The sequence below is a fragment of the Lysobacter sp. Soil_N_23 genome, from assembly GCF_057656135.1.
Window position 1 is genome coordinate 1 of the sequence record NZ_JBDGKY010000018.1, and the last position, 92,682, is coordinate 92,682.

The following is a 92,682-nucleotide window of genomic DNA, read 5'->3' on the forward strand; positions in this document are numbered from 1 at the left end:
TTCCGGAAGGAGGGGGTGGGGTGTATTTCGCGAACAGTTAACGGAGCGAAGCGGAGGTTCGCGGAATACACCCCACCCCCTCCCGCCACGCACCCACGTAAAAGAAGACGGGCCGCAATGCCGGCCCGTTTGCCCTCACGCCAACCCGTACCCCGGCCCGAGCGCATGGCGCTCGGGCGTTCGAGGACACGCGAACGACCAAAAAAAGGGGCGCGGCAAAGGACCGCGCCCATGCTTGCCCACCATGGGTGGGGGAGAGAGGGGGATTACTTGACTTCAAACTCCGTGGTCGAAGCCGGCGCGCCGTTGACCGTGACTTCGGCCTTGTACTTGCCTGCCGGCCACGGGTTGGCATTGGTGAACTCGAAGTTGGTCGTTTCCGCGCCCGTGGTGTTGAGGGCCTCCTTCTTCTCGCCGGCCGTCTGACCGTCCTGGTAAACCAGGCGGGTGGCGACTTCGGCATTGCTGGCGGTGCCGTCGGTGGCGACCGAGACGATGATCTTGTCCTTGGGGGTGAACGCCATCGTCGGCGCGGCGATCTTCTTGTCGGCGCCCGCGGCCGTGCCGAGGGTGACGCTGGAAACGGCCACGCCGGCCGGTACCGGAGCCGGCATCGGCTCGGCCGGCGCCGCTGGCGCGGTTTCGACCGGCGGCGGGGTTACCGCGACGGGCTCTTCCTTTTTCTTGCAGCCCACTACGGCGAGCGATGCCAGCAAGGCGACAGCGACGGCGTAGTGCAGGCGATTGCGGTTCATCATGAGTCGATCTCCTTGGAACTCTTGACGCAAAGGGAAGGGGAGTGAGGTCAGTCCTGCGGCGGAATCTTCAGCACCTGCCCGGGCTGGATCCTGTCGGGATCGTCCAGCTGGTCGCGGTTGGCCTCGAAGATCGCGTTCCACTTGTTCGCACTGCCATAGAACTGCTTGGCGATATGCGAAAGCGTGTCGCCCTTGGCGACGGTATAGGTCTGCTCGCCGACTTTCTCGGCGGTGGTGTCGACCGATGCGGTCACGCCCGAGAAATCGGCCTTCTCGACCTTCTCGGCGGTGGTGTCGACGTTGGCGCTGACGCCGGAGAAATCGGCTTTCTTGTCCGGTGTGGTCATGGGTGGGCGGCTCCTGCCGGAATGGCGGGAGCACCATGACATGCGCCTTGTTAAGGAAATATGGCGACCGGGTGAGCCTGGTCTCAATTCACCGGTGCTTGCATGAGCCCGGTCTCATTTCGCTTGCGAGGAGATGAACGAATGCGGTTACTGCCGCTCGTCGCGCCCGGCGGTGGGCTGTTCGCTGCCCGGCGTTGCGCGCCAGGGATTGATGTCCAGGCCGCCGCGTCGGGTGTAGCGCGCCTCCACCGACAGCCGCTGCGGTGAGGCATGCGCAACCAGATCGGAAAAAATCCGTTCGACGCACTGCTCGTGGAATTCGGCGTGGTCGCGGAAGGAAACCAGGTACCGCAGCAGGCCAGCGCGATCGAGCCGGGGGCCGTGGTAGGTGATCACCACCCGTGCCCAGTCGGGCTGTCCGGTGACCGGGCAGTTCGACTTCAGCAGCGAGCTGGTCAGCGTCTCGGTGACGACATGCGCGGGGTCGACGGCAAGGTGCGCGGCATTGGGCGGGCCGTAGTCGTCGATGGCGACATCGAGGCCGTCGATGCAATCGACGATGGCGTCGTCGGCGCTCTCGTCGATCGGCGGCAGGCCGAAGGCAACCTCCACCGGCGCGCCCGCGGCGCGCGACAGATCGGCGGCGATGCGCTCGCGCACGGCCTGGTCGCTGTCGAAACGCGACGAGTTGAACGAGTTGAGGTACAGCTTCAACGACTTCGACTCGATCAGGTTCGGCGCCGTCGCCGGGACCGTGATCGTCGCCGTGCCGGCATGCGGCTTGCCGTGGGCGTCGAGCCAGCTCAGTTCGTAGGCATGCCAGCGGTCGAGGCCGATGAAAGGCAATGCATCGTCGTCGATGCCGATATGGCCGCGGCCGAGCGCACGGGGGATCGGGAACAGCAGGGACGCGTCGTATTCGCGCGGGTAGTCGACGTGGCGGCCGAGCGGCAGGTCTTGGTGGGTCATGGCGGCGATTTTACCTGCGGGGGCGGCGGCGAACCTGACCGGTGGGCGGCGGCCGGCGCTGCAAGGACCGGATAGCGGCGGCCGTGGCAGCGGCCGAAACTGCGGCCATCGACCACGCCGGGCCCCTGCCATGCTCACCCTCTACGACTACCTGCCCTCCCGCAACGCCTGGAAGGTGCGCCAGCTGCTGCAGCACCTCGGGCGGCCCTGGCAGACCCGCATCGTCAGCATCTTCGAGGGCGAGGGGCGCCGGCCCGACTACCTGACGATCAGCCCTACCGGCACCGTGCCGGCGATCGAACTGGACGACGGACGCACGATCGCCGAGTCGAACGCGATCCTGATGTACCTGGCGCAGGGTACCGGCTATCTGCCGGAAGACGGCTACGGGCAGGCCAGGGTCTGGCAGTGGCTGTCGTTCGAACAGGAGCGCATCGAAAGCCAGATCGGCGCCCTGCGCCATTGGACGCTGACCGGGAAGCTGGCGCGTCGGCCGGAGGCGCTGGTGGCGATGAAGCGGGCGGGCGGTGCGAATGCGTTGACCATCCTCGAACGCGAGTTGTCGGGTCGTGACTTCATTGCCGGTGACCGCTATGGCATCGCCGACATCGCGGTGTTCGCGTATGCGAGTGTGGCAGGTGATGCGGGATTCGACCTTGCCGCGTATCCGAAGCTGTGCACGTGGATCGAGCGCGTGGCGCAACAGCCGGGACACCTGGCGCAGGTGCACCCGTACGCGATGGATCCGCATTCGGTGAAGGAGCTGGGCTGATCGTCATCCCGGCGAACGCCGGGATCCATTTTGCTGTTGCCGTTGCTTCACCGCGCCGCTTCGCGGCGCAAGGTCAAGGTGGATCCCGGCGTTCGCCGGGATGACGAGGCTGATGCGATGAGGGCCTGGATCCCGGCGTTCGCCGGGATGACGGTGAGTGAGAGATGACGGTGAGTGAGAGATGACGGTGAGTGAGAGATGACGGTGAGGTGGTGCGGTCAGGTCATTCGTTGCCGCTTTGCACCACCGCAACCGCCTGCGGCTGATGCAGGTAATCCAGCGTCACCTGCAGCAGCGCCCGCAGCCCCAGGTCCAGCGCCGACTCGTCCAGTGCGAACTGCGGCGAGTGGTTGCTCGGCGCCGTCACCGGGTCGATGCCCTTGGCGGTGGCGCCGACGAAGAAGAACATCGACGGCACTTCCTTGGCGAAGTACGAGAAGTCCTCGGCGCCCATCTGCAACGACGGTTCGACCACGTTGCCGGCGCCGGCCACGGCCTGCAGGCTGGGCAGCATGCGAGCGGTCAGGGCCGGATTGTTGACCGTTACCGGATTGCCCTCGCTGTCAGGGACGTTGGCGATCGCGGTGGCGCCGTTGGCGATGCTGACATGCTCGGCGAGGTTCTTCAGGTCGCCGAAGATCTTCTGCCGCATGCCTTCATCGAAGGTGCGGATGGTACCGACCATCTCGACTTCGTCGGGAATGATGTTGTAACGGATGCCGCCGTTGATCGCGCCGAAGGTGACCACGGCCGGAAGTTTGGCTATATCGGTGCGGCGGCTGACGATGGTCTGCGCCGAACCGATCACTTCGGCCGCGGTAACGATCGGATCGATGCCGCCCCACGGACGCGAGCCGTGCGTCTGCCGGCCCTTGATCTTGATGGTGAACTTGTCCGAGGCCGCCATCAGCGGTCCCTGGCGAACGCCTATCTGGCCGGCCTGCAGGGTCGAGAACACGTGCAGGCCGAACATCGCGTCGGGCTTGAACGACTTGAACACGCCCTCTTCCAGCATCAACGAGGCGCCGCCTTCCTCGCCATCGGGCGCGCCTTCCTCGGACGGCTGGAACACCAGCATCACCGCGCCGGGCAGGTCGGCTTTCATCTTCACCAGCGCATCGGCGATGCCGAGCAGGATGCCGGTGTGGGCATCGTGGCCGCAGGCATGCATGACGCCCACGGGTTGGCCACGGAAGGTCGCGGTGGCTTTCGATGCAAACGGCAGGTCGACCTGCTCGGTCACCGGCAGCGCGTCCATGTCGGCGCGCAAGGCGACGCGCGGACCGGGCTTGCCGCCCTGGATGATCGCCACCACGCCGTTATGGGCGATGCCGGTCACCGGCTTCAGGCCGAGCGCGCGCAGATGCTCGGCGACCTTGGCCGCGGTGCGGGTCTCGCGGTTGGACAGCTCGGGGTGCTGGTGGAAGTCGCGGCGCCAGGCTACGACCTTCTGCTGCACCGCCTTGGCCGCGGCAGTCACCTCGGGTCGTTCGCTTGCGGACTGGGCATGGACCGGAGAAGCGAGCAGGGCAGCAATGAGGACGGGCAGGACGTGCAGGGCGGGACGACGCATCGAGTACTCCGGTGTGGTCGGTGCCGCGACCGACGATCGCGGCAGTGATTCGAATGGGAAACGTTGCCGGGCTGGTCAGCCGCCGCCGTGCAGGTAGTCCAGCGCCACCTGCAACATCGCGCGCGTGCCGACATCGAGCGACTGCTCGTCGAGCAGGAACTGCGGCGAATGGTTGATCGGCGCATGCGCCGGATCGATGCCCGCAGAGGTGGAGCCGACGAAGAAATACAGGCCCGGCACGGTATTGGCAAACTGGGCGAAATCCTCGGCCACCGTCACCATCGGCATCTCGACGACGTTGTCTGCACCGACCGCGCGCTGCAACGACGGCCGCACGCGCGTGGTCAGCGCAGGGTCGTTGATCGTCGCCGGTGCGTTGCTGGCAACGTCGAGTTTCGCGGTCGCACCGCTGGCGTGGGCGAAATCCTCGGCGGTGCGGCGGAAGCGCGCGATCACGTCCTCGCGCACCTTGGCGTCGAACGTGCGCAGCGTGCCGACCACACGTGCCTCGTCGGGGATGATGTTGAAGCGCACGCCGGCGTTGAACTGGCCGGCGGTCAGCACCACCGGTGTCGCGGCGATGTTGACCTGGCGCGCGATCAGGCTCTGCGTGCCGAGCAGGATCTGCGCGGCGACGGTGATCGGGTCGACGCCGTCCCAGGGACGCGAGCCGTGGGTCTGCTTGCCATTGACCGTCAGGCTCCATTCGTCGGCGGCGGCGAGCATCGGACCGCTGCGCACTCCGATCTGCCCGACCGGCAAACCGGCCCAGACATGAAGGCCGAATACCGCATCGGGCTTGAAGTCACGAAACACGCCTTCGTCGAGCATGAGTTTGGCGCCGAAGGTCTCGCCCGGATTCGGCGGACCTTCCTCGGCCGGCTGGAACACGAACATCACTTCGCCCGGCAGGTCCTGCTTCTGCGCCGCCAGTGCGGTCGCCACGCCCAGCAGGATCGCGACGTGGGCATCGTGGCCGCAGGCATGCATCACGCCGACGGGCTGGCCGCGGTACTGCGACGTCACTTTCGATGCGAACGGCAGGCTGGTCTGCTCGGTCACCGGCAGCGCGTCCATGTCGGCGCGGATGGCAATGCGCGGACCGGGCCGGCCGCCCTTGAGCACGGCGACGACGCCGGTATGGGCAATGCCGGTGCGCGGTTGCAGGCCGAGCTTGCGCAGCTGGTCGGCGATCACCTTCGCGGTGCGCACTTCCTGGTTGCCCAGCTCGGGGTGCTGGTGGAAGTCGCGGCGCCAGGCCACGACCTGCGGTTGCACCGCCCTGGCGGCGGTGGTTGCATCGGGCGTCTGCGCATTGGCAGACGGAGCCAGCAATGCCGCGAGCAGGGCAGGCAGGATCAATGGGCGCATCAAGCAGGCACTCCGGGAACAGACCCCGATGCTAGCCGGCACAACCGGCCCCGTGTAGTCCGGATCAGGCGTCGTTGCCCAGGACCTGGGCGCGGCGTTTGCGGCTCAGGCCCTCCAGCGCGCGCCGGTACGACCACTCCACCAGCTCGACCAGGTAGTCCTCCGGCACGCGCCGCACGTCGACGATGGTGATCCAGCGGAAACGGCCCATGAAGCGCGCTGGCTTCATGCCGTCGACATCGGTCAGTTCGACGAAGCGCTCGGGCGAGACCTTGATGCTGAAGCGCCAGCGCTCCGGTTCGCTGGTCTTGAAGTAGGCGAAGGTCTTGTCGCCGACGCTGTAGACCAGGATGTTGCGGGCGTCGTCGTGAAGGGCGACGGTGGCGCCGGGGAGGTTGGCGCAGAACGCCTTGAGTTGTTCGGTGTCCATGGCCGGATTGTGCCCTGCGAAACCCCGAAACCCCACCACTACCCGTCATCCCCGCGAAGGCGGGGACCCAGCGACTTGGGGACGGCCGGAAGCAACGACGCTGGGTTCCCGCCTTCGCGGGAATGACGGGTGATGCCTTCGCGGGAGCGGCGGGTAATGCGCGCGCGGGAGCGGCGGGTCGTGGTGGACGGAAGCGTCCCGAAAACGACAAAGCCCCGCCGGAGCGGGGCTTGTCGTCGATCAGACCACGGCAGCGCTTACGCGACCTTGACGATCCGCAGTGGGTTGTCCCACTCCTTCAGCAGCTCGGCCTCGCGCGCCTTGGCCTTGTGCAGGTGGTCTTCCTTGACGTGGCCGTAGCCGCGGATGTGCTCGGGGATGCTGGCGATCTCGGCCGCCAGGCCGACATTGCTGCGGTCGAGCTTGCCGAGCAGGCCTTCGATCGTGGCGAAGTAGTCGACGATCAGCTGGCGCTCCATCTTGCGCTCTTCGGTCTTGCCGAAGATGTCGAAGGCGCCGCCGCGCAGGAAGCGCAGCTTGGCCATCCACTTGAACGCAGTGAACACCCACGGACCGAACTCCTGCTTGATCAGGCGGCCCTGCGCGTCCTTCTTCGCCAGCAGCGGCGGAGCGAGGTGGAACTTCAACTTGTAGTCACCGTCGAACTGCTGCTCCAGCTTCTTCTGGAAGTCGCCGCTGGTGTACAGGCGCGCGACTTCGTACTCGTCCTTGTAGGCCATCAGCTTGAAGGCGTAGCGGGCGACGGCCTCGGTCAGGTCGGTGGTGCCGGCGACGTTGCGCTCGGCGGCGTGCACGCGGGCGACGAAATCGCTGTAGCGGCGGGCGTAGGAGGCGTCCTGGTACTCGGTCAGGAACGCCACGCGGCGCGAGATGACCTCGTCGAGCGAACGCGACAGACGCGCATCGTCGAGCGGCAGGAACGCGACGTTGTCGCCGCCATGCGCAGGAACGTGGCGCAGCTCGTCTTCCTTGCGGGTCGTGCGCGGCGCGCTGGTCGCGCCCCACTCGTTGCCTTCCCACGCACCCGGCGACAGCATCGGCAGCTCGTGCGGGGTCGATTCGGCAGCGGTCTGGGCGTTGCGCACCAGGCCAGCCGACTCGGCCACGGCCTGCGGATCGATCACGGCCAGGCGGCCCCAGGCGAACGCGGTCTTGTTCATCTCGATCGCGGCGCCGTTGAGCTCGACCGCACGCATGATCGAATCCAGCGACAGCGGCACCAGGCCCTGCTGCCAGGCGTAGCCGAGGATGAAGAGGTTCGACGCGATCGCATCGCCCATCAGCGCGGTGGCCAGTTGGGTGGCGTCGACAACATGCGGGTCCTTGCCACCGAGCGCGACCTTGATCGCGGCGATGATGTCGGTCGCCGGGAACTGCATGTCCGGACGCGTGGTGAAGGTACCCGGCATCGCCTCGTAGCTGTTGAGCACGACCGAGCTGCGGCCCGAACGCACCTTCGACAGCGCCCAGTAGTCGTTGACCACGACCATGTCGCAGCCCAGCACCAGGTCGGCCTCGCCGGCGGCGATGCGCACGGCATGGATGTCGGCCGGGGTGCGGGCGATGCGGATGTGGGTGGTGACCGCGCCGCCCTTCTGCGCCAGGCCGGTCTGGTCGAGCACGCTGGCGCCCTTGCCCTCGAGGTGGCCGGCCATGCCGAGCAGCGCGCCGATCGTCACCACGCCGGTGCCGCCGACGCCGGTGATCAGGATGTTCCAGGGCTGGTCGAGCGACGGCAGCTGCGGCAGCGGCAGGTCGCTCAAGCGATCCTTGGCACCCGAGCTCTTCTTCTTGCGCAGGCCACCGCCTTCCACCGTCACGAAGCTCGGGCAGAAGCCGTTGACGCAGGAGTAGTCCTTGTTGCAGTTGGACTGGTCGATCTCGCGCTTGCGGCCGAACTCGGTTTCCTTCGGCAGCACCGACACGCAGAACGACTTCTTGCCGCAGTCGCCACAGCCTTCGCAGACCAGCGAGTTGACCATCACGCGCTTCTGAGGATCGACCATCTTGCCGCGCTTGCGACGGCGGCGCTTCTCGGTGGCGCAGGTCTGGTCGTAGATCAGGACACTGGTGCCCTTCACTTCGCGCAGGCGCTTCTGCACGTTGTCCAGTTCCTTGCGATCGAAGAACTCGACGTCCGACGGGAAGATCTCGCGCTTGTTCCACTTGCCGATGTCGTCCGACACCAGCACGATCGTCTGCACGCCTTCCGAGCGCACCTGGTGGGCGATCTGCGGCACCGACAGGGTGCCGTCGACCGGCTGGCCGCCGGTCATCGCGACCGCATCGTTGTAGAGGATCTTGTAGGTGATGTTGACGCCGGTCGCGACCGACTGGCGGATCGCCAGCGAGCCGGAGTGGAAGTAGGTGCCGTCGCCGAGGTTCTGGAAGACATGCTGCGTTTGCGTGAACGCCGCCTGCCCCGACCACGTCACACCTTCGCCGCCCATGTGGGTGAAGGTGTCGGTGCTGCGGTCCATCCAGGTGACCATGTAATGGCAACCGATGCCGCCGAGCGCACGCGAGCCTTCCGGCACGACGGTGGAGGTGTTGTGCGGGCAGCCGGAGCAGTAGTGCGGCACGCGCGGGAACTGCGCGCGCGGCAGGGCCAGCTCGGATTCCTTCTCGGCCATCCAGCGCAGCACGTTCTCGATGTGCTCGCTGTTATGGAACTTCTGGATGCGGCGGCCGATCACGCCGGCGATCGTCGCCGGGGTCAGCTCGCCCGTGGACGGCAGGATCCACTCGCCCTGTTCGTCGTACTTGCCGACGATCGACGGACGCTGGCCGCTCCAGTTGTACATGTACTCCTTCATCTGGCGCTCGATGAAGGCGCGCTTTTCCTCGACGACGACGATGTCCTCAAGTCCCTGCGCGAAGCGGGTGATGCCGACCGGCTCCAGCGGCCAGGTCATGCCGACCTTGTAGACGCGGATGCCCAGCTCGCCGCAGGCGTTCTCGTCCAGGCCCAGGTATTCCAGCGCCTGCAGCACGTCGAGGTAGGACTTGCCGGTGGTGACGATGCCCAGGCGCGCGCGCGGCGAATCGATCACGGTGCGGTCGATGCCGTTGGCGCGGGCGAAAGCCTGCGCGGCCTTGACCGCATAGCGGTGCAGGCGCATTTCCTGGTCCATCGGCGGGTCGGGCCAGCGGATGTTGAGGCCGCCGACCGGCATCTCGAAGTCGTCCGGCATGACGATCTGCATCGCCAGCGGGTTGACGTCGATGGACGCCGACGACTCGACCGTCTCGGCGATCGTCTTGAAGCCGACCCAGCGGCCGGTGTAGCGCGACATCGCCCAACCCAGCACGCCCATGTCGAGGATGTCCTGGACGCCGGCCGGGTTGAGGATCGGCATCATCGCGCTGACGAACTCGTCTTCCGAGCCGTGCGGCAGCGTCGAGGAGCGACAGGCGTGGTCGTCGGCGGCGAGCGCGAGCACGCCACCGAACTTCGAGGTGCCGGCGGCATTGGCGTGCTTGAACACGTCGCCGGTGCGGTCCACGCCCGGGCCCTTGCCGTACCACATGCCGTAGACGCCTTCGACCTTGGCGCCCGGGAACAGGTTGGTCTGCTGCGTGCCCCAGACCATGGTCGCGCCGAGGTCCTCGTTGAGGCCCGGAGTGAACTTCACGCCGGCCGCTTCCAGGTGCTTGCGCGCGCGCCACAGCTCCAGGTCGAAGCCGCCCAGCGGGCTGCCGCGGTAGCCGGAGATGAAGCCCGCGGTGTCGAGTCCGGCAGCCTGGTCGCGCAGGCGCTGCATCAGCGGCAGTCGGACCAGCGCCTGGACGCCGCTGAGATAGATGCGGCCCTGTTCGCGGCTGTACTTGTGCTCGAGCGAGTAGTCGGTATCGAGCACCGAATTGGTAAGCGCGGTATTCGCCGAGGACGGCGAGCTGAGTTCGGCGGTGCTGGTCATGCGTGGCTCCGGCGCGCCGGGGGGCGCGGGGGTGGCTGCGGACGCCCGTAACCATGCCTCGCGACGGGTGGTCGCGACGCAAAAGTCCGAGCAAAGACTCGGAATTGTAGCAGTCAGACCAGTCTGAGCCGGGTGTGGGGCATGGCGGCGACCCGCGGCCCATGAGCGAGCCCCGTTCAGTTACCGCGCGGTTGTAGGAGCGAGCTTGCTCGCGACAGGCGCATCGGCGCCGGCGAGGCCGGTCGCGAGCAAGCTCGCTCCTACGGGGCCTGGCCGTTGATCCAGGTGCCCTGCACCTGCAGGTCGTGGTCCAGCAGGACGAGGTCGGCGCGGAAACCCGGGGCGATCCGGCCCAGTTCGCCACCCAGGCCGAGGAACTCCGCCGGGTAGGTCGAGGCCATGCGGCAGGCTTCGGCCAGCGGCAGGCCGAGCCGTTGCACGGTGTTGCGGACCGCGCCGGCCATGTCCAGCGCCGAGCCGGCGAGGGTGCCGTCGGCGGTGGTGCACTGGCCGTCGCGGCAGGTCATGGTCACGCCGTACAGCTCGAAGTCCTCGCGCTCGCCGCCCACCGGCGGCATCGCGTCGGTGACCAGCATCATCTTGCCGGGCGGACGCGCCGCGATCGCCACGCGCAGGCTCGCGTCGTGGACGTGGTAGCCGTCGACGATCAGGCCGCACCAGGCGTCGGGATTCTCCAGCGCGGCGCCGACACCGCCGGGCTCGCGACTGTTCATCGGCGTCATCGCGTTGAACAGGTGGGTGACCCCGCGGATGCCGGCGGCAAAACCGTCGCGCAGTTGCTCGTAGTTGGCCGCGGTGTGCCCAGCGCAGACGATCACGCCGCGCGCGGCGAGCTCGCGCAGCGTCTCGGCGGAGAAGCGCTCTGGCGCCAGCGTCAGCATCGTGCGGCCGTTGCCGAGCGAGGCGACCAGGTCGAGTTCGTCCTGGCCCGGGGTGTGGAACTTGGCAGGGTCGTGCACGCCCTTGCGGGCGGCGTTGAGGTAGGGGCCCTCCAGGTGGATGCCGAGGATGCCCGGCACGCCCTGCGCGATCGCCTCGCGGCTGGCCGCGATGGCGCGTGCCATCACCTCGGTGTCGTCGCTGATCAGCGTCGGCATCATGCCGGTGGTGCCGAACTTGCGGTGCGCCGCAGCGATCGTGCGCAAACCGGCCACCGTCGGCTCGTCGTTGAACAGCACGTCGCCGCCCCCGTTGACCTGGGTGTCGATGAAACCGGGCACCAGGTAACCGCCGGCGAGATCCACGACGCTTGCATCCTTTGGCGCCTGGCCCGGCAGCACGGCAACGATGTGGCCGTCTTCCGCGAGCACGCAGACATTGGACTCGAAGCCGTGGTCGGTGAGGATGTGGCCGTTGTGGAAGGCGATGGTGGTCATGGGCTTTTCCCCCTCTCCCGCTGGTGGGAGAGGGCCGGGGTGAGGGCAGCCGAAGCGAGCACGTCGCAGGCGAAGAACATCAGACAGTCTCGGTAACCTTGTTCAGATGCGGCGGCACGTCGGGGTTGTGCCCGCGCGCTACCGCCAATGCATTGACCGCCTTGTAGAAGCTCTGCACCGCCAGCAACGGCGTGCAGGCCGGATGCGGCGAGGCCGGCATCGGCAGCGCGTCGTCACGGTGGGCGCCCGGGCGCGCCAGCCAGACCGGCGCACCGCGCTTGTGGAACTCTTCCACCACCGCCACGGTGCCGGCGCCGGTGTCGTCGTCCTGGGCAAAGGCCAGCACCGGGAAGCCGGGGCCGACGATCGCCATCGGGCCGTGCTTGACCTCGGCCGAGGAGAATGCCTCGGCGTGCAGGCCGCAGGTTTCCTTGAACTTCAGCGCCGCTTCCTGGGCCGCGCCGAGGCCGAGGCCGCGACCGACCACGAACAGGTTGTGCGCATCCTTCAGGCCTTCGACCAGCGGCGACCAGTCCTGCGCCCAGGCGGCGCGAAGAGCGGCCGGCAGTTCGTCGGTGGCCTTGAGCAGGGCGGCATCGCCGCTCCAGCGCGCGGCCAGCTGCAACAGCGCGGCCAGCGAGCACAGGTAGCTCTTGGTCGCGGCGACGCTGTTCTCCGGGCCGGCGCGCAGCGGGATCACGGTGTCGGCGATCTTCGCCAGCGGCGAGTCCTCGACATTGACCAGGGCCACGACGAGGGCGCCGGCGGCCTTGGCGATCTCGGCATTGCGGACCAGGTCCGGGCTCTTGCCCGACTGCGAGATCGCCACGAACAGCGCGCCCTGCATGTGCGGCTGCACTGCGTAGACCGAACCGACCGACGGCGAGGCGGAAGCGGTGATCAGGCCGAGGGTGGTCTCGAACAGGTACTTGCCATAGGTCGCCGCGTGGTCGGAGCTGCCGCGCGCGCAGGTGACGATGAAGGCCGGCGGGTCCTTGCGGAGGCGAGCGACAAGTGCGTCGATGATGCCGGCATTGGCGGCGAACTGGCCGGCAACGACGTCGGCGGTCTGCTGCGCTTCGGCGTACATCTTGGTCGCGGTAGGGGCGATCATGGGGAGTCCTGACATGGAGATTGCCCGTCATTCCCGCGCAGGCGGGAATCCAAGGACGTCGCCTGGCGGGCAATGTCGACGGTCAGTTGAAAGCCACGTCCATGGATTCCCGCCTTCGCGGGAATGACGGAGCGGGGCGCGGAGAGTGATGAAGGGTCGCCAGCGCTCATTCGCTCTGCAGCTCGGCAACGAAATCGTAAGCATCGCCGCGGTAGAACGAACGCGTGTATTCGACGACGCGGCCGTCGTCGAGGAAGGTGCGGCGCTCGATGAAAAGACCGGGGCTGCCCTCGGCCAGGTTCATCAGGCGCGCCTGCTCGGCGTCGAACGCGATCGCGCGCAGACGCTGGAGCGCGCGGGTCGGGCGCAGGCCGAGCTTGGTGAAGGCCTCGTACAGCGAGTTCTCGACCAGGCCCGGGTCGGCCAGCACCGATTGCGGAACGACGGTGCGCTCGAGTGCCAGCACGATGTCGTCGGCGATGCGCAGGCGGTAGTAGCGCACGACCTGGGCACCGGGCGACAGGTTCAGCGCCATCGCCTCGTCCGGCGTGACTTCGCCGACGCTGCGCTCGAGGAAGCGCGAGGTCGGATCCAGGCCGCGCGCGCGCAGGTCGTCGGTGAAGCTGGTGAGCTTGGAGAAGGATTTGACGATGCGCTCGGCCACGAAAGTGCCGGCGCCCTGGCGCTGCATCAGCAGGCCATCGCCGACCAGGCCGGCGATGGCCTTGCGCACGGTGACCCGCGACAGGTCGAGCAGCTTGCTCAGCTCCCGCTCGCTGGGCAGGGCCTGGCCGGCGGTCAGTTCGCCATTCTCGATGGCGTGCTGGAGGGTCCGGCGCAGGTGCTGGTAGGCCGGCGCGCGTCGCGCATCGGCCTGGCGGCTGAACTCGTTGACGAGATAGTCCTGCATCGGCAAACGATACCAGTGAGATACCAATGACGGCAACCTGCCCCGAATACGTATTCAGGACTCGACTAAAGTCGGGGGTTTGCGGACCTGGTATTTGACTGGTATCGTCACTGGTATGGTTCTGGTCTGGTTCTCATCCGTAACCCCCACCCCCTCCGCGCGGAGCGTCCCGTGAGCCCCTCCATCGCGCCGATGGCGCCCTTCGATCTGATCATCTTCGGTGGCACGGGCGACCTGGCCCTGCGCAAGCTGCTGCCGGCCCTGTTCCATCGCTACGTCGACGGCCAGATCGTCGCCGGGACCCGGATCTTCGGCCTGGCCCGCGACACCCTCGGCGACGAGGCCTACCGCGATCGCGTCCGCGAGGCCTTGCAGAAGACCCTCGCCGACGACCCGCGTTCGCCGGCGGCACTGGAACCGTTCCTGGAGATGCTCGGCTACCGCCGCATCGACCTCAGCGCCGACACCGGCTGGGCGGAGCTGGCGGGCGAGTTGTCCGACGAGTCGCGGGTCCGCGTGTTCTACCTCGCCGTCGGCCCGGACCTGTTCGGCAGCGTCGGCGCCCGCCTGCAGGCGCATGGCCTGACCGGCGCCAACACCCGCGTGGTGGTGGAAAAGCCGATCGGCCACGACCGCGAAAGCGCGGTGGCAATCAATGACGCGCTGGGCAAGGTCTTCGACGAATCGCAGATCTATCGAATCGACCACTACCTCGGCAAGGAGACGGTGCAGAACCTGATCGCGCTGCGATTCGGCAATGCCCTGTTCGAGCCGTTGTGGAAGGCCGAGCACATCGACCACGTGCAGATCACCGTGGCCGAGACTGTCGGCCTGGAGCGCCGCGCCAGCTACTACGACAAGTCGGGCGCGCTGCGCGACATGGTCCAGAACCACATCCTGCAGCTGCTGTGCCTGGTGGCGATGGAACCGCCGTCGTCGCTCTCCGCCGATGCGATCCGCGACGAGAAGCTCAAGGTGCTGCGCGCGCTGCGCCCCATCGAGAATGGTGCGACCGCGCAGCAGACCGTGCGCGGCCAGTACCGCGCCGGCGCCGTCGAAGGCCGCCCGGTACCGGGTTACCTCGAAGAGCTGGGCCGCAACGATTCGCGCACCGAAACCTTCGTCGCGCTCAAGGCCGAAGTGCGCAACTGGCGCTGGGCCGGCGTGCCGTTCTACCTGCGCACCGGCAAGCGCCTGGCCGACCGCATGTCGGAAATCGTGGTCACCTTCCGCCAGGTGCCGCACTCGATCTTCGGCGAGCTGGCCGAACCGATCTACCCGAACCAGCTGGTCATCCGCCTGCAGCCCGACGAGGGCGTGAAGCTGTGGCTGATGAACAAGGTGCCCGGCCCGGGCGGCCTGCGCCTGCGTCGCGTGCCGATGGACCTGAGCTTCGCCGAGACCTTCGGCGGCCGCCAGCCGGAAGCCTACGAACGCCTGCTGATGGACGTGGTGCGCGGCAACCCGATGCTGTTCATGCGTCGCGACGAGGTCGAAGCGGCGTGGGCCTGGATCGATCCGATCCGCGCCGCCTGGGAAGCCAGCGCCGACGCGCCCAAGACCTATACCGCCGGCAGCTGGGGCCCGAGCGCCGCGGTTGCGCTGATCGAGCGCGACGGAAGGACATGGCATGAAGACGCTGTCTGACTCTGTTCAAGCCGCTCCGCCCGCTGGCGCGCAGGCTCAACGAATCCATGCGGAGCGACTCACCGTGCTGACCCCGGATCCCTTGCCGCTGCGCGAACATCGCTTCGATGACCGTGCCGACCTCGCCGTGGCACTGGCCAGGGCGGTCGCCGCCGACCTGCGCGGGGCCATTGCCCGACGCGGCTATGCCCGCCTGGCGGTATCGGGCGGAACCACGCCGCGCGCCTTCCTGACCGAGCTGTCGAAGCAGACGCTGGACTGGGCGCACGTCACCGTGGTGCCCGTCGACGACCGCTGGGTCGCGCCCGACCACCCGCGCTCCAACGAGCGCCTGCTGCGCGAGACGCTGCTCCAGGGCGCCGCCGCGCAGGCGCAACTGCTGCCATTGCGACGCCCGACCGCGACGCCGGAAGCGGCGCTGTTGCCGGTGCTGACGCAGGTCGCCAACGAAGCGCTGCCGCTCGACGTGGTTGTGCTCGGCATGGGCGAGGACGGCCATGTCGCATCGCTGTTTCCGGATCTGGAGCGACGCGACATCGGCCTGCAGCCCAGCGGCCGAGCGCCGGTGCTGGCGGTTCGCAGCGCCTCGGCGCCGGAGCCGCGGATCACGTTGACGCTGAGCGCGATCTTCACTGCGCCGTCGTTGTACCTGCATATCGAAGGCGCGAAGAAGCGTGGCGTGCTCGATGACGCTGCGCGCGATCCGCGTTCGAAGCTGCCGATCCGCTCGGTGCTGTCCGGTGCGCCGGTGGTGCCGATGTTGTTCTGGAGCCCTTGAGCACTGCTCCTTCCCCCCGCTTGCGGGGGAAGGCCGGGATGGGGGCGGCGGCAACGATCACGCGGATCGAAGCACGGAGGCAACCGCTTCGTTCGCCCCCACCCTAACCCTCCCCCGCAGGCGGGGGAGGGGACCGATCACCAGGAACCGAAGTTCATGTCTGCCCTCCATCCCGTAGTAGCCGAAGTCACCCAACGCATCGTCGAGCGCAGCCGCGATCGTCGCGCCGCCTACCTGGCGCGCATCGACGCCGCCGCCGGACGCGGGCCGCATCGCGCGACGTTGTCGTGCGGCAACCTCGCCCACGGTTTCGCCGCCTGCTCGCCCAGCGACAAGGCCGCGCTGCGCAGCGGCCAGGCGCCGAACCTTGGCATCGTCAACGCCTACAACGACATGCTCTCGGCGCACCAGCCGCTGGAGCGTTTTCCGTTCCTGCTCAAGCAGGCCGCGCGCAGCGTCGGCGCCACGGCGCAGGTTGCCGGTGGCGTGCCGGCGATGTGCGACGGCGTCACCCAGGGCCGCGCCGGCATGGAGCTGTCGCTGTTCTCGCGCGAAGTCATCGCGCTGTCGACCGCGGTGTCGCTCTCGCACGACATGTTCGACGCCGCGCTGTACCTGGGCGTGTGCGACAAGATCGTGCCGGGCCTGCTGATCGGCGCATTGAGCTTCGGCCACCTGCCGGCGATCTTCGTCCCGGCCGGTCCGATGACCTCGGGCCTGCCCAACGACGAGAAGTCGCGCGTGCGCCAGCGCTATGCCGTCGGCGAAGCCACGCGCGAGGAACTGCTCGAAGCCGAAGCGCAGAGCTACCACGGCGCCGGCACATGCACCTTCTATGGCACCGCCAACTCCAACCAGATGCTGATGGAGCTGATGGGTCTGCACCTGCCCGGCGCGAGCTTCATCAACCCGGACAACCCGCTGCGCGATGCGCTGACCGCGCAGGCCGCGCGCCGCGCCGCGGAGATCACCGCGCTCGGCGACGACTACCGCCCGGTCGGCCGCATCATCGACGAGCGCGCCATCGTCAACGGCGTCGTCGGCCTGCACGCGACCGGCGGCTCGACCAACCACCTGCTGCACCTCATCGCCATTGCCGCCGCGGCCGGCATCGAGCTGCGCCTGGAAGACTTCGATGCACTGTCGTCGGTGGTGCCGCTGCTGGCGCGCGTGTATCCCAACGGCAGCGCCGACGTGAACCATTTCCACGCTGCAGGCGGGCTCGCCTTCCTGATCGGCGAACTGCTCGATGCCGGACTCGCGCACGGCGACGTCGAGACCGTCGCCGGCCCCGGCCTGGCGCGGTATCGCGTCGAGGCCAGGCTGGCAGCGGAGCAGCAGGTCGAGTACGTGCCGGCGACCGGACACAGCGGCGATCCCACGGTCCTGCGTCCGGTCGCCGACCCGTTCCGTGCCGACGGCGGACTGCGCGTGCTGCACGGCCCGCTCGGTACCGCCGCGATCAAGGTTTCGGCGGTGCCGGAGGATCGCTGGGTGATCGAGGCCCCGTGCCGTGTGTTCTCCGAACAGGGGCAGGTCAAGCACGCATTCGAGCGCGGTGAACTCGACCGCGACGTGGTCGTGGTCGTGCGCTTCCAGGGACCGCGCGCCAACGGCATGCCGGAGCTGCACCAGCTCACGCCGACGCTGGCCGTGCTGCAGAAGCGCGGCCATCGCGTCGCGCTGGTGACGGACGGGCGCATGTCCGGTGCTTCCGGCCAGGTGCCGGCGGCCATCCATGTCAGCCCGGAGGCTGCTTGCGGTGGCGACATCGGGCGCCTGCGCGATGGCGACGTGGTCCGCGTCGATGCGCGCAGCGGCAAGCTTGAAGTCCTCGTGGCGGCGGACGAATGGAAGCTGCGCGAGCATGCGAGCGCCGATCTGTCGGCCAGCCATGTCGGCATGGGGCGCGAGCTGTTTGCGGTGTTCCGCAATGCGGCGGCGACGGCCGACCTGGGTGGCGGGATCTTCGGCGTTGCGTGAGTGCTTGGATAGCCGTCATCCCCGCGAAGGCGGGGACCCAGCGGCGTTCCCGGCAGCGGCAAAGACACTGGGTTCCCGCCTTCGCGGGAATGACGATGACTTGATATCTGGAGAACTCATTGATGAGCCTGCTTGAATCCGTACTGCACGTAGCCCCGGTGATGCCGGTGGTGGTGATCGAGGACGCCCGCCACGCCGTGTCGATGGCGCGCGCGCTGGTCGCCGGCGGAATCCCCGCGATCGAGATCACGCTGCGCACGCGCGCGGCACTCGATGCAGTACGCGCGATTGCCAACGAAGTCGAGGGCGCGATCGTCGGTGTCGGCACGGTGCGCAAGCCGCAGGACCTGCTCGATGCGCAACAGGCGGGTGCTCGCTTCGCGGTTTCGCCCGGCTCGACGCCCGACCTGATCGCCGCGGCCAAGGATTCGCCGTTGCCGTGGCTGCCCGGCGCGGCCACCGCCAGCGAGGCGATGACGCTGTCCGAGCACGGCTTCATCTTCCAGAAGTTCTTCCCGGCCGAGGCCGCAGGCGGCGCTTCGGCTCTGCGCTCGCTGCACGGCCCGCTGCCGGAGATCCGCTTCTGCGCAACCGGCGGCATCGGCGCGCACAACGCCCGCGACTACCTGGCCACGCCGAATGTCGCCTGCGTCGGTGGTTCGTGGATCACGCCCTCGCGCCTGGTGGCCGCAGAGGAATGGGGCGCGATCGAAGCACTGGCGCGCGCCGCGACCCTGCTGCGCGCCTGAGGTCCTGTAGGAGCGAGCTTGCTCGCGATCGCCTTTCCGCGGCGGCAACGCATGATCGCGAGCAAGCTCGCTCCTACAAGACAGGTGTGAAGGGGGCGCACACAGCGCCCGTCCTAGCATCGCCCCACATCCATGCGTGGGGCCGTGCCATGAAACATTCCTTGTCGGGCATCCATCTGCCCGCACTGCTCGCCGCAGTCGCCCTGTCGCTGGCACTCCCCGCCTGCAAACCCGAAACACCACCCGCAGCAACCACCACGGACCAGCCGCCAGCCGCGGGCCAGGACAACCAGGTGGCCGAAGCCCGCGCCCTCGCCAAGGATGCCTACACCTGGGGCTTCCCGATCGTGGAAAGCTACAAGTCGATGTACGCGCAGGCGATCGACAGCAACGGTCCCGACTTCCACGCGCCGTTCAACCAGATCGGAAGCGCCGCCAGCGTCGCAACCCCCAAGGACACGGCGATCATCACGCCGAACTCGGACACGCCGTACTCGTTCCTGTGGCTGGACCTGCGCGCCGAACCGGTGGTGATCACGATCCCGGCGCTGGGCGAGAAACGCTATTTCTCGGTCCAGCTGATCGACATGTACACCTACAACTTCGCCTACATCAACAAGGCGCTGACGCACGGCAAGGCCGGCAAGTACCTGGTCGCCGGTCCCGACTGGAAGGGTGAGATACCCAAGGGCATCGACAAGGTCTTCCAGGCCGAGACGCAGTTCGCCTACGGCCTTTTCCGCACGCAGCTGTTCGCGCCCGACGACCTGGCCAACGTCAAGAAGTTGCAGGCCCAGTACAAGGCCCAGCCGCTCAGCCAGTTCCTCGGCACGCCGGCACCGGCGCCGGCGGCGAAGATCGACTTCCCGGCGTATGACGCCACGAAGGCCAACAACCTGGGCTTCTTCGGCTACCTCAGTTTCCTGCTGCAGTTCATGCCGGCCAACCCGGCTGACGCCGAACTGCGCAAGCGGTTCGAAACAATCGGCATCGGCCCGGACAAACCGTTCGACGAAGCGTCATTGTCGCCGCAGACGCGACAGGCCCTCCTCGACGGCATCGCCGATGCCGACAAGGACCTGCAGGAATTCACCGCCACGAAGATCAATACCGCGCAGGTGTTCAGCGCCGACCTGTTCGGCACCCGCGACTTCCTCAAGGGCAATAGCCTCTACCGCTTCGCCGGCGCCAAGCTCGGCATCTATGGCAACTCCGGCTCGGAAGCCGATTACCTGAGCTACTTCGTCGATGCCAAGGGTACGCCGCTCGATGCCTCCAGGCACGACTACACGCTGCATTTCGGCAAGGATGGCCTGCCGCCGACCAATGCGTTCTGGTCGATCACCATGTACGACGGCAAGAGCAAGCTGCTGGTGGACAACCCGATCAACCGCTACCTGATCAACTCGCCGATGCTGCCCAGGCTCAAGCGTGATGCCGATGGCGGCCTGACGCTGTACCTGCAGCACGCCTCGCCCGGCAAGGACAAGGAGGCCAACTGGCTGCCGGCGCCGAACGGCCCCTTCTACGCGATCCTGCGCAACTACAGCCCGGCACCGTCGGTGATCGACCACAGCTGGCAGAAACCGCCGTTGGAATCGACGCGCTGAGTGCTACCGGCGGATCAAAAGCACGGAAGGGAGCCATGGGCTCCCTTCCTGCTTTCCGAAGCCGTTGCAGCAAACGCTATTTGAGCTCGATCACCACCGTCTTGACCGCGGTCTTGCCGGAGTTGGTGGTGTCGTGCGTGACCGGGCCGCTCCAGGCCGCTTCGCCGGGCTTGCGGGTCATGGTCTTGGTTTCGCCATTGCTGACCTGCGTCGCCGTGCCGCCGGTGACGAAATAGACGACGTGGTCGCCGTGCGAATGCACACCGGTGCTGGCGCCGGGTGGCATGTTCAGTTCCAGCACGCGCACCTTCTCGTTGTCGAGCAGGACCTTGACGTTCTTGCTTGCTGTCGTGGCAAGGTCCTGCGCGAAGGCGGCCGAAAACACCGACGCGCACGCGAAGGCGACCAGATACAGGGCCGGTACGAAGTTGGATTTCATGTTGGAGTCTCCGTGGCTCGCCGCGAGCGCGAAGGTCCGATGTCAGGGCATGCCTGCACGCATGGACGTAACCGGAGTGGTCACCCGCAGTTTGGAAATCCCGACCTGAAGCGCCCTTCCGCCTCGGGGCCGGGTAGCCGGGCGGACCTCTATGTGGCCGGCACCCTCCATCGGTGCCGTTTCCGTTGGCGTACCTCCGCATCGGGGGAGTTGCAGAGCCAGCCGGCCCAGACGTAAACGCCGGGCAGGTCGCGCTCAGGCCAACGTGGCCAGGCCAATGTCCCCGGCCGCAGGCTAATCGCCGATGCCGGACGACTCGACGGTTTCGGCTTCGGCGTCGACGAAGCGCTGCAGCGTCAGGTTCTCCAGGCGCAGGCGCTGCACCACCGTCGAGAAGGCCATTACCGACAGCACCCGCTGCGGGTCGCGTGCCCACGGTGGCACGTAGCGCGGCGGCACGATCAGGCCGTTATTGCGGTAAGGCTCCAGCACCACCGTGTCGGCGACCGTCACCCGTCCGCAGAACAGCAGCGGCAGCAGTTCACCGCGACCCTCGTGCAGGGCCTTGCAGATGAAGGCGTAGATCCGCAGCACGCCTTCCAGGTAGGCACCGTCCTTGGTGAAGCAGATCAGGCCGCGGACGTTGCCGCCGCGGAAGATGCGCGCCGCGCTGCGGTAACTCTCGACCTCGCTCTGCCCGGCATCCAGGAAGCCGCGGAAGACCTCGATGAAATCGGCGCCCTTGAGTGCCTGTTCGACCATGACCACGCGCAGCGCGACCCGGCGCAGGCGGGCGATGTCGATCGCGCCGGTGATGATCTCCGAGAACGTCGCCAGCCCTTCCTGGGCACGGGTGGTTCGCGGCGCGCCGCATCCCAGCGACGTCAGGTAGGGCTGGTGCTTGCCGTTGAGGGCGGTAAGCGTGTGGATGAACGCTTCGTGCTGGATCAACTGCTCCAGGTCGCGCTCGGAGAACATCGCCGTGGCCCGCAGCGTCACCCGCTTGCTGCCGGCGGTGGCCTTGGATGCCAGGTTCGGGTCCAGCACGACCTCGACCTTGTCGTGGCTGAAGAACGGATCGATGCGCTCGCGCAGGCGGCGGGCGAACTCGGGCGCCTCGATGTCCACAGGTATTTCCGGCAGCAGGCGGTCGTTGATCAGCTCGTCGGTGACGCGCAGCAACTCCCTGGCGACGTCGGCGTTGGTCGATTCCTGGCTTGGATAGAGATGGTCGGGCCGGCCGTAGAGCAGCGCCGAGCAGCGGGTGTATTCGGGCGTGCCGATGGCGCCGAGCATCTGCGCGGCGACGCGATAGCTCCACGCCGACTTGTACAGCCACATGCCGAGCGGGTGGCCACGGTCGATGCGGCCGAGCAGGTCGTCGAAGCCTTCGATCTCCGCTTCCATCGCGTGCGGCTGCGTGGGCGGTTCCGGCAATTCGGGGCGACCGGCGCGCCAGCCAGCGAGGAAGCGATCCTCCAGCTCCATCGGCCAGTCGATGGCCTTGAGCACGCGGATGCCGCGGCCGAGTTTGACCAGGGTGCGGTCTTGTTCGAACAGCGGAACCAGCGCCGGATCCTTCAAGGCATCGGGCGCCGGCGGGGCAGTGGGAAGGGCCGACATGCGAAGCTCCCCTCGGGCGAGGAATCGTGGCCGCAGCAGCCTGCGCGATGGCGCGATAAAGGCAGGTGATGGCCGACGCTGTTACTGCCCGTCATCCCCCGCAAGAAACCCGTCATCCCCGCGAAGGCGGGGACCCAGCGACGTTGCTCTTGCCTCTGGCATCGCGCGCGAGCAAGGGCAAATGGATCCCGGCGTTCGCCGGGATGACGGTGATGTGGCTGATGTGTTGCGGGCCTGGATCCCGGCGTCCGCCGGGATGACCGCGGCCGACGCCGATGACGGACCAACGGGATGACTTGGCCGTGCTGGGCCGCGTGTCCGCCGGGCTGTCTCAGCCCTTCGGTCGCGGCGGCGCGGTCGAACCGCGCACCACCAGCTCGGGGCTGAAGCCCTCGTTGGGCAGCGGCCGGCTCGGGGCGTGCTCGCGGATTTCCTGCAGCAGGCGGTGCGCGGCGTGGCGGGCGATCTCCTGCGTGGCCTGCTTGGCCGTGGTCAGCGCCGGCCAGCTCTGCTTGGAGAACGGGCTGTCCTCGAAACCGGCGATCGACAGGTCGTACGGCACGTTCATGCCGCTGGACTTGGCCGCGGCCAGCACGCCGGCGGCGATCTCGTCGTTGCTGCCGAAGATCGCCGTCGGCCGGTCGGCCAGCGCAAACAGGCGGCGGGCGCCGCGGAAGCCGTCGTCGAAAGAGTAATCGCCCTCGACCACCAGCTCCGGATCGAGGGTGAAGCCGTACTCGTGCAGCGCGTCTTCGTAGCCCTTGTAGCGTTCCCAGGACGAGCCGTGCGACTTGCCGCCCCAGAGGAAACCGATGCGGCTGTGTCCGAGCTGGATCAGGTGTTCGGTGATCTCGTAGGCCGCATCCTTGTCGTCGACGTAGATGCAGGCGCTGCCGTCCTGCGGGTCGGCGGCCGCCGAGACGATGCGGACCAGGCGCACGCCGTGGGCGACCAGCTCGGTCACCAGCTCGTTGCGCTCCGACATCGGCGGCGCCAGCACCAGCCCGGCCAGGCGCGAATGCCGGACCAGGTCGATCAGCTCGCTGGCGAGGTTGGGCGAGGACGAGTCGCAGGGATGGATCTGCAGGCCGTAGCCGGTTTCGCGGCAGACCGACAGCACGCCGTTCTGCACCGCGATGACGTAATAGGGATTGGGATTGTCGTAGACCAGTCCGAGCGCATAGTTCTGCGCGCTGCGCAGGCTCCGCGCCGACGGGTCGGGCTGGTAGCCCAGGTCGTCGATGGCCCGCTGCACACGGGCACGGGTGCTCGCCTGCACGCTGGGTTCGTCGTTGATGACGCGCGAGACGGTCTTGAGCGACACCTCGGCGCGCTCTGCAACGTCTTTTATCGTGGGTCTGCGCACCGAAGCCTCGCGTGGTTCCGGCGGAATTGTCGCCGGTGGAACCGCCGCGTCGTGTGACGCGGCGTAAAGACGACTAGCCTAACCACCAGCGCCAGTGATGGGAATCGCGCTGGCGCAGATTGCCTTGAAGGGGTTCGCGTTGCCGCGAACCCATGCGGTGGCGTCCGGGCTGGTCGCACGTGATCGCACGTACCTGCATCAGCCGTGCTGCGATGCTGCCGCGCCGTTGACCACTGCCGGGGCATGGCCAACGCTGTGACCGCGCAGCGCGAAGTACAGGATGTACAGGTAGCACGGCACCACCAGCAGCAGGAACACCAGCTGGAAGTCGTAGTGCTGCTTGAAGTGCACGAACAGCTGCGGGATCACCGCGCCGCCGGCGATGCCCATGATCAGCAGCGCCGAGCCCTTCTCGGTCAGTCGGCCCAGGCCCTGGATCGCCAGCGGGAAGATCGCCGGCCACATCATCGCGTTGGCGAAGCCCAGCGCGGCGACGAAACCCACCGACACATAGCCGCTGGTGAGGAACGCGCCCAGCGCCAGCAGCACGCCCAGCACCGCGGAGATGCTCAGGTAGCGCTCCTGCGAGATGAAGCGCGGGATCAGGATCAGGCCGACCACATAGCCCAGCAGCATCGCGCCCAGGGTGAAGCCGGTGAAGAACTTGGTTTCGTCCAGCGGCAGGCCGAAGGCCTGGCCGTAGGTGCCGATGGCGTCGCCGGCCATCACTTCCACGCCGACGTAGACGAAGATGCACAGCGCGCCCAGCCACACGTGCGGGAACTGGAACAGGCTCTTTTTCTCGCCGGCATCGCCCTCCGAGTTGACCTCTTCGGCTCGCACTTCCGGCAGCGGCGAGAACAGGATCGCCACCGCCAGCAGGGCGAGCAGGCCTGCCATCGCCATGTAAGGCGCGTGGATGCGCGCGGCGAATTCGTTGAGCACCGTTTCCTTGGTCGCCGCGTCAGCGCCGGCAACCGCACTGGCGACATCACCCATGCCGTGCATGACCAGCGTGCCGATCACGAACGGTGCGGCCCAGCCGGCGAGCTTGTTGCAGATGCCCATCACCGCGATGCGCTGCGCCGCGCCCTCGATCGGCCCGAGGATGCTGATGTACGGGTTGACCGCGGTCTGCAGGACCGCCAGGCCGGCACCGATGATGAAGATGCCACCGACCGCGCCGACGTAGACACGTGCCGTCGTGTACTGGCCGAACACCGCCGCGCCCACCGCCATCAGGAACAGGCCCAGCGCCATGCCCTTCTTCATGCCGGTCTTCTTGAGGATCAGCGACGACGGCAACGCCAGGCAGAAGTACGAGATGTAGAACGCGCTCGGGATCAGGAACGCCAATGTCTCGCTGACATCGAAGGCCAATCGGGCAAACGAGATCAGCGGGCCGTTGAGCCAGGTGACGAAGCCGAAGATGAAGAACAGCGCGCCGATGATCGCGATCGAGCCGTAATGGCTGCGCGAGCCGGTGGCAGTGGTGGTGGACATGCTCAAGGTTCCCCTCCCAAGGAATGCGGTCAATGTCGCACGATGACTCATGCGACATCCGTCGGCCAACGTTGTCACAACTCGTGGCGCCACGCTAGAGGGCCTTTCCCACAAGGCTTTCAGCCTCCGCCCGATGGCCGCAACATGCTGCGATGCAGCAAGAATCGACCTGGCCGGGGCCCCAATTCCGGTCTTTCTGACAATTTCGTAACTTTCTGTTGACAACGTTGTCAGCGACAAGCCAAATTCGGCCCGTGCCGGTGGGGAACCGGCGCCAGCGGAGGGAACATGCAGTGGGATTCGAAGGAAACGCCAAGCCAGTCATGCCCTCTCGTGAGCGCGCAGCCCATGCGCGCCGTCCGCGGGTGAGCGCCGTGCCTACGCTCGTGCATCCCGATACCCGCTTCATCGCTGCCGACGTTGGCGGCACCCACACCCGCGTCGGCCTGGTCCGCGGCGGCGGCGCCGACGAATCGCACGTGGTGGTCCTGGCGCACCGCAAGTACGTCTGCGCCGATTACCCGAGCCTGGCCGCGATCCTGGCCGACTTCATCGCCGGCAACAGCGCCTGCGCCGGCATCGACCGGGTCGCCATCGCCAGCGCCGGTGTCGTCCTCGACGACGCGGTGATCAATTCCAACTTGCCCTGGCGCATTTCGCTGTCGCAGCTGCGCAGCGAGCTGCACCTGAGCGAGCTGCAGTACATCAACGACTTCCAGGCTGCCGCGCATGCCGCGCAGTGCATGGATCCGGGCGACTCACTGCTGCTCACACCGGGCGTCAGCGAGGCCGCAGCCGGTCCGGTGCTGGTGGTAGGCCCTGGCACCGGCCTGGGCGCGGCGATCCGCATCCCGCACCGCGGTGGCACCGTGGTGCTGCCGACCGAGGCCGGCCACACCGCTTTCGCTCCGGGCAACGCCCGCGAAGCGGCGATGCTCGACTGGGCGCGCCAGCGCGGCCAGACGCATGTGCCGACCGAGCGCTTCGTTTCCGGTCCCGGCCTGGTGCACCTGTACGAGGCGATCTGCGCCATCGACGGCATCGAGCCGAGCCTGCGCGCACCGGCCGCGATCACCGAGGCCGCGCGCCAGGGCGACGTCCCCGCACGCGAGGCCGTGATGACCTTCTGTGCCCTGCTGGGCAGCGTGATCGGCGACCTGATCACCGTCAGCAGCGCCAAGGCGGTGTTCATCGCCGGCGGCATCCTGCCGCGGCTGAAGGACTTCCTGCCGCAAAGCCAGTTCCATGCGCGCCTGCTCGACAAGGGCGTGATGCATGCCGCGCTCGAGCGCGTGCCGGTGCGGCTGATCGACAACGAGCGCCTGGGCGTCATCGGCGCGGCCAGCTGGTACCTCGAGCACTCGTCGCAGCAGGCAGACGAATGATGCAGGCACGAAACAGCAGTTTCAGAACAACGGATCCGTGTCGCGGCACACGCCGGGCGCGGACCAGAAAACTGGCTCCGTAACGCCGACGCAAGAATCGGCATCGCGGAGTCGCACACAGCCCGTGGGAGGGAGAGCAATGAAACTTCGCAAGTCAATGCTATCGGTGAGTATCGTCGCGGCGCTCGGCTTTGCCGGCACCGCAATGGCGCAGGACACGGCCGCACCGGCCGCCGCCTCGTCGCAGGAAGCCAAGGACCTCGACACGGTCGTCGTCAAGGGTATCCGCGGCGCGATCGAGCAGTCGCTCCAGACCAAGCGCGATGATGTCACCCGCGTCGAGGTCATCACGTCCGAAGACATCGGCAAGATGCCCGACAAGAACGTCGCCGACTCGCTGGCGCGCATTCCCGGCGTCAACATCAGCGCGGCCAGTGCCAACGAAGGCGCCTTCGACGAGAACGACCGCGTCTCCATGCGCGGCACCAGCCCGAGCCTGACCCAGACCCTGGTCGACGGCCACAACATTGCCTCCGGTGACTGGTTCGTGCTCAACCAGACCGGCACCGTCGGCCGCAGCGTCAGCTATTCGCTGCTGCCGGCCGAACTGGTCGACAAGGTCGTCGTGCGCAAGTCCTCCGAAGCCAAGCTGGTCGAGGGTGGCGCGGTCGGCAGCGTCGACATCCAGACCCGCAACCCGCTCAACTTCGAGGAAGGCTTCAGCATCTTCGGTTCGGTCGGCGCCGTGTACGCCGACCAGCCCAGCAAGACCGACCCGCAGATCTCGGTCCTGGGCAACTGGAAGAACAGCGACGGCACCTTCGGCCTGACCGTGCAGGCGTTCAGTGAAGAGCGCCACCTGCGCCGCGACGGCCAGGAGCTGCTGGGCTATGAGCAGATCGGCGCCGGTACCGCCGCGGGCATCGCCCATCCGGACCTGGTCGGCGTGTACTTCCCGGTGCTGATCGGCTCGGCCCTGTTCGAGCAGGAGCGCAAGCGCACCGGCGGCATGTTCTCGGCGCAGTGGAAGCCCAGCGACAGCGTCGAGCTGGAGGCCAACTACTTCCGCTCCGACATGGAGGCCGACAACTACAACCGCAACTACATGGTTTGGGGCCGCCGCATCATCAACGGCTCCGGCGGCGCCGACATCGGCCAGGTGCCGCTGCCGGGCTACATCGTGCGCAACAACACCCTGGTGGGCGCACAGTTCGCCGCGACCCCGGGCGAGGATCATGCCTTCGGCATCTACGACATGATCAATCGTCCGAACTCGGAGTCCTCTGCCGAGTTCTTCAGCGTCGATGGCAAGTGGGACGTCAGCGACAAGCTGACCTTCAAGGCCCAGGCCGGTACCTCCGAAGGCCACGGCAAGACCCCGACCCAGGACGTGATGGAGTTCGACACCGGCCTCAATACCGGCGCCGGCTGGAACATCCACGGCGTCGGCGCGGCCGACTGGAACCTGGGCACCGCCAACACCGCGGTCCCTGGCGTGGCCAATGTCGACTACCGCCTCGACTGGGTCTTCGGCGACAACGACATCGACGTGGAAGACAGCGAAGACTGGGGCCAGATCGACGGCACCTACTTCGTCGATGGCAGCGCCATCTCCTCGGTCGACTTCGGTATCCGCAGCGCCCGTCACGAGCGCGACCTGCCGCAGGTCACCGGCCAGGGCCCGGGCCCGGGTGCATTCGATCCGGCCAACTGGCCGCAGAGCTTCCGCGACTACCCCAGCGATTTCGCTGACGGTTTCGGCGGCACCTTCCCGCGCGACATCTGGTACTTCTCGGCGGACGATCTGCACCAGTTCGGCAGCAACTTCAGCAACCGCGACCCGATCAGCCGATTCCGTTACAACGCAGCATACGGCCTGAAGGAGCGCAGCGACGCCGCCTACGGTCAGCTGAACTTCCGCGGCGAGCGCTGGACCGGCAACTTCGGTGTCCGCTACGTGCGCACCGAGGAAGAGGTCAAGAACTATGTCCAGGCGACCGCGGAGGATCCGGAGGCCATCACCACCTCGGCGTTCGGTCCATACAAGCCGATCATCACCAAGAACGAGTACAACGACTGGCTGCCGAGCGCGAACTTCAAGTACGACGTCAATGACGACACCGTGCTGCGCCTGGCCCTGTCGCGGACGCTGACCCGCGCCGACTTCTCGGCACTGGCCGGCTCGGTGAGCCTGAGCCCGCCGGCGAACGTCGGCGGCGTGGGTACCGGCACGGGCGGCAACCCGAACCTCGAGCCGATCCTGTCGACCAACTTCGACGCGACCTGGGAGTGGTATTACGGCGAGCGCTCGCTGGTGTCGGCCGGCGTGTTCTACATGGACATCGACAACTACGTGTCGCTGGGCAACGTCCGCCAGACCTTCTTCACCATCGACAACCTGAACCCGCAGGGTGCCGACGTGCCGTATGACCTTGCGGTACCGGTCAACACCAGCGCGAAGGTGAAGGGCGTCGAGCTGGCGTGGGAGCAGCCGTTGAACGACAACTTCGGCATGTTTGCCAACTACACGTACGCCGATGGCGAAGCCGACAACCCTGACGACGGCAACCCGGCCACGGTCGAGACCGACGCGATGCTGGGCACCTCGGAGAACACCTTCAACATCGGTGCCTACTTCGAGAACGAAGTGTTCAACGCCCGCGTCAACTACACCTGGCGCGACGAGTTCTTCAGCGGCCTGGATCGTGCGTCGGCCTTCTGGCAGGACTCCATCGGCACCCTGTCGGCGTCGGTGGGCTGGAAGTTCAACGACAACCTGGCCTTGTCGCTCGATGCGATGAACCTCAACAACCCGAAGATCAAGTACTTCGCCGAGAACAAGGATCGTCCGCGTTCGATCTACGAGAACGGCCGCCAGTACTACCTGAACCTTCGCTTCAACTACTGATGCCTCAACTGCCGATCGGGGCGTAGCCCCGGGCAACACGGCAGTCATTGATGTAAAAACAGCGGGCCCGGTCATGCCGGGCCCGCTTGTTGTCGGCGGCGGCCCCGACATCGGCGCCGCCTCTTGGAGGAAAGAGAGGACCGATGAAACTGCAATCGATACTGACCGCAATGGCGGGCGCGACCGTGGCGATCGGACTGGCCGGCTGCCAGCGCGAGGACGCGGCGACCCGAACCGACACCATAACCAGCACTTCCGCGCCGTCCGTGGCTGCCGCTACCGCCGCGGCGATCACGCCTGTCATCCCGCGTCCGGCCAAGGTCGAGGTCACGCAGGGTCAGTTCAAGTTGGGGTCCGACGCGCGTATCGCCGTCATCGGCGACAACGCCGAAGCCCTGCGCATCGCCCAGGATTTCGCCGCGCGCGTGCACAAGTCGCGCGGCTTCGCCCCTACCGTCGGCAACGACGCCGGCGCCGCCATCACCTTCGCAATCGATGCCAAGTCGGCACTGCCAAGCGACGAGGCCTACACGCTCGACATCACCGCCCAGGGCGTCAAACTCACTGCCCGTGCGCCGGCCGGCCTGTTCTATGGCGCGGTCACGCTGTGGCAGCTGGCCACCGCCGATGGCGCGCAGGGCAGCGCCGCGATCAGCGCCCAGCGCATCGAGGACGCACCGCGCTTCCAATGGCGCGGCATGATGCTCGACGTCGCCCGTCATTTCCGCAGCACCGACGAGGTCAAGGCGCTGCTCGACCAGCTGGCGCTGCACAAGATCAACACCTTCCACTGGCATCTCACCGACGACCAGGGCTGGCGCCTCGAGATCAAGCAGTACCCGAAGCTGACGCAGGTCGGCGGCTGCCGCATCCCGGCCGGGGCTGCCGGACGCGATGCCAAGGGTGAGCCCAAGCCGTACTGCGGCTACTACACCCAGGACCAGATCCGCGACGTCGTGAAGTACGCCGCCGAGCGCTACATCACCATCGTTCCGGAGATCGACCTGCCAGGCCATGCGCAGGCCGCCATCGCCGCGTATCCCGAGCTCGGCGTGACCGGCAAGGCGCCGCCGGTGTCGCCCGACTGGGGCGTGCACACCTGGCTGTTCAACGTCGACGACGGCACCTTCACCTTCCTGGAGAACGTGCTCGGCGAAGTGATCACGTTGTTCCCCGGCAAATACATCCACCTGGGCGGCGACGAAGCAGCCAAGGACCAGTGGCAGCAGTCCGCGGCCGTGCAGGCCAAGCTGCGCGAACTCAAGCTCAAGGACGAGATGCAGCTGCAGAGCTGGTTCATGGGTCGCCTGGGCCGCTACATCGAGACCCAGGATCGCCGCCTGATCGGCTGGGACGAGATCCTCGAAGGCGGTCCGCCGGCCGATGCCACGGTGATGTCGTGGCGCGGCACCGACGGCGCGATCGAAGCGGCGCGCGCGGGCCACGACGTGGTGCTGGCACCGTCGCCGGACCTCTACCTCGACCATATCCAGAGCGACGCCGCAGACGAAAATCCCGGCCGCCTGGACGTGTTCACGCTGAAGGACTACTACGCCTACGACATCGTGCCGGCGCAGCTCAATCCGGAGCAGGCAAAGCACGTGCTCGGCGCGCAGGCCAACCTGTGGACCGAGCACCAGCGGACCAACGAGCGCATGCAGCGTGCGGCGTTCCCGCGCGTGGCGGCATTGGCCGAGAACGTGTGGACGCCGACCAGCCGCCACGACTGGCAGGACTTCCTGCAGCGCATGGTGCCGGACATGGCGCGCTATCGCGCCAGCGGCTTCCAGGCGTCCGACAGCGCCTTCGCCGTGCGTTTCGCCGCGGCCCCGGCGGCCCACGCCACCGAGGGCGAGGGCAAGGGCACGTTGACGCTGTCCAGCCAGAGCCAATTCGGTGAGATCCGCTACACCACCGACGGCAGCGAACCGACGGCGGCGTCGCCGGTGTACAGCCAGCCGCTGACCCTGGCCCTGCCGACGACCGTCACCGCCAACGCCTTTGTCGATGGCATCGCCCTGGCCGCTCCACGCAAGTTCGCCGTCGACCTGCGCAGCCTGCGCGCACGCGGGAGCCATGCCCTGCAATCGTGCAAGAAGGGCCTGACCCTGCGCATGGAAGACGACGCGCCGGCCGCCGGCGAGGGCAGCGAGCGCGCCCTCGTGCTGGCCGACGTGTTCGACCCGTGCTGGATCTACGACGACGCCAGCCTCGACGGCATCACCCATATGGAAGTGAGGGTTGGCCAGCTGCCGCACAACTTCCAGCTGTGGCGCGATGCCAGGCAGGTGGTCACGCGTCCGGCCAGGATCCCCGGCGGCGCGCTGGAAGTGCGGCTGGACGGTTGCGAAGGCGAGCCGGTGGCGACGTTGCCGCTGGCCACGGCGCGCAAGTCCGACGGCCTGACCACGTTGCAGGCGACCCTGCCGGCCACCACCGGCAAGCACGACCTGTGCTTCATCTTCGCCTCGGGCGAGTACAACCCGATGTGGGTCGTGGACGAGGTCGCGCTGCTGCCCTGAGTCCTGCAGCCCCTCCCACAGCTTTGCCAGTGCTGCCCGCCGGCTTGCCGGGGGGCGGCCAATCGTCGGAATGGCACACGCCGAGCGTGACGCACCGCGCCATTTGCGGGTTAGGATTGGCTCGTTACAGGGGACCCCACACATGCTTGCTCGAAGCCTACTCATGACGGCCTTGTTGGCCGCCACCGGCGCCGTGTCGGCGCAAACCTTGCCCAAGCCGGCCGAGTTCTACTTCGCCGCCGATGCCAATACCGTCAAACCGGTGGTGGCGGTACGCGACACCGGCGACGTGGCAATGGAAAAACTCGCCAAGACCGTCGAGCGCAATCCGCGCGCCAAGGCCGAGGTCGCACAGCTTGCGCATCTGGCGATGGATGCCGGGCGCGCCGATCTCGGACGTCAGCTCTATACGCGCGCGCTGCGTGTGATCGATCGCAACGACGGCATGTGGCGGTCGGTGGTCTGGAACTATGGCTGGGACCTGTATCGCGCCGGCGACAGCGAAGGCGCGTTCGCGCAGTGGCGCACGTTGCTGGAAGCGCGCAGCGTGACCGCCTCGTGGATTCCGCCGACGTTCGCCATCGCGCTGTGGTCGCTGGACCGCAAGGACGAAGCCGTGCAGTGGTATGCCGCCGCGGTGCGCACCGAACCGCAGCAGTGGAACTCGGCGAGCCAGTTCGTGCGCCTGTTGCCGGAGTGGCGCGACGACGAGCGCGCGACGCTGGCCGAAGTGCAGGCGGCCTGGGCCGCCAATCCGCCGACCTGGCCCTGATGGGGTGGCCCCGCGTGCTGCGGGGCCATAGTGGTTCGCAACACGCCATCCGGCCCCGTATCGCCGTCAAATGGCCAGGCCGGCACGGTCGCCAGCCCCGCGACGCGCGCTAGGATGCGTTTTTCCCATGCGGATCACCCGGCATGCGTCTGCTGTTCATCGCTGTCCTCCTGAGCCTCCCTTTCTCCGCCATGTGCGCCGACCGCATCACCGGCAAGCCCTTCGCCACGCGCAGCGAGGTCTACGCCCCGCATGCGATCGCGGCCACGTCGCACCCGCTGGCGACGCAGATCGCGCTGGACGTGATGAAGGCCGGCGGCAGCGCGGTCGACGCGGCCATCGCCGCCAATGCCGCACTCGGCCTGATGGAGCCGACCGGCAATGGCGTCGGTGGCGACCTGTTCGCGATCGTCTGGGATCCCAAGACCAAAAAGTTGTACGGCTACAACGGTTCCGGCCGTTCGCCCAGGTCGCTGACCCTGGCCGAGTTCCAGCGCCGCGGCCTGACCGACATCCCGCCGCATGGCCCGCTGCCGGTGACGGTGCCCGGCACGGTCGATGCCTGGTTCGCGCTGCACGGCCGCTTCGGTCGCAAGCCCATCGCCGACGACCTCGCGCCGGCGATCCGCTATGCCCGCGAAGGGCATCCGGTCCACGAAGTGATCGCCTATTACTGGGGGCGCAGCGTGCCGACGCTGTCGAAGTGGCCGGGCTTCAGCGAGCAGTTCACCGTCGACGGAAAGCGCGGTCCGAAGACCGGCGAGATGTGGCGCAACCCGAACCTGGCCAACACCATTGAGAAGATCGCCCAGGGCGGTCGTGACGCGTTCTACAAGGGCGACATCGCCCGCACCATCGACGCCTACTTCAAGGCCAACGGCGGCTTCCTGAGCTACGAGGACATGGCCGCCCACCAGGGCGAATGGGTCGAGCCGGTCAGCACCGACTACCGCGGTTATGACGTGTGGGAACTGCCGCCCAACGGCCAGGGCATCGCCGCACTGCAGATCCTCAACCTGCTTGAGCCCTATGACCTGAAGTCGTACGGCTTCGGCAGCCCCGAGCACGTGCACCTGTTCGCCGAGGCCAAGAAGCTGGCCTTCGCCGACCGCGCGCGCTGGTACGCCGATCCGGACTTCGCCGCCGCGCCGGTGAAGAAGCTGATCTCCAAGGACTACGCCGCCCAGCGCCGCAAGCTGATCTCGATGGACAAGGCGCTCAAGGAAGTGCAGCCGGCCACGCCGAAGGAACTCGACGAAGGCGACACCATCTACATGACCGTGGCCGATGCAGACGGCATGATGGTCTCGCTGATCCAGTCCAACTACCGCGGCATGGGCAGCGGCATGGCACCGCCGGGGCTGGGCTTCATCTTCCAGGACCGCGGCGAGCAGTTTGTGCTCAAGGAAGGCCACCCCAATTCGTTCCAGCCGGGCAAGCGCCCGTTCCACACCATCATTCCGGCGTTCGTGACCAGGGCCGGCAAGCCGTGGCTGAGCTTCGGCGTGATGGGCGGGGCGATGCAGCCGCAGGGCCACGTGCAGATCCTGCTCAACCTGATCGACTTCGGCATGAACCTGCAGGAAGCCGGCGATGCGCCGCGCATCCAGCACGACGGCAGCACCGAGCCGACCGGGCAGGCGACGGTGATGAGCGACGGCGGCGAGCTCGATCTGGAGACCGGCTACTCCTACGAGACCGTGCGCGCGCTGATGCGCAAGGGCCACTCGGTGCGCTTCGCCGACGGGCCGTACGGCGGCTACCAGGCGATCATGGTCAATCCCAACGGCGGCTACGTCGGCGCCAGCGAATCGCGCAAGGACGGCCAGGCGGCAGGCTACTGAGAGGCCGAGGCGGGTCGTTGCCTTGCCCGCCCGGCGAGCCGTCAGTCCGCCGGCACCGTCCGCCCGTTGGCCCATTCGCGCAGCGACTGCACCTGCTCGGCCATCAGCACCGAGAGCGGCCGGGTCTGCTTGAGCTCGGCGCGCAGGGTGAAGTCGTTCAGTGGCGCCTGGGCCGCGTGCGCCGCGTACAGGGCCGCGACAATCGCCTGCTCGATCTCGGCGCCGGAAAAGCCGTCGCTGGCCGTGACCAGCGACGCCATCTCGAAGCTCGACGGATCCAGCGCGCGCCGGCGCAGGTGCAGGCCGAACAGCTGCTCGCGCGCGGCCGCGTCAGGCAGGTCGACGAAGAAGATCTCGTCGAAGCGGCCCTTGCGCAGCAGCTCCGGCGGCAGCGCATCGATCTGGTTGGCCGTGGCGACCAGGAACACCCGCGACTTGCGTTCGGCCATCCAGGTCAGCAGGTAGCCCAGCACGCGGCGCGAGACGCCGCCATCGCTGTCGCCGCCGTCGCCGGCCAGTCCCTTCTCGATCTCGTCGATCCACAGCACGCACGGCTCGAGCTGCTCGGCCGAACTCAATGCCGCGCGCAGGTTCTTCTCGGTCTCGCCATGGAACTTGTCGTAGAGCGTGCCGAAATCCAGCCGCACCAGCGGCACGCCGAAGCCGGCCGCGACGGCCTTGGCCAGCATCGACTTGCCGCAGCCCTGTACGCCCAGCAACAGCACGCCCTTGGGCGGATCGAGCCCGGGCGGCGCCTCACCGCTGGTGAACACGCCGCGGCGCTGCTCGATCCAGCGCTTGAAGCGGCGCGCACCGGCGACCTCGTCCATGCGCGCGCTGTCGTACTCGTAGTGCAGGTGGCCGCTGCGGTTGAGCAGCTCGAACTTGAGCTTGGCCAGCTGCGGCAGATCGCCCGGGCCGAGCGCGCCGTCGTCGTGGATCAGATGGCGGGTGATGCGACGCGCGTCGATCGGGTCGAGCCCGCGCAGGTTGCGCACGATCTGCTGCACGGTTTGCGCATCGACCTCGACCCGGCGCCCACCGTGTTCGCGCGCGTAGGCCTCCGCCTCCTCGCGCACCAGTTTGAGCAGGGCATTGGCGTCGGGCAGGCGCGGCGTGAAGCGCACCGCCAATGCATCCAGTTCCGGCGGCAGTTCGACCTTGTGGCCGACCAGCACCAGCACGTGCGGTTGGCAGTCACGGCGCTGGATGATGTCGCGCAGCAGGCGCTGGGTGCTGGCGTAGCCCAGGTAGGGATGGATATCGAGCAACACGTAGATGCCGCGTTGGGTGGCATCGCGGATCGCATGCAGGGTCGTGGACGCATCGGGCGCGACCTCGGGCGGATCTTCCCTGTCCAGGTCGATCCGGCGCAGGCCCTCGGTGATCGACCAGCGGTGCAGCGCGCGCCACACCTGCATCAGCGCTTGCCGGAACAGTTCGACCACGCGCGCCTCATCGCGGGTCTCGATGACGATCAGGGGAGTGTTTGCGCGGATCAGCGCGGTCAGGTCCTGCAGTTCGCTCATCGCGTGTGGCTTTCCGGGGCGTCCGTGTCGGTGATTGATGATAGCGGCAGCACTGGCGGATTACCGGCCCTGAGCGTGGGCGCGAAGCACCGAAGTACCATGCCCACTCCCCCGCACGGACCCGAACATGGCCTTCGACGCCTTCGCCCTGATCCTGGCGATGCTGGTGCTGGGCTATGTCTTCCAGCGCCTGCGCGCGTTGCCGGCGGATGCGGGGCGGACCCTGAACCTGGTGGTGCTGTACGTCTGCCTGCCGGCGGCGGTGCTGCGCTATGCCCCACGCCTGCAGCTGGAACCGGCGTTGCTCGCGGTCGCCGCGGTGCCGTGGCTGCTGCTCGGGGCCACCGTGCTGCTGGTGGGTTTGCTGTCGCGCTGGCTGCGCTTGCGCCGCGACGAGCATGCCGTGCTGCTGCTCACCGTCGCCCTGGGCAACACCAGCTTCCTCGGCTATCCGCTCACGCGCGCGCTGATCGGCGAGCACGCGCTGCCATACGCGGTGGTCTACGACCAGTTCGGCGTGTTCCTGATGCTGTCGACCTTCGGCCTGTGGGTGCTGGCGCACTACGGCGGCGAGCACGCGCCCAGTGCGCGCGACATGGCGCTGCGGGTGCTGAAGTTCCCGCCGCTGTGGGCGCTGCTGGTCGGCTTCACGGTGATGCCCGAGCACCCGCCGGGCTGGATCGAAGGCGGCCTGCAGCGGCTGTCCGAAGCGCTGTTGCCGCTGGCGATGCTGACCATCGGCTTGTCGGTCCGCCTGACCCTGCCGCGCGACGAACTCAAGCCGCTGGCCGCCGGGCTGGCGCTGAAGCTGGCGCTGATGCCGGCACTGGCGGCGCTGCTGGTGCCGCTGCTCGGGCTGCAGGGCGAAATGGCGCGTGCCACCGTCCTGGAGTCGGCGATGCCGCCGATGGTCACCGCCGGTGCCCTCGCCATCGGCCACGGCCTGGCGCCGCGCCTGGCCGCGGCGATGGTCGGCTATGGCGTATTGCTGTCCCTGCTGACCCTGCCTTTGTGGGCGCAGTGGGGGAGCTGACCCTGCCCGGGCCGTCGACGCGATGGTCGCGCCCCGGGCCCCGGTGTACGCTGCGGCTTCCATCCAGAGGGAGTTCGCATGAAGACCGTGCTGGTGGCCAGTTCCAAGGGTGGCGTCGGCAAGACCACGATCGCCACCCATATCGCCGCGCAATCGGCCATCGACGGCCTGCGTACCGCGCTGGTCGATGCCGACCCACAGGAATCCTCGACCCGTTGGGCGCAACGCCGCGCATTGCTCGACAGTGCCGTGCTGCCGCTCGACGGCACCCGCCGCAAGGCCTGGCGCAAGCATCTGCCCGATGACACCCAGCGCCTGGTGATCGACGCACCTGCCGGCGCGATGGCAGACGATCTTGACAGCTTCCTCGACCAGGCCGATGCCGTGATCGTCCCGGTGCAGCCCTCGGCGCTGGATATCGAGGCAACCGTGCCGTTCCTGGACTCGCTGGCCCGGCACCCGCGGGTGCGCAAGGGTTCGCTGCGCGTGGGCCTGGTCGGCAACAAGATCAAGCCGTGGACCAATGCCTCGCAGCAGGCGCTCGAGCTGCTTGCCGCCTGGCCGTACCCGGTGGTGGCGCAGCTTCGCGACAGCCAGGCCTACGTGGTCCTGACCGGCCTGGGCAAGAGTCTGTTCGACTACCACTCCGCGCAAGTGCGCGAGCACCAGGACGACTGGCAGCCTTTGCTGAAGTGGTTGAAGAAGGCGTGAGGAGAAAGTTGATCAGTTCGACATCACGCCGGTCGAGGATAATGCACGCTCGATCTTCATCCGATTCCTCGGTCCAGACGCGAAAAGGTAGCGACGCGAATGCGTGAATTGATCCTGCTGCGCCATGCCCACGCCGAACCTGCCGGTAACGGCCAGGCCGACCTGGACCGCCCCCTGTCGGCCGAAGGGCTGGCCGAGGCCGAAGCGGCCGGCCGCTGGCTGGCGGCCAACAAGCTGGTGCCCGACTGCGTGCTGTGTTCGCCTTCGCGGCGTACCCGCGAAACCCTGGAAGCGGTGCTGGGCGCGATCGGTTATGTCGACCAGCGCATCGAACCGTCGATCTACGAGGCGACCCCGGGCACGCTGATCGCCCTGGCCGATGCCCACGGCGAGTCCGAGCGCTTGATGGTGGTCGGCCACAACCCCGGGCTGGAACGCCTGGCCGCGCTGCTGCACAGCGGCCAGTCCGGCGATTACCGCGGCATGCCGCCGGGCGGCATCGCGGTGCTGAGCGTGCCGACCGAGACCAGCCTGGAACCGGGAGTGGCCCAGCTCAGCGCTTTCTGGTGGCCGTGACGACGAGTTCGCGATGCGCCCGGGTGGCGCTGTTGTCCTGCGTGCTGATGTCGTGCCTGTTGTCGGGTTGGCCTGTGCTGGCCCGCCAGGCGGCGGCGCCTGCACCGTCTGCCGCGCCCGCGGCAGCGACGCTGCAAGCGTTCGATCCGCATTACACGCGCTTTGGTTTCGAGCTGCGCACCCGCTGGGGCCAGCGCGTGGTCGGCGTGTTCCCGCAGTATGAGGGCGAAGTGACGCAGTTGCCGGACGGGCGCCACCTGGTCCGCATCGTCCTGCGCACTGCCGGAGTCGTCGTCGGCGGGTCCGAACGCTACACCCAGATGGCGCGCGGTCCTGGCTTCTTCGATGCGGAACGCTATCCGTTGATCGAGTTCGAATCCGACCCGCATCCGGAGCTGCTGATCCATTCCGGTGGCCGCATGCGCGGACGGCTGACGATGCACGGCGTCAGCCGCATCGAGTCGTTCTACCTGGCGCCGGCGACGTGCGACCGGCCGGGCAAGGACTGCGAAGTCGTCGCCAGCGGCAGCATCAGCCGCGCTGACTACGGTCTCGATGGCTGGCAACTGGCCCTTACCGACCGGGTCCGCTTCACCATGCGCGTGCGCGTGATCGAGGCCAGGTGATGCCCAGGCACCTGCGGTGGACGGCGGTCGCATTGGCGCTGGCGGTGTCCGGCTGCGCCTCGCTGTCCAATGCCGAGCGCGACCGCGCCAGCGCGATGGTCGTGGCAGCGCGGCCGACCCGTCTCGATTGCGTCCGCGACGACGCCTGTGCGCAAGCCTCGCCGCTGCGCCAGCTGGCCTCGCGCGCCTTCGCCGGATCGACCGCGCAGGCGCCGCGCCATTACGCGCTGATCCTCGATGTCGGCCCGGATGCATTGCTGGCGCGCATCAACCTGATCCGCAGCGCCACCACCGCGATCGACCTGCAGACCTACATCTTCGACGAGGACGATGCCGGCCGGCTGGTGATGGACGAACTGCTGGCCGCCGCGCGCCGCGGCGTGCGCGTGCGCGTGCTGATCGACCAGTTGTCGGCGCTCAGGCATGTCGACACGCTGGCGGCGCTGGCCGCCGCCCACGCCAACTTCGAGTTGCGCCTGTACAGCCCGGTGCTCGGCCGCGCCCAGACCAGTTACCCGCAGTACGCCCTGGCGGCCGCATGCTGCTGGAACAAGCTCAACCAGCGCATGCACACCAAGTTGCTGCTGATCGACGGCGCCGTCGGCATCACCGGCGGTCGCAACTACCAGGACGACTATTACGACTGGGACGACGAGTACAACTTCCGCGACCGCGACCTGCTCGTCGCCGGCCCGGTTGCGCACGTGATGGGCGAGGACTTCTCGCTGTTCTGGAACGACCGCCGCAGTGTCCCGGTCGAGCGCCTCAACGATGTCGGCCATCGACTGCTCCATGGCGGCGTGCCGCCGTTGCCGGCGGCGGTGTACGAGCGGCCGCAACGTGCGCAGGCGATGCAGCGCGATGCCGCCGACACCGCCCTGGTCGAACAACGCCTCGCCCAGCAGGCACTACTGGTCGGCGACGTGCGTTACATCTCCGATACCCCGGAAAAACACCACAGCAATGGCGCCGACCAGCAGGCGGTGGCATCGGGATCGCTGCGCGAGCTGATCGAATCGGCGCACAAGGAAGTGCTGCTGCAGACACCCTACCTGGTGCTGTCGGACGCGGCGCAGGAGATGTTCCGCCAACTGCACCAGCGTCCGCGCGAGCAGCGGCCGCGCGTGATCGTCTCGACCAACAGCCTGGCCGCGACCGACGCCTTCATCGCCTACGCCTTGTCGTACAAGTACAAGCGGCGCTACCTGCGCGAATTCGGCTTCAACATCTTCGAGTACAAGCCCTTTCCGCGCGATGCGCCGATCGATGTCGCCACCACCGGCGCGACCTTGCCGGCATTCGACGACGCCGGCAGCGCCGACAGCGAAGCAATCCCCGACGGCCCGGGCCTTGACAGCGCTGGCCTCGACAGCCCGGACGCCGACCCGGCGTCGCTCGAGCCCGCGCTTGCCGGCGAAGGCATCGAACCCGGGCCGCCAGAGAGCGAAACGGCGACGCCGCAGCAGGTGCACCGCGAGCTGCGCGAGCGTTACGACCGTCGCAGCGCGATCGAACGCCAGCAGTACCGGCGCGCGCTGTCGCGCGAGTACACCGCGCTGCGCTATGGCTCGCGCAAGGCCAACCAGCCGGTGCCGCTGGAACGCGCCGGCGTGCGCATCGGCATGCATGCCAAGTCGATGGTGATCGACGAGAGGATCGGCGTGGTCGGAACGCACAATTTCGATCCGCGCGGCGACCACTACAACACCGAGAGTGCGGTGGTGATCGAGGATCCGGCGTTCGCCCAGGCGTTGGCGCGCAGCATCCGTCGCGACATGGAGCCGGCCAACTCGTGGGTGATCGCGCGCCGCGACAAGCCGCCGGTGTTCTCGGGCCTGGATTACTCGATCGGCAAGATGTTCGAGGCCATGCCGATCTTCGACCTGTGGCCGATGCGCTATGCCACCAGCTACGAGTTCGTGCCCGGACCGGAGTGCCCGCAGCCGTTGTTGCCGAGCGATCCGGGCTTTCGCGCCTGCTACACGCCGGTCGGGGACTTCCCGGAAGTGGCGCTGGGGCTGAAGGGCATCACGACGCGGATCTTCACCGCGTTCGGCGCGGGGCTGGCCCCGATTCTCTGAGGCCCTGTCGTCCCGAGCGCAGCGAGGGACCTGCTGTTGAAGCGCTCAGCGCCCCTCGGAAAGCAGGTCCCTCGCTGCGCTCGGGACGACAGCCGGCCCCATTTCGCGCACTGGCCACTTCGCCCCCCGCCCGCAGCGCCCCGTTCATCCTGCTGACCGTGACGCTCGTCACTGTCCCCGTTGGCCCGGATCGGGGGTCTTCGGGCCGTCAGCGTGACCGCGAGCGCTCACCCCTGCCATCAGTCATGGCAACGGTTCGCTCGAAATAGCTATCTATATCAGCAAGTTCCGGATGCGGTCCCGCTTCACCAGGTAGGTCTTCGGTGGGGTGACTTCTGGCCCATGGCGGAATAGATCTGGTGTTGTAGTCTACCAACACACTAAGTCACTCCCCCGCTGACAAAGGACACCGCCATGAACGCCATCCGCCTCTCCGCCCTGTTTGCCAAGCCGGTAGCTCCGGCCCGCCTGACCGCCAACCTGCTCAATGCCGCCCCGGCCCGCCCGCATCGCGAACGCGATTTCGGCATCGGCTACGGCAACAGCAGTGGCTACGCCAGCAATCGCCGCTACACCTCCGAGTGGGGCCCGACGCGCTTCCGTTGCGCCTGAACCGCTACTCGCCACACCGCAAGACCTCTTCGCCAGGAACACGCCATGAACGCCTTCACCCGCACCCCGACCGTTCCCGTCCCCGTCTCCGCTCCGCGCTCGAACGTTGTTCCGATGCCGCAGCGCCATGTTCACCGCGAGCGTGACTTCGGCGTCGGCTACGGCAACAGCAGCGGTTATGCCAGCAACCGCAGCTACGCCCAGGACTGGATGCAGCCGCGCTTCCGCTGCGCGTGATCCGAGCGAAGAACACAACGAATGAACGTATCGAATGACGCTGTCGCAGCAGCAGTAGCTCCACCCGAAACATCAGTAACACCACCGCTCCATACAAGTCATCTCTCGCTTCCCCCTGGCCCGGGGCCGGCACGTCGGACTCTCTCCGTGGCGACGCGCCGTCCTCCGGGCCAATTTTTTTCTCGGTAACTCTGCTGTCCGCTCCTCTCTCCTGAGCCGCCGCAATGGCTGGCAGCCAGCGCCCACGCTGGGCTAAGGTGGCGAAATGAGCGACGACACCACCCCCGCGCCGCAACGCTCGCCGTTCCGCGGAATCCCCGATCTGGCCGACCTCAACGCGCTGTCCAGGGGCACCGCGATGGAACCGCTGGGAATCGTCTTCACCGAAATAGGCCCCGACTTCGTCCGCGGCACCATGCCGGTCGACGAGCGCACCCGCCAGCCCTATGGGCTGCTGCACGGCGGTGCGTCGGTCCTGCTGGCCGAGACCCTGGGCAGCAGCGCCGGCAACCTGTGCGTCGGTAGCGACGAGGTCTGCGTCGGCATCGAGATCAACGCCAACCATCTGCGCGCCGCGCGCGATGGCGTGGTCACCGGCACCGCCCGCCCGATCCACGTCGGCGCACGCACCCAGGTCTGGGACATCCGCATCGAAGACGAGCGCGGCCGCCTGGTCTGCATCTCGCGCCTGACTCTGGCGGTCGTGCCGCGCACCTAGGACCACGCTGAGCGAGCCATCTGTCGTCCCGAACGCAGCGAGGGACCTGCTGGTGCTGTTGCTGTTGCTGTTGCTGTTGCGTGTGCGTGTCGGGCTTGCGTCTGCGTTGCGGCGTCGTCCGCCGGGCCGGGGATTGCTCCGCCCCTTCGTCGGACATCCTGTCCGAAGGCGGGGCGCGGGCCATCCATGGCCCGCTGCTCCGCAATCCCCGGCCCGGCGGACGACGCTTCGGCACGTCGATGCACTGTGCTTCGTTCGCCTCGCTAACCACAGCGGCCAACTGGCAGCCGCTCAGCTGGGAGAAGAACCTTCTGGCTGGCCTGCACGCGGGGCGGGGCGCGTTGTTCCGGACACAGGGAACCGGAGCGGAACCATGCGCACTCAGGGAATGTGTCTCGCCGTGGTCCTGGCAGCCGCGGCAACGCCGACCACGCCAATGACGGCGATCGCGCAGGACCTGCGACCGGAGTCGCTGAAGCTGTACGGCGGCACCTATTCGCCCGATTGTGGCAACGCCGCCGCGCCGCAGGTGCGCATCGCCGCCGACGGCCTGCAGATCAGCGCCAGCGGCAAGCGCGTGAGCACGCCGGCGCGCATGGACTCCTACACCAGCTTTGGCGGCGCGCCGACTTCGGCCGTTCCTGAGGGTTACAAGGTCGAATTCATCGGCGACGACTTCTCGCTGTATGTGTTCGAGGACGCCAAGGGCACGTATGTGCCATTGGAAGGCTACGTACCCAGCGCTGCCGCGGTGGTCGGCGGTCCGGCGATGAAATCGCGCTTCGGCCGTTGCGCCGGCACCTGACCTGGGTGACCGCGAGCCCGGTCGATCGGGTCCGTGATCACCAACCCGCACGCTACAAGCACGCTTCCCCTGCACGGCTGCCTGCGCGATGCTGTCGCGTCGCCAGCGCGACCCCACAGGCGAGGAGGCTGCATGGAACTTGGCATGATCGGTTTGGGCCGGATGGGCGCCAACATGGCCGAACGGCTGGTGCGCAACGGCCATCGCGTCGTGGGCTTCGACCCTGGCGCGTCAGCGCGCGAGCAGGCCGCCACGCGCGGCATCGAAGCGGTGGCGTCGCAGGCGGAACTGATCGCCGCGCTGCCGTCGCCACGCGCGCTGTGGCTGATGGTGCCGGCCGGCGACCCGGTCGATCGCAGCATCGATGAACTGCTGCCGCAGCTCAGCGCCGGCGACACGATCGTCGATGGCGGAAATTCCAACTACAAGGATTCGATGCGGCGTGCGCAGCGGCTGGCCGAACATGGCATCGCCTGGGTCGACTGCGGAACCAGCGGTGGCGTCTGGGGCCTGGCCGAGGGCTACAGCCTGATGATCGGCGGCGACGAGGCGGCGGTCGAGCGCCTGCGGCCGATATTCAGCGCGCTGGCGCCCACGCCCGACAGCGGCTGGGGGCGGGTCGGACCCAGCGGTGCCGGCCACTTCGCCAAGATGGTCCACAACGGCATCGAGTACGGAATGATGCAGGCCTACGCCGAAGGCTTCGCGATCATGCAGCGCAAGGCCGACTTCGGCCTCGACCTGGGGCAGGTGGCGCAGATCTGGCGCCACGGCAGCGTGGTCCGCTCGTGGCTGCTCGACCTCAGCGCGGGTGCGCTGGAGCGCAACCCGCAACTGGACGGCATCGCGCCCTTCGTCGCCGACTCGGGCGAGGGGCGCTGGACCGTGGCCGAGGCCATCGATCTGGATGTGTCGGCGCCGGTGATCACGCTGTCGCTGCTGGAGCGGTTGCGCTCGCGCGAGGACGACTCCTTCGCCGACAAGTTGCTGGCGGCAATGCGCAACGAGTTCGGCGGCCACGCCCTCCGCAAGAGCTGAGCGGGCTCCAGCTGAGCGGGCTCTAGCTGAGCAGGCTCTAGTGAGCATCTGGCTCTCGCCCGGGCTGCCGGGCGGGGCTCATGTCGCAGTGCGGCAACACGCAATCCCGCAGCCGGGTAGTCTTGCCGCCGGGCATCCGCCCTTGGGGAGGAGAGACAAACATGACCACCGTTGTCGCGTCGTCGCGTCCCACCAGTTTCTGGATCATCGCCACGCTGGCGCTGGTCTGGAACCTCATCGGCGTCTGCATGTTCTACCTGCAGATGGCCGCGACTCCCGAGCAGCTGGCGGCGATGCCCGCCGAGCAGCGCCAGATCCTCGAGGCAACGCCTTCATGGCTCAACGCCGCCTATGGCGTGGCCGTGTTCGCCGGCGCACTCGGCGCGATCGGCCTGCTGCTGAAGAAGCGCTGGGCGGTAACCCTGTTCCAGCTGTCGCTGGTCGCCCTGGTCGTGCAGATCGCCGGAGCCTTCATCGTGACCCCGGCATGGAAGCTGATGGGTCCGATGAGCCTGGCGATGCCGGCCCTGATCCTGGTCATCGCGCTGTTCCTGCTGTCGTATGCGCGCAAGGCTGCGGCGCGACGCTGGATCGGGTGAGCGTCTGTAGACGGCGCATCGCCGCTGCCCGCGGCGATGCGCCACCCGATGTCACCGTGCCGTCTCGACCTGCCGCGGTGAGCCCCGGCCATTGCGCGCGACATCGTGTTCCGCGCTGACGGCGTGGCCGGTGCATCCGGCCGACTCGTAGGCGGCCTGTGCGTCGGAGTAGGCGTGGCCAGGGTCCGCCGGACCCTGGGCGAAGCGGTGCCTGCGTCGCGACCCATGCATTACATGTGCCAGTTCGAAGCAACGAAGGTGGTAGCGGCTCCTGGTGTCCTCCTCCGCCACGATCGTTGCGATCTCGGCCACGCCGTGGCGCGCCAGCAGTGCGCCCACCAGGCGATGCCCGAAAAACAGGTTGGCCACCGCCAGCAGCGTCATCGCTGCCAACACTGGCAACCACACACCGCGCGGCTCGATCAGCACGACCAGTGACGTAACTGCCCCCACCATCAGCATCGTGACCAGCATCTTGTGTGCGGCCGCCTCATGCAGCGCGGCAATCAGCATCTCCATCCCGCTTCCGTGCGCCCCTGTGTCCCGAGCGCGGGAGGATAACGACCGGCATTCACGCTCGCGACACGACCAGGCCGGGGTCGGACACGCGTCCAGATGCCGTGAAAGGCACCTGTGAAACAATCCCTCGACCCGCCACCGCCACCGGCAATGGAACCGACCTGATGGCGATAAAACTGCTGAGTAACCGCGCACTCAATCGTGCCCTGCTGGCGAGGCAGGGATTGCTCAAACGCCAGCGCCTCGCCATTGCCGACCTGCTCCATCGCGTCGGCGGAGTGCAGTCGCAGGAGCCGCGGGATCCGTACGTGGCGCTGTGGTCGCGCCTGACCGGTTTCACCAGCGAGAAGCTGCACGCAGCCGCGCAGCGCCGCGAGATCGTGCGCGGAAGCTACCTGCGCTCGACCATCCACACCGTCGCCAGCGCCGACTTCCTTGCGTTTCGCCCGTTGCTGCAGCAGGTGATCGATCGCGAACTGGAGACCGCGCACTGGCGGTCGATCAGTGGCGGCTTCGATCCCGACCGGATCGAGCCGCTCGCGCGCGCGCTGATGGCCGAACGGGCGATGAGCGCGCAGGAACTCGGTGCCGCCTTGCTGGTGCACTTCCCCGATGCCGACAAGGCCGGTCTCGGTCACTGGGTGCGCACGCGCGTGCCACTGGCGATCGTGCCGAGCGACGACCGCTGGGGCTACTCGCGGCCGCCGCGCTTCGCGCCGGTCGAGCAATGGCTGCAGCAGCCACTGACGCCTGCCGGCATCGCCGAGCTGCTGTTGCATGGCATCGCCGCGATCGGCCCGGCCAGCTCCGCCGACCTGCGCAGTTGGTCGGCGCTGCGCGGCATCAGGCCGGTGCTCGCGTCGCTGCGTCCGCAGCTGCGCGTGTTCCGCGACGAGGCCGGTCGCGAGCTGTACGATCTGCCCGATGCCGCCGGGCCGCGCGCGGAAACGCCGGCGCCGGTGCGCTTCCTGCCCGAGTACGACAACGTCTTCCTGTCCCACGACGACCGCGCCCGCATCATCCTGCCGCAGCACAACCACCACTTCACCCAGTCGGCGAACGGTCGGCGCCTGCGCGCGGTGCTGGTCGACGGCTTCGTCCGCGCCGGCTGGTCACTTGCCCGCGACAAGGGCCGGGCCAGCCTCCAGGTGCGGATGTTCGACCGCTTCGATGCCGGCACGCGCAATGAGATCGCAGCCGAAGCGCAGGCGCTCTTGCGTTTCCTCGAGCCCGACGCGGATGATCACGCAGTCGAATTGACGCAGTCGAATTGAAGTGATCGCAACGGAGATCCGGATGAAGGCAAGCATCGCAGTACTGGCCATTGCCTTGATGGCCGTCGGTTGCGCGAGCGCGCCGCCGGCCGCGCGCAACCCGTTGGCCGAGTGGCGTCCATCGCTCAACTACAACGCCCGCAGCGCGCAGATGATCATCATCCACCAGACCGAGATGGAATCGGCGGAGGCGGCGCTGCTGACCCTGCAGACCCGCAACTCCACCGGCCGCGTGAGTGCCCATTACCTGATCGGAAAGGACGGTCGCCTGTACCAGCTGGTGGCCGAGTCCGATCGCGCCTGGCATGCCGGCGCCTCGCGCTGGGGCGGCGTGGCCGATCTCAACTCCGGCACGATCGGCATCGAACTGGACAACGACGGCGTCGCACCGTTCAGCACCGCCCAGATCGACACGCTGCTGCGGTTGCTGGGCGACATCACATCGCGCCTGGACATTCCGCGCCACCTCGTCATCGGTCACGGCGACATCGCGCCGACGCGAAAGCGCGATCCCAGCCCGCTGTTCCCGTGGCAGCGCCTGGCCGACGCCGGCTATGGCCTGTGGCCGCGAACACCACTGGCCCCGGCCCCGGCCGGCTTCGATCCGTGGGCGGCCTTGCGCCTGGTCGGCTACGACCTGCGCGATCCGGCAGCGGCGGTGCGCGCGTTCCACCGTCACTACCGTGGCAACGAAGACGAGCAGTGGCTGCCCGGAGACGCCGAGATCCTCCACGACCTGCAGCTGCAGCTGATGGAGATGCCGTCTGCGTAGAACGCTACGCGTTCTTGCCCGGTGAACCGCTTATGCGTTCTCCCGTGCGCGACGGAACCGGTAGACCACCGCGCCCACCAGCAGCGCGACCGCCGCGGCCAGCAGGTTGGCGATGCTGGCACTGGCGAGCAGGCCAAGACTGAGCGCGATCGCCGCGAGCGGAATCAGCGGGCCACCGGGCAACTGCAACGCGCCGTCGTGGTGGCCGTGGCGCTTGCGCAGCACCAGCACCGAACAGGCCGTGCCGATGTAGGTGCACAGTCGCGACACCACCGACAGCAGCGCCAGCTGCACGAACGAGCCCGACAGCGCCAGCGCGAGCGAGATCACGCCGATCACCACCACCGCGACCGCGGGCGTGTGCAGGCGCGGATGGATCGCGGCGAGCGAGCGCGGGCCATAGCCATCGCTGGCCAGCGCCAGCAGGTAGCGCGGCGCCATCATCACCGTATTGCTGGTGGTGCCGAGGATGGAGATGCTCGCGCCTACGGTCATCAGCAGCGCCAGCGTTTCACCGCTGAAGCCGGCCGCCGCCTGCGCCAGCGGCGTCGAGGAACCCGCAAGGCCGGGCAGCGTGCCCAGCGCGACCCATTGCACGCTGACATAGACCAGTGTGACGGTGGCGATCATGGTCAGCAGGGCGAACGGGACATCACGCCGCGGATTGCGGTACTCGCCGGCGGCGGCCGGCAGGTTCTCGAAACCGGCGTAGGCGAACAGCAACAGCAGTGCTGCTTCGGCCAGGGTCCTGGTCGAGATCGGTACGTTGGCCGGCGAGGCCAGCGCGGCATCGACATGGAAGGCGCCGATCGCCACGAACAACAGCAGCGGCAACAGCTTGCCGATCGCCAGGACCACGCCGGTGCGGGCCGCGGCGCGCACACCGATCACGTTGATCACGACCAGCAGGCCGAGCGATCCGGTGACGATCGCGATCCGCGGCAGACCCGATGCCGCCGCCGGCCAGTAATGGGTGACCGCTTCGGCCAGGCCGTTGCTGAGCGCGGCCGCGGTGGCCAGGCGCGTGAGCAGCAGCATCCAGCCGACCTCGAAGCCAACAAAAGACCCGAAGGCTTCGCGTGCATACAGGTAGCCACCGCCCGGGCCGTCGAAGTAGCTCGCGGCCTGGGCATAGCAGAGCACCAGCAGGCTGACCGCGAACCCGGCGAGCAACACCGCCCACAGACTCGCCGGTCCCAGCAGCGCCGCGGCGGCGGCCGGCAGCAGGTAGATCCCGCTGCCGATCACGTCGTTGATCGAAAGTCCGACGATCTGCCAGCGGCTGACCGCACGCAGCGTGGTGGTGGGGTGTGCCGCTGCCTGCTGGTCCAAGGGCGTTGCCTGTGCGAGGTCGATGCACCGAGAGTGCCTGATGCTGCGCTGCGGTTGCCACTGCGCCCCACCCCCTCCTTCCGGAAGCCGCGGTTGTTTCATTGACTTCGCGTGTCGCCGCGCCGGCATTGGCTGCGTGACACGACTGCAAGGGTCGGGCTCGGGCTGTGCCGATACCGGGCGGTGTCCGTGCCCTCGCCCGGTCGGGAGCTCGGTTCCGGACGCCCGCTGGAGGATCAGGTGGTTTCAAACCCGCTTGGGTGCGCAACTCCGCGTTCCTGACACGTGTAACGACACTGGGTCCCCGCCTTCGCGGGGATGACGGTCTTCCAGCAACGGTGAGAGCCCCTCTCCCGCTTGCGGGAGAGGGGTTGGGGTGAGGGCCGCCGAAGACCGTGCAACAAAGCCCCAGAGCGTCGTCCGCCGGGCCGGGGATTGCGCAGCAGTGGGCCATGGATGGCCCACGCCCCGCATTCGGACAGGATGTCCGACCAAGGGGCGGAGCAATCCCCGGCCCGGTGGACGACGCCCCTCCGCAGACGCAAGCCCAACATGCAACAGCAACAGCAACAGCAGGTCCCTCACTACGTTCGGGACGACAAGGCTTCACGCGAAAGAAGCAAAGAGCGGCCGGAGAAGCAAAAAAGCCGCCGGCTTTCACCGGCGGCCTTCGTCGTCACGCAGATCGCCGCGATCAGAAGTCGTAGCGGACCTGGATCTGCGCCAGGTCGAGGTCGGTGTCTTCGATCTCGAAGCGGCTGTACTCGCCACGCAGGGCGACGTGGTCGGTGAAGCGGTACTGCACGCCGACACCGTAGGTCGGGTCGGTGCCGCTGTCATCGGCGTTGCCGACCACGCTCGGAATCGCCGTGTCGATGTCCCAGCGCTGGAAACCGGCCTTGGCATAGGCGGAGAAGTTGTCGGTGATCGGCACCGTGCCAACCGCGGTCAGATAGACCGAACTGGCTTCGAGCTCCGGGCCATTGCCGCGCGGCTCGAGCTTGCCGAAGTCGGCATAACCGGCCTCGAGACCGAAATAGCGGTTGAACTGATAACCGCCGAACAGCGAGAACGCAGTGTCCTCGTCGTCGTAGTTGCCTTCGTCGACAAACGACTGGCCGACGCCGGCACCGGCGTAGAAACCCTTGTCCGCGGCCTGCGCACCGAATGCGGCGGCACCGGCGAGGACGGCGATGAGGGCGCGGGAAAGCATCTTGTTCTTGCTCATTGCTGTTCTAACTCCTGCAACGGTCACCGCGGCCAATCGGGGGAGGGAGCGGTGGCGTGTCTGCGATGGGCCCCGGCGGAATGCCTGGGCAGCCAGCGCTGCAGGGAATAAGTGGGTCTGCCAATGCGCGGCCCAAGGCCGGAGTCCGGGGATTCACTGTCCCGCGTCTGGAACACATGCGCGTGGCGACCTCGCGGCAATCTGGACTTTGCCGAATCTGGCGAAAAGGTCAGGGATGGCCGTAAAATCAAGCCGCTCGCAATACGATCGGCAGGTCCGCAGCCGGAACTGTGAACCTCGTCTGGTTGCCGCCGCGGGCGTGATGCTGTGTCGATCGCCGTGAGCGGAGCCCGACAGTGGCTGCGCCGGCGCGCCATTGCCCCGATCGATCCCCCAAATCTTCTGGACAAGTCAAAGCAAGGAGCCATGCAAATGTTTTCAAGGAATCTGGTGTTGGCGGTCGTCCTGGCGGGCACCTGCCTGGCCATGCCCACAGCAAACGCGGTGGACGACAAACCGTTCGACACGGTAGCGGTGATGGAAAAGCAGGAACGCATCCGCCGCGATGCCTTGGCAGGAGTCGCCGGATTCAGCTCGCTGTCCAGCGACAAGCGTCGCGAATTCCTGGAGCACCAGGATGCCCTGATCGGCATCATCGACGGTCGCCGCTACGAGGAACTGACCACCGAAGAGCGTGCCCGCGCCTCGGGTGAGATCGCCTGGATCGACTCGGTCACCCGCCAGGTCGCCGACGAGCGCATGGTCTGCGAACGCACCAGGAAGTCGGGCAGCAACCGCGTCGAACGGGTCTGCATGACCGCCCAGCAGAAGCGCGAGGCGCAGGATAACGCGCGCAGGGCGATGGAAGGCCGACGCACCCCTGCGCAGCTTGACTCGGGTACGCGCTGACGCGGTGACTGCGTTGTCGCGGAAGTTCATGCAGGCGCTGGCATAGTCGCCGGGCGGATGCCGTTCAGGCCTCCGCGGCACGCTCCGCAAGAGGGCGGCGCAAATCGTCGAGTGTGGTGCGAAAGGCGGCTTCGGCCGCCTTTCGCTTTGCTGGCGAACCGTGACGCATTCGCGGCGGTGAGCCGGGCCATGCGACAATGGCGGCCCATGAACGACGCTGTTGACCTCGACCTGGCCCGGCTGCGCCGCAGCTGTGCGCAATGCTCGCTGCAGGACCTGTGCCTCCCGGCCGGCATCGATGCCGACGAGCTGGTCCGCCTCGACGAGATCGTCCGCCGTCGTCGCACCCTTGCCCGCGGCGAGCGTCTGTTCCGCATTGGCGATCCCCTGGCCTCGGTCTTCGTTGCCCGCGATGGCGCCTTCAAGACCGTCAGCATCAGCGAGGACGGCGAAGAGCAGGTCATCGGTTTCCACCTGGCCGGCGAACTGATCGGTCTCGATGCCCTGGGCGAGGGCGCCCACCGCTGCGAGGCCGTGGCGCTGGAAACCGCCAACGTCTGCGACGTCCCGCTGGACCAGCTCAGTACCGTGGCCGCGCAGTTGCCCTCGTTGCAGCACCAGCTCCTGCGCGTGATCGGGCACAGCCTCAATCGCGACCACGACCACATGGAAATGCTGGTCCGGCGCCAGGCCAACGAGCGGATCGCCCTGTTCCTGCATGGCCTGGGCGAACGCTACCGCCAGATCGGGCAGTCACCGTCGGCTTTGCGCCTGCCGATGAGCCGCGAGGACGTTGCGCGCTACCTCGGCCTGGCGCTGGAAACGGTCAGCCGCGGCTTCACCCGGCTGCAGGAGGACGGCGTGATCGCGGTGCACGGACGACGCGTCGAGATACTCGACCTGGACGTGCTCGAACGCCTCGCGCACGGTGCCGACAGCAACGAACCCAAGCGCCACCGAACCGCCCTGTAGGAGCGAGCTCGCTCGCGAACCCCCGGGTCACCGCACCGTGCGTCGCCGGCTCATGCAGCCGACCCATCACGCAGGCAAACTGCCGCAGCCCAGCGCTGCCAGCAGCGAATGCAACGCCGGCACCCGCATCAGCCACGGCGCCGTCAGCGTCAGCACGCCCGCAGCCAGCACCAGCGCGGCGGCGGCATTGCGCCAGCGTGTCTGCAGCCAGCGACCCAGGCGCGCGCCGCTCATGGTCAGCGGCAGCATCACCGGCAACGTGCCCAGGCCGAATGCCGCCATCGTCAGTGCGCCGTTGATGGCGCTCACCTGCAGCCATGCCGCCACCAGCAGGGTCGTGCTCAGGCCGCACGGCAGCCAGCCCCACAACAACGCCAGGCCGAGCCGGCGCGCCCGCGTATCGGCAGGCAACAGGCGCTGCTGCAGTGGCCGCAACAGCTGCCACAGCCGGTTGCCCGGGCGCGACAGGAAGGCCAGTCGTCCCTGCCGATCGAACAGGCGCAGCGCCACGATCACCAGCACCACGCCGACCAGCATGCGCAAACCCAAGGCCAGCCCTTCGATGCGTGCCACCTCGACGATGCCGTGGCCCAGGCCGCCTGCGATCGCGCCGGCAATGACGTAGCCGCCCACGCGGCCAAGGTTGGCCTCAAGTGCGACCCGGCCGGGGTGGCCGGTCGCTGTCGCCGAGAATCCGGTGGCGATGCCGCCGCACATCGCCGCGCAGTGCACGCCGCCAAGCAGGCCGCTGAGCAGGGCCGCGCCGAGGGTCAGCCAGTCAATCGGCATCCGCGCCTTCCTGCGGTGGAGCCGTGGGCACGGGAGTGCCTGCGCTCGACGGCTTCCGCGCGGCAGGCGGCGCGTCCTCGCGCAGGATGTCGATGGCGGGCGTGTCGAGATCGTCGAACTGACCGCGCCGCACCGCCCACACGAATGCCCAGATCGCGACGCCGAGCAGGACCAGGCTGATCGGGACGAGCAGCAGCAGGATGGTCATGGCCGTGCCCCGCCCGCCGGGCGTCGGCCCAGGCGCAGCGCGTTGAGCGTGACCAGCAACGACGACAGCGCCATGCCGACCGCGGCGATCCACGGCGTGACATGGCCGGTCGCGGCCAGCGGCAGCGCCAGCAGGTTGTAGCCCAGCGCCCATACCAGGTTCTGGCGGACGATCGCCTGGGTGCGGCGGGCCAGTGCAATCGCCTCGGGAATGCGCGACAGCGACGGGCTGGTGACGACGAAGTCGGCCGCGCGCTGTGCCAGTGCCGCGCCTTCGGCCATCGCGATCGAGACGTCGGCACCGGCCAGGACCGGCGCATCGTTGAGGCCGTCGCCGACCATTGCCACGACATCGCCGCGCGATTGCAGGTCGCGAACGTGGGCCAGCTTCTGCTCCGGTGTCTGCCGCGAGCGCACCGTGTCGATGCCGATCGCGGCGGCGAAGCGCCGCACCGGCGCATGCGCATCGCCGCTGCACAGTTCGACCTGCAGGCCCTGCGCCTGCAAGGCCAACACTGCTGCATGCGCGTCTTCACGCCTGGCTTCGCTGACAGTGAAGCGGGCGACCGCGATGCCGTCGCGTCCAAGCCAGAGTGCACCGTCGTCCTCGCCGCCGGCGGCGAACTCGGCGCGACCCAGGCGCCAGCCCGCATCGCCGATGCGGGCCTCGATGCCATGGCCGGGAATGCTGTGCAACTGCTCGGCGCGATAGGTGCTGTCGATGTCGGAGAACGCGTGCGCCAGTGGATGGCCGCTGTCGCGTTCCAGCGCGGCGGCGATCGCCAGTGCATCGTCGGGATCGGCGCCGTTGAAGATGCTGACCGTATCAAGCTGGGGGCGACCGTTGCTGAGCGTGCCGGTCTTGTCGAACACGACACGATCGACGCGAGCCAGCGCCGACAGCGCATCTCCGCGCAACCCGAGCACGCCCATCCGCGCCAGCGCACCGTGTGCGGCGGTCAGTGCGGTCGGGATCGCCAGCGACAGCGCGCAAGGGCAGCTGACCACCAGCAAGGCCAGCGTCACCTCGAGCGCGCGCGACGGATCGTGCTGCTGCCACCAGGCGTATACGGCCAGCGCACACGGCACCAGCACCAGCACGAAACCACTGGCCACGCGTTCGGCCACGCGGGCCAGCGCCGGACGCTCGCCCTGCGCCTGTTCGACCAGGCGGGTCAGCTGCGACAACCGCGTGTCGTTTCCGACCCGGGTCACGCGGATGCGCGCGGCCTGTTCGCGGCAGATACTGCCGGCCAGCGCGGTCGCGCCGGGCGCGTGCTGCACGGGCGCCGATTCGCCGGTGATCAGTGCCTCGTCGAAGCCGCAGGCGTGGTCGAGCAGCACGCCGTCGGCCGGTACCGATTCGCCGGAGGCGACACGCACGATGTCGCCGACGGCAAGCTCAGCCAGCGCCACCTGTTCGCGCCTGCCGTCGTCGCGCTCGCGCGTGGCCAGCGCCGGTCGCGCCCGCGCCAGTGCATCCACCTGCGCACTGGCGACGCGCCGCGCGCGCTGCTCGAACATCCGCGCCACCAGCAACAGCAGCACGAACATCACCGCAGCGTCGTACCAGACATGCGGCCCGCCGCGCACGGTCTCGATCAGGCTGGCGAAGTACGCCAGCAGCGTCGACGACGCGATCAGCGTGTCCATGCCCAGGCGCCGGCCGCGCAGCTCGCGCCACATGCCTTCCAGGAACGGCCAGCCCGAGTAGAACACCACCGGTGTCGAGACGAGGAAGGTGATCCAGCGGAAGAAATCGCGCGTGGCCAGCGGCATCTGCCCGGCCGTGTCCAGGTACAGCGCTTCGGCGAACATCATCGCCTGGATCGCACCGAGCCCGGCCACGCCCATGCCGATCAGCCAGCGCCGGCGCTCCTGCTTCTGCGCCTGTTCTCGGGCATCGCCGGTGGCCAGCCATGGACGGTAGCCCAGCGCATTGAGGCGCGACATCAGCGTCGACAGCGCGACTTTCTGCGGGTCCCAGGCTACGACTATCCGGCCGGTGACCGCATTGGCGCCGGCATCGAGCACGCCCGGGATGCGATGCAACGCGCGATCGACCAGCCATGCGCAGGCGGCGCAGCGCATCGCGTCGGTGAGCACGGTGATCTCGCGTCCGCCGGGAACGTTGCGGCTGTGCTCGGCGAGGACGAGTTCGCGGTCCCAGCCGGCGAAGTCGCCGGCGTCGGCATCGACGCGACCGGCGGGCACGCTGCGCAGGCGGTAGTAATCCTCCAGCGCGGCCTGCCGGATCCAGTTCGCCGCCGCGGCACAGCCGCTGCAGCAGAACAGGTGGTCGCCGGAGGCAACCGTGCCCGCTGCCGTCAGTGCCTCGCCACAATGGTGGCAGACGGACGCAAGCGCACCGGCGTGGACTTCGCCACGGCGATCGTCTGGAGCCAGCGCGGTCTGCGAGACGCTCATGCCGACATCATCCCCCAATCATCGGGCTTTGATCGGACATTCATCTGGCCAAGGGGCGCCGAGCGATCAATCGTCCGCCAGCGCCGGAGCCAGGTGCGCGGCACGCTGCCCGGCCAGCAGCCGGCCACGCAGGCGCCAGCTGCGGTCTGCCGGCGACAGCTGCAGCAGCCAGTCGTGGTCGGTCGCGCCATTGAAGAGCACGGGTTCGACGTTGGCACGCCAGCCCAGTTCGCTCGGCATCAGGGTGACAGTGCGATCCTGCGCCGCTTCGCTGGGATGGGAAAGGATCAGCGTCAGCGGTTCGTCGCGATGCACGTCGCCATCGGCGAAGCCGCCGCCGACGGGCAGCAGCTCGATCATGTCCTTGCCCACGCGCACAACCGCCGACAGCTTCAGTGCCTGGGCGCGCGCATCCGGGCCCAGTTCGGTGACCTGGATCTGCGCGGTGCGCTGGACCGGATCGATCACCGCATCGGTGCTGCCACTGCGCACGGCCACCACCACCAGGCCGACGCCGGCGACGATCGACAGGATCGGCAAGCCGATCACCACCCACATGATCGGCATGCGCAACGGACCGGCGCGCTCCATCACATCGGCCCGAAGAAGGTGGAAGGCACTTCCGCCTGCGCGGCACCATCGATGCGCTGCACCTTGAAGACGATCTCCTGCTTGCCGCGCACGTCCTTCGGCGAGGACAGCGTCAGCGGCAGGTTGAGTACCTGCTCGGCGGGCGCGTCGATGACCTGGGCGCCATCGGTGGTACCGCTGCCGATCAGGGCGCTGCTCACCAGGGTAATTCCGGCCGGCGCCTGCAGGGTCAGGCGGAACTTCTGTGCCTTGACGTCCTTGTTGACCAGCTTGAGCGTGTAGCCGTTCTCGATCCGGCCGTCACCGGTCTCGCGGTACAGCGCATTGCGGTCGCGCAGCACTTCGGCGATCAACGGGCTGCGGTGGCCCACGCCCCAGGCCCAGCCCGCGCACAGCGCGAGCAGCAGCAGGCCGTAGACGAACACGCGCGGACGCAGCACGCGCGTGGGCTTGCCGTCGATCGCGTTCTGCGTGGAATAGCGGATGAGCCCCTTCGGGTAGCCCATCTTGTCCATGACATCGTCGCAGGCATCGATGCAGGCGCCGCAGGCGATGCACTCGTACTGCAGGCCGTTGCGGATGTCGATGCCGGTCGGGCAGACCTGCACGCAGATCGTGCAGTCGATGCAGTCGCCCAGTTCCTCCGGTGCGAACTTCGGCAGCGGCGCGACCTTGATACCCGAGTCGGTGACCGCGGTCGTTCCGGCGGCGACCACCGAGCCGATGATATGGTGCGCGGCCCGCATCGCGTAGTCATAGGCGGTGGCCGGATCGAGCAGGCCACGACGCTCGGCCGCGCCCTTCATGCCGCGCTTGCGCGGACCACGCGGTTCGCCGCGCATCGGGTCGTAGGCGATGATCAGCGTGTTGCGGTCGAACATCGCGCTCTGGAAGCGCGCGTACGGGCACATGTACTTGCACACCTGCTCGCGCAGGAAGCCGGCATTGCCCCAGGTGGCCAGGGCGTAGAACAACACCCAGAACAGTTCCCAGTTGCCCCAGCCCGGCGCACTGCCGATCAGCGGCGTGCGCGCGGCCAGGTCGGTGATCGGGGTGAAGAAGCCGACGAAGGTGAAACCGGTCCACAGCGCGAACACCAGCCACAGCGCGTGCTTGCTGCCCTTGCGCAGGACCTTGTTGCGGTTCCAGGGGCCGGCATCGAGTTTCATCCGCGCGCTGCGGTCGCCCTCGGTCCACTGCTCCATCCACAGGAAGACCTCGGTCCACACCGTCTGCGGGCAGGCATAGCCGCACCACAGGCGGCCGGCGAGGGCGGTGAAGAAGAACAGGGCGAGGCCGGCGATCACCAGCAGCATCGCCAGGAACACGAAGTCCTGCGGCCAGAAGTTCAGCCCGAACACGTAGAACTTGCGCGCCGGCAGGTCGAACAGCACCGCCTGGCGGCCATCCCAGCGCAGCCACGGGAAGACGTAGAACATCCCAAGCAGCACCACCACCGCGATCTTGCGCCAGGTCTGGAAGCGGCCATCGACGTCGCGCGGGTAGATCTTGCGCTCGCTCACGTACAGCGCGCTGCCGTCATCCAGCAGGTCGAGGGGGATCTTCTTTGTCATTGCAGGTTACTCGGCTCACTCCGGCGGCAAAGGCCGGTTGTAGCGACTGGCGGGGCGAAGCAGGATCCAGGTGAACGCGCTGGAGGCGGCGGTGGCCAGCCAGAACATGAAGAAAGCGATGCTGTAACCGAGCGTGCGGGTCAGGGGCAGATCAGGGAAGGTCATGTCGCGCAGCGCCAGCGGGTCGACGAAGGCGAAGAACACCATCGTCATCACCGCGGCCGAGAAGAAACTCGGCCACAGGATCGCCCCGAGCCGCTGGGCCAGCGGTCGGGGCGGATGATCGAAGCGCGGGGCGGTGTAGTCGGGCATCGCGTCACCGCGTCGCGGTCGTGGCGGGCTTGCCGGCGTGCGAGAGCGACCAGACGTAGGCGGCGACCAGGCGGGCACGGGTCTCGCCGATGATCGGCCGGTGCGCCGGCATGGTGCCGTGGCGACCGTTGGTGATGGTCTGGCGCAGGCTCTCGGTGCTGTTGCCGTACATCCAGTAGTCGTCGGTCAGGTTGGGCGCACCCAGTTCCTGGTTGCCCTTTCCGTCGACGCCGTGGCAGGCCACGCACACACCGTTGTAGAGGCTCTTGCCCTGTGCAGCCATGTAGTTGTTCTGCATGCTGTCCGGATCCGACAAGGTGCGCACGTAGGCGATGACGTAATCGACGGCGTTGTCGCCACCCATGCCGGTCAGGACCTTGCCCCATTCCGGCATCACGCCCTCGCGCCCGTCCAGGACGGTCTGCAGGATGCGATCGGGCGAGCCGCCCCAGTGCCAGATGTCGTCACTGAGGTTCGGATAGCCGATCGCGCCGCGTGCCGACGAGCCGTGACAGGTGGCGCAGGTGTTGCTGAAGATCGAGCGGCCCAGCGCCACCGCCTTGGGATCGCGCGCAATCACGTCGATCGACTTGCCCGCATACGGCGCGAAGGTCTGCTCGAGCTTGGCGTCGTCGCGGGCCTTGTCGGCGGCCTGTTCACCGGCCGAGGTCCACTTGCTGACGCCGGCGAACGCGCCCAGGCCCGGGTAGTAGATGAGATAGCCGATGGCGAAAGCGATGGTGATGTAGAACAGGTTGATCCACCACCGCGGCATCGGCTTGTTGTACTCGGTGATGTCGCCGTCCCAGTAGTGGCTGGTCTCGGTCGGCCCCGGGTCGCCGGGCTTGCGCTTGCCCGTCCACCACAGCAGCCACACGCAGCCCAGGATGTTGAGCACGACGATTGCAATCACGTACCAAGACCAACCCGCGCTCATTGCCGTGTCTCCTTGCCTTGCTCATCCAGCGGCAGGCGTGCTGCCGCATCGAATTCCTGCCTGCGCCGGGGACTCCAGGCCCAGATCCAGCCGGCCACGAACAGCACCAGCAGCACCGCGGTCACGATTCCGGACACCATGTCAGCCTCCCCTCGGTGCGTGCTTGCCCAGGCCCTGCAGGTAGGCGACCACGGCTTCCAGTTCGGTCTTGCCGTTGACCGCCGCCTGTGCGCCGGCAATGTCTTCGTTGGTGTAGGGGTCGCCGATGCGCTTGAGCGCGCGCATGCGTTGTTCGACCTGCGCGCCATCGACCCGGTTCTCGGCCAGCCACGGGAAGCTGGGCATGTTCGACTCCGGCACGACGTCACGCGGATTCATCAGGTGCACGTGGTGCCAGTCGTCGGAGTAGCGGCCGCCGACGCGGGCCAGGTCGGGACCGGTGCGCTTGCTGCCCCACTGGAACGGGTGGTCGTAGACCGACTCGCCGGCCAGCGAGTAGTGGCCGTAACGCTCGGTCTCGAAACGCAGCGTGCGCACCATCTGCGAATGGCAGTTGTAGCAACCCTCGCGGACGTAGATGTCACGGCCGGCCAGTTGCAGGGCGGGGTAGGGCTTGACGCCGGGCAGAGGCTGGATGGCCTCGGCCTGGAACATCAGCGGCACGATCTCGGCCAGGCCGCCGAACGACACGGCCACGGCGATCAGCACCGCCATCAGGCCGACATTGGTTTCGACTTTCTCGTGTGAATGACTCATGTCGACCTCAGGCGTGGGCGCGGGCAGTGTCCGGCGGCAACACCGGGGTCGGGACGAGATCTCCGGCCTGCTGCCAGGTACGGATCACGTTCCAGGCCATGAGGAACATGCCGGTCAGGACCACCAGGCCACCGGCCAGTCGGCCCAGGTAGTAGGGGTACGTCGCGTTGAGTGCCTCCACGAAGCTGTAGGTCAGCGTGCCGTCGGGGTTGGTGGCGCGCCACATCAGGCCCTGCATCACGCCGGCGATCCACATCGAGGCGATGTAGAGCAGCACGCCGACGGTGTGCAGCCAGAAGTGCAGGTCGATCGCCTTGACCGAGAACATCTGCTTCTGGCCCAGCAGGCGCGGCAGCAGCGAATACAGCGAGCCGATCGAGATCATCGCCACCCAGCCCAGCGCGCCGGCGTGGACATGGCCGACGGTCCAGTCGGTGTAGTGCGAGAGCGAGTTGACCGTCTTGATCGACATCATCGGCCCCTCGAAGGTGGCGATCATGTAGAACGAGATCGCGACGATCAGGAACTTCAGGATCGGGTCGGTCCTGAGTTTGTCCCATGCTCCGGACAGGGTCATGATGCCGTTGATCGCGCCGCCCCAGCTTGGAGCCAGCAGCACCAGCGAGAACACCATGCCCAGCGACTGCGCCCAGTCCGGCAGCGCGGTGTACTGCAGATGGTGCGGGCCGGCCCACATGTAGATGGCGATCAGCGCCCAGAAGTGCACGATCGACAGCCGGTAGGAGTACACCGGGCGCCCGGCCTGCTTGGGCACGAAGTAGTACATCATTCCCAGGAAGGCCGCGGTCAGGAAGAAGCCGACGGCGTTGTGCCCGTACCACCACTGCGCCATCGCATCGACCGCGCCGGAGTACAGCGAGTACGACTTGCCCAGCCCGACCGGGATCGCCAGGTTGTTGACGATGTGGAGCAGGGCGATGGTGATGATGTAGGCGCCGAAGAACCAGTTGGCCACATAGATGTGGCGGACCCGGCGCTTGACTATCGTGCCGAAGAACACGACCCCGTAGGCGACCCAGACCGCGGTGATCAGCAGGTCGATCGGCCATTCCAGCTCGGCGTATTCCTTGCCCTGGGTCAGACCCATGGGCAGGGTGATGGCGGCCGCCACGATCACCGCCTGCCAGCCCCAGAAGGTGAAGGCGGCCAGCTTGTCGGAGAACAGGCGAACGTGACAGGTGCGCTGCACGATGTAGTAGCTGGTGGCGAACAGTGCCGAGCCGCCGAAGGCGAAGATCACCGCGTTGGTGTGCAGCGGGCGCAGGCGGCCATAGCTCAGCCAGGCGGTGTCGAAGTTCAGCGCCGGCCAGTACAGCTGGGCGGCGATGAGCACGCCGACCGCCATGCCGACGATGCCCCAGAGCACCGTCACCGCGGCGAACTGGCGCACGATCTTGTCGTTATAGGTTTCTGCAGTTGCTTGCATGAGTGAATTCCCCTCCGCTCAGGCGGATCGGGCGCATTCTAGGAATGCGCGTTCCTGGCGCGTTTGACCTGGATCAAGTCGCGTCCAGGCAGTGCGGGTGGGCGAGTTTCCCCTTGCGCGCAGCGCTGTCGAGCCTAGAGCTCGGGGCGTGAAGACCGTTTCATTTCGTGACGGTCATGTGCCCGCGCCGTGGGGCTGGATGACGCCGGTTGCGATGCCGACCGCAACCATGCCGATGAGCGCGATCGACAAGCCGATCCGCCAGGTCAGGGCATTGACCGCGCGCTTGCTCTGTCCGCGATCGACCAGCATGTAGTAGAGGGCGGCGCCGAGGTTGTAGACGATCAGTCCGAGGAAGGCGACGACCAGCAGGGTTTTCATTGGGCGGGGGCCTTTATGAGGATGCCGGGAGTTGGCGGGCGCGCAGGCGCGAGAACCAGGCCCGGCGCAGGAGCAGGGCGGCGGTCATGACCCCCAGGTAGAGGCCGTAGGCGAGCGAGGTTGCCAGGACCTGCTTCCACATCGGACCGAATCCGGGGTCGGCGTTGCGCATGCCCCAGTACATGCCGGCGATGGCGGCGGCCGTGGCCAGGGCCAGCGCGGCCGAGTCGGCCAGGGCCCGTGCCGGCCCCCGCGGCTGGCGGGGGTACAGCCAGTACAGGACCGAGAGGATGGCGAACCAGGGGGCGAACAGGATCAGGGCCAGGTGCAGCTGCACGTCCGCGGACATGGCGGGTCGGGCTCATGGTGGGGAATGCGCGCAGTCTAGGCGGACGGTATCAGTCGGCATAGAATCAGAAATGGTGAAAAAAACCGTATCAGATGCCTCTCCCCCCGTAGGAGCGAGCTTGCTCGCGATCAGACCGTCCAGCGGCCGGATCGCCCCATCGCGAGCAAGCTCGCTCCTACGACGCGCGGGACGACGATGAAGCGCTACCAGGCCCTCGCCGACGACCTCGCCCACTCCATCCAGACCGGGGTCTTCCGCCCCGGCGAGCGCCTGCCGTCGGTGCGGCAGACCTGCGCTGCGCGCAAGCTCAGCCCGGCCACGGTGTTCCAGGCCTACTACCTGCTCGAGGCCCGGGGCCTGGTCGAGTCGCGCGCCCGCTCGGGCTACTACGTCGCGGCACGGCCGCGGCTGCTGCCGCCGGAACCGGAAGTCGCCTCCCGCCCGGACGGTGACTCGCGCAGCGTCGATGTCAGCGAACTGGTCTTCGAAGTCCTGCAGTCGGCGATGGACCGCGAAGTGGTGCCGTTCGGTTCGGCATTCCCGAGCCCGCTGCTGTTCCCGCTGCCGAAACTCGGTCGTGCCGTCGCTGCGACCGCGGTCGAGCTCGACCCGTGGAGCACGGTCGACGACCTCACCCCGGGCCTGGGCGAACTGCGCCGCCAGATCAGCCAGCGCTACCTGATCGACGGCATAGACGTCGCCGCCGACGAGATCGTCATCACCAATGGCGCGATGGAAGCGTTGACCTTGAGCATCGCCGCGGTGACGTCGCCCGGCGACGCAGTGCTGGTGGAATCGCCCTGCTTCTACGCCGTGCTGCAGACGCTGGAGCGCAACGGCCTGCGCGCCATAGAAGTGCCGACCCACCCGCGCGACGGCATCGGCCTGCCCGCGCTGGAAGCGGCGATCCGCCGCCATTCGCCGTGTGCGTGTTGGCTGATGCCGACCTTCCACAACCCGCTCGGCGCGACCATGCCCGAGGCCGGCAAGCGCGAACTGGTCGCATTGCTCGCCGAACACCGCATCCCGCTGATCGAAGACGACGTCTACGCCGAACTGCACTTCGGCCCGAAGCGGCTGCTGCCGGCCAAGGCCTTCGACCGCGAAGGACTGGTGATGCACTGCTCCTCGTTCTCCAAGTGCCTCGCGCCCGGCTATCGCATCGGCTGGGTCGCGGCGGGGCGCTTCCGCCAGGCGATCGCGCGCAACAAGCTCACCACCACGCTCAACACCAACGTGCCGGCGCAGCTGGCGATCGCGCGGTACCTGCAGCGCGGCAGCTACGACCGCCATCTGCGTCGCCTGCGTTCCACACTCGCAGCGCAACAGGAGCAGTACATCGCCGCCGTCGCCCGCCACTTCCCTGCGGGCACACGCGTCACGCGACCGCTCGGCGGCTACTTCGCCTGGATCGAACTTCCCGAAGGCAGCGATGCGCTGGCGTTGCAGCGGCAGGCCGTTCGCAACGGCATCAGCATCGCGCCGGGCCCGATCTTTTCCGCGCGTCGCGGCTTCGGCCATTGCCTGCGACTGAACTTTGGCCACCCGCTCGACGCGCGCGCTGACGCGGCGATGCAGCAACTGGGTGCGATGGCCGTTCAGACCCCGGTCGGATAGCCGTTGCGGCCGAGAACCCTCCGGGCTTCATCTTCCCTATAGGTGGCCTGCCTAGAATCCGGCGGATGAGCCGGTTCCAGCCCGTAGTGGTCGCCGTGCTGGCAGCGCTGGTGCTGTCGGTGGCCACGCCCGCGCAGGCGCGCAAGGTCTACCGCTGCGTGCGCGATGGCACGGTCAGCCTGTCGACCGCGCCGGAGCCCGGTTCACGTTGCAAGGCGCGGGAGATCGACGACAACGCCGTCAGTCTGCCCAACCTGTGGGGCAGCAGTGGCGCCGTCAGCGGCACGCTCTACCAGCGCGAGCAGGACGGCCAGATCGTCTACGGCACGCGCAAGCTGCCCGGCTCGGTGAAGGTGCTGGCGTTCACGGTGCCGGCGCCGCCGGGTGAGCCGGCCCATGCCGGCCTGGGCGAGGTGGGTCCGCCGCAGATCGATCGCTACCCGAAGCAGTTCCGCGCAGCCGCACGCGCCACCGGTGTCGACGAAGCCTGGCTGCGCGCGATCGCGCATGCCGAAAGCGGCTTCGATGCCAATGCCGTCTCGTCCAAGGGCGCGCAGGGTGTGATGCAGCTGATGCCGGCGACCAGTCGCGAGTACGGCGTGATCGATCCGTTCTCGTCTGTGCAGTCAATCGATGCCGGTGCACGCCACCTGCGCGTGCTCATGCGCCGCTACCACGACGACCTCACCCTGGTCGCAGCGGCCTACAACGCCGGAATAGGTGCGGTCACACGCTACGGCGGCGTGCCGCCCTACGCTGAAACCCAGGCGTACGTCGCCAAGGTGCAAGTGCTGCACGAGCGCTATCGCGCTGCACTGGGATCGAAGAAGCCGGTGTCGCCACGATCCTCCGCCGCAGTGCCGTGACGGTTCAGGCCAACGCCTTGGCCGACTCGTAGGGCAGAGGCGTGGCGCCAGCGGCAATCAATGTCGGTTCGAGCGGGTCGAGGAATTCCTTCTTGCCATCGAGCACGACCAGGATGCGCCCGGCCTGGATCTCGGCATCGAACTTGCGCCGTATCGGATCGGGTATCGACGAACCGACCAGCGCCGACGCCCAGCAGCCCACCGCCGCGCCAGCCACGGTCGCCGCCGCGGCGCCGGCCAGGGTGAGTCCGATCGGCGTCAGCACCACCGCTGCCAGACCCGCGAGCAGGCCAGCCGCACCGCCATAACCGGCGCCGCGCAGTGCCGCTGGAATCAGGTCGGTATCGGCTTCCTTGAATTCGTTGGGCACATCTTCCAGCTCGATGTCCGAGCGTGCCACGAGCAGGATGTCGTCATTGCCGACACCGGCGCTGCGCGCGGCGTTCATCACCGCCTGCGCAGTGTCCAGATCGGGAGTGCTGAATACATGGCGGATCTTCATCATTTCCCTCCCGGAATGTCACGGGAGCGCGCGCCAGGCTTGTGTGGCCGGACCGACGCCCATCGCTCGCAGCTGTGGTCGCCAGCTTTGCCGCGCCAAGGTTAGTGGCGCGTGATGAGCGTGCCGGAGATTGCCGCCGATGCCGACGGCCGTGCTGACGACGGTGCTAAGGTGCCACGCATCGGCAACCATGAGAGAAGGACAGATGGCTTCCACATGCAGGACCGCACTGCTTGTCGCGATCACGCTGGTTCTTGCTGCGTGCAAGGCGCAGGCGCCGACGCCTGAACCGACGCCGGCACCGCAGGTCACCGCCGACACCTCCGCGCAGCCGGCACGCTCGACCGATGCACCGCTGCCTTCGGAGGATGCGTCACTGTCACCGGCAGCGACGGCGGCATTGCCCTCGGCGTTCGTCGACAAGGTGTGGAAGGTCAAGCCGTCAGGCACGGTGGAAGCCGGCACGACCTACACGTTCCTCTCCGACGGCACGCTGGTCATCGATTCGCCCAATGGAACGCCGATGCACGGCCGCTGGACGTACGAGAAGGGCGCGCTGGTGATGGTCGAGGAAGGCATCAGTTATCCGACCGACATCCTCGCGATCGACGCTTCCCGGTTCCACCTCCGCAGCCACAACCCGGGCGCGCCGGTCGACATCGAGCTGGTGCCGGCGCCCGATCAGCCGCTGCCCAAACCCTGAAACGTGGAAGGGGCTGCCGCCCCGACCGCGCGGGAGCCAAGCCATGCTTCCCACCGTCGACGTGCAGTGCCCGTACTGCGGCGAAACCATCACCCTGGTGATCGACGACTCGGCCGGGTCGCAGAACTACATCGAAGACTGCCAGGTCTGCTGCCGCCCGATCACCGTGATCGTCGAATTCGACGAAGAGGGTGTGCCGTATGCCGACGTCCGCGGCGAGGACGAAGCTTGAAACGGCCAACTGCGGTCCCCGGTGAGCGCGCCTGTACCGTTTTCAGATTTTCGCGTCGGCGTTGCGCCGCTTGTCCTCGAACTTGATCAATCCCGCTGGTTGACGCCGTTGTTGGTGAAGGTTGTGTTGTGTTCAGCCAAGCGGGCTTGCCCGTGCGAGCGGAAACTTCAGGCTCCGTCACATTCATTCGCAAATCCGGTCACTCAATTGGGGCCGCGCTACCGGCATTCGCAGTCAGCGTGGTTAAGAAAACGCTGGTTTAACGACTGCCGCCGCAGAAGCGTTCATGCGGGCGCCGGCAAGGTGGGGTCGTGCGGCACGTCGGGGGCAACGTTGCCCCTCCCGCGCAGAGATCAGGTCTTCACGGCCGCCCACTTCAGGAGACACGCATGACCATCCATTCCCGCAAGCCGCTGCTCGCCGCTGCCGCTCTTGTCGCCGCTCTGTCCGCACCGCTCGCCTTCGCACAGTCGGCGTCCCCGGCGCCGACCCAGGACGCCGCCGCGGCCCAGGCCGAACCGGCTGGCCCGGCTGCCGCTGCTCCGACCGCAGCGCCGCAGAAGAAGAGCTGGGCCGATGTTGATTCGAACAAGGACGGCGCCCTGAGCAAGACCGAAGCGGCCACCGTGCCGGCACTGGGCCAGGTATTCGACAAGGCCGACGCCAACGCCGACGGCGCGCTGACCACCGACGAGTACAAGGCTTACGTCGCCAAGGTGCAGTCGGCCCCCAAGAGCGGCAGCGGCGGCTGACCAGCCAGCGTCACTCTCTCCCTGCAAGGGCGGCTTCGGCCGCCCTTGTTCTTTTGAAGGCGGCAGCGCAAGCGAGTCCGCCCAGTCAACGTCGTCCCGGCGAACGCCGGGACCCAGGCCCGCAACACATCCGCCTCCTCACCGTCGTCAGCCCCGACACCGTCATCCCGGCGAACGCCGGGATCCAGGCTGTCACTCCGGCCGGTCGCCGCCAACTTCTTGCTTGATGCCTCGAACTGGATCCCGGCGTTCGCCGGGATGACGACCTCCTTCATAATGCCCACATGAGTGCCATCCAGCTGATCGGCTTCGACGCCGACGACACCCTCTGGCGCAGCCAGGACTACTTCGACCAGGCCCAGCTCGATTTCGAACGCATCGTCGGCGCCTACGTCGACCTGCACGACGCCCGCGTGCACGAACGCCTCTACGAAGTCGAGAAGGGCAACATCGCCCTGTTCGGCTACGGCGTCAAAGGCATGGTGCTGTCGATGATCGAGGCCGCCGTCGACATCACCCAATCGCGCATCAGCGCCCAGGACCTGCATCGCATCGTCACCCTGGGCAAGGACCTGCTGCGCCATCCGGTGGAACTGCTGCCGGGCATCCGCGAAGCGGTCGAAGCCATCGCCGCCGAGTTCGACGTCGTGCTCATCACCAAGGGCGACCTGTTCCACCAGGAAGCGAAGGTGCGGCAATGCGGCTTCGCCGACCTGTTCCGCCGCATCGAGATCGTCAGCGAGAAGGATGCCGCCACCTACGCGCGCCTGCTCGAGGAATTCGACCTGCCGGCGGAGCGCTTCGTCATGGTCGGCAATTCCCTGCGCTCGGACATCGCGCCGGTGCTGGAACTGGGCGGCTGGGGCATCCACGTGCCGTATCACACGAACTGGGTCCACGAGAACGAAGCCGACGTCGCAGAGGATGCCCCGCGCCTGCGCCGCGTCGAGCATGCCGCGCAGCTGCCGGCGATGGTCAGGCAACTGGCGGCCGCAGCCGGCTGACCGCAAGGTACCCGCCAACCCCAACGCCAGTTAAGTGTTCCCTGGCCAGACCGGTTTCATTAAAAACCGGTTCACCCGCCTCGCCCCATCTTGATGCCGTGCCCGCCGGGGGGTGGGCAACCAAGGAGAATCAAGATGGCTACCGTCCTTTCCCGCTGGATGGCTACTGTGGTGTTGGCTGCCGGCCTGGGTACGGTCGCGATGGCGCCGACGCCGGCTCGTGCCGGCGATGGCGACGACTGGGTACGCGTGGTGGTGGATGTCGCCGACGTGATCTATCACGCCGGTTATCCCTATTCCCGCTATGACCGTGGTTACCGCGACCGCCTGATCGTGGTCCATGACTACGGGCGCCCGAGGTACTACCGCCGTGTCTATCGCGCCGGCCCGCCTTACGGCAACGCCTACGGTTACTACAACAATGGCAGGTGCAACAAGCACGGCAAGTGCACGACGCATTACTACGACGGTCGCTACGACCATCGCCGTGACCGCGTCTACTACTACTCCGACCGCGACCGTTACGACCGCCGCTACGACGGCAACCGTTACGTCCGCTACGACGACCGCTATCGCGACGACCGTCGCTACCGCCATCACGACGACGATTGATCGTCGTGAGGTATCCGACAACGGCACCGGATCGGTGCCGTTGTCGCTTGTGGCGTCGGGGCTCAACCCCTCCTGCCATGGCGCCACCGAGTGGGAGCGGCTTCAGCGGCGACAGCCGTCCCTCACACCGCCAGCCAAAAACTCGTATAAATGCCGGGCCAACAGCTTTCGGGCCGACGGCGCGGTTTCAGAACCGATTCACCGCCGCGCCTCCAGCATTGCCGCCATCCGCAGTTGAGAGCACACCGTCATGCGTTCCCCCTGGAAGTCGAGATTCGCCGGGCTGTTTGTCGCCGTGGTCGGCCTGTCCGGTGCCGGCGCCGCCTCGGCGCAGGACTACACCTTCGGCTGGAATCCGCGCAGCGGCGACGTCTGGGTCGACACCTGGGCGGGAGACATGAACCGTTACGGCAGCCGTTACCGCGACCCGTTCGTCGACGAGATGGTGCGTTACTACGGCGCCCCGCGTGACCTGGTGACCAGCCTACTGGTCGACAGGCGTTGGGCGCCGGGCGACGTCTACCTCGCCTGTTCGCTGGCATCGATCATCGGCCGACCGTGCCGTTATGTCGTCGACATCTGGGAACGCGACCATGGCCAGGGCTGGGGCAACGTGGCCCAGGGCATGGGCATCAAGCCCGGTTCGGCAGAGTTCCATCGCCTGAAGAAGGGTTTCGTGCCCAGCTACGATCGCTGGGGTCGCACGATCACCATCGATTCCGACCTGGAACGCGACTTCCCGGGCCGCGGCAAGGGCGCGCAGGACAAGTCGGGCAAGGGCAAGCCGGCGCAGGCGTCAGCGGGCAAGGGCAAGTCCAAGGGCGCCAGCCAGGGTCAAGGCAAGGGCAAGAGCCAGAGCGCCAAGGACAACGGCAAGAGCAAGGGCAACGGCAAGCACTGATTCATCGCCATGGGCCGCACTATCATGGCGGCATGAGCAACCCATCTCCCATCCGCATCGTCGACTACGCAGCGCGCTGGCGCGACGACTTCGCCCGGCTCAACATCGAATGGCTCGAACGCTGGTTCACCGTCGAACCGATCGACCGTGAAGTGCTGGGCGACCCCGAGACCCATATCCTCGATGGTGGCGGCCACGTCCTGTTTGCCGTGGACGCGGAAGATCGCGCCGTCGGCACTGTCGCGCTCAAGCGCGAATCCGAAGGTGTGTACGAACTGACGAAGATGGTCGTGACGCCGCAACTGCGCGGCGCCGGCGTCGGCCGCCTGTTGATGCAGGGCGCAATCGACGCCTTCCAGGCGCGCGGCGGCCACGAACTGTTCCTGGAGTCGAGCAGCAAGCTCGGTCCCGCATTGGCCCTGTACGAAAGCGTCGGCTTCCGCCACTACCCGGCACCGCGCCCGGGCTCGCACTACGCGCGCGCAGACGTATACATGGTGTGGGAGCCCGCGAGGTCAAAATAAAATCAATTAGTTATGTGGGTATGCGCGACACCTCCAATGACGCGGGAATTGCCGTTGAGTAATTCCCGGTATGTATGTACAGTGTGCACACAGGAGTGCTTGCATGTGAGTGCCCACATGGGAGCACCCAAGTGTCAGCACGCACAGGTAGGTAGAACAGGAGCACTCGCCATGAGCGCCGTCGCCAACAAAGTCATCAATTTCCGGGCGCCTGCCGCCAAGCAGGCGCTGATTGACCATGCCGTGGAAGTCAGTGGCATGAACCGTACGGAGTTCATCCTGGACGCGGTGTGCGAGAAGGCGCGTGAGGTGCTGGCCGACCAGGCCCAGTTTGCCCTGAATCGACAGGCCCTGAAGCGCTTCAATGCTCTACTCGATGCGCCGTTGGAGAACAATGCGGCGATCCGTCGCCTGTTGGCCGCGCCTGCACCCTGGGAGCGCTGAGCCTTGGTGCTTGGCGCCCCCGGCCCGCTCGGCGACGGGCATCGGCTGGACGGCTTCCAGTGCAGTGCGCCGGAACTGGCGAAGTGGTTGCTGGAGCGAGCGCGTCAGAATCAGGCGTCCGGTGCATCGAGGTGCTTCGTCGTCTGTGACGAGCAGCAGGGCGTTGTGGGCTACTACGCGTTGGCCGCCGGTGCGGTGTCTCATGAAGATGCACCTGGCCGCATCCGTCGCAACATGCCAGATCCGATCCCAGTCATCGTGCTGGGGCGCTTGGCCGTGCACGTGGACTGGGTCGGTCGAGGGATTGGACAGGGCTTGCTCAAGGACGCCGTGAAACGGACGTTGCAGACCTGCGAGCAGATTGGCGCCCGTGCGTTGCTGTGCCATGCCATCGGTGACGCAGCGAAGGCGTTCTATCTCAAGCACGGCTTCATCGCGTCACCCATCCACGACATGACGATGATGCTGCCGCTCAGGTAACGCTCAATCGCTCGCAAGAACGCTCGGCTGAAGAAGCTGTTGGCCGAGTCGATGCTGGAGAACGAGGTGACCCGCGAGGCGCTGCGAAAAAGTGGTGACCGCACCGGCCCGGCGGGCGCTGGCGCGGCATCTGGTGGACCAGGGGTTGAGCGAGCGACGGGCGCTGGCCGTGGTGCGCATGAGCGCCAGCTCCGTTCGCTACGAGCCGCGGCCGGACCGGAACGGGGAGCTGCGCGAGCGCATCCTGGCACTAGCCCAGCGGCACAGGCGCTACGGCGTCGGGATGATCCACCTCAAGCTCAGGCAATCGGGACTGTGCGTGAACTACAAGCGTGTCGAACGGCTGTATCAGGAGGCGAAGCTGCAGGTGCGGCGGCGCAAGCGGAAGAAGGTGTCGTTTGGCGAGCGGCAACCGCTGCTGCGACCGACCGTCGCCAATCAGGTGTGGTCGATGGATTTCGTGTTCGACCGGACCGCCGAAGGCCGGGTGATCAAATGCCTGACCATCGTGGACGATGCGACCCATGAAGCGGTTGCGATCGAAACCGAACGGGCGGTCTCCGGTCACATGCTGACGCGTGTGCTGGATCGTCTCGCGTTGAGCCGCGGCTTGCCCAAGGTGATCCGCACGGACAACGGTAAGGAGTTCTGCGGCAAGGCCATGGTCACTTGGGCGCATCACCGCGGCGTGGACCTTCGCCTGATCGAGCCGGGAAAACCGAATCAAAACGCCTACGTCGAGTCGTTCAACGGCCGGTTCCGCGACGAATGCCTCAACGAGCACTGGTTCACCAGCCTGCTTAATGCCCGGGCAGTCATCGAAACCTGGCGCCGGGAATACAACGAGGAGAGACCCAAAAAGGCACTGGGCGGTTTGACACCGTCCGCCTATGCGCAACGCCTGGCCGAGGTTCGGCTACAGTAATCCCGGACTCTAGATCGTCCCGCTACTGAAAGCGGTGGGACGTCGCCGGCACCAACATGGCTGCGCAGCAGCAGGCCGAGGCCTCGAGGGCTGCTTCCATTCGCGAGGCGACCAAGTATCAGGATCCGCGCGATGGGTGGCAGCCCAAACCAGTAAAGGTTGGCGACTGATTCCAGAGTCAGGCATCGACAAGACCGCGCCCGCATTGCCGGGCGCGCGCCCGCGGGACGCTAAGGCGCTGCACCAAAATCAATGATAGGGCCAGGCGACTGGCCATTGGCCAGGGCCCCTGACCGTTCAAGGGGCCAGGGACTACTCGACAGAAACTGGTTTGCAAGTTCGGAGGTACTGCATTGTCTGCCTGGGCATCTAGCTTGTCGGCAAATGTGGAGCTCGTCACGGCTTCTTGGGCGCGCATGCTTGACACGCCGGCAGGGTCGTACTGATCCTTCGCCTCGGGGCTCTACCAATGGAAGGGGTGAGGCACGTGGAAGTGCAGCTCGAGTCTCGTTGGGGCGATTCCCCATCAATCGCCACCTTGCCGGCCTTCGGGCCTGGCACTACTCGCCACCACCGGAATCCCCATCATAGGCCGCTAGCGCTGCGTCGGCGCTACATTCCCGGCTTCATCGAGCTCGCTCATGCAATAGGGAGATTGTTCATGTTGCGATTGGTTCTCGTCGTCGGGCTGTGGATGCTCACCATGTCTTCTGCTGCTGCGCAGTCTGCGCAGACGTGGGAGTTCTGTGCTAATCACGGTGTATCTGGAATCAAGGCTTGCTTCGGATCTTTGGAAGAAGCAGAGAGCTGGATGCGGCAGGACAGCGCTACATCGCCGCGTGGACGAAAGTTCCTTGAGCAGGTAGACGTCAGCCAGTCAAACTGGAACAACAATAGTCCCAAGTCATACATCTATCGGGTGCGTTCCAGGCCGGGAAAGCTGACGGGCCAGGAGTACGCGAAGCTGTACGAGTTCACCAGCTTCGGCGGGAACAGCGACTGGGTCTGCCACTGCGACAATGGAGTGCCAACCTGCCGCGGCGGATATGGCGACTGCGGACCTGGTCAGTGTCAAGGATGTCCCATCAGCAACGGAGACCTAAGCATCTTCAAAGAGGTTCTCTCGCGGGATAGCGGTGCGCCGGGTAGCGCCTGCAACGTCACTTTCACGAACGAGTCGGCCTGGCCGTCTCCGCCGCTGTACGCCGGTCGTCTGAGCACATATCCGGATGGTTCTGGCCCCACCGCAAGCAATGTCGGTGCCTATGAGTTCGGCAATGGGTATGGTGGATACGATGGCGTGTTCGCTGGATTCGATCCGAGGAGCGTTTACAACAAGACGTTCGAACGCAACTTCGGGGCCCGAAACTCGCAAGGCGTGTGTACTGGCAGCTCCCGAGAGAAGGCAGTGGCCTCGCGCGAACAGGTATACGAATGCGAGGCGGGGTTGGCGCCGTTGACCGTGAAGCTCAACGCGCAAGGTGGGTACATCCCGGCATCTCAGGTCGGAAGTATGGATGCCGTGTGCGCCAGTAACGAATCCGGTGTCATCGAAACGCGCCTGGTTCCGACGCGAGAGTGCTCGTACAACAACCCGTGCGTCCCGGCAACCGGTGCGAAGATTCAGCGGGAGGCGGATTTCAATCAGGGGTTGCTGGAGTTTACGCGCTACTACAACTCGATCCGGCTGAAGCTTTCCAATCGTATGATGGGGCCAAGTTGGAATCATCAGTATTCGGAGCGCATATACGAGCCCGCCAGCTCTCACGTTCTGCACGTTGCTGACGATGGCAATGTGGAGAGGTTTGATGCGGGTGCCGAGGTTGGCGGCTACTACTCCGTCAACGAGTACGGGGCTGTTCTACGCAAAGTAGGCGCAGGAGGTTGGGAGCTCAGGACGGGCGACGGACTTCTGAAGTCGTTCAATTCTCAAGGTCAACTCATCGCCATTGAACGCCTTGGTGATGCAAGCAGTCGCTTAACAATGTCCTATGCAGCGTTTCAGGAAATGGATGCCTCGTTGCAGGGCAATCCAGCCGGGGTTCTGGATCGAGTTACCGACTCGATGGGGCGCTCTCTGAAGTTCCATTATGGTGTAGTGAACGCCGTCGTCGGCTCGGGTGCCGTCGCAGTGGATCCTTGCGTAGATTCGTCTGACCAAGCGACCTGTCGTGGGCGGCGACTGCTTGCCGTAGAGTTGCCGGATGGGGGCGTTATTACCTACGGCTATGGTCTGAACGGTGAGCCGGTGGCTGTCGACTACCCCGATGGAACCTCCCGCAGCTATCACTACAACGAGCCAGCAAATATCTGTCCAGTTGGGGCAAATAGTTGTGCTTCTTCTCCCCCTGTCGGCGGGTTCCCGCATGCCTTGACGGGTATCAGCGATGAATCTGCCACTGGAGTGGTAAACCGCTTCGCAACCTACCAGTTTGACCATAAAGGTCGGGCGATATCTACCTTCCATGCAGGCGGGGCGGGTCTTTTGACGATCGGTTACGGATCAACTTTGTCAGGGGCCGAGACTGCCACGCTATCGTTCGCGGAAGGTAAGCAACTGGTCTTGGAGATTGCGTCGCGCAGCGGCATCTTCCGCAAACCATCTTCGAGGGTGGAGACCGCGGATGGCCAGTCCGTGCCAACGCTGATCTCATATGCCTCTGCGTCCTCGGCGTGGGTTGGGAGCACGACCGATGGGCGCGGTACCCGCACAGATACCAATTATCCGACGCTTCTGCGTACGGTGCGAAAGGATGCGCTCACGTCTTCTGGGGCCGTAACCGCTCAAACGAGAACGATCGACACTACTCGCGATGCCAGCACCGGACGGCCTTCCCTGGAGGTAATTTACGATTCCTCAGGCGCCGCAGTGGCCGAACGGGCATGGGTGCGGAACCCACGCGGTCAGCTTGTTTCACAGTCAAGTAAGGACTTGATCACGGCGCAGGTCAGGACTACGGCCTTTGCCTACTGCGAGCAGGTCGACGTGGATAGTGGGACGTGTCCAGTGGTTGGGCTTCTGGTATCCGTCGATGGGCCGCGAACGGACGCGCCTGACACCGTCACCTACCAGTACTACGCCACCGACCACGTTGACTGCGCCACCTCTCCAACCACTTGCGCCTGGCGCAAGGGCGACCTGTGGAAGGTGGCTAACGCGCTTGGTCAGATGACCGAGACGCTGCGATATGACGGTGCAGGCCGAGTGGTATCAGTGAAGAGCGCCGATGGCATCGTCACCGATTTCGAGTACCACCCGCGCGGCTGGCTGACAGCTCGCAAGGTGCGCGGTGCCGATGACGGCAGTGAGGCCGACGACCAGATCACCGGCATCGCCTACTATCCCACCGGCCTGGTCAGCAGCACCACGCTGCCCGACGGCAGCTTCACCTCCTACGTGTACGACGCGGCCCACCGGCTAACCGATATCGTCGACGCCGACGGCAACCGCATCCACTACACTCTGGACAATGCCGGAAGCCGCATCAAGGAAGAGTTCAAGGGCAGCGACGACAGCCTTAAGCGCACGCTGTCACGGGTCTACAACCAGCTGGGGCAGTTGCAGACCGCCATGGATGCCGGTAGCAATCCCACAGGCTTCACTTACGACGCCAACGGCAACACCGACACCGTGACCGACGCGCTGGGCCGAGTTATCGACAACGACTACGACCCGCTCAACCGCCTCAGTCGTACCTTGCAGGACGCGGCCGGCATCGCCGCGAACACGCAGTTCCAGTACGACACCCAGGGACGCTTGACTGAGGTCGTCGACCCCAAGGGGCTGAGCACCAAGTACCGATACAACGGGTTCGGTGACCTGAAGCGGCTGGAGAGCCCGGATACGGGCGTGTCCAACTACGACTACGACACCGCAGGCAACCGTATCAGCGCGCTCGATGCCAGGGGTGAGCAGGCCACATACAGCTACGATGCCCTCAACCGCTTGACTGCCATCGGCTACAGCGACACCGCTCTCAATGTTGGCTACACCTACGATGCCGTGCAACCCGACTGTGCCGCTGGCGAGACGTTTGCGGTGGGTCGTCTGACGCTGATGACCGACGGCAGCGGTGCTACCGTCTACTGCTACGACCGCTTCGGCAACCTGGTCCGCAAGGTGCAGACCACTAACGGCCAATCGTTCATCCTGCGCTACGCCCACACGAAGACTGGGCAGTTGAGTGGCGTTACCTATCCCGATGGCTCTAAGGCTGATTTTGTGCGCGATGGGTTAGGGCGCATCACCGAGGTTGGGGTTACGCCAGCAGGAAGCTCCAGGCAGGTTTTGCTGCGCGATGCTACGTACTATCCCTTCGGCCCGGTCCGTGGGTGGACATTCGGCAATGGTCGGTCGTTTATGCGAGTGTTGGACCATGACTATCGAGTGCAGGCGATTTCAAGCCAAAGCACATTCATGGGGAGCGGCGAGTTGAGCCTGGAGTACGACTGGGACGCGGTCGGGAATCTGAGCCGTCTCCAGTCCGGCAGTATGTGGAGCGGAGGGGCAGTTTCGTTTGGCTACGATGGGCTCAACCGACTGACTGACTTTCGAGATGGTTTGACCGAGATCGCGATTGAGAGCTATAGCTACGACGCTGCGGGCAATCGACTTAGCTTTGCGAACGCCAGCGGTACGGACGCATATGCCTACGAAGGAAGCAGTCATCACCTTATGGCTGTGGGTGGTGTTCAGCGGAGCTACGATGAGGCTGGAAACACAATTTCTATAGGTGGGGGCGCAAGAACGTTCTATTTTAATGCCACGGGACGTATTGCTCGGGTAGAACGCAATAACGTCTTGGCGATGCAGTACGCTTACAACGCCCGCGGCGAACAAGTGCGTCGGTTCCTGGGCAGTACTTCCACCACTGCGATCTTTGACGAGTCAGGACGCTGGTTGGGCGAGTACGACAGCTTGGGTGCGCCCAAGCAACAGATGGTCTGGTTGGACGATCTGCCTATAGGGTTGTTGGTCTCCGTTCCCACCATTTCTCCGCCTATTGCGATGCGGGGGCCGGATATCCCTCCGCCTCCTTCGTTGTTCTATCGCCTCCACTTCATCGAACCGGACGCTATTGGTACTCCACGTGCCGTCATAGACGCGGAGCGAGACGACGTTGTCTGGTCTTGGGATTTGATTGGCGAGGCGTTCGGCAATACGTCCCCCAATGAAGATCCGGATTTGGATGGTGTCAGCTTCAGATTTGATATGCGCTTTCCAGGTCAGCAACACGATGCAGCAAGCGGCTTGTCGCAGAATTACTTCCGCGACTATGAGCCAGGCAGTGGGCGCTATGTGCAGAGTGACCCCATTGGACTTAAGGGCGGAATCGCAACGTACGAGTATGCGCGTAGCGCGCCACTCATGTGGAAGGATGCGCGGGGGTTGAGCCCTATCTCATGCGCAAACATTCAAAGTCGTGTTGGTGTCGGCACTATTGGAACGATTCAATGCGATGGAAAAGGTGGGTTCGAGGTGGTGAACTGCGCTAGTTCGTGTATGCGCAGCTGCACAGCAGACCACGAGTCGCAGCATATTACGGACTACAAAGCCCGTTACGGCGCCAACGGCTGCGCCAATAGGGCCAGGGGGGATATCCCTGATGATGAGAACGCAGCTCCCTCTGACCTAACGCCATATGATCGCTTTAGAGCTATGAGTGAATGTCGGGCCTATGCCGCGAGCAAGCGATGTGCGCAGGGCATACTCAAAAGTAGCTGTGGCTGTGAGAAGGAGGCTAACGAAACAATTAATGCGGCTGATGCCCAGAGGAGGGATTACTCATGCAGCGCATATGGGCTTTGATCGCCGTAATGATTGTTGGCTGTAGTAGTGGGGATGGACTGGCGAGCCAAGAAGGCGCGGGGGCAGATTCGTCCTGTATAGAGGTGACTATTTCAGATCTCCCGATCTCTGAGGACGATTTGCGAAAGCGCATTTCCGAGCTTACGGGCTATGAGTCAGGGTATGAGTTGAAAAGGCCATGCAGGTATGGAGATGGGTATCTGCTTCGTGTAGTTCCACCCAAGGAGCGTCGTCATGGCATATTCACCATATTGTTCGCGATCGACGCGGACGGGGAAATGCGGGTAGTTCCATCTCAGTAGGATGGTCGCTGGCAAGGTGCTCTGTGGGAGCGTGTTGAGCTGACCAGAAGCTTCAGGTCAGCTCACTCCCCATCGCGCTCCACGACGCAAGGCACTCAGCGAAGCAACTGAACCACCCAACGAAGGATGCCGCAAGGGCCGATGTGTTCGATTACATCGAGATGTTCCATAGCCCGAAACGCCGACACGGTTCAAATGGCGACGTGTCGCCTGTAGAGTTCGAACGGCGCTACGCGCAACGAGGGGCCTGAGTGTCTACGGAGTCCTGGGCGATTCACCCGACATCTACTGCGGCTCCTGCAAGACCGACCTTGAGTCGCAGCTATCTCAGGCAGTTTCGGAGAGGAGGCGCTACAAATGCGACGCTTGGGGATGGTAATCGTTCTGACAGCAACCGTCGGCTGTAGCAGGGCGGGCGAGTGCCAATCTAGCACTGGGGTTGATGAGAAGGTGCCAGTCAGCGTCCAAACTGAGCTGCAGAAGGACGGAATGACTGACTTCCAGTTGATAGATAAGGTCTCCTGTAACGATGAAATCTATTGGACAGCCATACCCTCCAGTGTTCCGCCAGATGTTCCGCGGCCGCCTGGATTGGGTCGTTTGGTGGTCTTGGACTTAAAGACTGGCACCGTCGCTGTTTACAAGGGGCAGTGAGTAAGAAGCCCCGCTGAGGCGGGGCTTCTTTGTGGGCCTTAGTCGCGGTGTAGGCTTTCAGGTCGGAGCTGTGTGTATCGTTTCAGCTCCTGCCAGCTTTCATGCAGTGTGACGGTGGCAACCTGTTCGATGCTGTAGCCCTGTTCGAACAATCGAGACGCCGCCTCGTGGCGTAGATCGTGGAAGTGAAGATCCTCGATCCCAAGCGCTACGCACGCTCGCCGAAAGGCTGTTCCTATCGAGTCCGGCTTGAAAGGAAAGATGCGCTGGCGCTCTTTGGTAGGCTGACGATCGACCAAGGCCCACATGGCTCCTAGTAGCGGGAAGCGCTTGTGATTTCCTTCCTTTGCGCGTGGGTGTTTTGCATCCCGAAGGACTGCGGTTCGGGTTGCCGTGTCCAGGTCCTCCCAAAGAAGTCTTGTGATTTCCCCCTCGCGCTTGGCGGTTCCGACAGCGAATTCGACTATGTCGGCCATCGGTAGTTTCATTCGCCAGGCATTGGCATTGAAGTGCGCCTTCAGCCTCGAGAGCTCCTCGCTGGTTGGGCGCCGGTTGCGTTTGACTGACTTCGCAACCAGTCTTACCAGGCGCAACGAAGGGCGTGCCTCGGCTACCGGGTCGTGGGGCAGGGTGAGCTTGCCCATCGACTTGGCCACTTTGAGCATTTCCGACAGATAGCCGAGCTCGACATTCATCGTGGCGCCGCTGCATGCCGGTACGCGGTGTCCGTCTTTGTTGATGTGCTCGCCCTGGCGCCTCTTCCTCGTGTGCTCAATGACATCTGCAGCTGTGAGCTTGCTGGCGATCTTGCCTCCCAACCCTTCCTTCACCCTCGACAGGTTTCCTCGCTGTGTGAGGCTGATCCGCTTCAGTTGGCCGACGTAGGTGCTGTACCAATCTACGAGCTCTGCGACGGTGGCCCCGTCATGTTCGGCGACGCCACGAGCTTCCTGGTCCGCCAGTTCGCGTTCTATCCGGTCCGCCCAGGTGCGGGCAGCGCTGTTAGTCGGAAAGGTTCTCGACTTGGGCGAAAAGCCTTTTCGGCGGACAATGGCTCTCCACCGATCGCCGCGCTGTTGGAAGGTCGCCATCGTTGTACCAATTTGAAGTGGTACACGAATGGTACAGCGAGGACGGGAATGGGCGGGAGAATCCGGGATGGCGCAGGATCAATCGAGAATCATAAGTGACTGTAGATAAACAGAAAACGTTGAATCCGCAGGCTATCCGATTGTCGGTTGCGCCCATGATGGACTGGACCGATAGTCACTGCCGAGTGTTCCACCGTCTGCTGGCCCCGCATGCGCGGCTGTACACCGAGATGGTGCACGCCAATGCGGTGATTCACGGCGATCGCCCGCGGCTGCTGGCGATGGATCCGATCGAGCACCCGGTGGCGCTGCAGCTCGGCGGTAGCGAGCCGGAGCTGCTGGCGCAGGCGGCGAAGATCGGTGCCGAGTGGGGGTTCGACGAGGTCAACCTCAACTGCGGTTGCCCGTCCGACCGCGTCCAGGCCGGACGCTTCGGCGCCTGCCTGATGCGTGAGCCGCGGCTGGTCGCCGACAGCGTCGCGGCGATGGTCGAAAGCTGCGAAGTGCCGGTGACGGTTAAGTGCCGGCTCGGCGTCGACGACGACCACGACTGGGACCACTTCCTTTCCTTCATCGATACCGTGGCCGATGCCGGTTGCCGCATGTTCGTCATCCATGCGCGCAATGCGTGGCTGAAAGGACTGTCGCCGAAGGAGAACCGCGAGGTGCCGCCGCTGCGTTACGACTGGGCCTACCAGCTCAAGCGCGAGCGGCCGCAACTGCAGGTTGTCGTCAACGGCGGCATCGCCGGGCAGGCCGAAGCCACCGCGCATCTGGAACACACCGACGGCGCGATGCTAGGTCGAGCCGCCTACCACGATCCGTACCTGCTGCATGAGCTCGACGTGGCCTGGTTCGGCGGCGAGGTGCGTAGCCGTGCCGAGCTGTTGCGGTCGATGCGGCCGTACATCGAGGACCAGCTGGCGCGCGGGGTTTACCTCAAGCACATCACGCGGCATCTGCTCGGGCTGTTCGCCGGCGAGCGTGGCGGCCGTGCGTTCCGCCAGGTGCTCAGCGAAGGAGCACACAAGCCGGGTGCGGACTGGTCGCTGATCGAGCAGGCGCTGGCATTGACCGAGTCGTTCGCGTCCATCGAGGCACAGGCTTCGTAGGAGCGAGCTTGCTCGCGATTTGTGACGCCGGATGGTATGGCGGCTGGGTCGCGAGCAAGCTCGCTCCTACAGTGGGACATCGGGCATGATCGGGGCATGATCAGTCGCGACATTTCCGCCTTCGTTGCCGTCGCCCGCACCACGCCCGCCGACTTCGGCCCCGCGACCGCGCGCGCCGCCTTCCTGGTCGCGCCGGACGGTTTCCGCCTCGCCGAGCAGTCCGCCGCCGACAACCGCTACATGGCAAACGCCGCCGGCTTCGATGCGGCCGGTGCCAGCGCCGAGCACCGCGAGCTGCATCGCGCGCTGTCGCAGGTGCTGCCGACGGTGTGCTTCGCCGGCGACCCGGAAACGCCCGACGCACTGTTCCCCAACAATGTCTTCGCCACCGCCGCAGGGCGCTACGTCGTCGGCCGCATGCGCCACCCGGTGCGCCAGCGCGAGGCCGAGCGCGGGGACATCCGCGCCTTCTTCGGCGGCGTGCTCGACTACGCCGAGATCGACCTGTCGACCCAGCCGCACCCGTGCGAACTGACCGGTGCACTGGTAATCGACCGTGCCCGCGGCCTCGGCTTCTGCGGGCTGTCCGAGCGCTGCGACGAAGCCGGTGCCCGCCTGATGCACGAGGCCCTCGGCCTGCGCGCGACCTTGATGTTCGACCTGGCACCCGGCGAGTACCACACCAATGTCGTGCTCGCGCTCCTGGCCGGACGCGCCGCGCTGGTGTGCGCCGGTGGTTTCGCCGATCCGGCGGTGGTCGAGGCCATCGTCGATCTGTACGCGCCGCACGCGCTGCAACTGTCCCCTGCCGAGCATGCAGCCTTCGCCGGCAATGCCATCGCCCTGTCCGATGACGCGGTGTGGATGAGCGCGCAGGCGGCTGCGGCCCTTGGCGGTCCCCATCGGGAAGCCCTGGCCGCCGCAGGCTTCGGCCTGCGCAGTGTCGGCCTGGATGCGATCGAAGCCGGCGGCGGATCGCTGCGCTGCTGCGTCGGCGAAATCTTCTGAGAGCCATTGGCAACGGTGGTCGGGCTGAATCCCGGCCATGGCGTGATGGAAAAGTTCAGACCGGATTCACCGCATCGTTCCGAGAATGCACTCTCGTCGCACGATCGTGCGATATTGCCCAGTTGAAGTCTCCGCTCCGAGCATGATGACGTTGATCCGCCGACCCTTCGCCCTGCTGCTGCTCGCCACCCTGGTGGTTGGAGGCGGCGACGCGTTGGCGCAGGACCGGGGTCAAGGTGGCGGTCGCGGCCAGGACCGTGGTGGTCAGGGCCAAGACCGCGGTGGCCAGGACCGGGGCCACAATCGCAGCGCCGATCGCCGGGAACTGTCCGATTCGGTACGCCGGGTCGAGCGCCGGACCGGCGGCCAGGTGCTGAGCGCGGAGCGGGTGCCGTACGATGGTCGCGATGTGAATCGCGTCAAGGTGGTCGATTCCAGCGGTCGGGTAAAGATCTACATGGATGACCCGCAGACACGTGACCGCGGCCGCGACCGTGACGAACCTACACGCCGCGACGACGACTGAACCGCCACGCTCTGGCCAGCCCGTCCGGGGAAGCGGCCGAGACACGACAGACATTGGAGTCCACATGCGAATTCTGCTGGTCGAAGACGAAGCTCCGCTGCGCGAGACCCTGGCAGCCCGCCTGAAGCGGGAAGGCTTCGCGGTCGATGCCGCCCAGGATGGCGAGGAAGGCCTCTACATGGGCCGCGAGGTACCGTTCGACCTGGGCATCATCGATCTGGGCCTGCCCAAGATGTCGGGCATGGAGTTGATCAAGGCGCTGCGCGACGAGGGCAAGAAGTTCCCGGTGCTGATCCTGACGGCGCGTTCGAGCTGGCAGGACAAGGTCGAAGGCCTCAAGCAGGGCGCCGACGATTACCTGGTCAAGCCCTTCCATATCGAGGAACTGCTGGCGCGCCTCAACGCCCTGGTGCGTCGCGCCGCCGGCTGGAGCAAGCCGACCCTGGAGTGCGGCCCGGTCGTGCTCGACCTTGCCGCGCAGACGGTCAGCGTCGCCGGCAGCAACGTCGACCTGACCAGCTACGAGTACAAGGTGCTCGAGTACCTGATGATGCACGCCGGCGAGCTGGTCTCGAAGGCCGACCTGACCGAGCACATCTACCAGCAGGACTTCGACCGCGACTCCAACGTGCTGGAGGTCTTCATCGGCCGCCTGCGCAAGAAGCTCGACCCGGACGGCGCGCTCAAGCCGATCGAGACCGTGCGCGGCCGCGGCTACCGCTTCGCCATCGCGCGCAGCGGGGACTGACCGGCCCCCGCACGCAACCGCTGACAGGCGTCTGATGACAGGGGCGCGCCGCGCCGCGGCGAGTGATCGCCAAGGCGCGGTAGCGTTAGTACGCTTGCGGCGCATGCCGACGATCGCCATCGCCATGACCTTCCCGCCCGCGCCGACGCCGGGTCCGCAGCCATGAGCTGGGGACAGCCGCGTTCGTTGCAGGCCCGGCAGCTGCTGGGCGCCAGCCTCGGACTGATCGCCTTCCTGGCGCTGGCCGGTTACGCGCTCGACCGCGCCTTCCTGGAAACGGCCGAAAGCAACATGCGCCAGCGCCTGCGCAGCCTGGCGCTGGCCTACGTTGCCGGCGGCGAGTTCGCCCGCAACGGCGAGTTCATCCCGCCCTACGAAACGGTCGACCCGCGCCTGGACCGGCCCGGCAGCGGCCTGTACGCCGAGGTGATCCTGCCCAACGGGCACTGGGACTCGGCCTCGGCGCAGGGCCCGTCCCTGCCGGCCGGGCAGATGCTGGAGGCCAACCAGGAGGACTTCGAAGGCCCGCTGCCGATCACCGAGATCAACGGCCAGCCCGGCGAGGCCTACCGCTATGGTCGCGGCCTGATCTGGAGCGCCGGCGGCGATGCCAAGTCGGAGTTCCCGTACACCATCTACATCCTCGAAGACACCACCGCGTTGAGCCGCCAGGTCAGCGTGTTCCGCCAGGCGTTGTGGCGTTACCTGGGCGGCGCCGGCTTCATCCTGATGCTGTTGCAGGCCGTGGTGCTGCGCTGGAGCCTGCGTCCGCTGCGGCGCGTGATCGACGAACTCAAGAAGGTGCAGCGCGGCGTCGCATCGCGCATGAGCGGACGCCACCCGCGCGAGCTCGAACCGCTTACCGAAAGCATCAATGCCTTCATCGAGAGCGAGCGCGAAAACCTCGACCGCCAGCGCAATACGCTGGCCGACCTCGCCCACAGCCTGAAAACACCGCTGGCGGTGTTGCGTGCGCGTGCCGGCGAGGACATCTCCGCCGAGGAACTGCGCGAGGAAGTCGACGCCCAGGTGCGACGCATGAGCGACCTGGTGTCGTACCAGCTGGCACGCGCGGCGCGGTCGGGCCACATGCTGTTTGCCGCGCCGCTGGAAATCGAAACGTATGCCGACCAGATCGTGCGCAGCCTGGAGAAGATCTACGCCGCCAAGGGCGTGCTGTGCGAGTTCGATATCGAGGAAGGCGTGAAGTTCTACGGCGAGCCGGGCGACCTGCAGGAAGTGCTCGGCAACCTGATCGAGAACGCGTTCAAGTGGGCGCACACGCGCGTGTTGCTCACCGCCAAGCGCGGCGAGATCGCGCCCAACCGCCGCCCCGGCCTGCTGCTCGCCGTCGACGACGACGGCCCGGGCGTGCCGGAGGACAAGATCGATCTGGTGCTGCAGCGTGGCGTGCGCGGCGACGAGCGAGTGCAGGGCCACGGCATCGGCCTGGCGACCGTGCAGGACGTGGTGCGCAGCTACCGCGGCACGCTCGACGTCAGCCGTTCGCAGGAACTGGGCGGCGCCCGCTTCGAAGTAGTGCTGCCGCCGGGCCTGTAGGAGCGAGCTTGCTCGCGATCAGGCGACCATCAGGGCGTGAGGGGGATCGCGAGCAAGCTCGCTCCTACGCGAAGGGCGAGGGGCCGTAGAACCTGCGCATGTGCGCCGCCACTTCCGGCATCTCTGCCTCGAGCAATTGCGGATCGCTGAAGTGGTACTCGGTGGCGACGGCGAAAAATTCTTCCGGCGCTTCGGCCGCATAACCATCGATGGCGGTTTCCTCACCGGCATCCACGCGCGCGGCAAAGGCGTCGTACGCCGCCTGGAAATCGCGCGCCCATTCGCGCTGCCAGGGGCGCGGCAGCGGCGGCGTGCCATCGAGCAGGCCGTCGAGCACGTCGATCTTGTGCGCCATCTCGTGCGCCGCCACGCAGAATCCCGCGCGCGGGTCTTCGCAATCGGCGGCGACATCGGCCCACGACAGGATCACCGGGCCGGCTTCCCAGGCTTCGCCGATCAGATCGTCCTGCCACTCGTGCAACACGCCGGCGGCATCGACGTGGCTGCGGTTCACGCGAAAGGCATCGGGGTAGACGATCAGTTGAGACCAGCCGCGCAGGCCTTCGGCGCCGAACTCGATCAGCGGCAGGCAGCACAGCGCGGCGAGCATGCAGCACTGGACCGGGTCCAGCACCAGCTCGCCGATCGGGCTGATGGTCTTCTCGTGGAGGAAGCGCGCGGTGAGTTCACGCAGGCGCGCTTCGCGTTCGGGATCGAGCCTGGACAACCACGGAACGCGCGCGCGGGTATCCAGCCAGAGCGCGTCGGGGACCGTGTCAGGGGAGGGCCAGAGGCGTCGGAACAGGCTCAGCAAGGGCGGGTAGAGCGGACGCCGTGCTTAGCGGAACATGCCCGGCAGGAAGCTGTGCCAGCGCGGCGACTGGATGCGGGCATTGCTGCCGGCGGCGTCGCTGTGCAGGGCCGGCTTGGCCTTGGTCGCCCGCGCCGCCGGTGCTGCAGCACGCGCCTCGGGGCGTGCTGCTTCGCGCTCCATCGCGATCGATTCCGGGCAGCTGCCGCTGTTGGCGGAGCTGAGCTTGATCTCGCGCGCAGCCGAAGTCGAGCTGGCGACCACGATCAGCAGGCACAGGCAGATCCGGAACATGACGGATTCCTCGGACGGGCCTGAGGCCAACGGCTTCAGGCAATATCGGAATATAGCGCGAAAACGGTGGGTCGTTCTGGCCGTTGGGCGGCCGGTGCCGTGGTGCATTGCAGCAACTCTCCTTGTGCTCACTGCCGAAACGGATACAGCCTCTGGTCCTTCACCGGGGCAGACCCCCGGGCGATGCTGCATGGCTATCTTCTCTTATCGATGCAGTCCAGGGGCGGATGGTTGCAACCGCTCGGCGCGCCGGGGCGTCGTCCTGCCGATTCGGTGCCCGGTCCGACCGCATTCCACCGGTGTCGAAGGGGCGGGAGCGGCCAGCTCCCCCCCGACGCGGCTGCCCAGGCCAGGCCCCTTCGACACCGGCATCCTCGGATACGGCCCGATGTACCGATGCCGGCCACGAGCCGATGGCATCGGTTCAGTCGGCGAGCGCCTGACGCCGGGCTTGCGGCCTCGCGCATAATTCGCCGCATGACGCGTGCCCTTCGCCCGCAACCGCGCCTGCGGTTGTTCCTCCCGTTGTCACTGCCCGCCGGCCGCCAACGCTCCGGACGCCCGGAGCGCGGCTGATGGATGACCGCGCCTTGCTGCAGCGGCTGATGGCCGGGCCGGCTTCGGGCGACGCCCTGGCGCAGGCCAGCGGCCAGACCCGGGCGGCGGTCTGGAAGCGCATCGAAGCGCTGCGTGAGGCCGGAATCGCGATCGAAGCCCAGGCCGGGCGAGGCTATCGGCTGGCACAACCGATCGACCTGCTCGATGCGGCCGCGATCCGCTCGCAGCTGCCGGCCGAGGCCCGTTCGGCGCTGGCAGGGCTGGAAACGGCCTGGACGATCGACTCGACCAATTCCGAGCTGCTGCGCCGGCCCACGCCGGAGCACGGCGCCCTGGTGCTGCTGGCCGAGCGCCAGAGCGGTGGGCGCGGGCGTCGCGGCCGCGAATGGGCGTCGCCGCTGGCCGCGCATCTGTATCTGTCGCTCGCCCGCCAGTTTGGCGGCGGCCTGTCCCGCCTCGGTGGCCTGAGCCTGGTCGCCGGCATTGCCGCGGCCGAAGCCATGCAGGACTCGGGCTTTGCCGGCGTGCGCCTGAAATGGCCCAACGACCTGGTGGTGGTCGATCCCGACGGCGCGCTGCGCAAGCTCGGCGGGATACTGGTCGAAGGCGGAGGCGAGCACGCCGGACCGGTGCGCGCGGTGATCGGACTGGGCATCAACGTGCGCATGCCAGCGGCCGTGGCCGCGCAGATCGACCAGCCCTGGTGCGACCTGGCCTCGCTGGCAACGCTGTCGCTCGCCACGACGCCACCGGATCGAAATGCCCTGGCCGCAGCCGTGCTGGCGCGATTGCTGCAGGCGCTGGAAGAATTCGATGCGATCGGGCTGGCCGCTTTCAGCGCACGCTACGCCGCGCTCGATGCACTGGCCGGGCAGGATGTGAGCGTGCATGGCGCCATGGCGACCGTGCACGGCACGGCGCTGGGCCTGGCCGATGATGGCGCCCTGCGGGTGCGCCTGGACAATGGCGAGGAACGGCATTTCCATGCCGGTGAAGTCAGCGTGCGCCGCGGCGCAGGACAAGGGGACGGGGTATGACGGCGTGGTTGTTCGACCTGGGCAATACCCGGCTGAAGTGCGCGCCGCTTCGGGCCGACGGACGTGCCGGCGACGCGGTCGCCCTGCCGCACCGCGAGGACGACGTGGCCGCCGCACTGGCCGAACTTCTGCCCGAGCGCATCGACGTCGCCTACCTGGCCAGCGTCGCCCATCCGGCGCTGCGGGTTGCGGTGCTCGATGCGCTGACCGCGCGCTGCCGGCGCATCTCCCTGGCCCGCACGCAGATTCAATTCGGCACGGTACGAATTGCCTACGCCGACCCGCGCAAGCTCGGCGTCGACCGGTTCCTGGCGCTGCTGGCGGCCCATGCCCGCATCAGCGACTCCGCGCTGGTTTGCGGTGTCGGCACCGCCCTCACCATCGACCTCATCGACGCCGATGGCCGCCATCTCGGCGGACGCATCGCGCCCTCGCCGACACTGATGCGCGAAGCGCTGCACGAACGCGCGCCGCAGCTGCCGCAAAGCGGTGGCGACTACATCGACTTCGCCAGCGACACCGAGGACGCGCTGGCCTCCGGCTGCGACGGCGCCGCGCTGGCGCTGATCGAGCGCAGCCTCGATGCGGCGCGCCAGCGCCTGGGCCGCGCCCCGCAACTGCTACTGCACGGCGGCGGCGCCGAAGCACTGGCTGCCCACCTGTCGAACGCGACCCAGGTCGCAACCCTCGTGCTCGAAGGCCTGGCGCAATGGGCCGGCGCCGAAAGCGCGCCTTGAGCCGACTAGAATCCGATCCATGCTGATACGCGCCCTGGTCGTCCTGCTGATCGTGCTCAATCTCGGTGTCGCCGCGTGGTGGATGCTGCGCGCGCCGCCGCCGTCACCGTCTGCGATCGAGCAACCGCTGGGCGTGGCACGCCTGCAACTGGCCAGTGAAGTGCAGCCGCCGGCCAGGCCGGCTCCCGCGGCGGTATCGGCCGATGCGAAGGCACCGGTTGCGGCGCCTGCCCCGGCAGTGGCGCCGCCCAAGGACGTCGACGCGCCGAAGGTGGCTGCCGTCATGCCTGCGCAGTGCTACAGCTTCGGCCCGTTCTCCGACGCTGCCACGGCCAAGAACGCGCATGAAGTGCTGATGGCGGTGGCGACCCGGGTGGTTCCGCGCGAAACGCGCACCGGGACGACGCGCGGCTACCGTGTGCTGCTGCCGGCGGCGGCCAGCCTGGCCGACGCGCAGGCCACCGCCCAGCGCATTTCCGCCGCCGGCTTTGGCGACTACTTCATCGTCCGCGAAGGCAGCGAAGCCAACTCGATCGCGCTCGGTCGCTACCGCAGCGAGGAATCGGCCAACCGCCGCGCCCAGTCGCTGGTGGCGGCAGGCTTCCCCGCGCGCGCCGAACCGCTCGGCGAAGGCCGCGCTACCTATTGGCTCGACCTGGTACCGGGCCCATCGTTCGACACTGCCCGCGCGCAGGCCGCCGTGCAGGTCGCACCGCGCCCGCTCGACTGCGCACGCCTGCAATGAACGACGACGCAAGCACGCGACTCGCCACGACAGGCTAGAATGCGAGCCTTGCCGGCATAGCTCAGTTGGTAGAGCAACCGCCTTGTAAGCGGTAGGTCGTCAGTTCGATTCTGACTGCCGGCACCAGGATCCGGATTCACTTGATCCGAGTCGTTTCAGTGAATAATCAAAAACCCCGCTGACGCGGGTTTTTTGATGTGGATGCGGCCTGCAAGCGGAATGCGGCCGACGACGCGGATGACTATTCAGTTGTAGCCGCGGCTGCGCCTACTGACCCGGCCGACGACTTTGTCGCCTTGGACGGAGTGGCACGGAGCGCATTGTTGGCGGACTTTGCAACCTTCTTGCAGTTCCTGATCGATGGGTTTCGCGAAGATCAGGCGATAGGCTCGCCAGACAATGCCGTTGGTCAGCAGCACCCAGTCCACGTCCTGATTTGCGGCGTAGTCGATAGCCTGCTTGACGTGCTGATCCTTCAGATCGAGGCCGATGGCCTTGACCTCGATCAGCGTCTGCAGCTGTGTGTCGATCTTGATGGCGAGGTCGCAGAACGTGCCCCGGATCGAATGCTCGGAAGTGACGTCCGAGTATTTGTCAGCCGAATACGTCGGCGAGCATGTCTTTGATGATCGTTACCGCTTCGCCGACGTCCCGCGTCCTGGCCGCGGTCAAGATCGGTTGATAGCGCTTGATGCCGGCGATGAGGCGCTCTGAGACCTTCTTCGGAACTGCGGCCAAACGTCCCCCTGTGGCCAGCCCCCCCGTCCGGCGTACGTCAGGAACGGTGCAAGCCTAACCCATTGAACGTAAAGGGCTGCGGCTTCGCTGGCTCACACATCATTGCCACTATTGAAGACTGCGTCACGAACCTGGACCATGAAGTCGTTGCGTCGAACTATCAAATTGATAGGATGTCAAAGCGGGTGGCCAGTGACGGTTGGCAAATTCAGGACCACAGCAGGTCAGCTGCAATCGCGAGTTCACGCTGCAGCGCAGAGCTCTTCCAACGTGGTGTTCATCCCGCCTCCGCGTAAGAAGAGCATGGCTGGGATGATGCTGTTTCAACAGGTCATGTCCTGTCTGAGAACAGGAAACATTGTTGGCAAACCCAAGCTCACGGAAGATGGCTTGTGGGAATTTCGTATGGAACGATTTGCGGCCAATCAATGGTTCTCGCTGAAAGTTGCGGTCTCCGTGGACGGAGCCCGCATCGTCAAAATCCATGCAATCCTTCTGGAGGAATGAAATGTATCGGTACACAGGCAGTGGCCTGCCTAACGTGTTCCTGAAAAATGGCTACGAACTCGTCGATACACCTTATGGAAAAGGTGTCACGATCCATGATCTTGATGGCTTGCATGACGCCTTGGGGGAGGCGATCGTGTGTAGCCCTGAGCCGCTGGTTGGGCATGAAGTTCGATTCTTGCGTTGCGAACTGGATCTGTCACAAGCGGCGCTTGGCGGCCTGCTTGGGTGCAATGAACAATCCGTCGCCCGTTGGGAGAAGGGTCGAAGCAAGCAGGTCAACGCACCAGCTGAGCGCCTTTTGCGCGCGCTCTACAAAGAGGCAAAGCTGGGTGACAGGAAACTGGCGCCGCTATTGAAGTCCTTGCAGGATCTGGAAAGCACGCCCCCAGCGCCTCGAAAGTTCGTTGCAAGTGAGCGAAAGGCCAACTGGAGCGCCAAAGCCGAAGCAATGGTGTAGTTGGCAGCAATCCAGCATCTCGGAAGCCCGCCGCATGGCGGGCTTCTTTGTTGACCAGCTGCGCGGCGATCAGGTCCGACGGTACAGCAGCGTCCTGCAACGCTCGAACGCAGGTCGCAGGACCTTTTCGCGCCAGTCCGCTGTCGACGGGAAGACTGCGATCATCGCCTGCTCGAGCTGTTCGAATCCGGGCTGTTCTTCACTGACGTGGATGCCGTGTCCGTTGCACGTGAACTCCAGGAATGCCTCGTCAGTGGTCAGCAGGTCGATCTTGTAGCCCTGGATGTCGGAGACTGCCTGCCAGGCGACGAAGGCCGGGCCAACCGTGAAGCCGAAGGCAGTGACAACGATTGCGGGGCGCTCGGCCTTCGACGTTCTGGACAGGCGGTCCATTAGATTCGAGATGGTTCCCATGCACCCGTCCCGGTCTGGTCCAGGCCGGATGATAGGCAAACGCGAGCCGCCGCATTTCCGCTGTGCGGGAGCCGGGAACGACGAAGGTCTAAACTCGGCATGAGCAATCGCCGACGGCTGGCGCAAGGTCAGTCGACCAATCCAACCAAATCAACCGCTTATGTCGACAGCGCAGCGTCGACGGAGGCACCAGACAGGAACGTCACAGCATGAGTCGCAGCTATCCCGGGGTTTCGCTGATCGGTGCACCGACCGACGTGGGTGCAGGGCACCGCGGTGCGCGGCTCGGGCCCGAAGCCCTGCGCATTGCCGGCATCGGCGAGGCGCTGGTCAAGCGCGGCGTCGAGGTGATCGATCGCGGCAATCTCGATGGTCCGCGCAATCCCTGGCAGAAGCCGGTCGAGGGTTACCGCCACCTGGCGGAAGTCGTCGCCTGGAATCGCGCGGTGATGGACGCGGTGGCCGCCGAGCTCGCCGACGGCCGTCTGCCGATCCTGCTCGGCGGCGACCATTGCCTCGGCCTGGGGTCGATCACTGCCGTCGCGCAGCACTGTCGCCAGACCGGCAAGCAGTTGCGCGTGCTCTGGCTCGATGCGCATGCCGACTTCAACACCAGCCAGGTCACGCCGTCGGGCAACGTCCACGGCATGCCGGTGGCGTGCCTGTGCGGGCTCGGGCCCGATGCGCTGACTCGCCTGGGCGGCGAAGCGCCGGCGCTGCGTCCGGACGAGATCCGCCAGATCGGCATCCGCTCGGTCGACGAAGGCGAAAAACGCCTGGTCCGGCAATACGGCCTGGACGTGTACGACATGCGCTACATCGACGAGATCGGCATGAAGCGGGTGATGGAGGAGGCGCTGGAAGGCGTCGACGAGAACACCCACCTGCACGTCAGCTTCGACGTCGATTTCCTCGACCCGAGCATCGCCCCGGGCGTGGGCACCACCGTGCCGGGCGGTCCGAACTACCGCGAGGCGCAGCTGGTGATGGAGATGATCGCCGACACCGGGCGCATGGCCTCGCTGGATATCGTCGAGCTCAACCCGATCATCGACAAGCGCAACCGCACCGCCCGCCTGGCGGTGGACCTGGTCGAGAGCCTGTTTGGCAAGTCGACCCTGATGCGCGACTGAGCCGGCTCGCCCGGCGGCCGGCGCCGGCAGCTGAATTGTGGCTGACATCGCCGCGCCCCGGCCTGCCGGGAGCGTGGTGCGGCGCCCGCGTCGCCGTGCCATTCTTATGCCACCACTGCCAACGTCCCCGGGGACCCGATGAAACGCTTTGCCGCAATGCTCCTGCTCGCCACCCTGTCGCTGGCCCTGCTCAGCGCCTGCAACACCATGGAAGGACTCGGCAAAGACGTCCAGAAGCTCGGCCAGAAGGTCGAGGACAAGGCCGGCAACTAAGCGCGGACCGGCCCGCCGTTGCCCGCGAACCTCCTCGAAGGCCGGCTTGTCCGGCCTTCGTGCCATCCGGGCCCGATGGCTGGCGCCTGAATCGGGAGCGGTAACTTTCGCCCGTATCCACCCCGGCTTCACATGGTCTCGCGTCAGATGGATTCACGGCACGCGGCTTTGAGTGCGTGTCCTTATGCTTTCCATGATCCGAGGAGACTTCCATGAAGCGCTTGATGGCCCTGTTGCTGCTCGCCCTGTTCTCGATGGGCACCCTGTCCGCTTGCAACACCGTGGCGGGCGCCGGTAAGGACGTGAAGGGAGCTGGTGAGAAGGTCGAAGATGCCGCTTGCAAGGACGGAAAGTGCTGATCGTCCGGTGCGATTGCCAGCGCAATTGGTGAGCAGGAAAGGCCGGAGCAATCCGGCCTTTTCCTTTTTCTGTGGGCACTCGTTGGGCTTGCGTCTGCGGAAAGGCGTCGTCCGGCGGGCCGGGGATTGCTCCGCCCCTTAGTCGGACATCCTGTCCGAATGCGGGGCGTGGGCCATCCATGGCCCACTGCT

The 92,682-nt window shown here is 66.7% G+C and carries 86 protein-coding genes, 1 tRNA gene and 3 pseudogenes; 54 read left to right on the plus strand and 36 right to left on the minus strand.

Features of this window, described 5'->3' with window-relative positions; translation table 11 throughout:
- Window positions 1–266 precede the first annotated feature (266 nt).
- The 3 genes from AC3A3X_RS13360 to queF all read right to left on the minus strand — a co-directional run bounded on the left by AC3A3X_RS13360 (window position 267) and on the right by queF (window position 2,074).
- Window positions 267–758 (minus strand): hypothetical protein, encoded by a 492-nt coding sequence (locus AC3A3X_RS13360; RefSeq protein WP_487583518.1) that lies wholly within the window; start codon window positions 756–758, stop codon window positions 267–269.
- A gap of 47 nt (window positions 759–805) precedes the next feature.
- Complete coding sequence (locus AC3A3X_RS13365; protein WP_200608122.1) at window positions 806–1,105, minus strand: LysM peptidoglycan-binding domain-containing protein; 300 nt, start codon at window positions 1,103–1,105, stop codon at window positions 806–808.
- A 147-nt stretch (window positions 1,106–1,252) separates the two neighbouring features.
- Window positions 1,253–2,074 carry an NADPH-dependent 7-cyano-7-deazaguanine reductase QueF gene (gene queF / locus AC3A3X_RS13370; RefSeq protein WP_487583519.1) on the minus strand — a complete coding sequence of 274 codons (822 nt, stop codon included), beginning with the start codon at window positions 2,072–2,074 and terminating at the stop codon, window positions 1,253–1,255.
- A gap of 130 nt (window positions 2,075–2,204) precedes the next feature.
- Between queF and AC3A3X_RS13375 the strand changes: the two genes are divergently transcribed.
- On the plus strand, window positions 2,205–2,846 hold the full coding sequence (locus AC3A3X_RS13375) for a glutathione S-transferase family protein (protein WP_487583520.1): 642 nt from the start codon (window positions 2,205–2,207) through the stop codon (window positions 2,844–2,846).
- A gap of 223 nt (window positions 2,847–3,069) precedes the next feature.
- On the opposite strand, the gene AC3A3X_RS13380 is transcribed toward AC3A3X_RS13375, so the two are convergent.
- The 7 genes from AC3A3X_RS13380 to AC3A3X_RS13410 all read right to left on the minus strand — a co-directional run bounded on the left by AC3A3X_RS13380 (window position 3,070) and on the right by AC3A3X_RS13410 (window position 13,582).
- A complete protein-coding gene (locus AC3A3X_RS13380) occupies window positions 3,070–4,419 on the minus strand; it encodes a M20 family metallopeptidase (protein ID WP_487583521.1) in 1,350 nt (449 codons plus the stop codon).
- 75 nt (window positions 4,420–4,494) lie between these two features.
- Complete coding sequence (locus tag AC3A3X_RS13385; RefSeq protein ID WP_487583522.1) at window positions 4,495–5,790, minus strand: M20 family metallopeptidase; 1,296 nt, start codon at window positions 5,788–5,790, stop codon at window positions 4,495–4,497.
- 64 nt (window positions 5,791–5,854) lie between these two features.
- Window positions 5,855–6,220 (minus strand): MmcQ/YjbR family DNA-binding protein, encoded by a 366-nt coding sequence (locus AC3A3X_RS13390; RefSeq protein WP_487583523.1) that lies wholly within the window; start codon window positions 6,218–6,220, stop codon window positions 5,855–5,857.
- A 257-nt stretch (window positions 6,221–6,477) separates the two neighbouring features.
- A complete protein-coding gene (locus AC3A3X_RS13395) occupies window positions 6,478–10,161 on the minus strand; it encodes an indolepyruvate ferredoxin oxidoreductase family protein (RefSeq protein ID WP_487583524.1) in 3,684 nt (1,227 codons plus the stop codon).
- Between the two features lie 260 nt (window positions 10,162–10,421).
- The gene (nagA, locus tag AC3A3X_RS13400; RefSeq protein ID WP_487583525.1) at window positions 10,422–11,558 is read right to left on the minus strand and encodes an N-acetylglucosamine-6-phosphate deacetylase; all 1,137 of its coding nucleotides are present in this window, start codon (window positions 11,556–11,558) and stop codon (window positions 10,422–10,424) included.
- 79 nt (window positions 11,559–11,637) lie between these two features.
- A complete protein-coding gene (locus AC3A3X_RS13405; protein WP_487583526.1) occupies window positions 11,638–12,672 on the minus strand; it encodes an SIS domain-containing protein in 1,035 nt (344 codons plus the stop codon).
- Window positions 12,673–12,838: 166 nt separating this feature from the next.
- Window positions 12,839–13,582: a GntR family transcriptional regulator gene (locus AC3A3X_RS13410; protein ID WP_158732056.1), complete on the minus strand. Its 744-nt coding sequence runs from the start codon at window positions 13,580–13,582 to the stop codon at window positions 12,839–12,841.
- A gap of 171 nt (window positions 13,583–13,753) precedes the next feature.
- Between AC3A3X_RS13410 and zwf the strand changes: the two genes are divergently transcribed.
- The 5 genes from zwf (at window position 13,754) to AC3A3X_RS13435 (ending at window position 20,349) form a co-directional block, all read left to right on the plus strand.
- Window positions 13,754–15,229, plus strand: coding sequence for a glucose-6-phosphate dehydrogenase (gene zwf / locus AC3A3X_RS13415; RefSeq protein ID WP_487583527.1), 1,476 nt, complete (start codon window positions 13,754–13,756; stop codon window positions 15,227–15,229).
- On the plus strand, window positions 15,213–16,007 hold the full coding sequence (gene pgl / locus AC3A3X_RS13420; RefSeq protein ID WP_487583528.1) for a 6-phosphogluconolactonase: 795 nt from the start codon (window positions 15,213–15,215) through the stop codon (window positions 16,005–16,007). The genes zwf and pgl overlap by 17 nt, the downstream gene beginning before the upstream one ends.
- A 156-nt stretch (window positions 16,008–16,163) precedes the next feature.
- Window positions 16,164–17,990 carry a phosphogluconate dehydratase gene (gene edd / locus AC3A3X_RS13425; protein WP_487583529.1) on the plus strand — a complete coding sequence of 609 codons (1,827 nt, stop codon included), beginning with the start codon at window positions 16,164–16,166 and terminating at the stop codon, window positions 17,988–17,990.
- A 122-nt stretch (window positions 17,991–18,112) separates the two neighbouring features.
- Window positions 18,113–18,739, plus strand: coding sequence for a bifunctional 4-hydroxy-2-oxoglutarate aldolase/2-dehydro-3-deoxy-phosphogluconate aldolase (gene eda / locus AC3A3X_RS13430; protein WP_487583530.1), 627 nt, complete (start codon window positions 18,113–18,115; stop codon window positions 18,737–18,739).
- A 149-nt stretch (window positions 18,740–18,888) separates the two neighbouring features.
- A complete protein-coding gene (locus AC3A3X_RS13435) occupies window positions 18,889–20,349 on the plus strand; it encodes a DUF1254 domain-containing protein (RefSeq protein WP_487583531.1) in 1,461 nt (486 codons plus the stop codon).
- 76 nt (window positions 20,350–20,425) lie between these two features.
- Here the strand turns inward: AC3A3X_RS13435 and AC3A3X_RS13440 are convergent, their stop codons facing one another.
- The 4 genes from AC3A3X_RS13440 to AC3A3X_RS13455 form a co-directional block, all read right to left on the minus strand.
- Complete coding sequence (locus AC3A3X_RS13440) at window positions 20,426–20,788, minus strand: cupin domain-containing protein (protein WP_487583532.1); 363 nt, start codon at window positions 20,786–20,788, stop codon at window positions 20,426–20,428.
- A gap of 294 nt (window positions 20,789–21,082) precedes the next feature.
- Window positions 21,083–22,411: a peptidase MATCAP family protein gene (locus AC3A3X_RS13445; protein WP_487583533.1), complete on the minus strand. Its 1,329-nt coding sequence runs from the start codon at window positions 22,409–22,411 to the stop codon at window positions 21,083–21,085.
- 331 nt (window positions 22,412–22,742) lie between these two features.
- Entirely contained in the window at window positions 22,743–23,777 is a 1,035-nt protein-coding gene (locus tag AC3A3X_RS13450) for a LacI family DNA-binding transcriptional regulator (RefSeq protein WP_487583534.1), read from the minus strand.
- A gap of 198 nt (window positions 23,778–23,975) precedes the next feature.
- The gene (locus AC3A3X_RS13455; protein WP_487583535.1) at window positions 23,976–25,280 is read right to left on the minus strand and encodes a sugar MFS transporter; all 1,305 of its coding nucleotides are present in this window, start codon (window positions 25,278–25,280) and stop codon (window positions 23,976–23,978) included.
- Window positions 25,281–25,654: 374 nt separating this feature from the next.
- Between AC3A3X_RS13455 and AC3A3X_RS13460 the strand changes: the two genes are divergently transcribed.
- The 5 genes from AC3A3X_RS13460 to ggt all read left to right on the plus strand — a co-directional run bounded on the left by AC3A3X_RS13460 (window position 25,655) and on the right by ggt (window position 34,711).
- Window positions 25,655–26,665 (plus strand): glucokinase, encoded by a 1,011-nt coding sequence (locus AC3A3X_RS13460; RefSeq protein ID WP_487583536.1) that lies wholly within the window; start codon window positions 25,655–25,657, stop codon window positions 26,663–26,665.
- A gap of 157 nt (window positions 26,666–26,822) precedes the next feature.
- Window positions 26,823–29,573 (plus strand): TonB-dependent receptor, encoded by a 2,751-nt coding sequence (locus AC3A3X_RS13465; protein WP_487583595.1) that lies wholly within the window; start codon window positions 26,823–26,825, stop codon window positions 29,571–29,573.
- 143 nt (window positions 29,574–29,716) lie between these two features.
- A complete protein-coding gene (locus tag AC3A3X_RS13470; protein WP_487583537.1) occupies window positions 29,717–32,095 on the plus strand; it encodes a family 20 glycosylhydrolase in 2,379 nt (792 codons plus the stop codon).
- Window positions 32,096–32,258: 163 nt separating this feature from the next.
- Window positions 32,259–32,867 carry a tetratricopeptide repeat protein gene (locus tag AC3A3X_RS13475; RefSeq protein ID WP_487583538.1) on the plus strand — a complete coding sequence of 203 codons (609 nt, stop codon included), beginning with the start codon at window positions 32,259–32,261 and terminating at the stop codon, window positions 32,865–32,867.
- Between the two features lie 143 nt (window positions 32,868–33,010).
- A complete protein-coding gene (gene ggt, locus AC3A3X_RS13480) occupies window positions 33,011–34,711 on the plus strand; it encodes a gamma-glutamyltransferase (RefSeq protein ID WP_487583539.1) in 1,701 nt (566 codons plus the stop codon).
- Between the two features lie 41 nt (window positions 34,712–34,752).
- On the opposite strand, the gene AC3A3X_RS13485 is transcribed toward ggt, so the two are convergent.
- Entirely contained in the window at window positions 34,753–36,240 is a 1,488-nt protein-coding gene (locus AC3A3X_RS13485; protein ID WP_487583540.1) for an AAA family ATPase, read from the minus strand.
- 127 nt (window positions 36,241–36,367) lie between these two features.
- Between AC3A3X_RS13485 and AC3A3X_RS13490 the strand changes: the two genes are divergently transcribed.
- The 11 genes from AC3A3X_RS13490 (at window position 36,368) to AC3A3X_RS13540 (ending at window position 45,276) form a co-directional block, all read left to right on the plus strand.
- Entirely contained in the window at window positions 36,368–37,273 is a 906-nt protein-coding gene (locus AC3A3X_RS13490; RefSeq protein WP_487583541.1) for an AEC family transporter, read from the plus strand.
- A gap of 78 nt (window positions 37,274–37,351) precedes the next feature.
- Window positions 37,352–37,984: a nucleotide-binding protein gene (locus AC3A3X_RS13495; protein WP_487583542.1), complete on the plus strand. Its 633-nt coding sequence runs from the start codon at window positions 37,352–37,354 to the stop codon at window positions 37,982–37,984.
- Window positions 37,985–38,083: 99 nt separating this feature from the next.
- The gene (locus tag AC3A3X_RS13500) at window positions 38,084–38,560 is read left to right on the plus strand and encodes a SixA phosphatase family protein (protein WP_487583543.1); all 477 of its coding nucleotides are present in this window, start codon (window positions 38,084–38,086) and stop codon (window positions 38,558–38,560) included.
- Window positions 38,561–38,583: 23 nt separating this feature from the next.
- Complete coding sequence (locus AC3A3X_RS13505) at window positions 38,584–39,186, plus strand: YceI family protein (protein ID WP_487583544.1); 603 nt, start codon at window positions 38,584–38,586, stop codon at window positions 39,184–39,186.
- A complete protein-coding gene (locus tag AC3A3X_RS13510) occupies window positions 39,186–41,267 on the plus strand; it encodes a phospholipase D family protein (RefSeq protein WP_487583545.1) in 2,082 nt (693 codons plus the stop codon). Before AC3A3X_RS13505 ends, AC3A3X_RS13510 begins: the two co-directional genes overlap by 1 nt.
- Before the next feature lie 414 nt (window positions 41,268–41,681).
- Window positions 41,682–41,879: a hypothetical protein gene (locus tag AC3A3X_RS13515; protein ID WP_487583546.1), complete on the plus strand. Its 198-nt coding sequence runs from the start codon at window positions 41,682–41,684 to the stop codon at window positions 41,877–41,879.
- A gap of 45 nt (window positions 41,880–41,924) precedes the next feature.
- Window positions 41,925–42,116, plus strand: a complete 192-nt coding sequence (locus tag AC3A3X_RS13520; RefSeq protein WP_487583547.1) for a hypothetical protein — start codon at window positions 41,925–41,927, stop codon at window positions 42,114–42,116.
- Window positions 42,117–42,474: 358 nt separating this feature from the next.
- On the plus strand, window positions 42,475–42,834 hold the full coding sequence (locus AC3A3X_RS13525) for a hotdog fold thioesterase (protein ID WP_487583596.1): 360 nt from the start codon (window positions 42,475–42,477) through the stop codon (window positions 42,832–42,834).
- A 373-nt stretch (window positions 42,835–43,207) separates the two neighbouring features.
- Window positions 43,208–43,639, plus strand: a complete 432-nt coding sequence (locus AC3A3X_RS13530) for a hypothetical protein (RefSeq protein ID WP_487583548.1) — start codon at window positions 43,208–43,210, stop codon at window positions 43,637–43,639.
- A gap of 132 nt (window positions 43,640–43,771) precedes the next feature.
- On the plus strand, window positions 43,772–44,677 hold the full coding sequence (gene gnd, locus AC3A3X_RS13535; RefSeq protein ID WP_487583549.1) for a phosphogluconate dehydrogenase (NAD(+)-dependent, decarboxylating): 906 nt from the start codon (window positions 43,772–43,774) through the stop codon (window positions 44,675–44,677).
- 161 nt (window positions 44,678–44,838) lie between these two features.
- Complete coding sequence (locus AC3A3X_RS13540; RefSeq protein ID WP_487583550.1) at window positions 44,839–45,276, plus strand: hypothetical protein; 438 nt, start codon at window positions 44,839–44,841, stop codon at window positions 45,274–45,276.
- A 51-nt stretch (window positions 45,277–45,327) separates the two neighbouring features.
- Here AC3A3X_RS13540 and AC3A3X_RS13545 read toward each other — a convergent pair whose 3' ends face one another.
- Window positions 45,328–45,795: a hypothetical protein gene (locus tag AC3A3X_RS13545; RefSeq protein ID WP_487583551.1), complete on the minus strand. Its 468-nt coding sequence runs from the start codon at window positions 45,793–45,795 to the stop codon at window positions 45,328–45,330.
- A 164-nt stretch (window positions 45,796–45,959) separates the two neighbouring features.
- Here AC3A3X_RS13545 and AC3A3X_RS13550 point away from each other — a divergent pair, with 164 nt between their 5' ends.
- A complete protein-coding gene (locus AC3A3X_RS13550) occupies window positions 45,960–47,069 on the plus strand; it encodes a winged helix DNA-binding domain-containing protein (RefSeq protein WP_487583552.1) in 1,110 nt (369 codons plus the stop codon).
- Between the two features lie 22 nt (window positions 47,070–47,091).
- A complete protein-coding gene (locus AC3A3X_RS13555; RefSeq protein WP_487583553.1) occupies window positions 47,092–47,841 on the plus strand; it encodes an N-acetylmuramoyl-L-alanine amidase in 750 nt (249 codons plus the stop codon).
- Between the two features lie 30 nt (window positions 47,842–47,871).
- Here AC3A3X_RS13555 and AC3A3X_RS13560 read toward each other — a convergent pair whose 3' ends face one another.
- Both AC3A3X_RS13560 and AC3A3X_RS13565 read right to left on the minus strand, forming a co-directional pair.
- Entirely contained in the window at window positions 47,872–49,173 is a 1,302-nt protein-coding gene (locus tag AC3A3X_RS13560) for an APC family permease (RefSeq protein ID WP_487583554.1), read from the minus strand.
- Window positions 49,174–49,867: 694 nt separating this feature from the next.
- Window positions 49,868–50,401: an outer membrane beta-barrel protein gene (locus AC3A3X_RS13565; RefSeq protein WP_487583555.1), complete on the minus strand. Its 534-nt coding sequence runs from the start codon at window positions 50,399–50,401 to the stop codon at window positions 49,868–49,870.
- A gap of 432 nt (window positions 50,402–50,833) precedes the next feature.
- On the opposite strand from AC3A3X_RS13565, the gene AC3A3X_RS13570 reads away from it, so the two are divergent.
- Both AC3A3X_RS13570 and fnr read left to right on the plus strand, forming a co-directional pair.
- Window positions 50,834–51,310, plus strand: a complete 477-nt coding sequence (locus AC3A3X_RS13570) for a hypothetical protein (RefSeq protein WP_487583556.1) — start codon at window positions 50,834–50,836, stop codon at window positions 51,308–51,310.
- A gap of 207 nt (window positions 51,311–51,517) precedes the next feature.
- Complete coding sequence (gene fnr / locus AC3A3X_RS13575) at window positions 51,518–52,282, plus strand: fumarate/nitrate reduction transcriptional regulator Fnr (protein ID WP_487583557.1); 765 nt, start codon at window positions 51,518–51,520, stop codon at window positions 52,280–52,282.
- Window positions 52,283–52,348: 66 nt separating this feature from the next.
- On the opposite strand, the gene AC3A3X_RS13580 is transcribed toward fnr, so the two are convergent.
- The 12 genes from AC3A3X_RS13580 to AC3A3X_RS13635 form a co-directional block, all read right to left on the minus strand.
- The gene (locus tag AC3A3X_RS13580; protein ID WP_487583558.1) at window positions 52,349–53,071 is read right to left on the minus strand and encodes a sulfite exporter TauE/SafE family protein; all 723 of its coding nucleotides are present in this window, start codon (window positions 53,069–53,071) and stop codon (window positions 52,349–52,351) included.
- Window positions 53,061–53,279, minus strand: coding sequence for a cbb3-type cytochrome oxidase assembly protein CcoS (ccoS, locus tag AC3A3X_RS13585; protein WP_487583559.1), 219 nt, complete (start codon window positions 53,277–53,279; stop codon window positions 53,061–53,063). Before ccoS ends, AC3A3X_RS13580 begins: the two co-directional genes overlap by 11 nt.
- Window positions 53,276–55,705, minus strand: a complete 2,430-nt coding sequence (locus AC3A3X_RS13590) for a heavy metal translocating P-type ATPase (RefSeq protein WP_487583560.1) — start codon at window positions 55,703–55,705, stop codon at window positions 53,276–53,278. Before AC3A3X_RS13590 ends, ccoS begins: the two co-directional genes overlap by 4 nt.
- 66 nt (window positions 55,706–55,771) lie before the next feature.
- The gene (locus AC3A3X_RS13595) at window positions 55,772–56,296 is read right to left on the minus strand and encodes a FixH family protein (RefSeq protein ID WP_487583561.1); all 525 of its coding nucleotides are present in this window, start codon (window positions 56,294–56,296) and stop codon (window positions 55,772–55,774) included.
- The gene (locus AC3A3X_RS13600) at window positions 56,296–57,870 is read right to left on the minus strand and encodes a 4Fe-4S dicluster domain-containing protein (RefSeq protein WP_487583562.1); all 1,575 of its coding nucleotides are present in this window, start codon (window positions 57,868–57,870) and stop codon (window positions 56,296–56,298) included. The genes AC3A3X_RS13595 and AC3A3X_RS13600 overlap by 1 nt, the downstream gene beginning before the upstream one ends.
- 15 nt (window positions 57,871–57,885) lie before the next feature.
- Window positions 57,886–58,182, minus strand: coding sequence for a hypothetical protein (locus tag AC3A3X_RS13605; RefSeq protein WP_158733965.1), 297 nt, complete (start codon window positions 58,180–58,182; stop codon window positions 57,886–57,888).
- Window positions 58,183–58,186: 4 nt separating this feature from the next.
- Window positions 58,187–59,119, minus strand: a complete 933-nt coding sequence (ccoP, locus tag AC3A3X_RS13610; protein ID WP_487583563.1) for a cytochrome-c oxidase, cbb3-type subunit III — start codon at window positions 59,117–59,119, stop codon at window positions 58,187–58,189.
- On the minus strand, window positions 59,116–59,259 hold the full coding sequence (locus tag AC3A3X_RS13615; protein WP_158733963.1) for a cbb3-type cytochrome oxidase subunit 3: 144 nt from the start codon (window positions 59,257–59,259) through the stop codon (window positions 59,116–59,118). Before AC3A3X_RS13615 ends, ccoP begins: the two co-directional genes overlap by 4 nt.
- A 1-nt stretch (window position 59,260) precedes the next feature.
- On the minus strand, window positions 59,261–59,875 hold the full coding sequence (gene ccoO / locus AC3A3X_RS13620; protein ID WP_487583564.1) for a cytochrome-c oxidase, cbb3-type subunit II: 615 nt from the start codon (window positions 59,873–59,875) through the stop codon (window positions 59,261–59,263).
- A gap of 7 nt (window positions 59,876–59,882) precedes the next feature.
- Window positions 59,883–61,322, minus strand: a complete 1,440-nt coding sequence (gene ccoN, locus AC3A3X_RS13625; RefSeq protein ID WP_487583565.1) for a cytochrome-c oxidase, cbb3-type subunit I — start codon at window positions 61,320–61,322, stop codon at window positions 59,883–59,885.
- 174 nt (window positions 61,323–61,496) lie between these two features.
- Complete coding sequence (locus AC3A3X_RS13630) at window positions 61,497–61,703, minus strand: twin transmembrane helix small protein (protein ID WP_487583566.1); 207 nt, start codon at window positions 61,701–61,703, stop codon at window positions 61,497–61,499.
- 13 nt (window positions 61,704–61,716) lie between these two features.
- A complete protein-coding gene (locus AC3A3X_RS13635) occupies window positions 61,717–62,052 on the minus strand; it encodes a hypothetical protein (RefSeq protein ID WP_487583567.1) in 336 nt (111 codons plus the stop codon).
- A gap of 195 nt (window positions 62,053–62,247) precedes the next feature.
- Between AC3A3X_RS13635 and AC3A3X_RS13640 the strand changes: the two genes are divergently transcribed.
- Together AC3A3X_RS13640 and AC3A3X_RS13645 are read left to right on the plus strand one after the other, a co-directional pair.
- Window positions 62,248–63,669 carry an aminotransferase-like domain-containing protein gene (locus AC3A3X_RS13640; RefSeq protein ID WP_487583568.1) on the plus strand — a complete coding sequence of 474 codons (1,422 nt, stop codon included), beginning with the start codon at window positions 62,248–62,250 and terminating at the stop codon, window positions 63,667–63,669.
- Between the two features lie 65 nt (window positions 63,670–63,734).
- Window positions 63,735–64,535 (plus strand): lytic transglycosylase domain-containing protein, encoded by an 801-nt coding sequence (locus tag AC3A3X_RS13645; protein WP_487583569.1) that lies wholly within the window; start codon window positions 63,735–63,737, stop codon window positions 64,533–64,535.
- 4 nt (window positions 64,536–64,539) lie between these two features.
- Here the strand turns inward: AC3A3X_RS13645 and AC3A3X_RS13650 are convergent, their stop codons facing one another.
- On the minus strand, window positions 64,540–65,037 hold the full coding sequence (locus AC3A3X_RS13650) for a hypothetical protein (protein ID WP_487583570.1): 498 nt from the start codon (window positions 65,035–65,037) through the stop codon (window positions 64,540–64,542).
- Window positions 65,038–65,242: 205 nt separating this feature from the next.
- Here AC3A3X_RS13650 and AC3A3X_RS13655 point away from each other — a divergent pair, with 205 nt between their 5' ends.
- The 12 genes and pseudogenes from AC3A3X_RS13655 to AC3A3X_RS13710 all read left to right on the plus strand — a co-directional run.
- Window positions 65,243–65,740 (plus strand): hypothetical protein, encoded by a 498-nt coding sequence (locus tag AC3A3X_RS13655; RefSeq protein WP_487583571.1) that lies wholly within the window; start codon window positions 65,243–65,245, stop codon window positions 65,738–65,740.
- A 43-nt stretch (window positions 65,741–65,783) separates the two neighbouring features.
- A complete protein-coding gene (locus AC3A3X_RS13660) occupies window positions 65,784–65,972 on the plus strand; it encodes a CPXCG motif-containing cysteine-rich protein (RefSeq protein ID WP_487583572.1) in 189 nt (62 codons plus the stop codon).
- A 389-nt stretch (window positions 65,973–66,361) separates the two neighbouring features.
- On the plus strand, window positions 66,362–66,724 hold the full coding sequence (locus AC3A3X_RS13665) for an EF-hand domain-containing protein (RefSeq protein WP_487583573.1): 363 nt from the start codon (window positions 66,362–66,364) through the stop codon (window positions 66,722–66,724).
- 284 nt (window positions 66,725–67,008) lie between these two features.
- Entirely contained in the window at window positions 67,009–67,728 is a 720-nt protein-coding gene (locus AC3A3X_RS13670) for an HAD family hydrolase (RefSeq protein WP_487583574.1), read from the plus strand.
- A gap of 135 nt (window positions 67,729–67,863) precedes the next feature.
- On the plus strand, window positions 67,864–68,340 hold the full coding sequence (locus AC3A3X_RS13675; protein ID WP_487583575.1) for a hypothetical protein: 477 nt from the start codon (window positions 67,864–67,866) through the stop codon (window positions 68,338–68,340).
- A 250-nt stretch (window positions 68,341–68,590) separates the two neighbouring features.
- Window positions 68,591–69,241, plus strand: a complete 651-nt coding sequence (locus tag AC3A3X_RS13680) for a hypothetical protein (protein ID WP_487583576.1) — start codon at window positions 68,591–68,593, stop codon at window positions 69,239–69,241.
- 32 nt (window positions 69,242–69,273) lie between these two features.
- Entirely contained in the window at window positions 69,274–69,765 is a 492-nt protein-coding gene (locus AC3A3X_RS13685) for a GNAT family N-acetyltransferase (protein ID WP_487583577.1), read from the plus strand.
- A gap of 171 nt (window positions 69,766–69,936) precedes the next feature.
- Complete coding sequence (locus tag AC3A3X_RS13690; protein ID WP_487583578.1) at window positions 69,937–70,209, plus strand: type II toxin-antitoxin system TacA family antitoxin; 273 nt, start codon at window positions 69,937–69,939, stop codon at window positions 70,207–70,209.
- Between the two features lie 6 nt (window positions 70,210–70,215).
- Window positions 70,216–70,689 (plus strand): GNAT family N-acetyltransferase, encoded by a 474-nt coding sequence (locus AC3A3X_RS13695; protein WP_487583597.1) that lies wholly within the window; start codon window positions 70,216–70,218, stop codon window positions 70,687–70,689.
- Window positions 70,690–70,707: 18 nt separating this feature from the next.
- Window positions 70,708–71,627, plus strand: a pseudogene (locus tag AC3A3X_RS13700) (IS3 family transposase); the annotation flags it as partial.
- A 648-nt stretch (window positions 71,628–72,275) separates the two neighbouring features.
- Window positions 72,276–77,423 carry an RHS repeat-associated core domain-containing protein gene (locus AC3A3X_RS13705; protein ID WP_487583579.1) on the plus strand — a complete coding sequence of 1,716 codons (5,148 nt, stop codon included), beginning with the start codon at window positions 72,276–72,278 and terminating at the stop codon, window positions 77,421–77,423.
- A 421-nt stretch (window positions 77,424–77,844) separates the two neighbouring features.
- Window positions 77,845–77,976, plus strand: a pseudogene (locus AC3A3X_RS13710) (IS3 family transposase); the annotation flags it as partial.
- A gap of 441 nt (window positions 77,977–78,417) precedes the next feature.
- On the opposite strand, the gene AC3A3X_RS13715 reads toward AC3A3X_RS13710, so the two are convergent.
- Window positions 78,418–79,470 carry a phage integrase gene (locus AC3A3X_RS13715; RefSeq protein WP_487583580.1) on the minus strand — a complete coding sequence of 351 codons (1,053 nt, stop codon included), beginning with the start codon at window positions 79,468–79,470 and terminating at the stop codon, window positions 78,418–78,420.
- Window positions 79,471–79,565: 95 nt separating this feature from the next.
- On the opposite strand from AC3A3X_RS13715, the gene dusA reads away from it, so the two are divergent.
- The 5 genes from dusA to AC3A3X_RS13740 all read left to right on the plus strand — a co-directional run bounded on the left by dusA (window position 79,566) and on the right by AC3A3X_RS13740 (window position 84,424).
- Complete coding sequence (dusA, locus tag AC3A3X_RS13720; RefSeq protein WP_487583581.1) at window positions 79,566–80,582, plus strand: tRNA dihydrouridine(20/20a) synthase DusA; 1,017 nt, start codon at window positions 79,566–79,568, stop codon at window positions 80,580–80,582.
- Between the two features lie 96 nt (window positions 80,583–80,678).
- Entirely contained in the window at window positions 80,679–81,590 is a 912-nt protein-coding gene (locus AC3A3X_RS13725; RefSeq protein WP_487583582.1) for an arginine deiminase-related protein, read from the plus strand.
- 142 nt (window positions 81,591–81,732) lie between these two features.
- Window positions 81,733–82,116, plus strand: a complete 384-nt coding sequence (locus tag AC3A3X_RS13730; RefSeq protein WP_487583583.1) for a PepSY domain-containing protein — start codon at window positions 81,733–81,735, stop codon at window positions 82,114–82,116.
- 64 nt (window positions 82,117–82,180) lie between these two features.
- A complete protein-coding gene (locus AC3A3X_RS13735; RefSeq protein WP_158733946.1) occupies window positions 82,181–82,864 on the plus strand; it encodes a response regulator transcription factor in 684 nt (227 codons plus the stop codon).
- 162 nt (window positions 82,865–83,026) lie between these two features.
- On the plus strand, window positions 83,027–84,424 hold the full coding sequence (locus tag AC3A3X_RS13740; protein WP_487583584.1) for an ATP-binding protein: 1,398 nt from the start codon (window positions 83,027–83,029) through the stop codon (window positions 84,422–84,424).
- A gap of 64 nt (window positions 84,425–84,488) precedes the next feature.
- Here AC3A3X_RS13740 and AC3A3X_RS13745 read toward each other — a convergent pair.
- A pseudogene (locus tag AC3A3X_RS13745) lies at window positions 84,489–85,296 on the minus strand (M90 family metallopeptidase).
- Between the two features lie 808 nt (window positions 85,297–86,104).
- Here AC3A3X_RS13745 and birA point away from each other — a divergent pair.
- The 4 genes from birA to AC3A3X_RS13765 all read left to right on the plus strand — a co-directional run bounded on the left by birA (window position 86,105) and on the right by AC3A3X_RS13765 (window position 88,732).
- The gene (gene birA / locus AC3A3X_RS13750) at window positions 86,105–87,124 is read left to right on the plus strand and encodes a bifunctional biotin--[acetyl-CoA-carboxylase] ligase/biotin operon repressor BirA (protein WP_487583585.1); all 1,020 of its coding nucleotides are present in this window, start codon (window positions 86,105–86,107) and stop codon (window positions 87,122–87,124) included.
- Window positions 87,121–87,861 (plus strand): type III pantothenate kinase, encoded by a 741-nt coding sequence (locus AC3A3X_RS13755; RefSeq protein ID WP_487583586.1) that lies wholly within the window; start codon window positions 87,121–87,123, stop codon window positions 87,859–87,861. The genes birA and AC3A3X_RS13755 overlap by 4 nt, the downstream gene beginning before the upstream one ends.
- Window positions 87,862–87,880: 19 nt before the next feature.
- Window positions 87,881–88,606: an SPOR domain-containing protein gene (locus tag AC3A3X_RS13760; RefSeq protein WP_487583587.1), complete on the plus strand. Its 726-nt coding sequence runs from the start codon at window positions 87,881–87,883 to the stop codon at window positions 88,604–88,606.
- Between the two features lie 50 nt (window positions 88,607–88,656).
- Window positions 88,657–88,732 (plus strand) — tRNA-Thr (locus AC3A3X_RS13765).
- Between the two features lie 119 nt (window positions 88,733–88,851).
- On the opposite strand, the gene AC3A3X_RS13770 is transcribed toward AC3A3X_RS13765, so the two are convergent.
- On the minus strand, window positions 88,852–89,169 hold the full coding sequence (locus AC3A3X_RS13770; RefSeq protein ID WP_487583598.1) for a hypothetical protein: 318 nt from the start codon (window positions 89,167–89,169) through the stop codon (window positions 88,852–88,854).
- A gap of 31 nt (window positions 89,170–89,200) precedes the next feature.
- The gene (locus AC3A3X_RS13775) at window positions 89,201–89,344 is read right to left on the minus strand and encodes a hypothetical protein (protein WP_487583588.1); all 144 of its coding nucleotides are present in this window, start codon (window positions 89,342–89,344) and stop codon (window positions 89,201–89,203) included.
- A 138-nt stretch (window positions 89,345–89,482) separates the two neighbouring features.
- Here AC3A3X_RS13775 and AC3A3X_RS13780 point away from each other — a divergent pair, with 138 nt between their 5' ends.
- A complete protein-coding gene (locus AC3A3X_RS13780; RefSeq protein ID WP_487583589.1) occupies window positions 89,483–89,851 on the plus strand; it encodes a hypothetical protein in 369 nt (122 codons plus the stop codon).
- 34 nt (window positions 89,852–89,885) lie between these two features.
- A complete protein-coding gene (locus AC3A3X_RS13785) occupies window positions 89,886–90,311 on the plus strand; it encodes a helix-turn-helix domain-containing protein (RefSeq protein WP_487583590.1) in 426 nt (141 codons plus the stop codon).
- Between the two features lie 69 nt (window positions 90,312–90,380).
- Here the strand turns inward: AC3A3X_RS13785 and AC3A3X_RS13790 are convergent, their stop codons facing one another.
- A complete protein-coding gene (locus AC3A3X_RS13790; protein WP_487583591.1) occupies window positions 90,381–90,704 on the minus strand; it encodes a hypothetical protein in 324 nt (107 codons plus the stop codon).
- 230 nt (window positions 90,705–90,934) lie between these two features.
- Between AC3A3X_RS13790 and rocF the strand changes: the two genes are divergently transcribed.
- The 3 genes from rocF to AC3A3X_RS13805 all read left to right on the plus strand — a co-directional run bounded on the left by rocF (window position 90,935) and on the right by AC3A3X_RS13805 (window position 92,490).
- Complete coding sequence (gene rocF / locus AC3A3X_RS13795) at window positions 90,935–91,858, plus strand: arginase (RefSeq protein WP_487583592.1); 924 nt, start codon at window positions 90,935–90,937, stop codon at window positions 91,856–91,858.
- A 138-nt stretch (window positions 91,859–91,996) separates the two neighbouring features.
- Window positions 91,997–92,131 carry an entericidin A/B family lipoprotein gene (locus tag AC3A3X_RS13800; protein ID WP_487583593.1) on the plus strand — a complete coding sequence of 45 codons (135 nt, stop codon included), beginning with the start codon at window positions 91,997–91,999 and terminating at the stop codon, window positions 92,129–92,131.
- A gap of 212 nt (window positions 92,132–92,343) precedes the next feature.
- Window positions 92,344–92,490: an entericidin A/B family lipoprotein gene (locus AC3A3X_RS13805; RefSeq protein WP_487583594.1), complete on the plus strand. Its 147-nt coding sequence runs from the start codon at window positions 92,344–92,346 to the stop codon at window positions 92,488–92,490.
- The last annotated feature ends 192 nt before the right edge of the window (window positions 92,491–92,682 follow it).

Coding starts and splice junctions, on each gene's coding strand:
- AC3A3X_RS13780 (WP_487583589.1), top strand. CDS start 89,483: ATGAAGTCGTTGCGTCGAACTATCAAATTGATAGGATGTCAAAGCGGG.
- AC3A3X_RS13675 (WP_487583575.1), top strand. CDS start 67,864: ATGGCTACCGTCCTTTCCCGCTGGATGGCTACTGTGGTGTTGGCTGCC.
- rocF (WP_487583592.1), top strand. CDS start 90,935: ATGAGTCGCAGCTATCCCGGGGTTTCGCTGATCGGTGCACCGACCGAC.
- edd (WP_487583529.1), top strand. CDS start 16,164: ATGTCTGCCCTCCATCCCGTAGTAGCCGAAGTCACCCAACGCATCGTC.
- AC3A3X_RS13615 (WP_158733963.1), bottom strand. CDS start 59,259: ATGGTGTCCGGAATCGTGACCGCGGTGCTGCTGGTGCTGTTCGTGGCC.
- AC3A3X_RS13590 (WP_487583560.1), bottom strand. CDS start 55,705: ATGAGCGTCTCGCAGACCGCGCTGGCTCCAGACGATCGCCGTGGCGAA.
- ccoP (WP_487583563.1), bottom strand. CDS start 59,119: ATGAGCGCGGGTTGGTCTTGGTACGTGATTGCAATCGTCGTGCTCAAC.
- AC3A3X_RS13465 (WP_487583595.1), top strand. CDS start 26,823: ATGCTATCGGTGAGTATCGTCGCGGCGCTCGGCTTTGCCGGCACCGCA.
- AC3A3X_RS13755 (WP_487583586.1), top strand. CDS start 87,121: ATGACGGCGTGGTTGTTCGACCTGGGCAATACCCGGCTGAAGTGCGCG.
- AC3A3X_RS13485 (WP_487583540.1), bottom strand. CDS start 36,240: ATGAGCGAACTGCAGGACCTGACCGCGCTGATCCGCGCAAACACTCCC.
- AC3A3X_RS13655 (WP_487583571.1), top strand. CDS start 65,243: ATGGCTTCCACATGCAGGACCGCACTGCTTGTCGCGATCACGCTGGTT.
- eda (WP_487583530.1), top strand. CDS start 18,113: ATGAGCCTGCTTGAATCCGTACTGCACGTAGCCCCGGTGATGCCGGTG.
- AC3A3X_RS13760 (WP_487583587.1), top strand. CDS start 87,881: ATGCTGATACGCGCCCTGGTCGTCCTGCTGATCGTGCTCAATCTCGGT.
- ggt (WP_487583539.1), top strand. CDS start 33,011: ATGCGTCTGCTGTTCATCGCTGTCCTCCTGAGCCTCCCTTTCTCCGCC.
- AC3A3X_RS13630 (WP_487583566.1), bottom strand. CDS start 61,703: ATGAAAACCCTGCTGGTCGTCGCCTTCCTCGGACTGATCGTCTACAAC.
- AC3A3X_RS13735 (WP_158733946.1), top strand. CDS start 82,181: ATGCGAATTCTGCTGGTCGAAGACGAAGCTCCGCTGCGCGAGACCCTG.
- AC3A3X_RS13715 (WP_487583580.1), bottom strand. CDS start 79,470: ATGGCGACCTTCCAACAGCGCGGCGATCGGTGGAGAGCCATTGTCCGC.
- AC3A3X_RS13440 (WP_487583532.1), bottom strand. CDS start 20,788: ATGAAATCCAACTTCGTACCGGCCCTGTATCTGGTCGCCTTCGCGTGC.
- AC3A3X_RS13600 (WP_487583562.1), bottom strand. CDS start 57,870: ATGACAAAGAAGATCCCCCTCGACCTGCTGGATGACGGCAGCGCGCTG.
- AC3A3X_RS13645 (WP_487583569.1), top strand. CDS start 63,735: ATGAGCCGGTTCCAGCCCGTAGTGGTCGCCGTGCTGGCAGCGCTGGTG.
- AC3A3X_RS13445 (WP_487583533.1), bottom strand. CDS start 22,411: ATGTCGGCCCTTCCCACTGCCCCGCCGGCGCCCGATGCCTTGAAGGAT.
- AC3A3X_RS13470 (WP_487583537.1), top strand. CDS start 29,717: ATGAAACTGCAATCGATACTGACCGCAATGGCGGGCGCGACCGTGGCG.
- AC3A3X_RS13640 (WP_487583568.1), top strand. CDS start 62,248: ATGAAGCGCTACCAGGCCCTCGCCGACGACCTCGCCCACTCCATCCAG.
- AC3A3X_RS13455 (WP_487583535.1), bottom strand. CDS start 25,280: ATGTCCACCACCACTGCCACCGGCTCGCGCAGCCATTACGGCTCGATC.
- AC3A3X_RS13540 (WP_487583550.1), top strand. CDS start 44,839: ATGACCACCGTTGTCGCGTCGTCGCGTCCCACCAGTTTCTGGATCATC.
- AC3A3X_RS13740 (WP_487583584.1), top strand. CDS start 83,027: ATGAGCTGGGGACAGCCGCGTTCGTTGCAGGCCCGGCAGCTGCTGGGC.
- ccoO (WP_487583564.1), bottom strand. CDS start 59,875: ATGAGTCATTCACACGAGAAAGTCGAAACCAATGTCGGCCTGATGGCG.
- AC3A3X_RS13520 (WP_487583547.1), top strand. CDS start 41,925: ATGAACGCCTTCACCCGCACCCCGACCGTTCCCGTCCCCGTCTCCGCT.
- AC3A3X_RS13380 (WP_487583521.1), bottom strand. CDS start 4,419: ATGCGTCGTCCCGCCCTGCACGTCCTGCCCGTCCTCATTGCTGCCCTG.
- AC3A3X_RS13580 (WP_487583558.1), bottom strand. CDS start 53,071: ATGCCGATTGACTGGCTGACCCTCGGCGCGGCCCTGCTCAGCGGCCTG.
- AC3A3X_RS13495 (WP_487583542.1), top strand. CDS start 37,352: ATGAAGACCGTGCTGGTGGCCAGTTCCAAGGGTGGCGTCGGCAAGACC.
- AC3A3X_RS13510 (WP_487583545.1), top strand. CDS start 39,186: ATGCCCAGGCACCTGCGGTGGACGGCGGTCGCATTGGCGCTGGCGGTG.
- gnd (WP_487583549.1), top strand. CDS start 43,772: ATGGAACTTGGCATGATCGGTTTGGGCCGGATGGGCGCCAACATGGCC.
- AC3A3X_RS13635 (WP_487583567.1), bottom strand. CDS start 62,052: ATGTCCGCGGACGTGCAGCTGCACCTGGCCCTGATCCTGTTCGCCCCC.
- AC3A3X_RS13665 (WP_487583573.1), top strand. CDS start 66,362: ATGACCATCCATTCCCGCAAGCCGCTGCTCGCCGCTGCCGCTCTTGTC.
- birA (WP_487583585.1), top strand. CDS start 86,105: ATGGATGACCGCGCCTTGCTGCAGCGGCTGATGGCCGGGCCGGCTTCG.
- AC3A3X_RS13490 (WP_487583541.1), top strand. CDS start 36,368: ATGGCCTTCGACGCCTTCGCCCTGATCCTGGCGATGCTGGTGCTGGGC.
- AC3A3X_RS13660 (WP_487583572.1), top strand. CDS start 65,784: ATGCTTCCCACCGTCGACGTGCAGTGCCCGTACTGCGGCGAAACCATC.
- AC3A3X_RS13685 (WP_487583577.1), top strand. CDS start 69,274: ATGAGCAACCCATCTCCCATCCGCATCGTCGACTACGCAGCGCGCTGG.
- AC3A3X_RS13385 (WP_487583522.1), bottom strand. CDS start 5,790: ATGCGCCCATTGATCCTGCCTGCCCTGCTCGCGGCATTGCTGGCTCCG.
- nagA (WP_487583525.1), bottom strand. CDS start 11,558: ATGACCACCATCGCCTTCCACAACGGCCACATCCTCACCGACCACGGC.
- AC3A3X_RS13390 (WP_487583523.1), bottom strand. CDS start 6,220: ATGGACACCGAACAACTCAAGGCGTTCTGCGCCAACCTCCCCGGCGCC.
- AC3A3X_RS13565 (WP_487583555.1), bottom strand. CDS start 50,401: ATGAGCAAGAACAAGATGCTTTCCCGCGCCCTCATCGCCGTCCTCGCC.
- AC3A3X_RS13680 (WP_487583576.1), top strand. CDS start 68,591: ATGCGTTCCCCCTGGAAGTCGAGATTCGCCGGGCTGTTTGTCGCCGTG.
- AC3A3X_RS13395 (WP_487583524.1), bottom strand. CDS start 10,161: ATGACCAGCACCGCCGAACTCAGCTCGCCGTCCTCGGCGAATACCGCG.
- AC3A3X_RS13375 (WP_487583520.1), top strand. CDS start 2,205: ATGCTCACCCTCTACGACTACCTGCCCTCCCGCAACGCCTGGAAGGTG.
- AC3A3X_RS13435 (WP_487583531.1), top strand. CDS start 18,889: ATGAAACATTCCTTGTCGGGCATCCATCTGCCCGCACTGCTCGCCGCA.
- AC3A3X_RS13410 (WP_158732056.1), bottom strand. CDS start 13,582: ATGCAGGACTATCTCGTCAACGAGTTCAGCCGCCAGGCCGATGCGCGA.
- ccoS (WP_487583559.1), bottom strand. CDS start 53,279: ATGACCATCCTGCTGCTGCTCGTCCCGATCAGCCTGGTCCTGCTCGGC.
- AC3A3X_RS13805 (WP_487583594.1), top strand. CDS start 92,344: ATGAAGCGCTTGATGGCCCTGTTGCTGCTCGCCCTGTTCTCGATGGGC.
- AC3A3X_RS13800 (WP_487583593.1), top strand. CDS start 91,997: ATGAAACGCTTTGCCGCAATGCTCCTGCTCGCCACCCTGTCGCTGGCC.
- AC3A3X_RS13500 (WP_487583543.1), top strand. CDS start 38,084: ATGCGTGAATTGATCCTGCTGCGCCATGCCCACGCCGAACCTGCCGGT.
- AC3A3X_RS13530 (WP_487583548.1), top strand. CDS start 43,208: ATGCGCACTCAGGGAATGTGTCTCGCCGTGGTCCTGGCAGCCGCGGCA.
- AC3A3X_RS13525 (WP_487583596.1), top strand. CDS start 42,475: ATGGAACCGCTGGGAATCGTCTTCACCGAAATAGGCCCCGACTTCGTC.
- AC3A3X_RS13365 (WP_200608122.1), bottom strand. CDS start 1,105: ATGACCACACCGGACAAGAAAGCCGATTTCTCCGGCGTCAGCGCCAAC.
- AC3A3X_RS13605 (WP_158733965.1), bottom strand. CDS start 58,182: ATGCCCGACTACACCGCCCCGCGCTTCGATCATCCGCCCCGACCGCTG.
- fnr (WP_487583557.1), top strand. CDS start 51,518: ATGAACGACGCTGTTGACCTCGACCTGGCCCGGCTGCGCCGCAGCTGT.
- AC3A3X_RS13515 (WP_487583546.1), top strand. CDS start 41,682: ATGAACGCCATCCGCCTCTCCGCCCTGTTTGCCAAGCCGGTAGCTCCG.
- AC3A3X_RS13550 (WP_487583552.1), top strand. CDS start 45,960: ATGGCGATAAAACTGCTGAGTAACCGCGCACTCAATCGTGCCCTGCTG.
- AC3A3X_RS13595 (WP_487583561.1), bottom strand. CDS start 56,296: ATGGAGCGCGCCGGTCCGTTGCGCATGCCGATCATGTGGGTGGTGATC.
- AC3A3X_RS13360 (WP_487583518.1), bottom strand. CDS start 758: ATGATGAACCGCAATCGCCTGCACTACGCCGTCGCTGTCGCCTTGCTG.
- AC3A3X_RS13405 (WP_487583526.1), bottom strand. CDS start 12,672: ATGATCGCCCCTACCGCGACCAAGATGTACGCCGAAGCGCAGCAGACC.
- AC3A3X_RS13690 (WP_487583578.1), top strand. CDS start 69,937: ATGAGCGCCGTCGCCAACAAAGTCATCAATTTCCGGGCGCCTGCCGCC.
- pgl (WP_487583528.1), top strand. CDS start 15,213: ATGAAGACGCTGTCTGACTCTGTTCAAGCCGCTCCGCCCGCTGGCGCG.
- AC3A3X_RS13545 (WP_487583551.1), bottom strand. CDS start 45,795: ATGGAGATGCTGATTGCCGCGCTGCATGAGGCGGCCGCACACAAGATG.
- AC3A3X_RS13725 (WP_487583582.1), top strand. CDS start 80,679: ATGATCAGTCGCGACATTTCCGCCTTCGTTGCCGTCGCCCGCACCACG.
- AC3A3X_RS13570 (WP_487583556.1), top strand. CDS start 50,834: ATGTTTTCAAGGAATCTGGTGTTGGCGGTCGTCCTGGCGGGCACCTGC.
- AC3A3X_RS13790 (WP_487583591.1), bottom strand. CDS start 90,704: ATGGACCGCCTGTCCAGAACGTCGAAGGCCGAGCGCCCCGCAATCGTT.
- AC3A3X_RS13670 (WP_487583574.1), top strand. CDS start 67,009: ATGAGTGCCATCCAGCTGATCGGCTTCGACGCCGACGACACCCTCTGG.
- AC3A3X_RS13475 (WP_487583538.1), top strand. CDS start 32,259: ATGACGGCCTTGTTGGCCGCCACCGGCGCCGTGTCGGCGCAAACCTTG.
- AC3A3X_RS13705 (WP_487583579.1), top strand. CDS start 72,276: ATGTTGCGATTGGTTCTCGTCGTCGGGCTGTGGATGCTCACCATGTCT.
- queF (WP_487583519.1), bottom strand. CDS start 2,074: ATGACCCACCAAGACCTGCCGCTCGGCCGCCACGTCGACTACCCGCGC.
- ccoN (WP_487583565.1), bottom strand. CDS start 61,322: ATGCAAGCAACTGCAGAAACCTATAACGACAAGATCGTGCGCCAGTTC.
- AC3A3X_RS13555 (WP_487583553.1), top strand. CDS start 47,092: ATGAAGGCAAGCATCGCAGTACTGGCCATTGCCTTGATGGCCGTCGGT.
- AC3A3X_RS13730 (WP_487583583.1), top strand. CDS start 81,733: ATGATGACGTTGATCCGCCGACCCTTCGCCCTGCTGCTGCTCGCCACC.
- AC3A3X_RS13650 (WP_487583570.1), bottom strand. CDS start 65,037: ATGAAGATCCGCCATGTATTCAGCACTCCCGATCTGGACACTGCGCAG.